Origin of the sequence: Candidatus Bostrichicola ureolyticus, from assembly GCA_029851125.1 — a bacterium.
Lineage (GTDB): Bacteria > Bacteroidota > Bacteroidia > Flavobacteriales > Blattabacteriaceae > Bostrichidicola > Bostrichidicola ureolyticus.
The window spans coordinates 1-115,343 of the sequence record CP100319.1 but is presented as its reverse complement, the minus strand read 5'-3'; the positions used below and the strand labels follow the sequence as shown (position 1 = coordinate 115,343).

Here is a 115,343-nt window from a genome sequence, read left to right as displayed (position 1 = left end):
TTTAAAAATTATTTAAATAATTTAAAATGGTAAATCATCAAATTCATTTTTATTTTTAAAATTTGAAATTTCTTTTTCAGTAAAATTGAATTTTTCAATTTTCCAACCTTGAATAGAATTAAAATATTTTGTAATTCCTTCAGGATTATTCCATTCTCTTCCTTTAATATTTATGTATATTTTTACTTTATCACCATATTTAAACATATTTAATATATTAATTTTATCCTGAATAAATTCAATTAAAATATTTTGAGGATATTGTTCTTCAGTTTTTATAATTAATTCTCTTTTTTTAAATCCATTATTAAATGTTTTTACATCAAATATTTTTTTTATAGTTCCGATTATTTCCATAAAATAAATTTATTATTAATTTACAACAAACCTAATTCTAATTTAGCTTCTTCACTCATCATTTCTTTATTCCATTTAGGTTCAAAAATAAGATTTATAATAACATTATTAATTCCATTAATATTGTTAATTTTATTTTTTATTTCTGTTAAAAAGCTATCAGCTATAGGACAATTAGGTGATGTAAGTGTCATTGTAATTTTTATATCTACATTATTATTATCATTATTAATAATATCTATATCATAGATTAAACCTAATTCATATATATTTATATGAAGTTCAGGATCATATATCGTTTTTAAAACAGATATAATATTATTGTATAAATCTTTATTAATATTGGATAACATTATAAATATATATTATATATATAAATATATAAATATTATTTAAATAAATATTTTTTTTAATTTAATTTTTTAATTAAATCTCCATTTGGATTATACAAATAAATAGGATATTCTTTAATATTGAAATTATTTTTATAATTATTACTTATAATAATAATTCTAAAATTATTTATTGAAAAATATTTTTTAGCTGTTTCTAATATTTCTTCTTTAGTTAAAGATTCTATATTTATTATATAATTTTTGAAAAAATTTTTAGTAAATTTATTTTTGTTAATAACAAAATTACTATAAGTAATAGGATCTTCTAAATTCATAATAAAATTACCAATTTCTTCTTTTTTATTATTTTCTAATTCTTTATCAGAAACATAATATGTTGTTATATTATTTAATTCTTTTATAATTAAATTAATTGTATCATTTATAGTATTTAAATTTATTTGAGATACTATTCTAAAACTTGTTTTAGTGTCATGAATTATAATATTTGAACTAATATAGTAAGCATAATTTTTATATTCACGAATATTCATAAATAAACGTGAATTAGGACCTACACCTAATATGTTATTTACCATTTTAGCAGCTAAATAATCTTTATTTCTTGTATCTAAGGATAATGGATTTCCCATATAAATAAATGCTTTTTTAGCTGAATTAATATTAATTAAATCAATTTCTAATTCATAGTGTTTTGGAAAAGTATAATTTTTATTAAGTTTAATACCTTTTTGCCATAATGAAAAATATTTTTTAACTAAAAATTCCACTTGTTCTATTGAAATAGAACCCATAAAAGTTATACTAGCAACATTAGGTTTATAATAAGTATTATAAAATAATTTAATATCATTAATTGTAATTTTTTTTAGAGATTTTTCTGATACAATTTTTCCATAAGGATGATTATTGCCATAAAATAATTTGTTACCAATAACATTGGTTATTATATAATTAATATCTTTATTTTTTGAATTTAAATAAATAATCAATTTATTTATTGAATTGTTTAATTCTTGAACAGAATTTAACTTTGGTTTTATTATAATATCACTTAATATTTTTATAGATAGTTCAATATGTTTACTTAATACTGACATATATATACATGATTCTGATATATCTATATTAGATCCTAAATATTCTAAAGTTTCATATAATTCTTCTTTTGTATAATTTTCTGTACCTGCCATAAACATATCTTTCATTATATGTTTTATTCCAATTTTATTTTCTTTTATAGGTTCAATATCAAATGTTAATCCTATTTGAATTAATGGAAATTTATTTTCAATTAAAAAAACTTTTAATCCATTATCTAATTTAAAACTTTTAATATTTTTAATACTAATTTTAGGTAGTGGATCTGATGTAGGAACTTTGTTAATATCTATTTTTGAACTCATTTATTTTATATTTTAATATGTAAACGAACACGTTTATTGATTTGTAAATATTTATTAGCAACTTGTTTTATATCATTAATAGTAAAAGATTTATATAATGATATTATATCAATATTTGATTTTCCAAATAAAAATTTATTTTCTGCTAATTTTTGAGCTCTATATAACATATATAAATTATTTATTAAATAATTTGTTTCACAAAAATTTATTTGTTTTTCAATGTCTTTTTCAGATAAATTTTTTTTAAAATTTTCAATTTCTTCATCTATTACTTCTGTTAATTTATTTAAATCAACATTTTTATTACCTATAGCATATATTGTTAATATTGTGTAATTTTCTAGTATAGAAATACTATAATTAATAAATGAAGCTATTTTTTTATTATGAATTAATTTCTTTCTTAAAAAAGAACTTTCACCATTTAATAATAATTTGCTAATAAAATTTAATAATAAAACATCCTTTAATGAACTCATATTTTTATCCCAATTAATATTTTGATAAGCATTTGTTCTATAAGAAATAATAACAGCAGGAATAGATGCAAATTCATCTTTATATGTATGTACAATTTCTTTAAAAATTGAATTTTCTTCTATAAAATTAAATTGTGGAGTTTTTCCTTTAGGAATTGTTTCAAAATAAGTATTAATTAAATATTTAACTTTTTCTAAATTTAAGTCTCCTGCAATAGTTAAAATTGCATTATTAGGAACATAATATGTTTTATAAAAATTTTTATAATCATAATTATGAAAATTATTAATATTTTCCGATGAACCAATAATTGAATATTTATATGGATGTTTTTTAAATAACAAATAAGGTAATTTTTCTGAAATTATTTTTAAATAAGGTTTGTTATCATATATCATAGATCTTTCTACTTGAATTATTTTTTTTTCTGCATTAATACTTTCTAAATCTATTATAGCATTTCTCATACGTTCAGATTCTAACCATAATGCTAATTTTAAATTATTAGAAGGTAACATTTCATAAAAAAATGTAAAATCTTTATTTGTATATGCATTAGTTTGTCCTCCATTAGAGGAAACATATTTAAAAAATTCTCCATGTTTTATATTTTTAGTTTTTTGAAACATTAAATGTTCAAAACAATGAGATAAACCTGGACAAGTATAATTATTTTTACTACCTACATGATATAACATTGATACAACTATTAAAGGATTTGTGTTATCTTGGTGTAAGATAACAGTTAATCCATTATCAAGTGTATACTCATATATTTTTATTGTTTTTATATCTAAAATAGATGAAGAGGATAATAAATACATAAAATAATATTAAAAATATTAACATAAAATATATTAAAATGAATTTAATTCATATTTCAATGAATCTGTATCAATGTATCCATAATAAATAAATTTATAAGGACCTTTAATCCAAATTCTTTTATAAGAATAATCTTTATATTTAAAAAATTTAACAAATATTTTTCCTCCTAAAGTATGTATTAATATTTTATTATTAACTATTTTTCCTAATTCAAATGCAGCTATAGCTGATGCTACTGCACCAGTTCCACAAGATAAAGTTTCATTTTCTACTCCTCGTTCATATGTTCTAACTTTTAAAAAATTTTTGAAAACTTCTACAAAGTTAACATTTACTCCATTTTTTTTATAAGGTTCTTTAAATCTAATTTCTTTACCTAAAGAATAGACATTAATATTATTAATATTTTTTATAAATATAATATGATGTGGAGATCCAGTATTTAAAAATACATGATTTGTATTAATCTTTATAGATGTAACATCTATCATTTTTAATGAAATGAAATTGTTTTTTATATATGCAATATGATTTCCATCTAATGCTCTAAAATATGCTTTATTATTATTAATAATTCCTAAATATTTTGAAAATGCCACTGCACATCGTCCTCCATTACCACACATAGTACTTTCTTTTCCATCAGAATTATAATATTTCATATAAAATTGACTGTTTTTATCATTTTTAATTAAAATTAATCCATCAGCACCTATTCCAAATTTTCTATTACATAATAATTTTACATTAAAATCAAATTTTAAGTTTCTGGCATCAATTAAAATAAAATCATTTCCAGTTCCTTGATATTTAAAAAATTTCAATTTCATTTTATTAATTTTATTAATTTATTATTAAATAATAAAATGATTTTAAATTAAATAAAAATTTTTTTTTAAATATTTTTATATTGTTTTTTTTTTTTAAATTTGAAAAGTAACAATTTTAAATGTCACATATATAGTGAAAATTAAAAAATTATTCACAAAAAAGACTTTAATATCATTATTATTTATTATATCAATAATATTTACCAGTTTTAGTTTGTATAAAACTTATAAAATTAAATATGCTGGTTATTTAACAAATGATTTAAAAAATGATTTAAAAAATGATTTAAAAAATGATTTAAAAAATGATTTAAAAAATGATTTAAAAAATGATTTAAAAAATGATTTAAAAAATGATTTAACAAATGATTTAAATAAAAATTATAAATATTCTTGTCAAGATGATGAATATAATAAAGATGATGAATATAATAAAGATGATGAATATAATAAAGATGATGAATATAATAAAGATGATGAATATAATAAAGATGATGAATATAATAAAGATGATGAATATAATAAAGATGATGAATATAATAAAGATGATGAATATAATAAAGATGATGAATATAATAAAGATGATGAATATTCATCTGAATATAAATCTTCTGATGATATAATTGATGATAAAAAAGATAAAATAGAAGATAAAAAAGATAAAATAGAAGATAAAAAAGATAAAATAGAAGATAAAAAAGATAAAATAGAAGATAAAAAAGATAAAATAGAAGATAAAAAAGATAAAATAGAAGATAAAAAAGATAAAATAGAAGATAAAAAAGATAAAATTGATGAGAAAAAAGAGAATAGACCTGATTTTGCTAAAGCAGTAGAAAAAAGCATTAATACTATAGTTAATATTAAATCTATTAGGTCTTTTAATGAAGAAGAAGAATTTTATAATGAAGATGAAGATGATACAGAGCCATTTGAGCCATTTCATTATTTCTATATGAAAAATATGAAAAATGGAATTACAGAAAAAGAATATAAAGAATATAATAAATTATATAATAAATTTAATATTAATAATATTGATTATAATTTTTTTATAAAAAATGATAATTTTATTTATTTAAATAAAAAAATTAAATATTTAAATAAATTAATTGATAATTTTAATAAAAAAAATTATAAAAAAAATAATAATGATGATAATATTTATGCTAATGCTTCAGGTGTTATAATATCATCTAATGGTTATATTATTACTAATAATCATGTTGTAGAAAGTTCTGAGGAAATAGAAGTAGAATTTAATAATAAAACTTATCAAGCTGAAATAATAGGTATAGATCCTAATATTGATATTGCACTTCTTAAAATTAAAGCCAAAAATTTACCTTATATAAAATTTTCTAATAAAAAACCAAAAATTGGTGAATGGGTATTAGCATTAGGAAATCCTGTAGGTTTAAAGACTACAGTAACTGCTGGAATAATTAGTGCAGTTAATAGATCTCTAGGAATATTAAATGATAAAAAATCACCAGTTGAATGTTTTATTCAAACAGATGCTGCAATAAATATTGGAAATAGTGGAGGAGCATTAATTGACGAAGATGGATATTTAATGGGTATAAATACTGCAATATCTTCAAGAACAGGAAGTTATGAAGGATATAGTTTTGCAATTCCATCTAATTTAGTTAAAAAAACTATTAATGATATTAAAAAATACGGTCTTGTACAAAGAGCATTTATAGGTATATCAACTTTAGATCTTTCTGATGAAGAAAATGTATTTTTTTATAAAAAATATTATAAAACCTTATTTAACAAGGAATATGTTAATAAATACAAATCAGGTCTTGCAATTTTACAAATTTATAAAAATAGTGCAGCAGAAAAATCAGGTCTTAAAATTGATGATATAATTGTAAATGTTGATAATAATATTATATCAAATATGTCAGATTTATCATATATTTTAGCTCTTAAAAATCCTGGTGATAAAATCAAATTAAAAATAATTCGTGATGATCATTATCAAATTATTAATTTAACATTAAAAAATAGTGATGGGAATACTAAAATTAAAAATTTATATAAATTAACTAATCAAGAATTATTAAAAATAAAATTATCAGAATTAAATAATTCTAATAAAAAGAAATTAGGAATTAATTATGGACTTATAATTTCATATTTGAATAATGAACAATTAAAATCTATTGGATTAGAAGTTGGTGATATTATACTTTCCATAAATGATTTAAAAATGAAAAAAAGTAGTGATTTAGATAAAGTATTAAAAAATAAGAAAGGTATTTTTAATATTAAATGGTTAAATAAATCTAATATTATTAAAAAAGAAGAAATTTATATTGATTTAAATCAAATCAAATATATAGAATTTATAGAATAAATTTTTTCTATTTTTTATGAATAATTATTATCATAAACCTGCGTTTTTAAACGAAATAAAAAATTTAATTACTGATCCAGAAGGTATTTATATTGATGCTACTTTTGGTAGTGGTGGACATTCTGCAATGATATTAAATAATATAGGAATAAATGGATCTATTTTAGCTTTTGATAAAGATGAAGAAGCTATATATAATAATATTATAAAAGATAAAAGATTGAAATTATTTCATGAAAATTTTAAATATATAAAAAATGAATTGTTATATAATAACATTAATTATGTATCAGGAATTATAGTTGATTTAGGTATGAGTTCATGTCAATTAGATAATCCAAAAAGAGGATTTTCTATACGATTTAATAATCAATTAGATATGAGAATGAATTGTCGTTCTAATATTTCAGCAAAAACAATAATAAATAATTATTCTGAACAAAAATTAACTAATTTATTTTATGAATATGGAAATATTATAAATGCTAAAAAAATTGCTAAAAAAATTGTAGAAAAAAGAAAAGACAAAAATATCATAACAACATTTGAATTAATTGATTCCATTAAATCAGAAATACCTAAATATAAAAAAAATAAATTTTTAGCTAAATTATTTCAATCAATACGAATTGAAGTAAATAACGAAATTGAAGAATTAAAATATTTATTAATACAATCATTAGATATTTTAAAAATTGGATGTAGAATTGCTATTATATCATATCATTCTGTTGAAGATAGAATAGTAAAATCTTTTTTTAAAAGTGGTACATTTGATGGAATTCAAAACGAAGATTTATTTGGCAATAAAAAAAAACCATTCAAATATATTACTAAAATATTATTACCTAATAAAACAGAAATTAAAGAAAATTCTAGAATACGTAGTGCTAGGTTAAGAATGGTAGAAAAACTTTAAAAATAATTTTATATATTTAATTATAATTCCTCAGTAGCTCAGTTGGTTAGAGCACCTGACTGTTAATCAGGATGTCGCTGGTTCAAATCCAGCCTGAGGAGCTAAAAAAAAGATCTTTGTACAAAAAAAAAAGAAATAATGAAATTATTAAAAGATCTTTTACAAAAAGTTTCAATAAAAGAAATAAAAGGAATAATAACAAAAAAAGTTAAAAAATTATGTATTAATCATTTAAATGTTGTTGATAATTCTATTTTTGCAGCTATATGTGGTAATAAATTTGATGGTCATAATTTTATTATAAATGCTATTAAAAAAGGAGCAAATACTATAATTTGTGAAAAATTTCCTAATGAAATTAATAAGAATATTACTTATATATTAGTAAATAATACATCAGAAGCTATAGGAATTATAAGTTCAAATTTTTTTGATAATCCTTCAGAAAAAATAAATATAATAGGTATTACAGGTACTGATGGTAAAACAACTATTGCTAGTATGCTTTATGAATTATTTAAAAAATTAGGAGAAAAAGTAGCTTTAATATCTACTATTAATATAAAAATTATTAATTATAAATTTTTAACTAAAAATACTACACCTGATGTAATTACTATTAATCATATTTTATATCTCGCAATAAAAAAAGGTTGTAAATATGCATTTATAGAAGTAAGTTCTCATGGTATTTTTCAAAAACGTATTTTTGGGTTAAATTTCAAATTAGGAATATTTACTAATATTACACATGATCATATTAATTATCATAAAAACTTTAATAATTATTTTTTAATTAAAAAATTATTTTTTGATTCTTTATCTAAAAAATCTTTTGCATTAATCAATGCAGATGATAAATATTCTTCAATCATATTAAAAAATAGTAATGCTAATAAATATAGTTATGCTTTAAAAAATAATAAATCTACTTATAAAGCCAAAATAATTAAAAAAAATTTTTCATACACTGAATTATTATTGAATAATAATTTTTTAAAAACTAAATTAATTGGAGAATATAATACATATAATTTATTGGCAATATATGGAACTGCTAATTTATTATTAAAAATAAATGAAGATAAAATAATAAAAATTATGAGTACTTTAAGGCCTATTAAAGGTCGATTTGAACAATTTTTATACAAAAAAATTCGTATAATTATTGATTATGCTCATACACCCAATGCTATTTCTAATGTCTTAGAAACAATACAAGAATTAAAAAATAATAATAACAAATTAATTTGTGTTATTGGATGTGGAGGTAATAGAGATATAGAAAAACGTCCAATAATGGCAAGTATTGCATATAATAAATCAGATTTAGTGATTTTAACATCAGATAATCCTAGAGAAGAAAATCCCCAAAATATTATTAATGATATGATGAAAAATTTAAAAATTAAAAATTTTAAAAAAAAATTATTTAGCATAATAGATAGAAAAAAAGCTATTGAAAATGCTATTTTTTTTTCAAAAAAAGGAGACATTATTTTAATTGCAGGTAAAGGACATGAAAAATATCAAGAAATAAATGGAAAACGTTATTATTTTAATGAAAAAAAATTATCTAAAAAATTTTTAAAAAAAATAAAAAAATGAATTTGTTATTAAAATCTTTTTTATCATTTATTTTTTCTTTATTAATTGGAATATTTTTTTTTAAAAAATATATAATATATATGCAAAAAAAAAAATATGGGAAAATATAAGATTATTAGATTTACCTAATTATAATAATAATAAACAAATTCCATCTATGGGAGGTTTAATTATTATTATTGTTACATTAATTTCAACATTAATATTTAATTATAATTATAAATTCAATGTCAAAATACTAATTTTTACTACTTTATGGATTGGATTAACTGGATTTATTGATGATTACATCAAAATTTTTTTTAAAAAAAAACAAGGGATTAAAGCAATATATAAATTAATTAGTCAATTAATATTAGGAATATTAATAGGTAATATTATTTATGATATAAGATTAATGGAAAATACCAATTATTATTATTTAATAAATAATGCATTTTTTTTTGATAAATTATTATTTATAATAATAACTATTAGTTTAATTATATTTATATCTAATGGTGCTAATATTACAGATGGTATAGATGGATTAACAGCTTTTATATCTTCAATTATTATATTCACAATAATATTAAATATTAATAATAATAATGATTTATTAATTTATAATACATCTTTTCTTGGCTCTTTAATGGGATTTTTATGGTATAATATTTATCCTGCTCAAATTTTTATGGGAGATACTGGTAGTTTAACTATTGGTGGAATAATTGCTGTAATAGCTATTCTAATTAAAAAAGAATTACTTATTATAAGTTTATGTGCAATTTTTATTATAGAATTATTATCCATAGTAATACAAGTATTATATTTTAAATATACTAAAATTAAATATGGAATAGGTAAAAAAATTTTTTTAATGTCACCATTACATCATCATTTTCAAAAAATGGGATATCATGATAATAAAATATCAATTAGATTAATAATAATTCAATTAATTATATCTATAATTATAGAAATTATATATAAACAATGAAAAATATAACAATATTAGGAGGAGGAGAAAGTGGAATAGGAGCAGCTCTTTTAGCAAAAAAAAAAAATATAATATTTTTTTATCTGATAACGGATCTATTAAAAATGAATATAAACAATTATTAATATCTAATTCAATAGATTTTGAAGAAAATAAACATACAGAAGATAAAATATTATTGGCTAACGAAATTATAAAAAGTCCAGGTATTAATAATAATTATTTAATAAATAAAATTAAAAGTAAAGGTATACCAATTATTTCAGAATTAATGTTTGCACAACGTTATAACAAATCACCAATAATAGCTATTACAGGAAGTAATGGCAAAACTACTACTTCTTTACTTATTTATCATTTATTAAAAGATTATATATCTGTAGGATTATCTGGAAATATAGGTAATAGTTTTGCTTTAGAAATAGCTAAAAATAAAATATTTGATTATTATATATTAGAAATAAGTAGTTTTCAATTATATGATTCTGTAAGATTTAAACCATATATAGCAATATTACTTAATATTTCATATGATCATATGGATTGGTATAACTATAATTTAAAATTATATATAGATTCTAAATTAAGTATTACTAAATATCAAAATAATAAAGATTTTTTTATCTTTAATAAAGATAATTTTTATATTAAAAATGAAATTGAAAATAATATTAATATAAAAGCTATAAGTATCCCTATAACTAATAATAATTATTTACAATTTTTGCAAGAAATAAATTTTAAAATAGAAGAAATTAATTATTTATTAAAATATCATAATATATATAATATTATGTCAGCTATTTGGGTAGCCAAAATTTTCAATATTGATAATACAATAATTAAAAATAAATTAATTACGTTTAAACCTGTAAATCATCGTTTGGAAAATTTTTTGAATATTAATGGTATACAATTTATTAACGATTCAAAAGCTACTAATGTAGATGCTACATTACATGCTATAAACAAAATAGATTTTCCTATTATATGGATAGCAGGTGGATATGATAAAGGTAATGATTATAATCAATTACTAAATTTAGTAAAAAAGAAAGTTAAATATTTAATTTGTTTGGGAAAACATAAAAAAATTATAGATACTTTTAAGACTATAATTCCTATTTTTATAGCAGAAAATATGAAAGAGGCTGTCTATAAAGTATATTTATTAAGTAATAAAGGAGATAAAATATTATTATCTCCATCTTGTTCTAGTTATGATATGTTTAGAGATTATAAAGATCGTGGTAGACAATTTAAAAATGAAGTAAAAAAAATATTTTTATAATGAATAAATCAAATAAATCATTAAAAATTATAATTTGTGGAGGAGGTACTGGAGGACATATTTATTCATCTATAGCAATTGCTGATAAATTAAAAGAAAAATTATTATATTTAAATATATATCCTAATATATTATTTTTAGGTTCTTTAGGAAGAATGGAAATGGAAAAAATACCATTAGCAAATTATCATATTTACGGACTTAAAATAAATAAAATACCTAATATTTTATGGAAAAAATTATTTGTATTCCCAATACAAATGATTAATAGTTTTTTTACAATAAATAATTTGATTAAAAAATTCAATCCCAATATAGTTATTGGGACAGGTGAATTTATTAGTTTATTACCATTAATAATAGCTGTTTATCAAAAAAAACCTACTTTAATTCAAGAACAAAATTTACTTCCAGGAAGTATTAATAAAATTCTTAGTAAATATGTTGATAAAATATGTTTAACTTATGAAGAATCTTTAAGTTATTTTAAAAATAAAAATAAAATAATTATTACTGGTAATCCTTTAAGGTCAGAAATTTTAAATAATTTTTTTTCTAAAAAAGAAGCTTGTAAAAAATTAGGTTTAAAACCTGATAAACCTGTTATTTTATCTATAGGTGGAAGTCAAGGAGCACATAGCATAAATAATGGATGGTTAAAAAATATAAAAATATTAATAGATAATAATATTCAAATAATATGGCAAGTAGGAAATAATGATTTTAATAAAATTCAACAAAAATGTATTAGACATCCTAATATTTTAATATATAAAAATATTGAAAATATTAATTTAGCATATGCAGCATCAGATGTAGTTGTTTCAAGATCTGGAGGATTGGCAATTTCAGAACTATCTACCTTAGGTAAACCTTGTTTGCTAATTCCCTTTCCTTGGGCTAAAAAAGATCATCAAACAATAAATGCGCAATTATTAGTGAATAATAATGCTGCTTTAATGATTAAAGATAATGAAATAGAAACAAATATGATAAAAAAAACTATGAAAATACTTAATGATGTATCTATTAAAAATTCTTTATCCAAAAATATTTTGAAATTTTCAAAACCAAATGCTACAGAAAAAATTGTTGATGAAATATTAAAATTAATATTATGAAATATTTTTATTTTATTGGAATTGGTGGAATAGGAATGAGTGCTTTAGCTAGATATTTTAATTTTATGGGAAAAAAAGTATATGGATATGACAGAGTAAAAACAATTTTAACTCAAAAACTTGAAAAAGAAGGTATAAATATAAATTATAATGATAGATTAGAACTAATACCTAAAGAAATTAAATATTATAATAGTATAATAATATATACTCCTGCTATTAATAATAATAACAAACAATTAATGTTTTTTAAAAAAAATAATTTCATTATAAAAAAACGTTCAGAGATTTTAGGACAAATTACAAAAAATAATTATTGTATAGCCATAGCAGGTACACATGGTAAAACAACTATTTCTACATTATTAGGATTTATGTTAGATAAATTAGATTATAACTTAACAGCTTTTTTAGGAGGTATAGCTGAAAATTATGATTCTAATATTATTTTAAAAGGAAATGAACTCTCAATAGTAGAAGCTGATGAATTTGATTATTCGTTTTTGCAATTATCACCTAATATAATTTGTATCAATTCCATTGATATGGATCATATAGATATATACAAAAATATATATTGTTTGAAACAAGCTTATTTAGCTTTTTATAAAAAATTAAAAAATAATGGTAAAATTTTTGTTAATAAAGGAATATTAAATAATAATTTTTTTCTTTCAAAAGAAATAAAAAATATAATTACTTATTCTGTAGAAGAAAAAGCAGATTATTATTCAGTATATAATAAAAATTATAAAAATTTTTTTGATTTTAATACTCCAAAAGGAGTTTTGGAGATGTTACCATTACCAATGAGAGGAAAATATAATTTAGAAAATATTACTGCTGCTTTAACTATATTAACACAATTTGATTTTGAAATAGAAGAATTAAGAAAAATTTTATTTTCTTTTAAAGGAGTTAAAAGAAGATTTTCGATTGTTTATAAATCTTCTAAAAAAATATATATAGATGATTATGCACATCATCCTAAAGAAATAGATGTTGTTGTAAATACAATTAGAAGTGATTTTAATGGAAAATTATTAGGTGTATTTCAACCTCATTTATTCAGTAGAACTAAATATTTAAAAAATAGTTTTATAAAAAGTTTAGAAAAATTTGATGCATTAATATTACTAAATATTTATCCAGCTAGAGAAAATCCTATTAAAGGAATTAGTTCTTATGATTTATTAAAAGATATAAATATCAAAGAAAAACAAATATGTTCTTTGTCAAATGTTTTGCAAGCAATAAAATCTATATATTTTGATATATTATTAACAATAGGAGCAGGTGATATTGATACTATAGTTGATTCAATCAACAATTGGTTATCAATTTAATTTTTTAATTAAAATTATATAAACTGGTAAATGATCACTATAACCACCTAGATATTTATTACCTTTAAAAGTTCTAAATGGTTGTTTACTACCTGATTTTATTAAATAACGTTTTTTAAAAATTTCTATTTTATACATATGATAGTTATTTAAATTATTAATTAAATTATATGATAACATTATTTGATCTAAGCAATTCCATTTGTTTTTATACATATAAGTACCTTTTGTTTTCGTACAAATATTATTCATAGTATTAAATATTTTATATTTTTTATTTGAAATAAGTTTAATTGAAGAAGTGTTAGGATTATCATTAAAGTCTCCCATAATAATAATTTTTGCATTTTTATTTTTATTTTGAATTTCTTTTAATATGGATCCTAATACTTTAGAAGCTTTATAACGTTTATAATCGCTATTTTTTCCAATTTTAGAAGGCCAATGATTTACAATAACATAAATATATTCTCCATCTAATTTTCCTTCTACTAATAATATATCTCTAGTATATAGACCATATATTACATAATGTTTTGTTTTTGTAGGAAAAAATCGTTTTTTTTGATAAATTATTCCACAATCTATTCCTCTAGTATCATAAGAATTATAATGAATAATTTCATAATTATATTTTTTCAAAACAGGTTGATTAACTAAATCTAGTAAAACTTTTTTATTTTCTACTTCAGCTAAACCTAAAATAACTGGTTTTATTTCAGATATAACTTTAGAAATATGCTTTAATTTAATTTTGTATCTTTTTAAAGTCCATTTTTTAATTCCATTAGGAGTAAAATCATTACTAAATGCTAAAGGTCGTAATACTTTAATTTTTTTTTTAAAAAAAATATAATCTGAATATAGACCTTTGTATATAGGAGTTTGTTTAGCAAGATTACTATCTAATGGAATACTTAGATGAAAAGAAGGATTGTAAGGTGATAAAAAACCATTAATATAATCAATGGATTTAATTGTATCAAATAAATTTTCTACATTATAAAATGCTATAGTAGCTATTTTATAAGATTTTTTAGATTTTTGTAAAAATTGGGGTAAAAAAAAACTAATATTTAGTATAAAAAATACTATTATTAGTATTTTAAAATAATTCTTTTTTTTCATTTTATTAATGTAAATATTAAATTATTATATGAAGAAAATAACATATATTTTTTATTTATATATGCAAAATAAATTTATAATTACACATGCTAATTTATAATTTTTACCTACAAAAATATATAAAGTTGTAATAAAAATAAATATATATTTAATTTTTTATATAAGTTATTGGAACATTAAAAAATTTTGGAATATAAATCCTTTATATCCTACTATAATCAATATTATTAATAATCTAAAAAAAATTCATACAAATATTATTATGATTAAAATAATAAAAAAATTAGAAGAAGAAATTAAATTATTTGAAATAAATAATATTGAAGAAATAGAAAATTTTAAAAAAAAATTTATTAGTAAAAAAGGTGTAATTACACAATTAATTAAAGAAATTAAATATTTATCTGAAGAAGATAAAAAAAATATTGGTTTAGCCATTAATAATTTAAAAACAAATGTTTTAACTAAAATTAATTTTTATAAACAAAAATTTTCTAAAAAAAAAAAATATAATTCTTTAAAAGATTTAACAATATATAGTAATTTATTTGAAATAGGTTCTAGACATCCAATATCTATTCTAAGAAATAAAATTTTAAATATTTTTTATAAAAAAGGATTTACTTTTATTGAAGGTCCTGAAATAGAAGATGATTGGCATAATTTTACTGCTTTAAATTTTCCTTATGATCATCCAGCTAGAGATATGCAAGATACTTTTTTTATTAAAGAAAAAATGTTATTACGTACACATACTTCTTCAGTACAAATACGTTATATGGAAAATAATAAACCTCCTATACGAATTTTATCATATGGAAAAGTATATCGTAAAGAAGTTATTTCATCACGGTCTCATTGTTTATTTCATCAAATTGAAGGTTTATATGTAAATACTAATGTTTCTTTCATAGATCTTAAACAAATTATAGAATATTTTACTAAGTCATTATTTAATGATACTCCTATTAGATTAAGACCATCATATTTTCCATTTACTGAACCTAGTGCAGAAGTAGATATTTATTTAGGGTTAAATAATAAAATAAATAAATTTATTACTAATAATACTGGATGGTTAGAAATTATGGGTTGTGGAATGGTTGATCCATATGTATTACAAAATGTCAATATAGATCCTGAAATCTATTCAGGTTTTGCTTTTGGATTAGGTATTGAACGAATAGCATTGTCATATTTTAATATAAATGATATTAGAATCTTTTTTGAAAATGATGTTCGTTTTTTAAAACAATTTAAAAGTAGTTTATATTAATTTACGTTGTCTTACAGCTTCATATAAAATAGCGCCACAAGCTACTGATACATTTAATGAGTCAACATTTCTTTGCATAGGAAGTTTAATTTTTTTATTGCAAAGAACTAAAATTGATGAAGATATTCCATTTTTTTCACTTCCTAAAATTATAGCAGTAGGAATAGAGAAATCATTTTCATACCAAAGAAAACCTTTTTTTTCTGTAGCTGCGACTATATGTATACCATAATTTTTAATATATAAAATTGTTTTTTTTAAATTATTTTCTTTACATATTGGTATTTTGAATAGACATCCTGATGATGTTTTTATTGAATCTGCATTTATGGGAGCTATATTTTTATTTGAGAAAATAATAGCATTTACACCTGTAGAAGCAGCCGTCCGAATTATAGCTCCAAAATTTTTTACATCAGTTATGCTATCCAATATAAGTAATAAAGGATTTTTTCCTTTTTCATATATTCTAGGTAATAATTGATCTATTTTAGAATAATGTATTTGTGATATATAAGCTATAATACCTTGATGATTTTTATTGTTAATATGATTTAATGAATTAACAATTTGTAACGGTATATTTTTTTTTTTAATAAAATTGAAAATTTCAATATAATTTGATTTCTTATAACCTTCTTGTATTAAAATATTATAAATAGTTTTTCCTGATTTAATAGCTTCTATTATTGGCCGTATACCATAAATATATATCATATATTTTTTCTATTGTCTAATTCTTTTTTTATATGAGCTGCAAATTCATATTCTTCATTAATAACTGCTTGTTTTAATAAATTTTGCAAATCTTCCACTGTTAGTTTTTTTAAATCATTTTGTATATTATTCATTTCTTTATCTAATCCACCTGAAAAGGAAAAATAATGTTCAAACCGAATACCAGCTTTATCAAAAACTTCTTTTGTAGCATATATAGGAGATTTAAATCGTATAGCTAAAGCTATAGCATCTGATGTTCTTGAATCAATTTCTTTTTCTATTTTTTCTCCTTTATCACATAATTTTTCAAAAATTATGCGTGAAAAAAATATTCCATCATATATTTTATATATAATAACTGATTTCATATTTAAATCAAAAATTTTAGCAAAATTTACAAAAAGATCATGGGTAAAAGGTCTTACATGTTGTTCTTTTTCTAAAGCTGAAGCAATAGATTGTGCTTCTAATATTCCTATAATAATAGGAATTTTTATTTGTCCTGATTTTTCTTCAAGTAATAAAGCATAAGCACCAGCTTGTACTTGATTATGAGATATACCACGTATATTTAATTGTATTAATTCCATTTTAACTTTATTTAAAATAAAAAAAAAGTTACTATATTTTAGTTAAATAAAAAAATAAAATGAAAGAAATAACATTTCGTGAAGTAATAGTTGAAGCTATGAGTGAAGAAATGAGAAGAGATAATACTATATATCTTATGGGAGAAGAAGTAGCTGAATATAATGGTGCTTATAAAGCTTCTAAAGGGATGTTAGAAGAGTTTGGTAAAGAAAGAGTAATTGATACTCCTATTTCAGAATTAGGATTTGCTGGAATAGGTATTGGTTCAGCTATGAATGGTTGTAGGCCTATTATTGAATTTATGACTTTTAATTTTTCTTTATTAGCTATAGATCAAATTGTTAATAATGCTGCTAAAATATCTCAAATGAGTGGTGGACAATGGAATATTCCTATAGTCTTTAGAGGACCTACAGGTTCTGCAGGACAATTAGGTGCAACTCATTCACAATCTTTTGAAAGTTGGTATGCTAATTGTCCAGGATTAAAAGTAGTAATTCCTTCAAATCCATATGATGCTAAAGGTCTTTTAAAATCATCAATAAGGGATAATGATCCTATTATTTTTATGGAATCTGAACAAATGTATAATGATAAAATGATGATTCCTAAAGAAGAATATTTAATACCATTAGGAGTAGCTTCAATTAAAAAAAAAGGAAATGATGTAACTGTAGTATCTTTTGGAAAAATTATAAAAATAGTTTTTGAGGCTATTGAAATTTTGAAAGATATTGATATAGAAATAATTGATCTATGTACAATACGTCCATTAGATTATAAAACCATTTTAGATTCAGTAAAAAAAACTAATCGATTAGTAATTGTAGAAGAATCATGGCCTTTTGCTTCTATAGCTTCTGAAATTACTTATGTAGTGCAACAAAAAGCTTTTGATTATCTTGATGCACCTATTAAAAGAATAACATTACCAGATATACCGGCTCCTTATTCAAATAATTTATTTAAAATTTGGTATCCTAATAAATATAGAGTTATTAATGCTATTAAAGAAGTTTTATATTTAAAATAAAATTTTAATATGATTTTTGATGTATTAATTGAAATTCCTAAAGGAAGCCGTAATAAATATGAATTTTGTCCAGAAAAAGGTATGATACGTTTAGATAGAGTATTACATTCTACAATGATTTATCCTGTAGATTATGGATATATTATAAATACTATTGCTAATGATAATGATCCTTTAGATGCTTTAGTGCTTTTAACAAATCCTACAATACCAGGTTGTTTAATAACAACAAAGCCTATAGGAATATTTTATATGATAGATAATGAAAAAAAAGATGATAAAATATTATGTGTTCCTATAAATGATCCTAATTTTAATAAATTAAATGATATTAATGATGTTAATTATCATACTAAAATAGAAATTGAATTTTTTTTTAAAAATTATAAAACTCTTGAAGGTAAAAAAATTGAAATTAAAGGTTGGGGAGATGCATATGAGGCAATAAAAGTTTATAATTATTGTTTAAAAAACAAATAAATGTTTTTAAAAAAAATAAAATTATTTTTAATTTTAATTTGTTTAACGCATAATATTTTAACAAATAAAACAGATAAATTTAAAAAAGATAAATTTGATACTTCAAAAGAAATTGTTAAACATATTAGTGATTCTCATGAATTACATATTTGTAAATTAACTATTCCATTGCCGATTATATTATGGGATAATGGATTTAAAATATTTTTATCTAATAAATTTGATAATAAAAAATTAGTAAATAAATCAGGAATTTATTATATATTATATAATAATAAAATATATAAATCTAATAATGGACTATTATATTTTGATCATTATGGAAATCCTAAAAATAAAAGGCCTATAGATTTATCTATTACAAAAAATGTAATAACAATTATTATTATTTCAATAATTATATTATATATTTTTTTTAGGATGGCTAATTCTTATAATAATTATATTATGTATTGGACAGTTGGAAAATATTTAGAACCTATAATTATATTTATAAGAAATACTATAGCTATTCCTAATATAGGAAAAAAAAAATATAAAGATTTTATGCCATTTTTATTAACATTATTTTTTTTCATATTAATAAATAATTTAATGGGAATATTACCAGCAATACCTAATATAACTGGAAATATTAGTATAACTTTAGGTTTAAGTTTTTTTACATTTTTTATTATTATGATTAATTCTAATAAATATTATTGGAAAAATATTTTTTTAATGCCTAACATTCCATTTTTAATTAAAATTATATTAATACCTATAGAATTAATAGAAATTTTTATTCGTCCTTTAACTCTTAGTATTCGTTTATTTGCTAATATTATTGCTGGACATATTTTAATATTTAGTTTGATTTCTTTAATTTTTATTTTTAAAAAAATTTGGATAGCTATATTTTCAATACCTTTTGCTTTATTTATTTCTATTTTAGAGGTATTAGTAGCTTTTTTACAATCATTTATATTTACTAATTTATCAGCTTTATTTATAGGTATGATATTTAAAAAAAATCATTAATCATTTATATTTACTAATTTATCAGCTTTATTTATAGGTATGATATTTAAAAAAAATCATTAATCATTTATATTTACTAATTTATCAGCTTTATTTATAGGTATGATATTTAAAAAAAATCATTAATCATTTATATTTACTAATTTATCAGCTTTATTTATAGGTATGATATTTAAAAAAAATCATTAAATAAAAAATATATGAATAATTTATTATACATAGGATTAGTTGTCATGGGAGCCGGATTATCAGTACTTGCTGCTAGTTTAGGTATTAGTAAAATTGGTATTTCAGCTTTGGAGGCTATATCTAGACAGCCTGAATCTGCTGACAAAATTCAAAATGCTATGATTATTGTTTCTGCTCTTATAGAAGGAGCTGCTCTTTTTGGTATAGTGACAGCACTATTAGCAGTATTAAAGTAAATAAATTATGGATTTAGTAACTCCTTCAATAGGATTATTTTTTTGGCAAACTATTATATTTATTTTACTTTTTTTAATTCTTAAAAAATTTGTTTGGAAACATATTCTTAAATATGTTGAAGAACGTGAATATAATATTAATAAATCATTAGAATTTTACAGAAAAGCTAAACAAGAAATTAATGCCATAAAAGAAAATAATAATAAATTACTTAAAGAAGCAATTATAAAAAAAGAAAATATTTTAAAGGAAGCTTTATATATAAAAAAAAAATTAGAATTTGAAGCTAAAGAAAATGCTAAACTTAAAAGTGAACAAATTATAAATAAAACTATTGTTAAAATTAAAAATGAGAAAAAAAATGCATTAGAAATTTTAAAAAAAGAAATAATTCAATTATCCATTATTGCTTCTGAAAAGTTATTAAAAAAAGAATTAAGTATGAAAAATTCACAAGAATATTTTTTAAACAAAATTATTGATGATTTAAAATAATATGTTAATTAAAAAAAAAATAGCTAAAAGTTATGCTAAAGGATTATTTGAATATGCTAAAATAATTAATAAAGATAATGAATTATATTCTGATATTAATAAGTTTTATGAATTAATGACCAATGATTATATACAATTTTTTTTTAATTATCCATTAACAATAGAAAAAAAAATAGAATTTATTAGAAATAATTTTATTTTTTCTGATATATATAAATATATTATAGAATTTATAATTAAAAATAAAAGAGAAAATTTATTAGAATTAATATTTATAGAATATAAAAAAATATATCATAAAGCAAAAGGAATTATAGATGTAACAGTTATAACTGCTATTCCATTAAATAGTGTTTTAAAAAACAAACTTGTTAATAAAATATCAAATATTGTTTCTGTTAAACAAATAAATGTTCAATATTTAATTGATAATTCAATTATTGGAGGAATAATATTAGAATATGAATATATTCAATTGAATTTAAGTATTAAATGGCAATTGCATAATTTAAATAATTATTTAATTAATTATGAAAAAATATACTGAAATAACAGATATAATAAAGCAAAAACTTTTGAAGTTTAAAATGGAAAATGAACCATTTGAATATGGAATTGTTATACAAGTTGGAGATGGTATATCTCGTATTTATGGTTTAAATAATGTATTTTATGGTGAATTAATAGAATTTAGTAATACAGGATTAAAAGGAATTGTTTTTAATATTGAAGAAGATCATATAAATGTAGTTTTATTTGGATTATCAGAATCTATTAAAGAAGGAGATATTGTTAAACGTATTGGTAAAATGTGTTCTATAGAAGTAGGAGAAGGAATGTTAGGTCGTGTAATTAATACTTTAGGAATTCCTATTGATGGAAAAGGTCCTATAAAAGGACCATTTTTTGAAATGCCTTTAGAACGTAAAGCACCAGGTGTTATTTTTAGACAGCCTGTAAATGAACCTTTGCATACTGGTATTAAAGCTATAGATTCAATGATTCCTATTGGTTGTGGACAACGTGAATTAATTATTGGTGATCGTAAAACGGGAAAAACTACTATAGCTATAGATACTATTCTTAATCAAAAAGTTTATTATGATATGGGGAAGGGTAATACTATATATTGTATTTATGTTGCAATTAATCAAAAAGGTTCTACTATTGCTAAAATATTAAATATTTTAGATATTTATGGTGCGTTGCCTTATACTATTATTGTTTCAGCTAATTCTTCTGATACTACTATTATGCAAGTTTTCGCTCCATTTACTGGTACAGCTATAGGTGAATATTTTCGTGATACAGGTCGTAAAGCTTTAATAGTATATGATGATCTTTCTAAACATGCTATAGCTTATAGAGAAATTTCTTTACTTTTACGTCGTCCTCCTGGTAGAGAAGCATATCCTGGAGATATATTTTATTTGCATTCTCGTTTACTTGAACGATCTGCTAAAATTATAAATAATGATTTAATTGCTTCTAAAATGAATAATTTGCCTAAATCTTTAAAAAAAAATGTTCAAGGTGGTGGATCATTAACATCTTTGCCAATTATTGAAACTCAATCGGGTGATGTATCTTCTTACATACCTACAAATATAATTTCAATTACTGATGGTCAAATATTTTTAGAAACAGATTTATTTAATTCAGGAATTCGTCCTGCTATAAATGAAGGTTTATCAGTTTCACGTGTAGGTTCTTCTGCTCAAAGTAAGTCTATGAAAAATGTTTCTTATAAATTAAAATTATATCAATCCCAATATAGGGAATTAGAAATTTTTTCTAAATTAGGTTCTGATATGGATACTAGTACAATGGAGATAATTAATAATGGTAAACGTAATGTAGAAATACTTAAACAACCAGCTTTTTATCCATATAAAATATCTTATCAAATTGCTCTATTATATATAGTAACAAATAATTTTTTACACAAAGTACCTATTAAAAATATAAAATCTTTTGAAGAAGAATATCTTTTGATATTAAAAGAAAAATATTCAAATGTTTTAGAATCTTTAGAAAAAGATGTTTTTACTAAAAAAGTAACTGATGTTTTAGAAATGGTAGCATTAGAATTAATTGAAAAATATAAAAAATGTTAAAAGATATAAAAAGAAGAATACATTCAGTTTTATCAATAATCAAAATGACAAATGCGATGAAATTGGTAGCAGCTAGTAAATTAAAAAAAATACAAACTGATATTTACAATATGCAACATTATGCAAAAAAAATAGATTCTATTTATAATTCATTTGCAAATGAATATAATGATATTGTAAATAATAAAAGTAAAAAAAAATTATTAATAATTATTAGTTCTAATCGTGGGTTGTGTGGATCATTTAATTCTTTAATAATTAAAGAAACTTTGAAAAGTATTAATAAAAATATTGTTTTATTAACAATAGGAACAAAATGTAAAGATGTATTATTGCATAATAAGTATACTATTTATAAAGATTTAAGTGATTTATTATCAAATATAAATTTTAAAAATGTATCTATGATTGTTGATAATCTTCTAAAAGAATTTATGCATGGTAATTTTAATTTTATACAGTTAATTTATAATAAAATTATAAAAAACAAGCCAAAAATAATAAAAAAACAATTTTTACCTATTTTACCACCACCTATGGAAACAAAAAATTCATATTCTATTTTTGAACCATCTAAAAAGGAAATTATAGAATATATAATTCCATTAAAATTAAAAATGATTTTTTTAAAAGCATTATTAGAATCTTCAGCTTCTGAAAATGTATCACGTATGATAGCTATGCATAAAGCTATAGAAAATGCTAAAGATTTAAAATCTAAATTAGAATTAGCTTATAATAAAGCTAGACAAGCAAATATAACTAAGGAAATATTAGAAATTGTAAATGGATTATATTAAAGATAGAATATTAACTGGTATTCAAAGTACTGGTTTACCTCATTTAGGTAATTTATTAAGTGTTATTTTACCAACTATAGATTTAGCTAATAATAAATCTTTAAATCCTGTATTTATATCTATAGCCAATTTACATTCATTAACTAATATTAAAAATATATCTTTTATTAAAAAATATATATATAATATATTAGCCACATGGTTAGCTTGTGGATTAAATACTAATAAAGCAATAATATATAAACAGTCTGATATACCTGAAGTTACAGAATTAGCTTGGTATTTAAGTTGTTTTTTTAAATATAAAAGATTAACATTAGTTCATTCATTCAAAGATAAAATTAATAATAATATGCAAAGTATTAATGTTGGGGTATTGACATATCCTATGTTAATGGCAGCAGATATATTGCTTTATAATGCTAAAATAATTCCAGTAGGAAAAGATCAATTACAACATATAGAAATTACTAGAAAAGTAGCTAAAAATTTCAATAGAATAATGGGAAAAACATTTATATTACCAACAGCATTAACCAATGAAAATACAATGTATGTTACAGGTACTGATGGTAAAAAAATGAGTAAATCTAAAAATAATATTATTAATGTTTTTATTTCAAATGAAATTTTGAAAAAACAAATTCAAAATATACGTACTGATAATAAATCTTTTCAATCATCTAAAGATCCTAATACAAATATTATATTTTCAATATATAAATTATTAGCCTCTAAAAAATCAATTAATGAAATTAAAAATAAATATTTAAATGGTAATTATGGATATTTTGAAGCTAAAAATGATTTATATCAATGTATATTAAATCGTTTTTCTAATGAAAGAAAATTATTTAATACTCTCATAAAAGAGAAATTATTTTTAGACAAAATATTAAATAATGGTGCTGAAAAAGCAAGAGAAATTGCAATTAAAAATATTTCTAATATTAGAAATATTTTAGGATTGAAATAATATTGATTTAACTTTTTCTACTATTTCTGATACAGTAAATGGTATACCTTGAATTTTATTAAAAGGAATAGCATCAATTAAAAATTGATATCTTATTAACTTAATAAGTTGTCCATTATTTAATTCAGGAATTAATATAAATTTAAAACCTAAAAGTATATTTTTTAGACCATTTGGTAATGGATATATATATTCTAAATGAGTGTATGAAACAGAATATTGTAATAATTTCATCATTGCTAAATATATAATATTATATGTAGATCCCCAACTTAATATTAAAAGTTCACCTGTATTTTTTCCTATTTCTATCTTTTGTATAGGAATACAATTAATTATATTATTTATTTTTGAATGTCTTAAATTAACCATTTTTTGATGATTAATACCTTTATAAGATAAATTTCCTGTAAAATCTTCTTTTTCTAAACTTCCTATACAATGTTCATATCCAGTCATTCCTGGAATAATCCAAGGTCTAACTCCTCTTTTATCTCTTTTATAGGGAGAAAAATTCTTTTGTGTAAGATTATTATTTTGTAATTTATGTATTGATTTTAATTTTTTTTCTTTTATTGGATTCCATAATTGATAACTATTAGCGATATAACTATCACTAAGAATGATAACTGGAGTCATATATTCTATAGCAATTTTAACTGCTTCAAATGCTATTTTAAAACAATTATTAGGATATTTAGATGCTAATATTGGAATAGGTGATTCTCCATGACGTCCATATAATGCTTGTAAAAGATCACTTTGTTCATTTTTTGTAGGTATACCTGTTGAAGGTCCTACACGTTGAATATTTATTATTACTAATGGTATTTCAATTATTGAAGCCAATCCTAATGCTTCTTGTTTAAGTGACATACCTGGTCCAGAAGTGCCAGTGATGCCTAATAATCCAGCATATGAAGCACCTATAGCTGATGTAATAGCAGCAATTTCATCTTCTGCTTGAAATATTTTAATATTATATTTAGATAAATAATAAAAAATATTAGAAGCAGGTGTAATGGGATATCCAGCATAAAATATGTCTATATTAGCTTTTTTGCATCCCATAATTAATCCTAGTGCTAAAGCTTGATTTCCATTTATTTTTAATTTATTTTTTAATTTATTTGTTGATTTTATCAAAAATCTATTAACAATAGAATGATTTTGTTTTTCTAAAACAAAACCATGAATTAATAATTCAATATTAATATTTAATAATTTTTCATTTTCAAATTTTTTTTTTAAATACTTTTTAGTATTATATAAAGTATAATTACAAATCCAATTTAAAAAACCCAATATATACATATTTTTATACATTGGTTTGATTTTTAAATTATATTTTTTGATAAGTTTATATATATATATATATGAATTGACTTTATAAAGTGTATAATCATAAATAATATGATCTAAAAGATTATTATCAGATCTAAATCCATAATTATCTATAATTATAATGCCTCCTTTTTTGACTTTAGATAAATATTTTTTTAATGATGCAGCATTCATTGCAATTAATATATCACATAACTCTCCATAATCTAAAAAATTACCTATAGTAATATGAAATCCAGATACTCCTTCAATAGTATCATGTGGAATACGTATTTCAGATGGAAAATCTGAAAATGTGCTAATATAATTTCCCATAGATACAGCAGTATTTGCAAATACATCTCCCATTAGTTGAATACCATCACCAGAATTTCCAGATATTATTATACTAATAGTATTTTTTTTAATTTCCATTCAATATTAATTTATTTATTTGTTCAAATATATTATTCATTATGAATATGAAATAATTTTTATAATTATAATTAATATTATTGTTTAATATTATTGGATAACCATTATCAGAGGATTCACATATAATTTCTAATATTGGAATTTCTCCTAAGAAAGGAATATTAATATTATTAGATAATTTTTTTATACCATTTTTTCCAAATAAAAAATATTTTTTATTTGGAAATTCATTATCAATAAAAAATGCCATATTTTCAATTAAACCTATTATAGGCACTTTAATATTATCAATATTAAACATTGCAATTGTTTTTTTTACATCAGATATGGATATTTTTTGAGGTGTACTAACAATAATAACTCCAGTTATTAAAAATTCTTGCATTATTGAAAGGTGAATGTCTCCAGTACCTGGAGGTAAATCAATAATTAAAAAATCTAAATTTTCCCAATAAATATTTTTTATTAATTGATGCAAAATTTTACTAACCATAGGTCCTCTCCATACTGATGGTTTATTTTGAATAAAAAAATTAAAAGAAAATATTTTAACTCCATAATTAATTATAGGTATAATATTATTAATACCATTTTTATTTATTATAGTAGGATAATCATTTTCTATATTAAACATAATTGGAATAGAAGGACCATAAATATCTGCATCTAATATACCTGTTTTAAATCCTTGTTTAGATAAATAAGCTGCTATATTAGTAGCTATAGTTGATTTACCTACTCCACCTTTACCAGAAGCAATAGCAATTATATTTTTAATGTTATTATATTTATTAAATTTTTTAAAATTAAAATTGATTTTAATATCATTAGATATTTTTTTATGTATTATATTAGTTATATATTCATATATTTTATTTCTTATATGCAATGCAGGATTTTCTAATGAAAGATAAATTATTATATTTTTATTATTTAATATTTCTATATTTGATATTATTCCTTTATCTATTATATTAATATTTTCTCCTGGCATAATAACTTCTTTCAAGATATTTTTTAAATGATTATTATCCATTTTTTATTATTAATAATGCCCATGTGGTGAAATTGGTAAACACGCCATCTTGAGGGGGTGGTATCTATAATAAGATATGCTGGTTCGAATCCAGTCATGGGCACAAAAATTGTTTTAAGGCCTCGTAGCTTAATTTGGACAGAGTATCTGACTACGGATCAGAAGGTTGGGGGTTCGAGTCCCTCCGAGGTCACAATTAATTACCAAGATCCTCCAGCTCCTCCTCCACCAAAATTTCCTCCTTCACCAAAATTTCCTCCTTCACCAAAATTTCCTCCTTCACCAAAATTTTCAAAATCATCATCATTTTTAAAAATATTGGTAAAGAATAATATATTTAATATTTCTGATGGACCGAATAAATAAATTAAATAAATAATAAATATTATTAATAAATAATAATAATTATTATTATTTAATTTATTTTTATTATTATTATTATTAATAATATTTATAATTGCATTAATTATTTTATTTAAAGTTAAATAATAATTATTTTTTTTAATAAAAGGAATTATATTATTAATAATTCTTTTACATATAGCATCAGTTAAATATGGTTCTAATCCATATCCTATTTGTATAGATATTTTTTTATCATTTGGAATTAATAAAATAATTATTCCATTATCTTTACCCTTTTGTCCAATTTTCCATTTTTGTCCCAAATTAGTAGCAATAAAATTAGGATTATCGTTATTTATATTATTTATAATAACTACTAAAATTTCTACAGAAAAATTTTTTTTAATTTGAATTAATTTGTTATTTAATTGTAAAATTTCTTTCTTTGATAATATACCTACATAATCATTGACTGGTTGAGAAGGAGTTGGTAATTCATTTATTGTATTTGGTAATTCATTAAATTGATGGTTAGAAGAAGTTGGTAATTGTATTAAATAAAATATAAAAAAAAAATTTAATAGAATTAAATATAATTTCATTATTTATTATTAACTTTTCTAAAGTTATAATAATTATTAAAATTAATAATTGGTGATTTTTCTATATTATTATTATCATATTTTAAATAGCCTTTTTCTTTAAATTTTGTAAAAAGTTGAGAAATTAAGAAATTAGGAAATTTATTACGATAAGTATTGAAATGTTGTACTTCTATATTAAAACGATTACGTTCTATATTAATACGATTTTCAGTACCTTCTAATTGACTTTGTAATTCAAGAAAATTTTCTGTAGATTTTAATTCTGGATATTTTTCTACTGTTACTAATAATTTATTAATAGAATTATGTAATAATTCTTGTGCTTTGTTAAATTTATTTAGTTTTTCTTGACTTAAATTATCATTAATCATAGAATAAGTAGCATTAGCTCTAGCTTTAGTAACTTCTATAATTGTAGATTTTTCAAATTTTGAAACTCCTTTAACTATATTAACTAGATTGGGAATAAGATCTGCACGACGTTGATAAGAATTTTCTACTTGTCCCCATTGAGTTTTAACTTGTTCATTCAAAGTAACTAATTGATTATATACTATCAATATCCAAAAAAATATTATGCTAATTATAATAAATATATAATGTTTTATATTGAAATTCATAATTAATTTTTTTAAAATTATTTATATAAATATATTATTAATATATATTTCTCTTTTAGAAAAAAAGAAAGTTATTTCTTTTATAGCATTTTTATAACTATCTGATCCATGAATTGCATTTTTTTCTATTGATTCAGCATAAAGATTACGTATAGTACCTTTTTCCGATTCTTTTGGATTAGTTGATCCTATAATAGTCCTAAAATCTTCTACAGCATTTTTTTTCTCTAAAACAGTTACAACTATAGGTCCTGATGATATAAATTTAGTCATTGATTCAAAAAATGATTTTTTTGAATGTATATAATAAAAACGTTTAGCATCTATTTGAGATATTAAAGTCATTTTAAGTGCTATTATTTTAAAACCGGTATTATTTATCATATTTAAAATAAAAGATGTATAACCTTTTTTAATAGCATCTGGTTTTATTAAACCAAATGTAATGTTTTTTAACATATATCAAAAATAATGGATTATTTTTTAAGTTTGACAGTTCTATTAAATAGAATATTATTATTTTCATAATCGTAATCTGTATAAAAATAACCTAAACGTTGAAATTGATAATTAACTCCTATATTAGCATGTTTTAAACTAGGTTCTCCGTAACCAATAATTTTTTTAAAAGAATTTTTATTTATTTTGTTATTAACAAATAATTTATCATAAAGACAAATATTTATTTTAATTGCATGTTGAATAGACACCCAATGTAATGTACTTTTAGTTTTTCGGAAATTTTTACGACTATTTGAATCATAAGTACAATGAATTTCATTAATTTTTCCATTATTATCTTTTTTAAGAGAAATAGCTTTTATTATATAAGAATTTTTAAGACGTACTTCATAACCAATAGATAATCTAAAAAAATCATAGGTTTTATGTTCCATAAAATCTTCACGTTCAATATATATTATTTTTGAAAATGGAACTTTTCGTTTACCATAATTAATATCTTCAGGATTATTTTCAATTTCAAACCATTCTATTTTATTATTAGGGTAATTATCAATTATTAATTTAACAGGATCTAATACAACCATTTTTCTATAAGCAATTTTATTAAGGTCTTTACGTATATGAAATTCTAATAAAGAAATATCAATAATATTTTCACGTTTTGTAATACCTATTGTTTTACAAAAATCACATATTGATTTAGGAGTATAACCTATACTACGTAATCCACTAAGTGTAAGTATACGAGGATCATACCAATTATTAATAATTTTTTTTTCTATAAGAATATTTATTTTTCGTTTACTAATAAAAGTATTACTAATATTTAGTCTAGAAAATTCTAACTGTTTAGGACGTATATTATTTGGGTCTACTATTTGATCTAAAAACCAATTATAAAGTTTACGATGATTTTCAAATTCTAATGAACATAAAGAATGTGATATTTGTTCAATATAATCTGATTGACCATGTGTCCAATCATAAGTAGGATAAATAAACCATTTGTTTCCAGTATTATGATGTGATTTTTTTAGTATACGATACATTACAGGATCTCGTAAATTCATATTATCAGAATACATATCAATTTTTGCTCGTAAGACACAACTACCTTCATTGAAGAATCCGTTTTTCATTTTTTCAAAAAGATCAAGATTTTCTTCTACTGAACGGTTTCTATATGGGCTAGGTATACCTTTTTCAAAAGGGGTTTTTCTTTGAGCATTAATTATTTCTTGTGATTGATTATCTACATAAGCTTTATCTTCTTTTATAAGTTTTTTAGCCCATTTATATAAAATATCAAAATAATTAGAAGCATAATGTTCTTCATTCCATATAAAGCCTAACCATTGTATATCTTCTTTAATTTTTTTAATATAATGTTTATGTATTTTAATGTTAAGTGGATTTGTATCATCAAAACGTAAATTAACATTAACTCCATATTTTATGCCTAATCCAAAATTTAAACAAATTGCTTTAGCATGTCCAATATGTAAATAACCATTAGGTTCTGGAGGAAAACGAAATTTTAATTTCGTTTTTGGAAATCCTTTTTTTAGATCATTTTCTATTATTTCTTCAATAAAATTGTTTTTATAATTCATATATTTAAAAAATAAAATAACATTAATATATGAATATAGCCATAATAGGATATGGACAAATGGGAAAAGCTATTGAAAAAATAGCTAAAAAACGTAAACATAATATTATTTATATAACTTCTTCTAAACCAGAAGTTGATAATTTAAAAAAAGCAGAAGTAGCTATAGAATTTACTAAACCAGAATCAGCTTTTGAAAATTTAAAAATTTGTTTAGAAAATAAAATTCCTATAGTATGTGGAACAACAGGTTGGTTGAATAAATTAAAAATGATTGAAGATATTTGTAAAAAAAATAATGGAACTTTTTTATATTCTTCTAATTTTAGTATTAGTATGAATATTTTTTTTAAAATTAATAGTTTTTTAGCTAAGATGATGTCATCATATATACAAAATTATAATATAATAATAGAGGAAATACATCATTTAAGAAAATTAGATAAACCTAGTGGTACTGCCATTTCTTTAGCTGAAGATATTATTAAAGAAACTAATAAAAAAAATTGGTATTTATTAGATAATAATAAAGATGTTAAAAGTAATGAAATACCTATTTTATCTAAAAGAATTGAAAATACTATAGGTACACATATTATTACTTATTCTTCTAATATAGATTATATAAAAATAAAACATAATGCATATAATAGAGATGGATTTGCATTAGGTGCAATAATTGCTGCAGAATGGATAAAAGATAAAAAAGGTATTTTTTCTATGAAAGAAGTTTTATGTTAATTATTTTTATAATTGGGTTTTTTATTATTCAATTTTTAAGTACATGGAAACTTTATCAAAAAGCTGGTAGAAAATCATGGGAAGCAGCTATACCTATATATAATATAATTGTAATGATACAGATTATTAAAAAACCTATTTGGTTGATATTTCTTTTTTTTATTCCAATTATTGGAACTATAATGTTTTTTTTATTATGGATAGAATTTATGTTTTGTTTTGGTAAAAGTTCAAATAAAGATGTTTTATTAATATTATTAACATTAGGATTATATTTTTTTATATTAAATTACAATAACAAAATAAAATTTATTGGTGTAAATAATAGAAATAAAGAAATATCAAATATATTATATTCTATAATGTTAGTTTCATTTATTCATAATTATTTATTTCAACCATTTATTATACCTACTCCTTCTATGGAACCTACATTATTAGTAGGTGATTTTATAATTGCCAGTAAATTTCATTATGGATTACGACTTCCTATTACTCCAATAAGTATTCCGTTAACACATAATAAAATTTTAGGAATTCCTTCATATATTAAATCTATTAGATTACCTTATTTTCGTTTTCCTGCTATAAAAAAAGTCTATCGTAATGATATTGTTATATTTAATTATCCATTAGATAATAATGTTTTAGATCGTAAAGATTTTTATATAAAACGTTGTGTAGCTATACCCAACGATGTGGTAAAAATACATAAAGGTATTTTATACATAAATGAAAAACCTGAAAAATTACAAAATATAAATAAAGAATATTCTTATATAGTAAAAACTATATTACCGATTAATAAGAAATGGTTAAGTAACCAAGGAATAAAATATATATTAGTTGATAAGACTAATAATATATATACATATAATATTATAATGAATGAAAGTAAAGAAAAATTATTTAATAATGTTAATACTATTAAATTAGAAAGAATTAATTTTAAAGAAAATTTTTTTCCAAAAGAATTAAATTGGAATAGTGATTTTTATGGTCCAATAAGAGTTCCTAAAAAAGGAACTATAATTTATTTAACAAAAAAAAATATATATACATATAAAGATATAATATGTAAATATGAAAAAAATTCTTTAATAGAAAAAAATAATAATTTTTATATAAATGGTATTAAATCTTCTAAATACAAGATAAAACAAAATTATTATTTTGTTATGGGAGATAATCGTAATAATTCATTTGATTCTAGATATTGGGGTTTTTTACCAGAAGATCACATTGTAGGAAAACCTATATTCATATTTATGAGTATTGATTGGGATGTAATAAATCCATTAAATATATTTAGGATTAACAGAATTATGAAATTTTTCAATTAATTATTATTCTAGATAATTTTTTATAAAAAGTAAAATTTTATCTTTTTCTTCTTCAGAAGAAAACCATTTAATAATGTCATTATCATGTTTATACCAAGTAATTTGTCTTTTAGCATAATGTCTTGTATTTATTTTTATTTTTGTTATTGCTTGGGATAAGGTTAATTTTCCTTCTATGAATTCAAAAATTTCTTTATAACCTATAGTTTTATTTAAAATATTTAAATGTTTATACTTATACAAATTTTTAGCTTCTTCTATTAAACCATTTTGAATCATATTATCAACTCTATCATTTATTTTTTTGTATAATTTGTTACGACATAATGTTAATCCTATTTTAATAATATTAAAATAACGTTTAACACTTTTATTTTTTCTAAAATAAGAAAAAGGTTTTCCTGTATAATCAATAACTTCTAAAGCACGTAAAATACGATAAGTATTATTCTTATCAATTTTTTGATAAAAAAAAGGATCATATATTTTTAAATATTCTTGTAAATAATTTATTCCTTTTTTTTTAAAAATTTCACACCATATTATTCTAATAATATTTGGTATTTTAGGAATTGGATCTAACCCTTTAGTTATTACTTTTTCATAAAATCCAGATCCACCTACCATTAAAACAATATTTGAATTAATAAAAAGTTTTTGTAATGTATTTAATACATCTTTCTCAAAGTCTTTAACAGTATATGATTGATGTATACTTAAATGACCTATAAAATGATGTTTTACAATATTTAATTCATGTTCATTTGGAATAGCTGTTCCAATTTTTATTTCTTTATAAAATTGTCTAGAATCACATGAAATAATATTATCAATTTTAAGTTTTTTTGCTAAAAAAATAGATAATGAAGTTTTACCTACTGCTGTAGGTCCTACAATTGATAATAATATTTTTTTTTGCATTTATTATTTTCTTTTTTTTTTAAAAAATTGTTGTAATAATAAAATAGATTCTTTTGACATTATTCCAGATTTATATATTGTTTTTGGATGAAGTTTTATTTTCATTTTTGAAAAACCTATTTTATAATCTATTGCTCCAAATACTATTCTACTTATTTGTGACAAATATAAAGCTCCAGAACACATTATACATGGTTCTAAAGTTACATATAATGTACATCCTTTAAGATATTTTATACCTAATTTATTAGAAGCAATTTTAATAACTTGCATTTCTGCATGTGCAGTAACATTGTTTAATGTCTCAATAAGATTATGAGATTTAGCTATAATAATATTATTATGAGTTATTATTGCTCCTATAGGAACTTCATTTTTATGAAATGCATTAATTGCTTGATTCAAAGCTTTTTTCATAAAAAAAATATCATTATACATTATGTAATTTTAGAAGTTTTTACCATAGCAATTATAGTATTTATAGGATGTAAAATATTATAATTAGATTTTGGGAGATCATTTATGCAAATACGATCTCCTAATTCTAAAGAATTAATATCTAATTCTATATATTTAGGTATATAATAAGGTTTAGCTTTTATATTTAATTTTTTTAAAATAAAATGAAATTTTCCTCCTTTTGAAACTCCTGGTGAACGTCCAATAATTTTTATTGGAACTTCTAAAGAAATTTTTTGATCTTTATCTAAGATAAAAAAATCTGCATGTATTATTTTATCACTTACTGGATGATATTGAATATTTCGTATTATAGTTTCAAATTTTAAATGGGCATTTAATTCTTCTTTAGTGTTAAATAATTCTAAATTTATTTTATGTATAATTGGTGGATAAATTAGATTTTGTATATCTGTATAAGATATAAAAAAGGGAATATTTATAGATTTATTATATAATATACATGGTACTTTTTCAAGTTGTCGTAAATAATTACTATTTTTTTTTCCTAATTGTTTTCTTATTATTCCTTTAATAGTCATTATAATGAATTTTTTAATGTCTGTATAGTAGGTAGTAATCTTTTAAAAAATTTAAATAAAATAAGATTAGGTAGAAATAAATTTTTTATAAAAATTAAAAATCCAATTATTAAAATAATTAATCCTAAATAATAATTTATATTAAATAATATTTGTTTATTAAAATTTATTAAATAAATAAATAAATATATTTTTATTAAATCGGTAAAAAAAAACGACAATAATAATATGCTAATAAACAATAATTTTTTCATATAAAAAAATGAAATAATAAAAAAAATTGAAATCCAAAATAAAATTGTATTAATATTAATAATATTTAATATAAAACCTTGAAAAAAGTAGTTTTTAACAAAAATTTTTTTTTTTTTTAAAAAAAAATAAAATATATAACAATATAATATTATTGTTAATATTCCATATATTTTATAATATATTGAATTGTAATTATTCAAATAATTTTTACTATAATTAGCTATTATTATAAATATAATATCAGCTAATATAACTCCTAAATTTAAAATTACTGCTGATTTGAATCCTTTAGATAAACTGGTTTCAGATAAACTTGTTTCTATAATAAAAAAAAATATTGGTCCTATAGTTATAATACTAAGTATAATTCCTAAAAAAATGGCTGTTATATATAACATATTTAATTATCAATTGATAAGTTTAATTTTTTTTTTTCTAAATCAACATCAATAATTTTTACTATTATTTTTTTTCCAATAAAAAAAATATTACGATTATTTATACCTATAATATTATAATTAATAGGATCAAATATATATTTATCATCTTTTATATCACGTAATCTAATCATACCTTCAGTATACAATATTTGTATATAAATTCCCCATTCAGTAATACCTGAAATAATTCCTTCTAATTTTTTTCCTATAAATTTTTTCATATATTTTATTTGCATATATTTTATATATATTCTTTCTGCACTTATTGCTAATCTTTCACGTTCACTGCAATGTATAGATTGTTTTTCATAATCGTTAGTTGAAACTGATTGACCAGAATTTAAATAATGATTTAATAACCTATGAGCAATAATATCTGAATATCTTCTAATAGGTGAAGTAAAATGACTATAATAATTAAAAGATAATCCATAATGACCTATATTATTTGTTGAATATTTAGCTTTACTCATTGCACGCATTATTAATGTTTCAATTATATTTTGTTCTTTAGAATTTTTTATAATATTTAATATTTTTTTTACTGAATAATTAAGAGTTTGATTATTTTTAAGATTTAAATTAAAGCCTAATTGTTTTAAAATTTGTTTTAAAATTTTAAGTTTTTCAATATTAGGTTTATCGTGTATACGATAAATATATGTCCGTTTTAATGGTTTATTATTAATTCCTAAACTAATAAATTCTGATACTTTTTTATTTGTTAGTAACATTAATTCTTCAATTAAATTATTAGAATCATTATTATATTGTAAATATAAATTAATTGGATTATTTTTTTTTCCTAAAATGAATTTAATCTCTGCCTTATTAAAATCAATTGATCCATTTTTTAATCGTTTTTCTCTTAACTTTTTAGTTAAAGAATTTAACTTAATAAGTTCTTTATAAAAAAGACCTTTTTTAGAGTCTAAAATTTTTTGAACTTCTTCATAAGAAAATTGTTTATTGGATTTTATAATTGTTTTTCCAAACCAACTTTTTAAAATTTCAGCTTGATCATTCATTTCAAATATTGCTGAAAAACTTAGTTTTTCTTCATTTTGACGTAATGAACAAAATTTATTTGATAAAATTTCTGGTAACATAGGTATTACACGATTTATTAAATATATAGAATTAGCTCTTTTATATGCTTCTTTATCAAGAAAACTATTTTTTTTAATAAAAAATGTTACATCTGCAATATGAATACCTACTTCCCAATTACCATTTGGTAATTTTATCAAAGAAATAGCATCGTCAAAATCTTGAGCATCAATTGGATCTATTGTAAAAGTATTTACATTTCGCATATCTTTTCTGTAACTTATTTCTTTTTCAAAAGAGATATTTGAGACAATATTTTTAGCTTCATCTTCTACTTCTTTAGGAAAACTACGATAACATAATCCTAATTCTGCTAATATAGAATATATTTCTGTTTCAGAATTACCTGAGTAACCTAAAATTTCTAGAATTTCTCCATATGGATAATCTGATTGATTGGGCCAATCTATAATACGAATTATAACTTTTTGGTATTTGGATGCACCATTTAAAAAATTTTTTGGAATATATACATTTATATTAAAATTATTAATAATTACAAAATTATAATTTTTATATAAAATTAATTTACCAACATATTTTTTTTTATTTCTTTCAATTATATTTAATACTTCACCTTTATAATTATTTATAATACGTATTTTGACTTTATCTCCTGGAATTGCATTGTTTCTTTTATTTTTAGGGATAAAAAAATGATTATCATAACCATCTATAGTAACAAAAGTATATCCGAAATTGTTAATATTAATAGTTCCTATCATCTAAATTTATTAAACATTAAAAATAAATCTTTTTTTATATACTAAACAAAAAAAAATTTATTTAAATATAAATAATATAATTATATTAATATATATAATTTTATATATATTTTAAAAAAATTATTATAAATAATAATATATATATAAATAAATTATATAAATAAAATGTTATATGAAATTTATGGCAATTGTTGACATAGCAGGATTACAATATAAAATTTATGAAGGACAATTTATATATGTCCCTAAATTAAATTATAATTTGGGAGAAGAATTTTGTTTAAAACAAATTTATTTATTATTTAATAATAATATTTTAACTATAGGATCACCTATAATAAAAAATATTAATATAAATGCAAAAGTTTTACAACATTTAAAAAGTAAAAAAATTATAGTTTTTAAAAAGAAAAGAAGAAAAGGATATAAAACTAAACATGGACATAGACAATGTTTTACAAAAATTAAAATAATTTCATTAAATAAAATTTAAATATTATGGCTCATAAAAAAGGTGTAGGAAGTTCTAAAAATGGTAGAGATTCAAAAAGTAAACGTTTAGGTGTAAAAATTTTTGGAGGTCAATTTATTAAATCAGGTAATATAATATTACGTCAACGTGGTACTAAACATTATCCTGGTATAAATGTAGGGATGGGAAAAGATCATACATTATATGCTAAAATAAATGGAAAAGTTTGTTTTCATAAAAAAAGAAATAATTCTTTTGTATCTGTAATATAAATTAAAATTTGGGATGAAATTTAATAGAATTTTAAATCCTAAAAATTTAACATTGGTAGAAAAACAAAATTTATTAAATAATGCAGTAAGCCCTCGTCCTATTGCTTTGGTTAACACCATTAATAAAAATAATGAATCTAATATTGGTATATATAGTTATTATAATATATTAAGTATAAATCCAATGATTTTAGGATTTTCAATTATTAATTCAAAAAATAATATTACATATCAAAATATATTAAATATTCCAGAATTAACAATTAATATTGTTAGTTATGATATTATTCAACAAGCATTTCTTTCAAGTATTAATTATAATAATTCAAATAAATTTAAAATAACTGGTTTTACTGCTATATCCTCAAATATTATAGAGCCACCTAGAATAGGTGAAAGTAAATTATCTTTTGAATGTAAAGTCCAAAAAATAATTTCTTTAGAAGAAGAAAAAAGCAAATCTAAAGGATATGGCACATTAATTTTATGCAAAATATTATTAATTCATATAAATGAAAAACAATTTTATAAAACACAAAATTTATCTTTTAAATATTTAGATGTTATAGGTGTATTAGATAATTATTCATGTATACATATAATAAAGAAAAAATTATTTATAGGACTTAAACCTTTAAATTCAAATATTTTGGGTTTAAATAAAATACCTGATAAAATACGATATAATACATTACTAACAAAAAATGATTTAGCTATTCTTGCTAATATTGAAAAATTACCAACAAATGAAGAAATTATTTTATTTATTAATAATAATAATATAAATAAATATTCATATATTGATTTATATAAATTATTTCGTTCTTTTCTAAAAAAAGGGTTTATAAAGGAAGCATGGATAATTTTATTTAAAGCTGAAAAAATTATTGATTCAATTTAATATGCTCTCCTGTTTTTAATAATATTAATTCTTTGTTTTTATTCAAAAACAATTTTTTTGCATCATTATGATTAATTTTAATTGAATTAAATGTATCATAATGTACACCTAAAATTTTATTACATTTAATAAAATTAGAAGCTATTTCTGCTTCAATAAAATCCATGGTAAAATGACCACCTATTGGTAATACTGCTAAATCTAAATTAATAAATAAAGGTATAAGTTTCATTTCTTTAGTTAAAGCAGTATCTCCTGCTAAATAAATATTTCCTTTTTTAGTTTTTAAAATAAAACCACCTGGATTTCCTCCATATGTATTATCTTTAAAAGAACTTGAATGAGATGCAAAAACATATTTAATATATCCAAAATTAAAATTAATAAAAGATCCGTAATTTAATCCATAAGTTTTAAATCCTTTATTTGAATAATAATTGGCGATTTCATAATTAGAAATTATTAATGTTTTTTTACGTATAGCAAAATTTTCAACATCAGAAACATGATCATAATGAGCATGAGTAATTAAAATATAATCAGGATTTATATTTAATAAATATTGATTTACCAAATCAAATTTATTAATAAATGTAGGATTATCTGTAAAAAAAGGATCTACTAAAATATTAGTATTTTCAACTGAAATTAAATATGTTGAATGAGAATAAAAAGTTAAAATCATTATTTTTTTAATTTTAATACCATTGACTAATAAATAAAGAATATATTAATGTAGTATATGATATAATTTTTAATTCATGATTAAAATTTTTTATAAAAAAAATATTTTTAATATGATTAAAAATAATTATACTAAAAAAAAACATAAAAATCCATTGATATATGCCTTTATAATGTTTATAAAGTATAATTAAACTTAATATAATAGGCATTAACATTAATAATGTATGATAAATTTTAGCATTTTTTAAACCTAATTTTACTGCTATTGTATATTTTTTATTTTCTTTATCATTTTTAATGTCACGCATATTATTGATATTAAGTACTCCAGTACTTAAAAATCCTATAGATGAAGCTGGAATTAATATTTCCCAGTTAAATTGATGAGTATATAAAAAATAACTTGCTTCTACAGAAATTAAACCAAAAAAAATAAAAACTATTAAATCTCCCCATCCTTTATAACCATAAGCATAAATAATATTTATTGTATAATCTAATGCAAATAATATGCATATTAATGCACCTATTATGAATAATATAGCTAAAATTATATCATCTTTAAAAGATGTATATATTAATAATAATGATGATAAAAAAGATATTATTGTAATAATAATTATTGTTTTAATAATAGTATAAATACTTATACTAGCAATACTTATACGATTATCTATTCCATTAATCCAATCTCCATAATCATTTGATAGATTGGCAATTATTTGGAATAATACAGCTGTAATACATGTTAATATAAAAATTTTTATTTTAAAAAAACTTTTACTAATAAAAGAACCTAATATTACACCTGATAAAGATAAAGGCAATGTATGTAAACGTATTGTATACATCCATTTTTTTATAAGATTCATACAAATTTTGAAAATTTTTTAAAATTAGGTAAACGTTTTTCTAAAAAAGCTTTTTTTCCTTCTTTAGATTCTTCCATTAAATAAAACATTAATGTTGCATCTCCAGCTAATTGCATTAAACCATGTTGGCCATCTAATTCAGCATTCAAACACCTTTTAATTAATCTTAAGGCCATAGGACTATTTTGTTGTATACGTTTGCACCATGCAATAGTTGTATGTTCTAAAAAGTTTATAGAAACTACTTTATTTATCATTCCCATTTTTAATGCTTCTTTTGCATTATATTTTTTACATAAAAACCATATTTCTCTAACTTTTTTTTGACCTACATTACGGGCTAAATAAGAAGATCCAAAACCTCCATCAAAAGATCCTACTTTAGGTCCTGATTGTCCAAAAATTGCATTATTAGAAGCAATAGTAATATCACAAACTACATGTAATACATTACCTCCACCTATTGCATAACCATTAACCATAGCAATGACTGGTTTAGGAATTTCACGTATTTTTTTATAAAGATCTAATATATTAAGACGAGGAATACCATTTTTATCTAAATAACCTCCATTATCTCTAAGATTTTGATCTCCTCCACTGCAAAATGCTTTATTACCAGCACCAGTTAATATTACTACATCAATTTTTTTTTTTTCTATACAAAAATTTATTGCATCTAATAATTCAAAGACAGTTTCAGGACGAAATGCATTATATACTTTAGGTCTATTAATTGTTATTTTAGCAATTCCATTCCAATATTGAAATATTATATCTTCATAATTTTTTATACATGTCCAATTAATTTTATACATTATATTTTTTTTAATAAAGTTTTAATATTAGTATGATAATCTAAAAAATATTTTAATTTATTGATTGAAATTCGTTTTGATAACATAGAATCTCTAAAACGTATAGTAACATTATTATCTGATAAACTTTCATAATCTACAGTTATGCAAAATGGTGTTCCAATAGCATCTTGTCTACGATAACGTTTTCCAATAGATTCTTTTTCTTCATAAAAAAGATAGAAATTATATTTTAATATATTATATATATTTCTAGCCTTTTCTGGTAAACCATCTTTTTTTACTAATGGAAAAATTGCTGCTTTAATAGGAGCTATAGGAGTAGGTAATTTTAATACAATACGATTATTACCATTGGGTAATAATTCTTTTTTAAGTGAAGAACTAAATATAGATAAAAATATACGATCTAAACCAGCTGATGTTTCTATAACATAAGGTATATAACAACATTTTTTATATGGATCATAATATTGTAATTTTTTTTTTGAATATTTTTGATGATTTTGTAAATCAAAATCTGTTCTAGAATGTATTCCTTCTAATTCTTTAAATCCAAAAGGAAATTTAAATTCTATATCTGTAGCTGCATTTGCATAATGTGCAAGTTTTTTATGATTTATTAATCTATAATTAGATTGACCTAATCCTAAAGATAAATGCCATTTTAAACGAATTTCTTTCCAATATGAATACCATTTTTTATCTTCATTAGGTGATATAAAAAATTGCATTTCCATTTGTTCAAATTCTCGCATACGAAATATAAATTGTCTAGCAATTATTTCATTTCTAAATGCTTTTCCTATTTGAGCAATACCAAATGGTATTTTCATTCTACCTGTTTTTTGCACATTTTCAAAATTTGAAAATATACCTTGAGCAGTTTCTGGCCGTAAATATATATCAATTTTTTTTTCTTCGGTATTACCTAATTGAGTTTTAAACATTAAATTAGATTTTTGTATATCACCCCAATTATTATTAATAATTCCTAATTCAATCATTAATGATTTTAGGGATATTAAATCATTTGATTTTAATAGTTTTATACTACGTTCAAGTAGATATATTTTTTTTTTATTAAGGTCTATTAAATTAGTATTTGTTTTTGTAAAATTTTCTTCATTGAATGATTTTCCCAAAATTATTTTTTCATTATTAATTTCTTCTTTAATTTTATTTTCAATATATTCTATATAATCTTCAATTAAAATATCAATTCTATATTTAGACTTTGTCTCTATATTTTCTATTATTAAATCATTAAATGCATTGATATGACCAGAAGCTTTCCATATATTAGTATCCATCATAATAGCTGCATCAATACCTACAATATCTTCACGTAATTGTACCATAGATTTCCACCAAAAATCTTTTATATTATTCTTTAATAGAACACCATATTGACCATAATCATATACAGCACTTAATCCATTATAAATTTCACTTGAAGGAAAAATAAATCCATAAGCTTTTGCATGAGCAATGATGAATTCTAATTTACACATATTAATTTTTTGTAGAATTACTTAATATTTCAAATTCAATAGTTTTTTTTATATTAGAATCTAATTCTATAGTAGCTTTATATATTCCTATATATTTAATTTTTTTTTCTAAGAATTTTATATTTTCTTTTTTAAGAGAAATATTTTTTTCTTTCAAATAATTAATAATTAATTGTTCATTAATTGAACCAAATAATTTCCCTTTTGTATCAGTGTTTAAATATAATTTAATATTTAAAGAAGATAATTTTTTAATTAAATCATTATATTTATTATAAATAAATTTATTTTTTTTATTTTTTTGTTTTATAATTTCATTAACATCTTTTATTGATGTTTTAGTAGCTAAAATTGCATATCCTTTAGGAAATAGATAATTTCTAGCATATCCAGATTTAACATTTAAAATATCATATTTTATTCCTAATGTTTTTATATCTTTTTTTAAAATAATTTTCATGATAAATTATTTTAATTCGTCACTTATAAAAGGTAATATTGCAATATGACGAGCTCTTTTTATTGCAATACTTAATTTTTTTTGAAACTTTTTGGAAGTACCTGTAAGACGACGAGGTAATATTTTTCCTTGAGTATTTATAAATTTAATTAAAAAATCATATGATTTATAATCAATATATTTTATATTGTTTTTTTTAAAAAAACAATATTTGGATTTAGGTGGTGTATCTATTTTAACTTGTGAAAGATATTTAAATTCTTGTTCTTCATTATTATTATTATTCATAATTTTTATTTTTAATAAAATTAATAAATTTTAAAATATTTTCTATGATTTTTTATTGATATCTATATTATCAAGATTTTTATCTTTTTCTTTATGAAGATTTCTTTTATTTTGAGAATAAATAATAGCATATTTATTCATTTTTATTATAATAAAACGTATAATACGTTCATCTTGTCTTAATTTTAATTCAAAATCATAAATTTTAGAAGGAATTATTTTAAATTCAAAAAAATGATAAAAAGCCGAATATTTATTATCTATTGTATATGATAATTTTTTTAACCCCCAATGTTCTTGATAAATAATTTTTGCATTAAATTTAAAAAGAATATTTTCATATTCTTTTATAGTATCTTTTAATTGAATTTCTGATAAAACTGGTGTAAAAAGAATAATTGATTCGTATTGCATTACGATATATAATTAATTTAATTATTAATTAAATTTTTTTTTTAAAAAAAAAAGAATTAATTTGTACAAATATATATAAATTATTAATTAAAATGATTAAACAATTTAAATTAGTAGCATTTACAATAATATCAGTTTTTTTATTAAGTAGTTGTTTTAACAAAAAAGAAGTTGAAAATAAAGAAAAACTACAACAACAACAACAAGAACAACAACAACAACAACAAGAACAAGAACAAAACAAACAACACCCACAACAACCACAACACAAACAATACAAATACCCACAAACACAACAACACAAACAATACAAATACCCAAAAACACAACAACAAAGAAAGTAAATAAATTTTATTATTTGTTTTATTAAAAAATAAAAAAAAAAAAAGTAAATAAAATCATATTTACTTTTTTTTTTTTTTTATTAAAATTTATCTTTTATACGTGCTTTTTTTCCTTTTAATTTTCTAAAATAAAAAATTTTAGATTTTTTAACTTTACCTTTTTTATTTATTTCTATATTTTTAAGAGATGGTTGATTATGCATAAATATACGTTCTACACCTATATTTCCACTAATTTTACGTATAGTAAATGTATTTTGATTAGTTGTAATAACTATTCCTTTAAAATATTGCATTCTAATTCTTTCACCTTCTTTAATTTCATAATGAACTGTTATTGTATCTCCAGTATTAAATGAATATTTTTTATTTTCGATAAATTTATTTTGTACATATTCAATTATATTTTGCATATTAATAAACAAATTATTTATATATATAAAAAAAAATTATCAATTTAATTATCAATTTATAGAAAAAATTTCTTTTAAATCTTCTTTAAGAAGAACTTCTTTTTCTAAAAGTTTATTAGCTATTAAATTTAATTTATTTTCTTTTTCTTTAAGGATTTTTTTAGCTCTTATATATTCTTTATTAATAATATTATGTATTTCTTCATCAATAATATTGGCTGTTTTTTCACTATAAGGTTTTGTTAAAGAATAATCATTTTCTCCAGAAGAATCATAATAAGAAATATTACCAATTCTATTACTTAAACCAAAAATAACTACCATAGATTTAGCTTGTTTAGTAACTTTTTCTAAATCTATTAAAGCTCCTGTAGAAATACTTTTAAAAATTAATTCTTCTGCTGCTCTACCACCTAATAAAGCACATATTTCATCTTTCATTTGTTCTAATGTAGTTAATTGTCTTTCTTCTGGAAGATACCATGCTGATCCCAAAGAACGTCCTCTAGGAACAATAGTAACTTTTACTAAAGATGCAGCATGTTCAAGACACCAACTGATAGTGGCATGACCAGCTTCATGATAAGCAATACGTTTTTTTTCATTAGGTTTAATAATTTTATTTCGTTTTTCTAAACCTCCTACAATACGATCTATAGCATCAGTAAAATCTTGATTTTCTACTTCTTTTTTTCCTTTTCTAGCAGCAATTAATGCTGCTTCATTACAGACATTAGCAATATCAGCTCCACTAAATCCAGGAGTTTGTTGGGCTAAAAAATTAATATTAATATTCTTAGAAAGATTAATATTTTTTATATGTACATAAAATATTTCTTTTCTTTCATTTAATTCAGGTAAATCTACCATAATAATTCTATCAAATCTTCCAGGTCTAAGTAATGCTTTATCTAAAATGTCAGACCGATTAGTGGCTGCTATAACTATAACATTTGTATTAGTATCAAAACCATCCATTTCTGTAAGTAATTGATTTAATGTATTTTCTCTTTCATCATTAGCACCTGTTATATTATTTTTGCATCTAGCACGTCCTACAGAATCAATTTCATCAATAAAAATAATACATGGTGATTTTAATTTAGCTTGTGCAAATAAATCTCTAACTCTTGAGGCTCCAACACCAACAAACATTTCTACAAATTCTGGTGCTGCTAGAGAAAAAAAAGGTACATTAGCTTCCCCTGCTACTGCTTTAGCTAATAAAGTTTTGCCTGTTCCTGGAGGTCCAATTAATAATGCTCCTTTAGGAATTTTTCCACCTAATTTAGTATATTTATTAGGATTTTTTAAAAAATCAACAATTTCTTTAATTTCTTCTTTAACTTCATATAATCCAGCTACATCTTTAAATTTAATTTTAATATTATTATCCTCATCAAATATTTTAACTTTAGATTTACCTATATTAAATATTTGTCCTCCTGTACCACTAATTTTACGAAAAATAAAATACCAAAATAATAATATTATTATTATAAAAAAACCATAATCAAAAAAAAAATTATAAAATGTATAATGATAAGAATTATTAAATTCTAATGTAGTATTTATTTTATAAAGTTTTTTATAATTTTCAAATTTTAATTGAAATAATTGTAAATCACCTAAATCAAATTTATAAATTTTATTTTTAAATAGATTATTATTATTATCAGTTAAGATAATATTAGCTATTTCTTTATTATTTATAATAATTTTTTTTATTTTTCCTTTTGATAATAAGGAAAAAAATAAATCTTCATTAATTTTTTTAGTAGATAAAAAAAATGATTGATATAAAAATATTGTGAATAATATAATAAATATAATTATATAAATCAAAAATATATTATTTTTATTTTTTTTATTATTATTCATCTTTTTTAAAAGCTTAAATAGCTCTTTGCATAAACAGACCAAAAATATTCCAATTTATAAAACTCTCTTTCATAAGGTTGAAATATATGTATTATAATATACATATAATCAATTAATATCCATTTAGCGTTTTTTTTTCCTTCTATATTTAAATTTTTTTTATTTAAAAATTTTTCTATAGATCGACATATAGAATAAACATGATTACGAGAATTACCATTACATATTATTATATAATCATAAATTGTTTCTATTTTATTATTTATATCTAATAAAACTATATTTTCTCCTTTTACGTTTTTTATAACATTTATAATGTTTTTTAATACATATAAATCATTATTATTAAGCATTATATTTTTTTTTATGTTTAAACTTATTGATTAATTGTTTTTGTAAGATTATGAATTTTTTTAAAAAAAAATTTTTTTATTAAAAAATAAAAAATAATATTAAATATATTTAATATAAAATAATAGAGCGATAATGCAGAAGAATAGTTATTTATAAATAATAACATAATTATTATCATAATATATTGAATATATTTATTATTGTTGTTAGTAGTACTAATTTTTGTATATATTAATAATGCAATTATATATAATAATGAAAATAAACTTATATGATTTCCATAAATAGGAATTTTAAAAGGTAATTTAAATATAGAATCATAAGATGTTAAATCATTCGACCAAAGAAATTGTTGTCCCCGTAAATTTATAATAGTTGAAAAAAATTTAAATAGAGCATAAAATATAGGTATTTGTAAAAATATTGAAATAAAAGATAAAATAGGATTTATTCCAAATTTTTTGTATAATTCTATTATTGCTTTATTTTTTTTAATTGGATCATCATTAAATTTTTCATTTATTTCTTTTATTTTAGGATTTATTATACTAATAATAGTATTAATTAATAATTGTTTATAAGTAATGGGTAAAAAAATAATTTTAACAATTATTGTCATTAATATAATTATTAAACCATAATTTAATTTAGTATACTCCAAAATATAGAAAATTAATAAAAAAAAATATTTATTTATTAATTTTATTATTCCATATCCAAATGGAATAATATTTTCATAATTATTATGATTAATATTATTAAGAGATTTTAAGATTTTAAAATCTAAAGGACAAAAAAACCATTTAATATTAAAATTTAAATCATAATTATTTTTTATTAATGGTATTTTAATATTAAATTCTTTTAAAACATTATTAAACTTTTTTGTAGTAGATTCAATTATAACATTATTATATTTATTATCTAATGATAATATTGAAGTAAAAAATTGTTGTTTATTAGCTATCCAATTACAATTATTAATTAATTTTTTATTAAAATTTTTTTCACTTAAAAAAGTAAGTGAATTATTATTATTATAATATAAATTTGAAAAATTATTTTCATAATTTTTTTCTTTTTCAACAGAAAAAATTAATTGATTCCAATTAAAAATAATTTTATTTGATTTTTTATAAAAATTTTTACTTTTGATAAAAAAATCAATGTAATAATTATTATTATAAATTATATATATATATATTAATTTTACCTTATTAGGTAAGGTAGTTGTTAATATTAATTTTTTACCATTTTTTATATTTTTATATTTATGTTTAAATATTAAAAATGTAGTATCAATATTATTATTAATTAATCTATGTATTGAACTATAATTTTTTATTAAAAAAAGATTTTTATCATAATTATTATTAGTAGTATTATATGCTTTATAATTTTTTAATTCTAATTCACTAATATGTCCACCTATATTAGATATTTTTAATCTAATAAATTCATTTTCTAATAAAAAAAATTTATTTTTTTTTAAAAAAATTGATTTTAATATTTTGTTATTTTGATGTTTAGTGGTATTAGTGGTATTAGTATATTTATAATTTATTATTAAAATAATAAAACTTATTAATATAAAAAGATAAATATCTAATTTTTTTTTAATTGACATCATTTGTATATGAATATAAATAAAAAAATTAATAATAAAATTATTTATTTAGATAATGCTGCCACTACAGCTATGAGAAATGAAGTTATTCAAACAATAATAAAAAGTTTAAAAAAATTTGGTAATCCATCATCTACTCATTCTTTTGGCATAGAAATTCGTTCATTAATTGAAGAATCAAGAATTATTATAGCAAATATTATAAATGCATATCCATCTGAAATAATATTTACTTCAGGTGGTACTGAAGCCAATAATATGATTATACGTTCAGCTATTGAAAATTTAAATATAAAGCATATAATAACTTCTAAGATAGAACATAAATCAGTATTAGAAACTATTTTAAATGTTTCTTCTTTACATAAAGAATTAACAGTAGAATTTGTTAATTTAAAAGAAAAAGGAGTAATTGATTTATTAGATCTTGAAAAAAAATTAATAAATAAATATGGTAATACATTAGTAAGTTTAATGCATGCTAATAATGAAATTGGAAATTTAATGGATATTAAAAATATAGGTAATATATGTAAAAAATATAATGCTTATTTTCATTCAGATACTATACAAACAATAGGTCATTACATATTTAATATGCAAAAATTAAATGTAGATTTTGCTACAGCTAGTGCTCATAAATTTAATGGACCAGCAGGTATTGGATTTGCATATATAAAAAAATATTTAAAATTAAAACCAATTATAACTGGAGGATATCAAGAAAGAGGAATGCGTGCTGGAATGGAAAATATATATGGTATAATAGGATTAAGGAAAGCTATTGAATGTGCTTATTTAAATTTAAAAAAAGATAAAGAAAAAATAAAAAAAATAAAATTTTATTGTATAAAATCATTAAAAGAAATATATCCTAATATTTATTTCAATGGATTATCAGATGATTTAAATAAAAGTATACATACTATATTGAATATATCAATACCATTAAATATTATAAATAATGAATTGTTACCATTTATTTTAGATTTAAATGGTATAATATTATCACAAGGAAGTGCTTGTAATTCTAATAAATTATCATATGTAATTAAAAATATTAATAATAATAATAATATTAATTTAAGAATATCATTTGGAATTTTTAATAAAAAAAAAGATATAGATATATTAATTAATGTATTAAAAAATGTGGTTAAATTTTACTAAAAAAAACAATCAATTTTATTGTAATTTTTATAAAAATGAAGATTATTGGAAAAAAGAAATTATTTCTTTTATTAAAGAATGGTATAATAAAAATGAATTTATATATGTTAGTACTTCAGGTACAATAAATAAAAAACAATTGGTTTTAAAAAAAAAATATATGGTAAATAGTGTAAAAATGACCAAAAATTTTTTTTTTGGTTTAAAAAAACCAATAAAACCAATAAAGACATTATTATGTTTACCATTAAATTATATAGCATCAAAAATGTTATTAGTACGTGCTATTATTTTAAAATGGAAAGTTTTTTGTATTAAACCTTCATCAAATCCTTTAAAAGAATTAAATATTAATTTTGACTTTGTACCAATGATTCCTATACAAGTTAGAAATAGTATATCTAATTTGCATAAGATTAAGATTATATTAATTGGAGGTGCACCAATTTCTAATGATTTAGAAGAAGAATTAAAAAAAAATAAAAATACAAAATTTTATATATCATATGGAATGACAGAAACTATGGGACATATTGCAATAAGAAAAATTAATGAAAAATGTTATAAAACATTATCAGGAATATCTATTAATAGAGATAAAAGAGGTTGTTTAATAGTTTATTCAAAAAAAATTTTGGAAAAACCTTTATATACTAATGATTTAATCAAATTATATTCAAAGAAAAAATTTGAATGGTTAGGAAGATATGATAATGTAATTAATAGTGGAGGAATAAAAATAATTCCAGAAGAATTAGAAAAAAAATTAAGTAAAATTATTTTTTTACCTTTTTTTATATCTTATGTCAAGGATAAAATTTTAGGACAAAAAATTACTTTATTTGTTGAAGGAAATAAAACAGATATTAATATTCCTGATTCTTTTTATAAAGAAGAAAATATACCATTAAAAATAAAAAATATTGTTTTTATTGAAAAATTTTTAAAAACAAATTCAGGAAAAATTAAACGTAATAATATTGTAAATAAATATATTTAATTTTTTCTTTCAATTATAAAATATGTTAATTCTTTAAGAGAATTTTTAATATTATTATTAGGATATTTATTTAAAATTTTTAAAGCTTTTTTATGAAAAAAAATCATTCTATTTTTAGCATAATTAATTCCTCCATATTTATTAACAATATTAATAATATTATTTATGTTATTATTAACATAATTTATATTCTTATTATAATAACAATTATTAATTAATAAATTTAATTTTTTTTTATCTTTATCAGAGCAAATTTTTAGTGTATAAATTAATGGTAATGTTATTTTTTTTTCTTTTAAATCCATAAAAATTGGTTTTCCTAAAACATTATTATTTGATTCATAATCAAGTAAATCATCTTTAATTTGAAAAGCCATTCCTATTAATTCACCAAATTTTTTCATATCTATAATAGTATTTTTATTTTCATTTATTGAATATGCACTGCCTTCACAACAAATTCCAATAAGAAGAGCTGTTTTATAATAAATAATTTTATTATAAATATTTTCAGTAACATTATTTAATATCCTGTATTTTTCTATTTGTAAAAATTCTCCTTCACTCATTTTTATAATTGTATTACATATTATATTGATTAAATCATAATAATTATGTTTTATAGCTAATAATAAACAATTACTTATTAAATAATCTCCAGTTAAAACAGCAATTTTATTTTTCCAAAGAGCTTTAAGTGAAAAAAATCCTCTTCTAATATTACTATTATCTATTACATCATCATGTATAAGAGTAGCAATATGTAGAATTTCAATTATTAAAGCTAATAAATAAGTTTTTTTATTAATATTACCATTTAACATTTTAGCTACTAAAAATATAATTATAGGTCTAATTAATTTACCTCTCTTATTTAAAACAAAATTTGTAATATTATTTAATAATGTGATTTTAGTATTACTAAAAGTAATTAATTCTTTTTCAAAAATTTTTAATTCTTCAAGAATAGGATATTTAATTTTTTTTAAAATATCATCCATATCCTACAAAATATTTTATTATAAAATAAGCATTGCATCTCCATATGAAAAAAATCTATAATTTTCTTTAATAGCTAAATTATAAGCTTCCATAATTAAATTATAATCTGCAAAAGCTACTACCAACATTAATAATGTAGATTTTGGCATATGAAAATTAGTAATCATAGAATTAACAATTTTAAAATCATAATTAGGAAAAATAAATTTACTAGTCCAACCATTAATAGGTTTTAAAGATTTGGGTAGTATATTACAAGAACTTTCGATAGCTCTTATTGAAGATGAACCAACAGCACAAATACGTTTATTATTTATAATTGCATTATTTATAATATCACAAGTTTTTTTAGAAATAAAAAATTGTTCAGTCTCCATTCTATGTTTAGATATATCTTCAACTTCAATTAAAATTAAATTACCTAAACCTATATGTAATGTTATTTCACATATTTTAATACCTTTTATTTCTAATTTTTTTAATAAATTTTTAGAAAAATGTAAACCAGCAGATGGAGTAGATACAGAACCTTCTATTTTTGCATAAATAGTTTGATATCTTTCTATATCATTTTTATCAGGATTACGTTTTATATATTTTGGTAAAGGAGTTTCTCCTATATTTTTTATTTTATTAATAAATTCATCATATGGAATATCAGAATTAAACCGTCCAATTCTTCCTCGTGAAGTAGTATTATCAATAATTTCAATAATTAATTTAATATCATTATTATCAAATTTTTTTGAAAAATGTATTTTATTTCCTATACGTACTTTTCTAGCTGGATCAACTAAAATATCCCATATTCTTTTTTTTTTATCTAATTCTCTAAGTAAAAAAACTTCTATTTTAGCTTCTGTTTTTTCTTTTATACCATATAATCTAGCAGGAAATACTTTAGTATTATTAAGAATAATTACATCACCTTCATTAAAATAATCAATTATATTTTTAAAATATTTATGTTCAATTTTTCTTGTATCTTTGTGTATAACCATTAAACGTGATTCATCACGTTCTTCAGTAGGTTTATCTACAATTAATTCTTTAGGAATTTCAAAATTAAAATCTGAAGTTTTCATTAAAAAAAAAATTATTATTATTGATTTTTAAAAAAAAATTTGTATATTTATATACAATATAAAAAAAAAATAAAAATTTATATAAAAATAATTTTTATTTTTTTTTTATTAAAAAAATTGTTCTTTAAAACTTTGAAAAAAATTCCTTTGAAAAGGATCATAAATATTTATTAAAAATACAACGAAGAGTTTGATCCTAGCTCAGGATGAACGCTAGCGGCGGACTTAACACATGCAAGTCGAGGGGCAACATAAATAAATTTATTTATTTGATGGCGACCGGCGAACGGGTGAGTAACACGTACGTAATCTACCTTTTGCAAGAAAATAGCCTAAGGAAACTTAGATTAATGTTCTATAATATAATAATGTTGCATAACATAATTATTAAAGCTTAGTAATTTTGCAGCAAAAGATGAGCGTGCGTCTGATTAGTTAGTTGGTAAGGTAATGGCTTACCAAGACAATGATCAGTAGGGGGCCTGAGAGGGTGATCCCCCACACTGGTACTGAGACACGGACCAGACTCCTACGGGAGGCAGCAGTGAGGAATATTGGTCAATGGAGGAAACTCTGAACCAGTCACGCCGCGTGCAGGATGAAGGCCATATAGGTTGTAAACTGCTTTTACACAGGAATAAAACTTTCTATGTATAGAAAATTGAAGGTACTGTGAGAATAAGTATCGGCTAACTCTGTGCCAGCAGCCGCGGTAATACGGAGGATACAAGCGTTATCCGGATTTATTGGGTTTAAAGGGTGCGTAGGCGGTTTATTAAGTCAGTAGTGAAATCTTACAGCTTAACTGTTAAAAGGGCTATTGATACTATTAAACTAGAGTTATAATGGAGTAACTGGAATGTGTGGTGTAGCGGTGAAATGCTTAGATATCACACAGAACACCAATCGCGAAGGCAGGTTACTAATTATATACTGACGCTGAGGTACGAAAGCGTGGGGAGCAAACAGGATTAGATATCCTGGTAGTCCACGCCGTAAACGATGTCGACTAGCTATTGGATAATATATTTTTCAGTGGCTAAGCGAAAGTGATAAGTGATCCACCTGGGGAGTACGATCGCAAGATTGAAACTCAAAGGAATTGACGGGGGCCCGCACAAGCGGTGGAGCATGTGGTTTAATTCGATGATACGCGAGGAACCTTACCAAGATTTAAATGTACTACGAATAAATTGGAAACAATTTAGTTCTTCGGACGGAGTACAAGGTGCTGCATGGTTGTCGTCAGCTCGTGCCGTGAGGTGTTAGGTTAAGTCCTTAAACGAGCGCAACCCTTGTTGTTAATTGCCATCGAGTAATGTCGGGGACTTTAACAAGACTGCCGACGAAAGTCGTGAGGAAGGTGAGGATGACGTCAAATCATCACGGCCCTTATATCTTGGGCTACACACGTGCTACAATGGTCGGTACAAAGGGCAACCACTAGGTAACTAGGAGTAAATCTCGAAAACCGATCTAAGTTCGGATTGGAGTCTGCAACTCGACTCTATGAAGCTGGAATCGCTAGTAATCGCGCATCAGCAATGGCGCGGTGAATACGTTCCCGGGCCTTGTACACACCGCCCGTCAAGCCATGGAAGTTGATAATACTTAAAATCGGTAACCGTAAAAGGAACTGCTTAGAGTAAGATCAATGACTGGGGCTAAGTCGTAACAAGGTAGCCGTACCGGAAGGTGCGGCTGGAATATCTCATTCTTTCGAGAAAAAATCTTTTTCAAAAGGATTTTTTTCATAGTTTTAATTTATATACAGACTCCTCTTTTTTTTTAGAGAGTCTCGTAGCTCAGTTGGTTAGAGCGCTACACTGATAATGTAGAGGTCCGCGGTTCAAATCCGCGCGAGACTACGTAAAAATAAAAAAGGGGAATTAGCTCAGTTGGTTAGAGCGCCTGTTTTGCAATCAGGAGGTCATCGGTTCAAATCCGATATTCTCCACTATAAGTTCTTTGACATATATAGTAAATAAAATTAAATAAGTAAGTAACCAAAATTTTCATTGATTTTTTTTTGAAAATATAGTATGAAGTAATTAAGGGCACATGGTGGATGCCTTGGCTCTGAGAGACGATGAAGGACGTGATAAGCTGCGATAAGCTACGGGTATCGGCAAATACGAATTAATCCGTAGATTTCCGAATGGGGAAACCTGTCATATTGAAGATATGACACCATCAAAAATGGAGTTAACCTAGGGAACTGAAACATCTTAGTACCTAGAGGAAAAGAAAACAATAGTGATTCCGTTAGTAGTGGCGAGCGAAAATGGAAAAGTCTAAACTACTATGGGTTAAAAACCATAGTAGGGTTATAAGAACTACAATATTATGGATATTAATTATATAGTAGAATGATTTGGAAAAATCAATCATAGAAGGTGATAATCCTGTAGACAAAATATAATTAATACCTAGTAGTACTCTTAAGTAAGGCGGGACACGTGAAATCCTGTCTGAATTTACCGGGACCATCTGGTAAGACTAAATACTACTCAGAGACCGATAGTGAACTAGTACCGTGAGGGAAAGGTGAAAAGAACTTCGAATAGAAGAGTGAAATAGATCCTGAAACCATGTGCTTACAAGCGGTCGGAGCCCTTTAGTGGGGTGACGACGTGCCTTTTGCATAATGAACCTACGAGTTAATTTTACCGGCAAGGTTAAACAGTTAAGCTGTGTAGCCGAAGCGAAAGCGAGTTTTAATAAAGCGTTTTAGTCGGTAGAATTAGACGCGAAACCGAGTGATCTACCCATGGGCAGGTTGAAGCTATGGTAACACATAGTGGAGGACCGAACTGGTAAACGTTGAAAAGTTTTCGGATGACCTGTGGGTAGGGGTGAAAGGCCAATCAAACTCGGAGATAGCTCGTACTCCCCGAAATGCATTGAGGTGCAGCATCATGTTAAATATTATAGAGGTAGAGCAACTGATTAGATGAAGGGGCTTCATCGCCTACTAATTCTTGACAAACTCCGAATGCTATAATATGTTTCATGGTAGTGAGGGCATGGGTGCTAAGGTCCATGTCCGAGAGGGAAAGAACCCAGACCAACAGCTAAGGCCCCTAAGTATATACTAAGTTGAATTAAACGAAGTTATATTGCATTGACAGCTAGGATGTTAGCTTGGAAGCAGCTATTCATTTAAAGAGTGCGTAACAGCTCACTAGTTTAGCGATTTAGCGCGGATAATAATCGGGCATAAGTATATCGCCGAAGCTATGGGATCGTAAGATCGGTAGGGGAGCATTGTAATAACGTTGAAGCTAAATTGAGAAATTTAGTGGAGTTTTTACAAAAGAAAATGTAGGTATAAGTAACGATAATGCAGGCGAGAAACCTGCACACCGAAAGACTAAGGATTCCTCAGCTATGTTAATCAACTGAGGGTTAGTCGGGGCCTAAGGTAAAACCGAAAGGTGTAACCGATGGATAAGCGGTTAATATTCCGCTACTTGCTTTTATTGCGATGGGGTGACGGAGTAGTGATACTGGCGCGTGCGGATGGAAGTGCACGTTGAAGTAGCTAGGTATAAATTATATAGTCAAATACGTATAATTTGCTCAACTACGATAGTACCATATACATATGTATATGGATAGTCCAGGTAATGACTTCCAAGAAAAACCTCTAAGCTTAAATAGAAGCAACCCGTACCAAAACCGACACAGGTAGTCAAGGAGAGTATCCTAAGGTGCTCGAGTGATTCACGGCTAAGGAACTAGGCAAAATAGACTTGTAACTTCGGAATAAAAGTCGCCTACCATTAGGTAGGCCGCAGCGAAGAGATCCAGACGACTGTTTATCAAAAACACAGGACTCTGCTAAATCAAAAGATGATGTATAGGGTCTGACACCTGCCCGGTGCTGGAAGGTTAAAGAAGGGGGTTAGCTTAGGCAAAGCTCCTAACTGAAGCCCCAGTAAACGGCGGCCGTAACTATAACGGTCCTAAGGTAGCGAAATTCCTTGTCGGGTAAGTTCCGACCTGCACGAATGGTGTAACGATCTGGATACTGTCTCAGCCGTGAGCTCGGTGAAATTGTAGTATCGGTGAAGATACCGGTTACTCGCAATGGGACGAAAAGACCCTGTGAACCTTTACTATAACTTCGTATTGATTTTGGGTAAATAATGTGTAGGATAGGTGGAAGACTTTGAAGCATTATCGTCAGGTAATGTGGAGTCGTCCTTGAAATACCACCCTTTATTTATTTAGAATCTAACTTGGTAACAAGGACAATGCGTGGTGGGTAGTTTGACTGGGGTGGTCGCCTCCTAAAAAGTAACGGAGGCTTCCAAAGGTACCCTCATCACGTTTGGTAAGCGTGTGTTGAGTGCAATGGCATAAGGGTGCTTGACTGCGAGACCGACAAGTCGAGCAGGTACGAAAGTAGGTCTTAGTGATCCGGTGGTTCTGTATGGAAGGGCCATCGCTCAACGGATAAAAGGTACTCCGGGGATAACAGGCTGATACCGCCCAAGAGTTCATATCGACGGCGGTGTTTGGCACCTCGATGTCGGCTCATCACATCCTGGGGCTGAAGTAGGTCCCAAGGGTATGGCTGTTCGCCATTTAAAGTGGTACGCGAGCTGGGTTTAGAACGTCGTGAGACAGTTCGGTCCCTATCTATTGCGAGCGTTAGAAGCTTGAGTGGAGCTAACTCTAGTACGAGAGGACCGAGTTGGACGAACCTATGGTATATCAGTTGTATCGCCAGGTGCATTGCTGAGTAGCTACGTTCGGAAGAGATAAGCACTGAAAGCATATTAAGTGCGAAACCAACCACAAGATTAGGCTTCTTTTAAGGGTCGTTGAAGATTACAACGTTGATAGGCTATAAGTGTAAAGGCAGTAATGTCATAGCTTAGTAGTACTAATTACCCGTAAACTTCTGCTAATTATTATTTAGTTTTATTTACTTTAATATGTCAATATAAAATTATAAAATAAAAGGGATTGGGTGGTTAAGCAATGAGGATCACCTCTTTCCATTCCGAACAGAGAAGTTAAGCTCATTAGCGCTGATGGTACTGTAAATTATTTATGGGAGAGTAAGTCGCTGCCCATACCTTTTATATTTTTTTTTTATTTAACTTATAAAGTTGTTTTTCTATGTCGGAATCTTCTATTAGTTTAAATAATAAAATAGGTTTTCCAAGTTGATGTTCAGGAGGTAAAATTTCTATTTTTTCTAAATCATTCCATGAATAAAGTTTCAAATGTAATGCATATAACAATATTTTTGTAGTATTAGGAAAAAAAGGTTCAGCTAATTGACTTAGCATTCCTAATATTTGTAAAGCAGTATATATAATATTTTTTTGATGAAAATCAGAAATTTTCCAAGGTTCTCTATTTGTTAAATATCTATTACCTAATCTAACTAAAGTCATAAAATTAATTAAAGCATCTCTAAAACGATAATGTTCTATCATATAACCTATTTTATATGGATAGGTTTTTATTAATTCTAATATTTTACAATCGTACTCAGAAATAGATTGTGGTTGGGGGACTTTTCCTTCACAATACTTCCAAGTTATTACCATAATACGGTAAACAAAATTACCCCATACAGATACTAATTCTGAATTAATACGTATTTGAAACTCTTTCCAATTAAAATTATTATCCTTAGTTTCAGGCATATTAATAGTAAGAATATAACGTAATGAATCTTGTTGATTTGGAAAATCTTTCAAATATTCGTGTAGCCACACAGCCCAATTTCTAGACGTTGATATTTTTTTATTTTCTAAATTGAGAAACTCATTTGCAATTACATTTTCGGGAAGAATATATTCACAATGTGCTTTTAACATTACTGGAAAAACGATACAGTGAAATACTATATTATCTTTACCAATAAAATGTATAAGAGTAGTATTATCATTTTTCCAATAAGGAACCCAATCTTTTCCTTCACGTTCTGCCCATTCTATTGTTGAAGATATATATCCTATCAGAGCATCAAACCACACATATAAAACTTTTCCTTTTGCGTTATTTAACGGTACAGGAACACCCCAATCTAAATCTCTGGTAATAGATCTTGATTTTAAACCATGGCATAACCATGATTTTACTTGACCATAAACATTAGGTTTCCAAAATTTTTTGTTATTAATCCATTTTTCTAAAAAATCCTGATATTTATCTAAAGGTAAATACCAATGTTTAGTATTTTTCATAATAGGAATATGTCCACTTAAAGCAGATATAGGATTAATTAAATCTTCAGAATTAATAACAGCTCCACATTTTTCACATTGATCTCCATAAGCTTTTTTATTATTACAATATGGACAATTACCTAATATATAACGATCTGCTAAAAATTTTCCAATTTTATCATCATAAAATTGTTTAGAAATTTTTTCAACAAAAATTTTTTTCTCATAAAGATGCTTAAAAAAATTAGTAACAGTTTTATGATGCATACTATCAGTAGTACGTGAATAATTGTCAAAACTTATACCAAAAGCATTGAAACTATTTTTTATAATAAAATGGTATTTATCTACGATTTTTTTTGGACTAATACCTTCTTTTTGAGCTCCTATCATTATAGGCACTCCATGTTCATCAGAACCACATATGAAAATAACATCTTTGTTTTTTCGTCTAAGATAACGGACAAAAATGTCAGCAGGAATATAAACACCGGCTAAATGTCCTATGTGTATAGGACCATTTGCATATAACATAGCAGCAGTTACAGTATATCTAGACATTTTATATATTTATATCTAACATAACTGGACAATGATCAGAGTATTGTACTTCGTATAAAATTGATGCTTTATTCATTTTATTTTTTAAAGTATTGTCAACCATATTATAATCAATACGCCAACCTTTATTTTTTGCACGTGCATTACCTCTATAGCTCCACCAACTATAATGATAAGGATCTTTTATAAAAAAACGGAAACTATCAATAAAACCTAAATTAATTAATTTTGTAATCCAATCTCTCTCTATAGGAAGAAAACCCGAAATTGATACGTTTGGATCATATATATCTATTTCTTGATGACAAATATTATAATCACCACAAATTATCAATTTTTTATATTTTTTTAGATCCATAATATATCTTAATAAATATTTCATAAAGTTTATTTTAATTTTCAATCGTGATTCTGAACCATATGGAATATATATATTAATAATAGAAATTTGATCTAAATCAGCTCGTATTACTCTTCCTTCACAGTCAATATAACCAATACCATATTCTATATTATGTAGTTTTTTTTTTGATAGTATCCCAACTCCACTATAACCTTTTTTTTTTGCTGAAAACCAATAATGATAATATCCTTCAAATAGATTTAAATTAATCTGATCTTTATAAGCTTTAATTTCTTGTATACAAAGTATATCTGGATTAGTCATATTAATCCATTTAACTAAACCTTTATTTATAGCTGAACGAATACCATTTACATTGTAACTAATGATTTTCATAAAAAATTATTTATTATATAATATATATAATTAAATAAAGATGTTAAGAACTAAAAAATATCTTGGACAACATATTTTAAAAGATAAAAATATTGCAAATAAAATTGTCAATAGTCTTTCATTTATAGGATATAATACTGTAGTAGAAGTTGGAGCTGGTACAGGAGCACTTAGTAATTACTTGTTAAAAAGATGTAATGATTTATATTTAATAGAAATAGATAATGAATACATTTTTTATTTAAAAAAAAATTTTCCTAATTTAAATAATAGGATTATTCACGATAATTTTTTAAAATGGAACCCTAAAAATTTAAATAATTTTGCAATTATTGGAAATTTTCCATATAATATTTCTTCTCAAATTTTATTTCATATATTAAAATATAGACAATATATACCAGAATGCATAGGTATGTTTCAAAAACAAGTAGCTGAACGTATAGTCACTAAACATGGAAATAAAATATACGGTATTCTTTCAGTACTTGTACAAACATTTTATAATGTAGAATATCTTTTTACTGTAACAAAAAATGTATTTATTCCAAAACCAAAAGTAGAATCTGTTGTAATTAGATTAATTAGAAAAACAAAATATTTAAATTGTAATGAAGAATTATTTTTTAAATTAGTAAAAACTGCTTTCAATCAAAGAAGAAAAAAGTTATTTAATGCATTAAAACCATTATATTTAAAACCTATAAATAAAAATATTTTAAAAATTTTAGAAAAAAGAGCTGAAGAACTTTCTTATGCAGAATTTATTGATCTTACAATAAAAATGGATAAAATGATTTTATAATGACAAAAATTTTATATGGAAATATAATAGCAAAAAAAATACGTAACCAAATCAATAAAAAAGTATTATGTATGAAAAAAAAAGGACAACGTACTCCTCATTTAGCCACTATTTTAGTGGGTAACGACAATCTTAGTATTACTTATGTAAATAATAAGATTAAAGACTGTAAAAGTGTAGGATTTAAATCTTCTTTTTTACACTTACCTAATACAATAACTGAAAAAAAATTAATTAAAATAATTAAAGATTTTAACATAGACACATCATTAGATGGTTTAATTATTCAACTGCCATTACCTAAAAATATTAATAAAGAAAATATTATAATTGCTATTGATCCTGATAAAGATGTTGATGGATTTCATCCTTTAAATATAGGAAAAATGACTCTTGGAATGAAAACTTTCATACCAGCTACACCTATGGGTATATTGACATTACTAAATTATTACAAAATAAATACTCAAGGAAAACATATAGTTATTGTTGGACGTAGTAGAATTGTAGGAATGCCAATAAGCATTTTAATGGCTAGGAAAAAATCCCCTGGTAATAGTACAGTTACACTAACTCATAGTTATACACAAGAAGTAGCATATCATACTCGTCAAGCTGATATTATCATTACTGCATTAGGTGTTCCTAAATTTTTAAAATCTAATATGATAAAAAAATCAGCTATATTAATAGATGTAGGAATTAGTATGGTAAAAGATAGTACTAGTCCAAAAGGATATAAACTATTAGGAGACGTCGATTTTGATAGTGTATATAATAAAGCTTCTTGTCTTACACCAGTTCCAGGTGGAATAGGTCCAATAACTCGTTCAATGCTTTTAAAAAATACCTTAATAGCTGCTGTACAAAAACAATAAATATTTTAAAATTTAATTTACAAGTAAGGTAGATTATCCTTTTTTTTTAAAGCAAACTACCAACACATGGAATAATTATTTTTTCTTCTGATTGAATTTCAGCTTCTTTGAAAATGATATGGATCAATTTCGTAGCCCATAGGGGAATCGAACCCCTCTTTTCAGAATGAAAATCTGATGTCCTAACCAATAGACGAATGGGCCTTTATCATTTTAGCTAATTTACTTTTTAATCTAGCAGCTTTATTTCTATGTATAATATTTTTTTTAGATAATTTATCTAACATTGATACAATAGTAGAATACTTATCAGTATCATTTTTAAATTTTTTGATTGCTGTACGTGTAGACTTATGATAATACTTATTACGCAATCGTATAATTTTATTCTTGCGTATTCTTTTTATAGATGATTTATTATTTGCCATATCTAAAAAAATTATTATAAATACCTGTACTAAATAACTACAAAAATTTATAAAATTTATATAAATATAAAAAAAAAATATTGTATATATTAATTTATTTATAAATATGATTATATGATTTATTTAACTAAAGAAGGATTAAACAAATTATGTAAAGAGTTAGAACATTTAGAAAATATTGAACGTAGACGAATATCATCACAAATAGCTGAAGCACGTGAAAAAGGAGATTTATCAGAAAATGCTGAATACAATGCTGCAAAAGAAGCACAATTTATTTTAGAATTACATATTAAAAAACTAAAACAAAAGTTATCTAATGTCCGTATAATAGATAGTTCTAAACTAAAAAAAGATAAAGTTTTTATATTATCTACTGTAAAAATAAAAAATATAAAACATGGTAGTGAACACATATATACTTTGGTGCCTGAATACGAAGCAGATATTAAATTTGGAAAAATATCTATAAATACTCCTATTTCTTTAGGATTATTAGGCAAAAAAGTTGGTGAAATAGCTCATATAAAATTGCCTAATAATACTATTATAGATTACGAAATATTAGAAATAAAATAATAATGTCTTCAATATTTACACAAATAATTAACAAAAATATTCATGCTTATGAAGTAGCTGAAGATAAAAATCATTTAGCATTTTTGGATATTTATCCTATAAAAATTGGACATACTTTAGTTATTCCTAAAAAAGAAATAAATAATTTCTTTAAAATTGAAGACAAAGAGTTTTCACAATTAATGATTTTTGTAAAAAAGGTAGCTTTAAGCATAGAAAAAGCAATATCATGTCAACGTATAGGTTTAGTTGTAATGGGATTTAAAATACCTCATGCGCATGTACATTTAATACCTATGGATAAAGAAAGTGATTTAGATTTTTCTTTAAGAAAATCATTATCAAAGGATAAATTATTAATTATTTCAAATAAAATTAAAAATGCATTCTTAGCTATTCATAGAATTTAAAAATTCTATGTTATTATTAGTTTTAATAATACGAGATATTAAAAATTCCATAGCCTCTGTAGAATTCATATCAGAAAGATGTTTTCGCAAAATCCACATTCTTTGTAATGTATTAGCATCAAGCAAAAGATCGTCTTTTCTAGTACTAGAAGCAACTAAATCTATAGCAGGATAAATTCTTCTATTACATATTCTTCTATCTAATTGTAATTCCATATTTCCAGTACCTTTAAATTCTTCAAATATTACATCATCCATTTTAGATCCAGTATCTATCAAAGCAGTAGCAATAATAGTTAAAGATCCACCATTTTCTATATTTCTAGCTGCACCAAAAAACCTTTTAGGCTTATGCAAAGCATTTGCGTCTATACCTCCTGAAAGAATTTTACCAGATGCTGGAGCTACAGTATTAAATGCACGAGACATACGAGTTAAAGAATCTGCTAAAATACATACATCATGACCACATTCTACCATTCTTTTTCCTTTTTCTGAAACTATATTAACTACTTTTACATGTCTTTCAGCTGGTTCATCAAAAGTTGAAGCAATAACTTCAGCTTTAACACTCCGTTGCATATCAGTTACTTCCTCTGGACGTTCATCTATAAGTAATATAATTAGATATACTTCTGGATGATTTGCAGCAATAGCATTAGCTATTTCTTTTAATAATGTAGTTTTTCCAGTTTTTGGAGGAGCTACGATCATACCACGTTGTCCTTTACCTATAGGAGTGAATAAATCTATTATTCGTGTTGATAATGTAGCATTTTTTTCAGCTAATTTGAATTTTTCATTTGGAAATAAAGGAGTTAAATGTTCAAAAGAAGCTCTATCTCTAATAGATGAAGGCGTAAGTCCATTAATTTCTAGAATCCTTATTAAAGGTAAATATTTTTCTCCATCTTTAGGTGGACGTACTTCACCTTTTATTGTATCACCAGTTTTAAGACCAAATAATTTAATTTGAGATTGAGAAACATAAACATCATTTGGTGATGCAAGATAATTATAATCATAAGATCTGGAAAAACCGTAATTATTTTCAGGCATAATTTCTAATACTCCTTCACTAAGGACAATTCCTTCTAATTTTCGTTTATTATAAGATTCTGAATATTTTTTATAAAAACCATTATTATTATTTTTTTTAGAGTATTCTGTTTTTTTTATATTTTCTATAATTATTTGTAATAGATCATTTTTCCTAAGCTGAGTATAATTTTTTAATTTTAATGACTTAGCAAGTTTTTGTAATTCAAATAATTTTTTACCTTTTAATTCATTGATATTAAACATTAGTTAGGTTAATTAAAATTAATAAAACCCTTTAAATTTGATTATTCTTTAATATAATTAATATAATTATATAATTCTGATTTGCATGGAAACATTTTTAATAGAAAAATTACAAGCTATTCAAAAAAAATTTAATGAATTATCTTATAAATTATCTGATATAATCAAAAATCCTATATATGATCAAGAAAAATACATAATTATTGCAAAAAAATATAAAGAATTAGAAAAAATAATGGAAGTTTACCAAAACTATAAAAATAAAAAAAAACTTATATATGAAGCTGATAAAATCTTATCGTCAAAATACGAAGATATAGAAATAAAAGAAATAGCTAAATCTGAAAAAAATGATGCTTTAATAGCATTATCTAATATTGAAAAACAAATTAAACATTTGTTATCGCCTAAATTATCTAAAGATGATAACAACGTTATTTTGGAATTACGTGCTGGAACTGGAGGAGATGAAGCTTGTATTTTTGTAGAAGATATTTTTAGAATGTATACAATGTATTTTAAATATATGGGTTGGATAATTGAAATACTTAATTTACAAAAATCCGCTATAAAAGGATATAAGGAGGTTATTTTAGGTGTCTATGGAAATGGAGTTTATGGAACATTAAAATTTGAATCAGGTGTCCATAGAGTACAAAGAATTCCTAAAACTGAATCTAAAGGACGTATACATACATCTACTGTTACTGTAGTAGTTTTACCTGAAATAAAAAAAATTGATTTTGAAATCAATCCAACAGAAATAAAAAGAGATACTTTTAGATCTAGTGGAGCAGGTGGACAACATGTAAATAAAACAGAATCTGCAGTGCGTTTAACTCATATACCTAGTGGTATAGTAGCAGAATGTCAGGATCAACGTTCACAACATAAAAATTTGGAAAAAGCTATGACAATATTATACTCTAGAGTTTATCAAATGCAACTTAACAAAAAAATAACAGAACGATCTAATGAAAGAAAATGTTTAATAAATACAGGTGAAAGATCATATAAGATACGTACTTACAATTATATTCAAGATAGAGTTACTGATCATAGAATAAACAAATCCATATATAATTTAGAATCATTTATGAATGGTAATATTAAAGAAATGATTGATGCTATTAAAATAGCTTATAATTCAGACAAACTATAATAACTTATTTATTTATCATATTATTTAATTCAGTTCCTATTTTAACTTTAACAACTTTCTTTTTAGGAATAAAAATTTTAACTTTGGTTCTAGGATTTATAGCAGTTCTTGCATTTCGTTCTCCAACAAAAAGTGTAATAAATCCAACTAAACTTATTCGTTCTCCATTGCATAAGCTATCTTTAACACTAGAAATAAATGCTTCAATAATATTTTTAGTAATAACTTTTGTTGTTCCCGTTTTTGCAGAAATAATATCTATTAATTCAGTTTTGTTCATAATTATTTAAATTAAAAAAATATTTAACGTATATAAAATAATATTTTTAATAAAATTATTCAATAAATAATTTTTTTTTATTTTTTAATCCATTTATAAGATCTATTGCACACATTTTTTTACGACCTTCTATTTGTCCTTCTAGAATCATAATAAACCCATTTTTAACAGCTATATTTAGCGATGATTTAGTTATAATTATTTCTTTAATATATTTATTATGTATTTGTTTTATAATATCAGCACTATAAATTTTAAATTGTAAAGGATATTCATCTAAATATAATATAGTCCAAGCAGTAGGATAAGGACTCAAACCACGTATTTTATTAAAAATAAAATCTATAGAAAGATTCCAATCAATACGACAATCTTTTTTATATATTTTTGGAGCCATTTTTAAATTATACTCTTTCTTTTGAGGTATCGCTTTTATATTTTTATTTACAAGTCCTTTTAAAGTATCAATAACTAGATCAGATCCCATATATGCCATACGATTAGATAAATTTCCAGCAGTTTCTTTTATTCCTATTGTAATTTTTCTTTGTAAAAGAATATCTCCTGTATCAATTTTATCATCTAAAAAAAAAGTAGTTAATCCAGTTTCAGTTTCTCCATTAATAATCGCCCATTGTATAGGTGCAGCACCGCGATACTGAGGTAGCAATGACGCATGTAGATTAAAAGTACCCAAAATAGGTAAAGACCATACTTGTTGGGGCAACATACGAAAATCTACAACAATTTGTAAATCTGCTTTATATGATTTTAATTTGTTCAAAAACGTTGGATCTTTAAGATTTTTGGGTTGAAGAATTGGTAATCTATATAATAATGCAAATTTTTTTACAGCTGATTCAATTAATTTTTTTCTATAAAATTTATCTGGAATTGTTACAACTAATGATATTAAGTAGTCTGATTCTATTAGTTTTTTTAAAGATTTTACTGCAAAATATGTAGTACCTATAAATACAATACGTGGATTCATATCTTTTTAATCACCAAAAATAACATTTCCTATACGAATCATATTACTTCCACATTTTATTGCAATATTATAATCATTACTCATACCCATAGAAATAATGTTAAATTCATTGTTTTTTTTATTAAAAAAATTGAATATTTGATACAAATATTTAAATTCATCATGAATTTTGTCTTTGTTTTTACTAAAAGTAGCCATGCCCATTAACCCTATAATTTTAACGTTTTTCATATTTAAATGAACATAAGATTTGAATATTTCAATAGCTTCTAAATATGTTATACCAGCTTTTTTTTTTCTTCAGCAATTTTTATTTGAAGTAAACATTGAATAACTCTATTATGTTTTAGTGCCTCTTTATTAAGTATTTTAATATGTTTTATTTTTTCTATACTATGCACTAAATAAACAAAATTACCAATGTATTTAATTTTATTACTTTGTAATCTACCAATCATATGCCAACGAATATCCTTAGGAAGATATTTATATTTTTCTACAAGTTCATTAATATAATTTTCACCAAAATCACGTTGACCAGCATCATAAATTTCTTTTATTTTAGAAATAGGTTGATTTTTAGATACAGCTATAATTTTTACATATGAAGGAATATTTGATTTTATATTATAAAAATTACAAAGATTCATAAATTTTATTATTTATATATGCAAATGTACATTTATTTTATAAAAATATTTAATACATTTTTTGTATTATTAGTAACTTTAAATCTATCATCTAAACGTTTACCTAAAACCCAAATAATATCTTCTGTTGAATTAACCAATAAAAAAATTTTTTCTTTTTCCAAAATAGATAATTTTTCATCTTTTAAATATTTACTTATTTTTTTTTTGTTATGCATTCCTAATGGGTAAAAATAATCACCTTTTTTCCAAATTCTTAATTTAAGAGGAAACTTAAGCATATCTAAATCTACTGACGCGTTAGCAAATTCTTCAATTTTAACAGAACTTAAAAAGTACATATAAATAGGATCATTAATAGTAGATAAATTAAATATCTTATAAACTTTTTTATTTATATCTGTTAATCTATCTGTTAATATAATACAATTTCTATCTTTAATTAAACGATAATGTTTTGAAAACAATTGTTTTCCTGATTGTGTATTTAAAAGTTGTATTAAATCTATTGTATTTTTAAAACCATAAGGTAAAAACAATAAATTAATAATCATTGGATCTAATGATCTTAATATTTTTATATTTATTTTCCAAATAAATGGATTAATAGATTTTTTTATAGTAATATTTTTAGTTACAATTTGTAATTGGTTTTCTAAAAAAAAGTATTCATATGATAAATTCTGAATAGTTTTCCTAAATCCATTATAAAAATTAGGAATTTTTTTTATCAAAGGTTCTATATGTATACGAATATTATTACGTAAATATTTTATATTTTTATTACTACTATCATCACGCCATTCTATTTTGTTTTCTTTTGCATATATAATAATATCTTCTTTAGTAAAAGATAAAAGGGGACGAATAATTTGGCCATTAATTTCTGAAATACCTAATAAACCTTTTTTTCCTGTTCCTCTAATAAGATTAATAAAAAATGTTTCTATAGAATCATTTAAATGATGTCCTATAGCTACATAATTATATTTTAACATTAAAAGTAATTCTTCAAACCAATCATACCTAAGTTTACGAGCAGACATTTGAATAGATAGTTTATTGTCTATAGAATATTTATTAGTATCAAATGATTTACTATAAAAATCAATATGTTTTTTTAAACAAACACTACGGACAAACATCTCATCTTGATCTGACTCTTTTCCTCTAAGTTTAAAATTACAATGAGCTACTTTTAACGTTACACCTAAATTGCATAATACGTGTAAAAGAACCATACTATCTACGCCTCCACTAACTGCTACTAAAATTTTTTTTTTAAAAAAAAACTAATTAATTTTTGTTTATTACAAAACATAAATTTATTTTTATTTGAAATCTTAGTATATTTAGTTCAAGACCTGGTAGCTCAGTTGGTAGAGCATTACACTTTTAATGTAAGGGTCCTGGGTTCGAATCCCAGCCGGGTCACATATTATTTATTAATAATTCTCCATCTAAAAATTCTTGTATTGCAATAGAAGTAGGTTTAGGTAGTTTTTCAAAAAACTTTGAAATTTCAATTATTTCTTTATTTTCATATAAATTTTCAATATTAAATTTTTCCAATTTTTTGTCTAACTCTGTCTTTAGAAGATAATTAATTTGATCAGCTCTTTTATTTAAAATATTTATTATAAAAAAAATATTTTCTCCACATTTTTCTAATTGATATCTATCAATCGTTACAGTTGTAATAGGAGCATTTTTTTCATAAATTTTCATTTTTATATATTTTTTTTGCTTTTTCTATATAAATAGATTTTGGAAAATCTTGTATAAATTTATTATACATAATATTAGCTTCTTCTAATAGTTTTTTCTTAATTATTTTATTTGTACTATTACTATACAATTTAAATTGAGATATAATCATATAAAAAAAAGCTTCTTCTTTTAAAGAAGAATAAGGAAAATCTTTAATAAAATTTTTTAAAAAAATTATAGCTTCTTGATAACGATTTACTTTATAAAAATAAATTGCTATTTTAAAATTTTTTATTTCAATTTTTTTATTTAAATTATTTAATAAGTAATTAACTATATTTATATACTTACTATTAGGATATTTTAATTTAAAAAATTCAAATATTTCAATAGCTTTATATGTTATTTTTTGATCTAAATAATAATCAGGTGATAATAAATAATAACAATATCCTGATAAATATAAAGCTTTTTCAGCTTTATTTAAATCTTTTTCAGATTTATTTAAATCAATAAAATGTAATATTGCTATATTATATTTTTTTAGAAAAAAATAACTCATAGCTATTTTATATTTAATATTATTTTTAATATTTAATTTTAAATTATCAAATTTATTTAAAATTAAATTATATAATTTTATAGCTTCATAATATTTTTTTTGTTTGTATAAAACCTCTGCATTTTTTAAAAAAAAATTTGGATATAAATTTAAATTTGGAGATGATAATAAATCATATAATTTATTGTTATAATCTAAATTAAAATTACATGACGTAAATAAACATATAAAAAATAATATATAAATATATCTCATTATTGTATTATTTATTTTAATGTATTTATTATTCTTTCATATGATGAAAAAATTTTTTGATATAATTTTTTTGTTCCTTCTACTAATGGTAATCTAACCTCATTTTTACATATTCCTATAATCTTTAGCAATGTTTTAATACCTGTCGGATTTCCTTCTTCAAAAATAAATTCTATCATATCTTCTAATTCATAGAATATAGATAATGATTCTTTAATCATATTTCTCATTGCCAAAGATACCATATTTGAAATATGTTTTGGAAAACCTTGAGCTAATACAGAAATAATTCCATCTCCTCCACTAAAAATTATAGGTAATACTAATGAATCATCTCCTGATATTACATAAAAACCTTCTGGTTTTTGTTTTATTATTTTAAATATTTGTGTTAAGTTTCCAGAAGCTTCTTTAATTCCAATAATATTATCAAATTCATTAGCTAATCGCAAAACAGTTTCAGGAAGTATGTTTGAAGATGTGCGTAATGGAACATTATATATAATTATATTTACATCTGTATTCTCAGCAATAGTCTTAAAATGTTGATATATTCCTTCTTGTGTTGGACGATTATAATAGGGAACTACAGAAAGAATTGCTTTAAAATCATATAAATTAGTTTGTTCTTTAATTTGTCTAATTACCATTTCAGTATTGTTTCCTCCAATTCCTAAAATCATAGGTTTATGATTGTTATTAACTGATTTTATAAATTTAATAACTTCATTTTTTTCATCCTTATTTAAGGAAGTAGGCTCTCCTGTAGTACCTAAAATGACTAAATAATCTACTCCATTTTCATTTACATAATTTATTAATTTTTCAAGATTATTAAAATCAATAGATTTTTTTTCATCAAAAGGAGTAACTAATGCCACTCCTGTTCCCTTTAAGTTTGGTTTTAACATTTTTTTTTAACTCATGTAATTGGTTTTTTTAACTCATGTAATTGGTTTTTTTAACTCCTGTTCCCTTGTTGGGTTTAGCTTCAGATACTACTATATTTCTTCCCATAAATTGTGTTCCATTAAGTTGTTTTATTGCTTCTTTAGCAGCTTCATCACTTGACATTTCAATAAAACCAAAACCTTTACTTCTAGTTTTATATGTTATTATTTTTGCACTATTTACTTCTCCAATAGACTCAAAATATTTTTTTATTTCTTGTTCTGATGTTTTATAGGGAAGATTTCCTACGTACAATTTCATTTTGAATATATATATTAATATGTTTATTTAAAATACAAAAAAATTTATTAATAAAATTATATTTTATATATAATAAAATTTTTAAATTTAATTATTAATGAATTTTGATCTTATTGTCATAGGAAGTGGACCAGGTGGTTATGTGGCTGCAATACGTGCATCTCAACTGGGTTTAAAAACTGCTATTATTGAAAAAGAAAATTTAGGAGGTATTTGTCTTAATTGGGGGTGTATTCCAACAAAAGCATTATTACAAAGTGCTAAAATATTTAATTATTTGAAACATTCCCAAGATTATGGTATATCAACTGATAATATCAAAGTTGATTTATCTAAAATTATTGCACGTAGTCGCGCAATAGTTAATAAAATGAATAGCGGTTTAATTTCTTTAATAAAAAAAAATAATATAACAATTATCTTTGGAAAAGCTATAATTAAACCTGGAAAAATAATAAATGTGATTGATAATAATAATAATATTATAGAATATAGTGCTTTACATATTATAATAGCTGTTGGAGCACGGTCTAAAATATTACCTAATCTACCTCAAGATAAAAATAAAATTATTGGTTATAAAGAAGCACTTACTTTATCAAAGTTGCCTAAATCAATGATAATAGTAGGGGCTGGAGCAATTGGTGTAGAATTTGCTTACTTTTACAATTCTTTAGGTACTAAAGTAATTATATTAGAATATTTAAATCGTATTCTACCATTAGAAGATGAAGATATATCTAAACAATTAGAATTGGTTTTTACAAAAAAAGGTCTAGAAATATTTACTTCTTCATATATTGAAAATATTAATATCAATGATAAAGATCAAATAAAAGTTAACGTATTTAATAATAAGTATGGCACAAAACATACTTTAGAAACAGAAGTAATTTTATCTGCAGCTGGTATTATTCCAAATACTGAAAATATTGGATTAGAAGAAACTGGTATAAAAACTAAAGATGGTCGTATTATTGTAGACGAATATTATAGAACTAATATACCTGGTTATTATGCTATAGGAGATGTGATACAAGGTCCAGCTTTAGCTCATGTAGCTTCCTATGAAGGAATTACTTGCGTAGAATATATCAAAAATTTAAAAACATATCCATTAAATTACAATAATATTCCAAATTGTACATATTGCATTCCAGAAATAGCCTCTGTAGGATATACAGAAAAACAAGCAATAGAAAAAGGTTATGAAATAAAAATAGGAAAATTCTTTTTTAATGCTTTAGGAAAAGCTGTAGCTGATGGAAATACTACAGGATTTGTAAAAGTTATATTTGATACTAAATATGGTGAATTACTAGGATGTCATATGATTGGTAACGGAGTAACAGAAATAATTTCTTCAGTTGTAACTGCACGACAATTAGAAACTACAAATTATGATATTATTAAAACTATTTATCCTCATCCTACAATGAGTGAAGCTATTGTTGAATCTGTCAATAATGCATATGATATGTGTATCAATATGTAAAAATATTACACATATTATATTATTATGAAACATATTATATTATTAGGTCCTCCAGGTTGTGGAAAAGGCACACAATCCAAAATTATTATGAATAAATTAGGATTTATTCATTTTTCTACTGGAGATATAATTAGAAAAAACATACAAAATTTTAGTTATTATATAAATAACGGCTTGTTAGTTCCAGATGATATAATTACAAATTTTATAAAAGATATAATAAAAGAAAAAATAATAAATAATAAAATAATAAAAGGAATAATATATGATGGATATCCTAGAACACTAAAACAAGCTAAGTCATTAGATAAAATCTTTAAAGATTTTTTTATTGAAAATAGTATAACATGTTTTTTATTTTATATAGATGATATTACCTTAATAAATAGATTATCAAATAGAGGTAGGAATGATGATCTTGATAAGAATATTATAAAAAAACGTATTGAAGAATATAATAAAAAAACAATTCCTGTATTAAAATATTATGAACAAAAATATAATTGTTTCAAATTAAACGCAAAAAAAACTATAAATGAAATTTCAAATGATTTAGAAAAAATTATTAAATAATTTTTATGTTAAAAAATAACTTTTTAGATTTTATTAAAATATATTGTATGAGTGGAGAGGGAGGATCTGGTTCAGTGCATTTTTATAGAAAAAAATTTTTTTATAAAGGTGGACCTGATGGAGGAAATGGTGGAAGAGGAGGAAATATTATTATAAAAGGTAACCCACAAATTGATACACTTATTCATTTTAAAAAAAAAATATACAATAAAGCAATGAATGGTAGTTATGGTAACAAAAATAATATGACTGGTTCTAATGGAAAAGATTTAATTTTAGATGTCCCTTTAGGGACAGTAATTAAAGATGAACAAGGAAAAATATTATTAGAAATTATAAATAATAAAGAAAATATTTTGTTCAAAGGTGGTAAAGGGGGACTAGGTAATGGTCATTTTAAAAATTCTATTAACAAGACACCCAATTACGCACAAAAAGGTATTTTAGGGGTTGGTGGATGGATAATTTTAGAATTAAAAATTTTAGCTGATATAGGTTTAATTGGATATCCTAATTCTGGTAAATCTACTTTGCTTTCTTTGCTAACAAATGCTAAACCTAAAATATCTAATTACATATTTACTACTTTAATCCCAAATATAGGAGTTTTGTCTTATAGAGATTCTAATATTAAAATAGTTGATATACCAGGACTCCTAGGCATAGGGAATCGTTTTCTTAGACATGTTGAACGCAATAAAATACTGATATTTATTATTCCTGCAGATACTAATGATCATAATAATGAATATAAAATTTTATTTAATGAACTAAAATTTTATAACAAAAAAATTTTAGAAAAAAAAAAAATATTAGTAATATCTAAATCTGATAAAATTAATAATAATTTAAAAAAATCTATTATTAAAAATATACCTAAAGATTTACCATATATTTTTGTTTCTTCTATTACCAAAGAAGGATTAAAAGAATTAAAAAATCAGTTATATATAATGATTCAATGAATCATTAGCAAATGATATACATGCCTCACCTATTAATTTAGCAGATTGCAAAAAATTATAAACTATTACTGGTTTAAATACGTGCAAGGACCATGAAATAGTAACATCATTACTAATAATTTGTGTACATATCATAGTGATAGATTGATTAAGTTCTTTGTGTTTTATTATATCATTAGCAATTTTTATTAAGGAAATAGCTAATTGTTTTAAAGCTGCATGCGAGCATACTAAAGAAGCATCATTATTTTCTGAAGTTTTTAAAGGTAATCCTGTATATTTTATAATATATTCAACTACTTTTTTTCCAATAACTAATTCTGATAAATGTTCTAAAGTATTTTCAAGTGCTTTTAACCCATGATCTAATTGAGAAACATATCCTGAAAATTCTTGTGCCAATGTAACATGTTTTTTATTTCTAAATGAAACAGATTTTTGTTTAAGAATATTACGTAATTTTTCTAAACAAGGAATACTAACTTCTATTAATTTTTTATATGAAGCAATATTCATTGCCGTAGAATAAATATCGTTAGATGATTGAGATTTATTTACATCATTATTAGGATTAAGAATAAGTTTACTATCTACTAATTTTTTACCATCTAATATCTGTGCTCTATTAGCTATTACTTCATTTATATTCATATTGGAATTAGTTTCTGTTTGCCATATAACTAAAGGAAATTGATCATCAAGTTTTCCTTCAATAATTTCATCACATACTTTACTAATTAAATTTTTCTTCTTCTTAGAAAGAACATTCAATTTATAATTTGTATTAGCTACAGCTTTTTTAACATAAGCTAATGCTTTAATAATTTCTAAAGGTATATAAGGACCTATTTTAAAATTATTTCGTGAACGTTCAGTTTGTGCACCCCAATACTTTTCTGATGGAACTAATACTTCACCGAGTGAATCTTTTTCAATTCTATATTTTATCATAAATTAAAATAAAATAAAAAAATTAACATGACAATAATACAATTTTTAGGTTTTTTATTCTTTTTCTTTCTAGTTCTATCAGGTTTTTGGTCTTTAATATTATTTATATTAATAATACCTTTTTGTATTATATATTATAAATATTTTAATAAATAATTTATGTATACACTTCCTAGAGGAATGCATGATTTTTCATCAGAAAAGATTAATCAACGAAATTATATTATAGATATAATAAGAAAAAATTTTGAATATTTTGGTTTTGATCCTCTAGAAACACCTGCAATTGAAAATATATCAACTCTTACAAAAAAATATGGAGAAGAAGGAGAAAAATTAATATTCAAAATTATAAATTCTGGTGACTTTATTAAGGGTAATAAATCTTTATTTCAAGAAAATAACTATAAAAATATTTTATCAGCTATATCTAACAAAGGACTACGATATGATTTAACTGTACCTTTTGTTAGATATGTAGTTATGAATAAACATGATATAATATTTCCTTTTAAAAGATATCAAATCCAACCTGTATGGAGAGCAGATAAACCTCAAAAAGGTCGTTTTAGAGAATTTTACCAATGTGATGCAGATATTATAGGATCTAAATATTTATGGCAAGAAATAGAATTAATTCAACTTTATGATGAAATATTTACTAAATTAAATATACCAATATTAATTATAATTAATCACAAAGAAATTATTACAGGATTATTAGAAATATGTAACATAGATAATAATTATTGGAATAATATTTTTATAGCTTTAGATAAATGGTATAAAATTGGATTAGAAGGAGTAAAAAAAGAACTTTTAGATAAAGGTATTCCTCATAATATTATAAAATATATAGAACCGTTTTTTTTATTTAAAGGAACTTTTAAAGAAAAAATAGAATTTTTTTCTAAAAAATTAACCTTTTCTAATATAGGAACAAATGGAATAAAAGATATTAAATTCATTTATAATACAATACAACAAATTGGATTAAATGCAAGTTTAGAATTTAATCTCAATTTAGTTAGGGGGTTAAATTATTATACTGGAATTGTATTTGAAGTTATGCCTAAAAATAAAGATTTTATTGCTATTGGTGGTGGAGGACGTTATGATAAACTTCCACATATATTCGGATTGAATACGAATATTTCAGGAGTAGGTATTTCTTTTGGATTAGATAGAATATGTCTTCTTATGCAAGAATTAAAATTATTTAAAAACATTATTAAATATTATACCAAAATTTTATTTATAAATTTTGGTAATTCAGAGGCTATATACGCTTATAAATTAATTAAAATATTGAGATCAAAAAATATATCTTCTGAATTATATCCACAACCTATTAAAATAAAAAAACAATTAGAATATGCTAATAAAAAACGTATCCCATTTATAATAAGCATAGGAAAAAAAGAAATTGAAAGAAATAAAATTTTAATAAAAAATATGATTTTAGGTACTGAAAATGAATATGATAATATCGAAACATTAATTTCTAATATTAATTAATTTTACGTTAAAAACTTTTTGAAAAGCTTTTTTTACTTCGTTTTTAACATCATCCATATCTATATTACAATGTAATTCATTTGCTAATGAAGTTACTGATTTATCATGAATTCCACAAGGAACTATATAATTAAAATATCGTAAATCTGTATTTATATTTAAAGCAAAACCATGCATAGTTACCCAACGATTAATACGAATTCCAATTGCGCAAATTTTACGTGTATATGGTTTTCCAACATCCAACCAAACTCCTGTTTCTCCTTTTGAACATAAACCTTTTATACCATAAATACGTAAAGTCTGTATTATTACTTCTTCAAGATAACGTAAATATTTATTAATATCTTTAAAAAAAACTTCCATATCTAAAATAGGATAACCTACTAATTGACCAGGTCCATGATATGTTATATCACCTCCTCTATCAGTTTTATAAAAAGTAGCACCTAAATTTTTTAAAAAACTTTTATCCAATAATAAATGTTTATAATTTCCAGTTCTACCTAATGTATAGACATGGGGATGTTCAACAAATAAAAGATAATTTTTTATTATGTTTTTACTAATTTTTTGATTAATAATATTTTTAAAAAGTTTTTTTTGATATATCCATGATTCGTAATAATCTTTAAGACCTAAATCTTTAAAAAAGATAACTTTTTTTAACATATTTAATATTAAATTTGTTTTAAAAATAAATAATGCAATTATCAGATCAAGAAATTATACGCAGAAATAAACTTAAAAAATTATTATTATTGGGAATAGACCCTTATCCTTCAGCAACTTATCCTGTAAATATTACAATTAAAGAAATTTTGGAAAATTATGAAGAAGGCCAACAAATAAGTATTGCTGGCAGATTAATGAGTATGCGAATAATGGGAAAAACTTTTTTTGCAGATATACAAGATGATAGCAGCGTACGTATACAAATTTATGTTATTAGAGATGAGATATCACAATATAATATATTTAAAAAACTTCTAGATATTGGAGATATTATTGGTGTAAAAGGTTTTATTTTTAAAACTAAACTAGGAGAAATAACTATTTATGTAAAAGAATTATGTTTACTTTCTAAATCTTTACGTCCTATTCCACAAGTTAAAATTGATTCTAGTGGAAAAAGACATTATAATTTTTCTGATACTGAACAACGTTATCGTATGAGATATGTTGATCTGATAGTTAATAAACATATTAAAGATATTTTTATTAAACGTAATCAAACTATTCAATTTATTAGACAATATTTTAATAAAAAAGGATATCTTGAAGTAGAAACTCCTATTTTACAGACTATTCCTGGCGGAGCTATTGCAAAACCATTTGTAACTTACCATAATGCGTTAAATATTCCACTTTATCTACGAATTGCTAATGAATTATATTTAAAAAGATTAATTGTTGGTGGTTTTAAAGGTGTTTATGAATTTGCTAAGGATTTCAGAAATGAAGGGATGGACCGTATACATAATCCTGAATTTACTATTTTAGAACTATATGTAGCATATAAAGACTATTATTGGATGATGGATTTTATAGAATCTATGATAGAAAATATGTTTTTATCTATAATAAAAAGTAATAAAATAAAAATTAATAATAATATTATTAATTTTAAAGCTCCTTTTGTTCGTATACCTATACTTGAAGCAATACAACAACATACTGATTTAGATATAAGTCAAATGGATAAAGAAACTTTGCTAAAAAATTGCAAAAAATTAGGTATTGATATTACACCTAATATGGATAAAGGTAAACTTATAGATGAAATTTTCAGTGAAAAATGTGAAAAACATTACATACAACCTACTTTCATTATTGATTATCCAATTGAAATGAGTCCATTAACTAAAAAACATCGTAACAATAAATGTTTGACGGAACGATTTGAACTTATTATAAATGGTCAAGAAATAGCTAATGCTTATTCTGAACTTAATGATCCTATTGATCAACTTGAACGTTTTAAACAACAGATTAAAATCTACAATAAAAATGAATCTAATATAGATTATGATTTTATACGTTCATTAGAATTTGGTATGCCACCTACAGCAGGTATAGGCATAGGTATTGATAGGTTGGTTATGTTACTTACTAAGCAAAATTCTATTCAAGAAGTATTATTATTTCCTCAAATGAAACCAGAAAAATTTAATTAAATAATCTATTCATAATAGAATCACTAATTCCTGTATTAGAAAATCCTCCATCATGATATAAATTTTGCATAGTAACTTTTTTAGTTAAATCCGAAAATAATGTTATTATATAATTTGAACAATCCTCAGATGATGCATTTCCTAATGGAGATAATTCATTAGCATAACGTAAAAAAATATCAAAATTTTTAATACCTTTACCAGCTGTAGTTATAGTTGGTGATTGTGAGACTGTATTTACACGTACTTTACATTTTTTTCCCCAATAATAACCAAAACTACGAGCAATACTTTCAATATATGCTTTATGATCAGCCATATCATTATAACCATGAAAAATACGTTTAGATCCAATAAATGTCAAAGCTATAATAGACCCCCATTCATTAATAGCGTCTTTATCCCATGCAATTTTCATAATTTTGTGAAAAGATACTGCAGATATATCCCAACTTTTTTGTAACCAATTATAATCAATATTTGTATATGCACGTTCCTTTCGAATATTAATAGACATTGCTATAGAATGGAGTAAAAAATCTATTTTTCCATTAAAATGTTCAATTGTTTTATTAAAAAGATTTTCAATATCTTTTAAAGAAGTTGCATCTGCAGGAATGATTATAGAATTTGTATTTTTAGATAATTTGTAAATATTACCTTTTTTTAAAGCAATAGGTGTATTACTTAATACAATATCTGCTCCTTCTTCATAAGCACGTTCAGCAACTTTCCAAGCTATAGACTCTTCATTTAAAGCACCAAATATAATACCTTTTTTGTTATGTAACAATTTCATTTACCTATGCAAAAACGAGAAAAAATATTTTCTAATATATCGTTACTATTTATTTTACCAATAATTTTTTCTAAATAATTTAATACACGTCGAATATCTATGGCTAATAGATCTTCAGATAAGTTTTTATCTAACCCATTTTTTACATAATTTATAGATTTCAATGCTCCATTTAAAGATTCAAAATATATATTTTGAGTAATAATTGAATCATCTTTAACAATTTTATTATAAACTAAATTGATAATAGCGTTAATTAATTGTTTTATATTTGTTCCATATTTTGCAGATAATAAAAACAAATATTCAGTAGTCTTTAAAGAAATATTACATATGTCTGATTTATTAACAATAATTAATATTTTTTTAAATGGATAATGCTTATTAAAATAATAAATAATATCGTTGATTTTTTTTTCTTCAAAAGAATGAACGTCTAATAAATATAATATTATTTGTGATTCTAATATTTTTTCAAAAGTTTTTTTAATTCCCAAATTTTCCAAATTATTAATTGTATAATGTATACCTGCAGTATCAATAAATCTAAATAATAACCCATTTATAATAATACTATGTTCTATTGCATCTCGTGTAGTTCCTTCTACTTCTGATATTATAGCTTCATCTGCATTTATTAATGCATTAAATAATGTAGATTTTCCTACATTAGGTTTACCTATTATTGCTACAGAAATACCTTCTTTAATGGCATTACCTAATTTAAATGCATTTCTCATATCTTTTATTAGATTTTCTACTTTATATAAAGTTTTATAAAGATCTAACCTATTGACAATGATAAAATTTTCTTCAGAAAAATCTAATTCTAATTCAATTAATGAAGCAAAATTTAAAATTTTTTTATATAAATTCTTTATATCAGTAATATAACTTTTTTTAATATGTTGTATAGCTATATTATGAGTGGATTCACATTTAGAAGATATAAGATTTGCTAAAGCTTCAACTTGTGAAAGGTCAATTTTACCATTAATAAAAGCACGCATAGTAAATTCCCCCTTACGAGCTAAACGTATACCATTTATAATAAGAGCTTGTAAAATACTTTTTTGTATATATGGAGAACCATGACAAGAAATTTCTACTATATCTTCTCCAGTATATGAATTTGGAGCTTTGAATAAAGAAATTATAACCTGATCTAAAATCTTATTTTGGTGATATAACCATCCTAAATGAATAGTATATGAAGGTTGATTTATTAATTTTTTATTTTTATTAATTGGTTTAAATAATTTGTCAACAATTTCTATAGAAATAGACCCAGAAATACGAATTACTGCAATAGCACCCACTCCATTAGGTGTAGCAATAGCAGCTATTGTATCATCATAAATCATGTTTATTTATTTTAATACGTTCTTTATATATAGCTTTTATAATTTTATTTCTCCTAATTTCAGAAGGTTTAATATATTGTTGTCGTTCACGTAATTCTTTCATAATACGTGCTTTATCAAATTTTTTTTTATATCTTTTTAATACTTTATCAATAGATTCACCTTCTTTTACAAGAGTAATTAATTTCATATTTAATATTTTTTTTTAATATATATTATTTTTAATATGCTTTAGCAAAAAAAACACGTTGATTAGAAAGTTTTCCTGAATAAATACATTTACCTTTTTCTTTTGATTTTTTTAATGGAATACAACGAATAGTTGTTTTTGTATCAAGTTTGATTTTTTTTTCTGTTTCCGATGTACCATCCCAGTGCGCCAAAATAAAGCCTCCTTTTTCGTTTAAAATTTTTTTAAATTCATTATAATCATCAACTTTTGTAATAAAATTATTTCTACGTTCTAAAGCTTTTTTAAAAAGATTTTTTTGAATTTTTGTTAATAAATCAGGTATTATATTTCCTAAATAATTATAATTTACAAATTGTTTGTTTAAATTATCACGTCTTACAATTTCTACTGTTCCTTTTTCTAAGTCTTTTATACCAATATTAATACGTATAGGAACACCTTTTAACTCATATTCATTAAATTTCCATCCTGGAGTATAAATATTTCTATCATCATATTTAAAACTAATATTATTATCTTTAAGAGTTTTTTTTATAGTACCCACTATTTTAGTAATTCTTTTAAGTTGCTCTTCATTTTTGAATATTGGAATTATAACAGTTTGCATAGGAGCTAATTTAGGAGGTAATACAAGACCTTTATCATCTGAATGACTCATTATTAATGCACCTATTAGACGAGTAGATATTCCCCATGATGTTCCCCATACGTATTCTTGATATCCTTTATTATTAGTGAATTTTACATTAAAAGCTTTAGAAAAATTTTGTCCTAAAAAATGGGAAGTTCCTATTTGAAGAGCCTTACCATTTTGCATTATTGCTTCAATACAATAAGTTTCTTCAGCTCCAGCAAATCTTTCAAGAGCTGTTTTTACTCCTTGAATTACAGGTATAGCCATATAATTTTCCATAAAATTAGTATAAATATTTAACATTTGCTTAGCTTCAAAAATAGCTTCTTCTTTATTAATATGAGCAGTATGACCTTCTTGCCAAAGACATTCTGAAGTACGTAAAAATAAACGAGTGTGCATTTCCCAACGGATTATGTTAGCCCATTGATTAATCAATATAGGTAAATCTCTATATGATTTAATCCAACGACGATAAGTATGCCAAATAATTGTCTCAGAAGTGGGTCTTACTATAAGTTCTTCATCCAATTTAGATTTAGGATCTATAATAATATTATTATTATGTGTTTTTTTTAATCTATAATGGGTAACTACAGCACATTCTTGTGAAAATCCATCAATGTGACAAGCTTCTTTTGAAAATAAAGATTTAGGAATAAATAATGGAAAATAAATATTCTCGTGTCCAGTATTTTTAATTTTTTTATTTAAAATATTTTGTATTTTTTCCCATATAGCAAAACCATAGGGTTTTATAATCATACATCCACGTACATTAGATGTTTCTGCTAAATTAGCTTTAATTATAATTTCATTATACCATTTAGAATAATCTTCTATACGTGAAGTTAATTGTGCCATAAATAAAAAATATATTAAAATTAAATATATAATTTAAATAAATAATAATTTTACATATTGACATTTTTTTTTAATATGATTTTAATATGATTAATATAAAAATATATAATTCTATTACAGGAAAAAAAGAAATATTTAATCCAATTACTAAAGGATATGTTGGTATGTATGTTTGTGGACCAACAGTTTATAATAAAATACATTTAGGAAATTGCAGAACTTTTATACATTTTGATTTAATATTTAGATATTTTAAATATTTGGGTTATAAAGTCCGTTATGTACGTAATATAACTGATGTTGGTCATTTAGAAAATGATAATGATGAAGGAGAAGATAAAATTTGCAAAAAGGCTAAAATTGAAAAACTTGAACCTATGGAAATTGTTCAAAAATATACTATTGACTTTCATCATACTTTATATCTATTAAATACTTTACCACCTAGTATTGAACCTACAGCTACAGGTCATATAATAGATCAAATTGAAAATATTAAAATATTAATAAAAAAAGGATTGGCTTATGAAGTTAACGGTTCAGTATATTTTAATATTGAAGCTTATAATAAAAATCATGATTATGGAATTTTAAGCAAACATAAAATTGATAAATTGATAGAATCAAGTAGATCTTTAAAAAAACAAACAGAAAAACGTAATCCAAAAGATTTCGCATTATGGAAAAAAGCTACTATAAACCATATAATGCATTGGAAATCTCCTTGGGGAAATGGATTTCCTAGTTGGCATTTGGAATGTTCAACTATGAGTATTAAATATTTAGGTAAACTTGATATACACGGTGGAGGTATAGATTTAAAATTTCCACATCACGAATGTGAATTAGCACAAATTAAAGGTATTTATAATAACAAAACAACAATTAATTTTTGGATACATACTAATATGCTAACATTAAACGGTTATAAAATGAGTAAATCTACTATGAATATATTATTACCAAAAGATATTTTTAGTGGTAAAAATACTATTTTAGAAAAACCTTTTCATCCTAGTATAGTACGTTTTTTTATTTTAAAAACTCATTATCGTAGTGTTATAAATATTTCTAATGATGCACTTATTGAGGCTGAACGAGGATATTTTAGTTTAATGAAAAAATTAAAAATATTAGATAATATTTCTGCAGACGTTGTATCTACTTTTGATGTATTGGCTTGGAAAGAAGAATGTCATAAAGCTATGGATGACGATTTTAATAGTCCAATGTTAATTGCGCATTTATTTAAAGCAAATAAATATATAGAATTACTTGAAAAAGGCGTTATAAAATTACGAAAAAATGATCTTTTACTATTTAAAAATACTATGCATAATTTTATTTTTGAAGTTCTAGGACTTGAACAAATTGAAAAAAATCAAAAATACAATGAGTTTTCAAAACAGTTAATAAACTTACTAATAAAAATTCGTAATAAAGCTCGTAATGAAAAAAATTGGATATTATCAGATAATATAAGAAATGGATTAAAAGAATTAGGAATAAAACTTGAAGATAGTAAATCTACTAAATAAGATAAAAATCTTTTTTTTAACGTTCTATAGAACCTGAAAAATTATCATCTTTTTTTTCTTTTTTAATAATTTCATTGTATTTTTTTGAATAAAATTCTTTTTCATGAAATTCCAACATTTCTTTTTTTATTTTATTTATAGAATTACGTATTCTATATATATATTCACCTAATATACGTGCTATTTCAGGAATTTGATCTGCACCAAATAAAAGTATAGCAACAAAAATTATAATAAAACTTTCTTCAAAACTTATAAATAATAAAGTCATATATTAAAAATTTATATACTTAATCCAATTTTGGTAAAATTTACTATTTTTATATTTTTTATTAATTTGTATTAAAGTATATTTAATATTTTTTTTTATAAAATAATCTATATTTTCATTAGATTTAATTTTAATTATTAAATTCTTTATTAATTCATAATCTTTATTAAAAGATAATTTATGTTGTGGAATTTTTTTAATATTTATTAAAATAAAAACTGGTTCTCCATTTATTTCATATTTCATTATATGATTATTTTTTATATGATTTATTTTTTTTAAAATTGGAATTTTATTTTTAATTTCATATTGGTTTAAACGTATATGATCCATATCAATATGGTTATCAATATTTTTTTTAAAAAAATGATATTTATTTTTTGCTTGTTCGAAACTTATATTATTGTTAATAATATCATTCATTACTGAATGAACAATTTTTTTTGTTTCCAACAATTCTTCTTTAGTATATTTTGGTTTAATAAGTATTAAACGGATATAAATTTTATTTCCTATTATTTTTTCTAATTTCAATATTTGAAATCCTTCTTCAGTTTGAAAAGGTTTTGATATTTCACCTTCTTTTAAATAAAAAATTATATTTTTATATTCATTATTAATTGTTTCATAATTTAATGTTATTAATCCTCCATTAATTGCGGACTTAATATCATCAGAATAAGAAATAGCTTTTGTCTTAAAATCACTTCCATTCTCTATTTCATTCTTTATTTTTAAAAGTTTATTTATTATTTCTTTTTTATGATCATTAGTTATTTTAGGATAAAAAATAATAGATGACAATTCAAATGTAATAGGTACAATTATTTTTTTATTATTTATTATATAATCATCTATTTCTTTAGGACTAACATAAATATTATTATTAATAATTTGATATATACTATTATAATAGATAGTATTTTTGATTTGATTATAAATCATTAATTTTATAGTAGGCGATAAGTTATTCTTTTTTACCAAATCTTGAATTTTTAATTTTGCTTGTTCATTAACATAATTATGATTAATCATATTATTTTTTTTAGCATAAAAAAGTAAAAAATGTAATTTAAATAAATTTTCCAATTCATTACATTCCTGTATAAAACTAATATTTTTATATTTATTTTTTAATATTTGATCTAATTCAGATTTTAAAATAATTTCATTTCCTATTTTAGCTATAATACTATCTATTTCATAGAAATCTTTTACTCCTTTATTTACATCATTTACTACTTTATTATTATTTACATCATTTACTACTTTAGCTACTACTTTATTATTAACTAATAACGTTAATATTAATAATATTTTTATTATTTTTTTTTTCATAAAAATTTAAAATTTTAAAGAATTTTTAATTCTTTTAAAAGCATTTTGCAATTTTTGTTCTGAAACAGCATAAGAAATACGTAAACTATTATCCTCTCCAAATGCAGTCCCGCTTACTGTAGAGACATGAGCTGTTTCAAGTAGATATTTTGCTAAATCATCAGTATTTTTTATTAATTGTCCATTAAATTTTCTTCCCAAGAAATTAGAAACGTTAGGAAATACATAAAAAGCTCCTTGGGGTTTATTTGATAATACAAATCCTGGAATATCATTTAAAAGATCTATAACCATATCTAGTCTTTTTTTAAAAGTTGATATCATATATTCAATATTTTTAGGAGATGATTCTAATGCTGCAATAGCTGCACATTGTGCTATAGAATTTGCACATGAAGTGGTCTGTCCTTGTATTTTTTCACAAGCTTTAGCCAACCATTCAGGAGCACCTATATAACCAATTCTCCAACCAGTCATAGCATAAGCTTTTGAAATACCATTTAATGTTACTGTTTGATTATATACTTCTGGGAATGTTGCTATGCTTATATGTTCATTATTATAACGTATATACTCATATATTTCATCTGAAATAATAATTATATTTGGATATTTACTAAATACTTTAGATAAAACTTTTAATTCATTTTTACTATAGATACTTCCTGTCGGATTACATGGTGAACTAAAAATAAATGCTTTTGTTCTATTAGTAATTGCTTTTTCTAATTCTTCAGGTGTAATTTTATAATTATTTTCAATTTTTGAATAAATAATAATTGGATTAGCCTCACAAAGTTTAGCCATTTGATAATAACTTACCCAATAAGGAGCGGGTATAATTATTTCATCTTCTGAATTAAGTATTGATAATAATACATTAATAATAGATTGTTTAACACCATTAGAGACAATTATTTGAGAATGAGTATAACATATATTATTATCACGTTTAAATTTATTGCAAATAATTTCTATTAATTTTGAATTACCAGCTACAGGAGTATAATAATGATGTCCCTCATCAATAGCTTTTTTAGAAGCTTTAAGTATAAAATCTGGTGGTGAAAAATCAGGTTCACCAACACTAAGATTAATTATATCATAACCTAACGATTTTAAATATCTACTTCTAGCAGTCATAGCTAAAGTTTGAGAATATTTAAAGTTTTTAAGTCTATTTGAAAGATGCATAAATAAATAAATAAATAAATAAATAAATATATTAAAAATATGTATATAACAAAATATTTTTATGGACTAACTAATCTACAAATTGAACGTTTTATTTATATGAAAAAAATATATTTATTTTGGAATAAACGTTTAAATTTAATTTCTAGAAAGACAATTATAAACCATTTTTATGAGCAACACGTATTACATTCATTAGGTATAGCTAAAATAATTAATTTTTTGCCTAAATCATATATAATGGATGTAGGAACAGGAGGGGGATTTCCTGGTATTCCTTTAGCAATATTATTTCCTTCAAGCAAATTTTTGCTAATAGATTCTATTAAAAAAAAAACTAAAGTAGTAAAATTAATTTCAGATGAATTAGGTTTAATAAATGTAAATGTTTCTTGTATACGTGCTAATGATGTTACAGATAAATTTGATTTTATAATTAGTCGTGCTGTTACACGTATAAAGTATTTATATAAATGGGTTAAAGGAAAATTTCTATCTGAAAATAGACATTTTTTACAAAATGGTATTTTTTATTTAACAGGAGGTAATCTTACTGAAGAATTAAAAAATTTTCCACAAGCAAAAGAATATAATTTAATTAATTATTTTAATAATAAATTTTTTTCTACTAAAAAAGTAGTGTATTTACCAAATAAATTTATATAACATTATATTTATATAACATTATTATATATATTATATATATATAACATTATATTATATATATATAACATTATATTATATATATATAACATTATATTATATATATATAACATTATATTATATATATATAACATTATATTATATATATATAACATTATTATATATATATATAACATTATATTATATATATATAACATTATTATATATAACATTATTATATATAACATTATTATATATAACATTATTATAATAATATAATAATTAAAATTTTTTTTTCTTAACTTATATTTATTAATATATATTATATATATATAATATATATTTTATATAAAAACATAAAATATAAAAATATATATAAATTATAATAATAATATTATTTAATATTATTATTATAATTAATATATATTTTTATATTTTATTTTAATAATAAAATTATATATTATATATATATATATAATATATATAAATATTATTAAATATAAATAAATAATTTATAAATAATAATAATAAATAATATATATATAAATAAATAAATAATATTATAATTATTAATTATATATAAATAAATAATTATAATAAAAATTATATGTCATATACAGCTGATAATATTCAATTCTTTGAAGGAATTGAACATGTAAGATTAAGACCATCAATGTATATTGGTGATGTAGGATATAATGGATTTCATCATTTGGTAAATGAAGTAATAGATAATTCTATAGATGAAACTATAGCTGGATTTTGTAATAAAATATGGATAACTATACATAAAGATAATTCTATTACTATTATAGATAATGGCCGTGGAATTCCTGTAGATATACATAAAAAAGAAGGATGTTCAGCACTTGAATTAGTTATGACAAAAATAGGTGCTGGAGGAAAATTTGATAAAGATTCATATAAAATATCTGGAGGATTACATGGAGTGGGAATTTCTTGCGTAAATGCTTTATCAGAATGGCTTGTTGCTACTATATATCGTGATAATAAAATATATCGTCAAAAATATTCTAAAGGAATAGCAATAACTGATTTAGAATATTTAGGGACTACTTCTAAAAGAGGGACTGAAATAACATTTAAAGCTGATAATATTATATTTAAAAATATAAAATATGATTATGACATATTAGCAACACGTATTAGAGAATTATCTTTTTTAAACAAAGGATTATCTATATATTTAACTGATGAACGAGAAATTGATAAAAAAGGAAATTTTAAAAATGAACTGTTTTTTTCAAAATTAGGATTAAAAGAGTTTTTATATTTTATAGATAAAGACTCAATTATAAAAAATATTATTTTAATAGAAGATAAAATAAATGATATTATTGTAGAAATAGCTATGAAGTATAATCATTCTTTTAAGGAAAAAATACTTTCATATGTTAATAATATAAATACTAAAGAAGGTGGTACTCATTTAACAGGATTTCGTAGAGCAATAACTAGAACACTAAAAAAATACGCTGAAGAAAATGGTTTTTTAAAAAAAGAAAATATTGATTTGATTGGTGATGATTTTCGTGAAGGTATTACAGCTATAATATCTATTAAATTAATGTCCCCTCAATTTGAGGGACAAACTAAAACTAAATTAGGTAATAATGAAGTAATCGGAGCTGTTGACAAAATTGTTGGAGATATGTTTATAAGTTATTTGGATGAAAATCCATTTGATGCTAAAAAAATAATAGAAAAAATTATTATTGCTGCTAAAGCTAGGAAAGCAGCTAAAAAAGCTCGTGAATTAATACATAATAATAATACTTCAATTAGTACAGGATTACCGGGTAAATTAGCCGATTGTTCTTTAATTGAACCTAAAAATTGTGAAATATTTTTAGTAGAAGGAGATTCTGCTGGAGGAACTGCTAAACAAGGACGTGATAGAAATTTTCAAGCAATATTACCATTACGTGGTAAAATATTAAATGTTGAGAAAGCAATGGAAAATAAAATTTATGAAAATGAAGAGATACGTAATATATTTATGGCTTTAGGTATTTATTTAGATGAAAAAAAGAATATTAACATAGATAAGTTACGTTATTATAAAATCATAATTATGACAGATGCTGATATAGATGGTAGTCATATTTCTACACTTATTATTACTTTCTTTTTTCGTTATATGAAAATTTTAATAGAAAAGGGGTTTATTTATATAGCAATGCCTCCTTTATATTTAATTAAAAAAGGTAAAAAATCTTTTTATGCATGGACTGAAAAAGATAGAGAACGTATTATAAAAGATCAATTTGACGGTAAAAAAGGAATACATATTCAAAGATACAAAGGTTTAGGAGAAATGAATGCTGAACAATTATGGGAAACAACAATGAATCCAAAAAATAGAACTTTACGTAAATTAATAATAAAAGATAATATAGAAGCTGATAATATATTTTCAATTCTTATGGGAGATAATGTATTACCTCGTAGAGAATTTATAGAAAAAAATTCTATTTATGCTAAAATTGATATATAAATAATTTATTCTTTATAAGATATATCTATTAAATTATCTGGAACTTCCGTTAAAATATATCTATCATTTATATTTATTTCTTTTATAAATACCTTTGTAACAGGCATTAAAAAAAAGTTATTTTTATAATAAACTTTATATATATCTTGTTTGAAGTTATGATAAATATCTGTTATTATACCTATAAATCCTTTATTTATATCTTTTATATTAAAACCTATAATGTTGTGATGAACATTTTCTGTATAAAGCAAATATTTAAATTCTAAATAAATATTACTTCCTTCAATATTGTTTAATTCAAAATCTATTAAAAGTTTGTGTTTATATAACAAATATGTTTTTATTAAAAAAGGAATTAAAATTCCATCTAATTCGATAAATAAAAATTTTAAATTTTTATTTATACGGATATCATAACTATTTAAAAGAATTACCCAATTATACTTTTTTGTTCGTGACTTTATAAGTTTTCCTAAAAAAAAATAATTGTGTTTATTACGCATTTTAAAAAATTATTTTTTTCCTTCAACCCATTTTTTAAATTTATTTTCAGCTTCAACAACATTTAATGCTTGTTTTTTGACACCTTTTAAAAGATGTTGTTTTAATAACACACCTTTTTTAGAAAGAATAGATCTTGCAGTATTTGTTGGTTTCGCACCTTTTTGTAACCAATTTAGTGCACTCTCTACATTTAATAAAATAGTTGAAGGATTAGTATTTGGATTATAATATCCTAATTTTTCTAGAAATTTACCATTTCTAGGTGAACGTGAATCAGTAACAATAATTGGATAATATGGTTTTTTTTTTCGACCTTTTCTTTGTAAACGAATTTTTATAGGCATATGCATATATTATTATATAAAAATATAATATATTTATTTTATATTATAAATATATTTAAAAGACTTGTAGTGTAATGGCAGCACAGCAGATTTTGATTCTGTTAGTTAGGGTTCGAATCCCTACGAGTCTACTACTAAATAATTATTTCACACATTAAACATATAATGTATAAATTAAATTATTTTCAATCAATTTATTTAATTATAAAATGGTTATTTATAAGACTAATAATAATATATATAAGTTCATTTTTAATTAAAAAAAATGATATAAATGATATAAATATATTATTTCCAATTATATATGGAACACATTTTATTTTATTTTTTTATTATTTATACATTAAATATAATTTAAATGTTAAAGATTTATTAATCAATAATTTGAAATTATCAAAATGGTATTTTTACCCTTTAATTTTAATTATATTATTCTTAACAATGATTTTAAATGATTATATAATATGTATAATACAATATATTTTAAATATTAGATTTGATAATTTAAATTTAGATTTTAATCTAAATAATAATTTTATTTTAATTACAATAATATTATTAGCTCCTATATTTGAAGAAATTTTATTTAGAGGGATTATATTAAATGGTCTTATTCAAAAGAAAATTTTTTATGTAAAAGCTATATTATTTTCTTCATTATTATTTGGTATTATCCATATGAATGTATTACAATTTATTGCAGGATTTATAATAGGTAGTGTAATTGGTATTATATATTTTAGTACTCGTTCAATATTAAATTGTATTTTATTACATTTATTAAATAATTTTATAGAAATTTTCTTTTATAAAAAAAAAATATATATTCATATATTATTATTAAATAATATTTGGATAATATTATTTATTTTATTGGTATTGATATTTTGTATATATATACTGATTTTAAAATCAAAAAATATCTGGATAAATTGGAATAAATAATATGAATTAAAAAAAAAATAAAGTGCCCATAATAAAAACAATTTTTAAAAAAAAAAAGATATTAGAATTATAATTTGGGAATTAATTGAAAATGAAAATTGTTTAATTAAACAATTATATCCTTTTTATCAAAAAAAGGATATAAAAAATATAAAAAATATAAAACGTAGATATGAATTTTTAGGTATACGTTGTTGTTTGAAATATTTAGGATTAGATCCATTAGTATATTATAATACTATAGGAAAACCTTTTATAAAAAATTATAATGTTTCATTTAGTCATTCTTATAAAAAGGTAGTAGTAGCTATTAGCAGTAATATTATAGGAGTTGATATAGAAAAATGTCAAAAAAATAAAATTTTAAAAATAAAAAATAAATTTCTTAGAGAAGATGAAGCTAATTTTATTGATGATAGTTTTGAAGTTGATCAATTACACATTATTTGGTGTATTAAAGAAAGTTTATACAAACTATCTAATAAAAAATTAGTTAATTTATTGCTTAATTATAAAATTAGTCCTTTTTCAAAAAAAGATACTAATATCAGATGTTGGATTATAGATAAATCATATAGTAAAGCTTTTAATGCATATTATCTAATAATAGAAGATTATTATTTAATTTATGTAACTAATTAAAAAAATGCAAGATTTAATTATTATGGGTATTGATCCAGGCACTATTGTTATGGGTTTTGGTTTAATTAAAATTATTAAAAATAATAATATTGAATTAATATATTTAGATAAACTATTATTGAGAAAATATTCTAATCATAATTTAAAATTAAAAATTATTTTTGAAAAAACTCTAAATATAATAGATATATATCATCCCAATGAATTAGCAATTGAATCACATTTTATGGGTAAAAATGTAAAATCTATGATTAAATTAGGACAAGCACAAGGAGTAGCAATAGCAGCTTGTTTATATAAAAAAATAATTGTTAATGAATATTCTCCAAAAAAAATAAAGATGGCAATAACTGGAAATGGTAATGCTTCAAAAGAACAAATAGCCAAAATGTTAAAAACATTATTAAATATTAATTTAAATAAAATAAAAATTGATTCTACAGATGGATTGGCAACAGCTGTTTGTCATTTTCTTAATAAAAAAAACAGATTAAATAAATATTATAAATATAAAGATTGGAATTCATTTGTTAAACAAAATATTGATAGAATAACATAACAATGACATTTATTATTAGAGCAACAGATTTAATAGGTAGTTATATATTATTATATCTTCTTAAAAAAGGAAAAAAAGTTATAGTATTACGAACAAAAAAATGTATTGATATATTAAAACATATATTTAATTATTATTATCCACCAAAAGAAACTAATTATTTATTACAAAACATAGAATGGGTTAAAGGTTTGGATATTTCAATATTTAAAGAAGTCAATGAAGTATATTATACAAATAATTTAATAGGCCTTTGGCAAGGAAAAAAAATTTATAATAAAAATTATATTACAGATATAATTAATATATGTATTGCTACAGGTGTAAAAAAAATTTGTTATATCAATTCAATATTCATTTCTAATGAAATGAATTATATTACTGAATTGTTTTTAACAAAAGAACTATTTAATTTTAATACTCAATTTCTATCAGAAATAGAAGTATGGCGTGGTAGTAAAGAAGGATTAAATGTTGTTATTGCAAATCCTAGCATTATTTTAGCTTCAGGATTTTGGGAAAAAAAAAATTTATTTGAATTAATAAATAAATGTGGATACTCAAAAGGTATTATTGGTTGTATTGATGCTAGAGATGTTGCTAAATGTTGTATTCGTTTAATGGATCAAAAAAAAAATGATGAAAATAATCGTTATATACTAAATAGTGAAAATATTTCTTATAAAGAACTTATAAACAATAGAAATAATATACTAAATAGTGAAAAATTTAAAAATTATATTAAAAATAAAAACTATATTTTTTCAAATGAAAAAATAATAAAAATATTAAAATATAAATTTATTCCAGTAAAGGAATCTATAAAAGAACATATTGAACGTTATAAAAAAGAATGTTATTAAAATTTATTATATTATTATATAATATTATTATTAAATAAATTATGTATTGGACTTTAGAATTAATTTCTTATTTAGAAGATGCACCTTGGCCTGCTACTAAAACTGAACTAGTTGATTATGCTATTCGTAGTGGTGCTCCTTTAGAAGTAATAGAAAATCTTAAAGAATTAGATGATCAAGAAATGTATGAATCTTTACAAGATATATGGCCGGATATTCCTACTACAGACGAAGATTTTATGTATAATAGAGGAGAATATGAATTATAAAAAATTTTTTCATTTAAAAAATGACATTTTTAGAAAAAATTTTAAAAAAAATAAAATTATTAGGCAATAAAAATGAACGATCTATTTTAGATGCTAAAAAATATTTATATGATATAAAACAATGTATTATTACTATGCAGTCTCTATCTAATGATAGATTACGTAATAAAACAATTGAATTTAAAAATAGAATTAAAAATTCTACACAAGAGATTTATAAGAAAATAGAAAATTTAAAAACGCAAATAGAACAATATTCTGATATTTCTTTAAAAGAACGAGCTTACATAAAATTAGAAAATTTAAAAAAAGAAATGTATAAAATAGAAGAAGATTGTTTACATAAATTAATTCCTGAAGCTTTTGCTGTCATAATAGAAACTGCTAGACGTTTTAAAGAAAATATTATAGTTAATGCAACGTTTTTTGATCGTGAATTATCTAATAATAAAGATTATATTATAATAAAAGATGATAAAGCTATTTGGAAAAACACTTGGTATGCTGCAGGAAAACATATAATATGGGATATGATTCATTATGATGTACAAATTATAGGTGGAATAATACTTCATAATGGTAAAATTGCTGAAATGGCTACTGGGGAAGGTAAAACGTTAGTAGCAACTTTACCAATTTATTTAAATGCTCTTACTGGAAGAGGTGTTCATGTAGTTACTGTTAATGATTATTTAGCAAAAAGGGATGCCGCATGGATAGCACCTTTAATGGAATTTAATGGCATTATAGTAGATTGTATAGATAAATATATTCCAAATACTGATAGGCGTAAACAGGCTTATAGAGCAGATATTACTTATGGTAGCAATAACGAATTTGGATTTGATTATTTGCGTGATAATATGGCGCAAGATAAAAAAGATTTAATGCAACGTGAACTTAATTATGTAATTATTGATGAAGTAGATTCGGTATTAATTGATGAAGCTCGTACTCCTTTAATTATATCAGGACCAACAGATATTAAAGATAATAATTTTTATCTGTTGAAAGATAAAGTAGAATCTATGATTGAGAAACAACGTATTGAATTGAGGAAAATTCTTAAAAAATCACGTGAATTGATTCAACATGGGGATACTATTAGAGGTGGTTTTAAACTTTTACAAGTTTATAGGGGGTTACCTAAATATAAACCTTTAATTAAATTTTTAAGCGAAAAAAATATACTGTATATATTACAAAATACTGAAAATAAATATAATCAATGTAATGGTGAAGATATGTTTAAAGTTGATGTTGACTTGTATTTTATAATAAATGAAGCTAATAATACTGTAGAACTTACAGATAAAGGAATTGATTATATTTCAAAAAGCGTAAATGATTCATCTTTTTTTATATTACCTGATATAACAATGGAAATTGTTAATATAGAAAATAAAAAATTATCTACAGAAGAAGAATTGGATCAAAAAGAAAAAATATTTAATATTTTTTCTTTGAAGTCAAAACGTATTCATGCTATTAATCAATTATTAAAAGCTTATACACTATTTAATAAAGATGTTGATTATGTTGTTTTAGAGGGAAAGGTTAAAATTGTTGATGAGCAAACTGGAAGAATAATAGAAGGTCGTCGTTATTCTGATGGTATACATCAAGCTATTGAAGCTAAGGAAAATGTAAATATAGAATCCAATAGTCAGACTTTAGCTAGTATTACTTTGCAAAATTATTTTAGAATGTATAAGAAAATAGCTGGTATGACAGGGACTGCAGAAACTGAATCTGAGGAATTTTGGTATTTATATAAATTAGATGTAGTAATTATACCACCTAATAAACCTATAAAACGTCTTGATAAAGAAGATATTGTTTTTAAAACAATGCGTGAAAAATATAACGCAATTATTGATGAAATAGTATTGTTATCAACAAAATACAAACGTCCAGTATTAGTAGGAACTACTTCTGTAGAAGTTTCAGAACTTTTAAGTTTTGCATTAAAATTAAGAAATATTAATCATAATGTTTTAAATGCTAAATTACATAAAAAAGAAGCTGAAATAATTGCAAAAGCTGGAGATACTAGTGTCGTTACTATTGCTACTAATATGGCCGGAAGAGGTACTGATATTAAACTTTCTAAAGAAGTTATAAATAATGGAGGACTAGCAATAATAGGGACTGAAAGACATGATTCAAGACGTATAGATCGTCAATTAAGAGGACGTGCAGGTCGTCAAGGAGATCCAGGAAGTTCTCAATTTTATGTTTCTTTAGAAGATAAATTAATGCGTTTATTCATAGGATCCGATCGATTAGCAAAATTAATGGATATAATAGGTTCATCAATACAACACTCATTAATAACACGTTCAATAGAACGTGCTCAAAAAAAAGTAGAAGAAAATAATTTTATGATTCGAAAACGATTACTAGAGTATGATAATGTAATGAACAAACAAAGAGAAATAATTTATAAGTTACGTAAATATGCTATTATAGGAAAACATATTGATATAGATATTGCCAATATGATTTATAATGTAATAAATAAAATTGTTAATGAGAATAATTTAGAACTTTTTAAGTCAGAATTTATTAATAATTTTGGTTTAATAAACCAAAATATTATTGATATTTTTACTAAAACTAGTAAAAAACAAGACATTATCAATAAATTATACAATATAATACTGGAACAATATAAACTTATAAAAAGTATAAAAATTAATGAGTTAAATTATCTAATAGATAGAAATAAAGAAAATCAAGCAATTTTATTTTCTGATGGAATTAGAAATATATATATAATATTATATACAAATGTGAGTGGTCAATCCTTAATTAATGATATTGAACAAAAAATTATATTGAATGTTATAGATGATATATGGAAGGAACATCTTTGTGAAATGGATAATTTACGTAATTTTGTACAAAATGCAGTTTATGAACAAAAAGATCCTCTTTTAGTTTATAAAAGCGAAGCTTTTACTCTTTTTAAGAGAGTAATTAATGAAATTAATAAAAATATTGTATCTTTTTTATTTAAATCTAAAATAGATATTTAATTTATTTGATTAGGATCAATAATGTATTCTACCACTCCATCATTAAGATTATCCAAAGTATTGAATTTTAATATAGCTAATCCCGATGGATTAATAAAAATATTATTTCCTAATAAATTAACTAATTCTGTAATTCCTGAATTATGTCCAAATAAAATAATATTATCAAAACTAGAATCAATACTACTTTTAATAAATTTTTGTAATTCGATTACAGAAAAAGTATAAAGACATTCTTCAATTTTTAAACTTGACAAAGTGTTAAATACATATGAAAAAATTACCGCAGTATGTAAAGCTCTTATTGCTGGGCTAGATATAGATAACCACTTTTTATTTATTGTTAATTTTTTTTTTAAAAAAAATGCTACTTTATAAGCAATTTCTATACCTAGAATAGTTAAATGTCTATCTTTATCTTTTAATTTATTTTCTACAATAGCATTAGAATGACGGACTAATATTAATTTTTTCATAAAAAAAAATTATTTATTTATTTTGGCTTTCAATTAATTTTTTTAAATTAGTTAATTCTGTAAAATCTCCAAAAGTAGATTTATGTTTTTTAATTTTTTTAATATTACGAAATGTAGATGTAAATGTAGATGTATGAGAAACAATAATTGTTTTTGATTCTTTATTAAATTCCATTATCTTAAAATCAGCTTTATCTCCTTTTTTTAAAATTGATTTATTTTTAGTTTCTAAATAACGAAATGGAGAAAAAGCTTCTATAGACTTATCATTTTTTTCAATTTTAATTGCAGCACCTTTATCAAAATTTTTAATAACTGTCCCTTTATGTATTGAACCTACAGTAAATATATTTTCATATTCATCAAAAGGATTTTTATATAATTGTTTATGTCCTAAACTCAACCTACGGGCATTAATGTCTAAATTTAATACTACAACATCAATTTTATCTCCTTTTTTACAAAATTCTGAAGGATGTTTAATTTTTTTAGTCCATGATAAATCATAAGTCTTAATAATTCCACGTATATCTTTTTGTAATTCAACAAATACACCAAAATTAGTCAAACTATGAATTATTCCTGTATGTTTAGATCCTACATTATATTTTTTTTCTATACTATTCCATGGATCAGGTGTCATTTGTTTTATGCTTAAATACATTTTTCTATCTTCACGATCTAAAGTTAGAATAACAGATTTTACTTTATCACCAACTTTCAAAAAGTCTCTTGCACACAGTAAATTTGAATCCCAAGACATTTCACTAGTATGTATTAATCCTTCTACACCTGGAATTATTTCTATAATAGCACCATAATCTGCTAATAAAGTTACAGTTCCGTTCACTATATCTCCTACTTTTAAATTAGAATCTAATATATCCCAAGGATGTTTTTGTAATTGTTTTAATCCTAATTGAACCCTATTTTTTTCTTTATCTATTCCTAATACAACGCAATTTAAAACTTGACCTAATTTAACTTCTTCTGAAGGATGTTCAATTCTTTGCCATTTTATATCAGTAATATGTATTAAAGCATCAATTCCTCCTAAATCTACAAAACAACCATAAGGAAGTATGTTTTTAACAGTTCCTTCTACTATTTGACCTTTATTTAAAGTAGATATTATTTCTTTTTTTTGTTCTTCAAGATCCTGTTCTATTAATATTTTATGTGATACAACAACATTTTTAGTTTGAGTGTTTAGTTTAACAACTTTAACTTCTAGAGTTTTACCAACATAAATATCATAATCTCGTGTAGGTTTTATATTAATATGTGATCCTGGTAAAAAACATTCAATATCAAAAATTTTAACTATTAATCCTCCTTTTGTACGAGCTGTTACAATACCTAATATTATTTCACCTTTTTCATATGAATCATTTATCTTAAGCCAATTTTTTAACATTTTAGCTTTTTGATAGGAAAGAATACATTCACCTTTATAATCAAGTTTATAAATCATTACTTCAATAGTATCTCCTACATTAGGAATTATATCATCTTTAAATTCATTTAAAGATATAACTCCTTCAGATTTAAATCCAAAATCAACAATAATTTCTTTATTTTCTATGTTTGTTACCAAACCTTTATGTATTTCATATTCATTAATATTAGGAATTGTTTTTGTATAATTTTCTTTAAGTTTTTCTCTTTCTTCTTTTTCATATTCATTTAATCCATTTTCATAAGTAATCCAATCGAATTCTTTTTTGTTATAAGACATAAAATGTATTTTTTTTAATAATGTATTTTTTTTTCAATTTTTTTTAAAAAAACTAAAACAAATTCTGCCATATTTTTTTGTATTAACATAATAATTATAATTATCACAAAATATTTGTTTATTAGCTGGATGTTCTATAATTAGAATACCGTTTTTTTTAATATTTTTTAAACATAAATTCATTAATAATATAAAATATTTATTTTCCATACCATAAGGTGGATCAGCAAAAATTATATCTGAATTTAAATTCCTATTTTTTAAAAAAAAAATACGTTATATCTTAAGGCAATAATTTTATTTTGGATATTAAAATCTATAGATTTTTTACGTATGTATTGTATACACATAGCATTAATATCTAAAGAATATATTTTTGATATTCCTCTAGAAATAAATTCATAACTTAAACTGCCTATTCCACAAAATAAATCTAAAACTATTAATTTATTATTTATAATAATATTATTTAATAATATATTAAATAATGATTCTCTAGCTTTATCTGTAGTAGGTCTAATATTAAATTTAGATAAATGCTTAGGTATTGAAAATCTTCTTCCTTTTAATTTTCCTGAAATAATTCTCATATCTAATAGATTAAAATTATAAATCTATACTTACTTCTTAAAAGTAATAAAAAAAATTAAAAAATTTTATAATTTTAAAAATTATAATTATTATTAAAATATAAATAAATATAATAAAAAAATTAATGGCGTGATAGCTCAGATGGTTAGAGCGTCGGATTCATAACCCGGAGGTCGGGGGTTCAAATCCCCCTCACGCTACTAATTAATCTATTAATAATGAAATTTACTATTTCTAGTCATAAATTATTTAAATATTTACAATATTTTAATGGCATTATTAATTACAATAATTCTATTTCTATTTTAAATAATTTACTTTTTAAAGTAAAAGATAACGAACTATTTGTTATAGCTTCTGATTTGGAAGTTACTATTATAACTAAAATTGATATCATTAATTATGATAAAAATGGAAAAATTGCTGTACCAGCTAAATTAATTATAAATACGTTAAAAAATTTGCCTGAACAACCTATTACATTTTATTCAGAAAATGAACATATACTTAATATTATTTCTAGATATGGAAATTATACTATAACTATAGAAGACGCAGAAACATTTCCTAATATTAATAATATTAATTATTTAGGTAAAATAAAATTATCAACCAATACACTTTCAAAAATAATTGACAAAACATTATTTGCTACAGGAAATGATGATTTTAGACAAGTTCTTACAGGCGTATTTTTTTATATTACTCCTAATGAATCTATTTTTGTAAGCACAGATTCTAATAAACTAGTAAAATATGTTAGAAAAGATATTAAAAATAATCAAATTGCTAAATTAATTATTCCTAAAAAACCATTAAAAATATTAAAAAGTATTTTAAATAAAAAAAAAGAAGAAATAGTTACAATATATTATAATGAAAATAATACTACATTTTCTTTATCTGATAAAACACTAATATGCAAACTAATTAATGGTAATTATCCAAATTATGAATCAGTTATTCCTAATAATAATGATAAAAAACTTATTATAAATAAAAATGTTTTTTTAAATTCTATTAAACGTATTTCACTATTTTCTAGTAAAAAAAATTATCAAATATGTTTACATTTAAAATATCAAACATTGAATCTTATAGCAAAAGATATTGAATTTTCAAATAAAGCTTTTGAAACATTGAAATGCGATTATACAGGTAAAGATTTTAAAATAGGATTTAATTCAAAATTTTTAATAGATATGATATCACATATTGATGGAGAAAATATTATATTTGAAATGTCACAACCTAATTTATCAGTGATTTTGAAACCTTTTGACTATTTAGATGAAGAAGAAGAATTATTAATGTTAGTAATGCCATATTATTTATAATGATTATATCTTACAAATGGCTTAAAGAATATCTTTATACAGATTTAGATATAAATCAAATATCAAATTTATTAACTGATATAGGTTTAGAAGTAGAAAATATTAAATATTTTGATAATTTAATGGATTGGGGTATTGATATAGTTATAACACCTAATCGTTCTGATGCAATTAGTCATTATGGAATAGCTAGAGATTTATATGCCGCTTTAATAACTCGTGATTATAAAGCTAAATTAATAAAACCTTATATAAAGAATAATTTAAAAAAAGACATTGATTGGATTCCATTCTCAATAAATATTGAGAACACAAAAAAATGTTTACGTTATTCAGGAATTACTATATCTAAAATTAAAATTTTTCAATCTCCACAATGGCTACAAGATAGATTAAAAGTTATCGGAATTAATCCTATTAATAGTGTAATAGATATTATTAATTTTGTTATGTTTGAATTGGGTCAACCTATGCATGTATTTGATGCTGATAAAATTAAAGGATTTAATATTAAAGTAAAGACAATTAATAATAATAATACATTATTAGATAATATTCTTTTATCAGAAGAAGATTTAATTATTTGCGATAACCAAAATCCTATTTGTATTGCTGGAATATTCGAAGGAATTAATTATAGAGTTACTAATAATACTAAAAATATTTTTATTGATAGTGCTTATTTTAGTCCTTTAACTATACGTAAAAGTGTTAAAAGACATAACTTAAATACTGAATATTCTTTTCGTTTTGAACGGGGAATAGATCCTAATAAAACTATCTACGCTTTAAAACGCGCAGCATTATTAATAAAAGAAATTACAGGTGGATATATATCGTCTGATATTATAGATATATATCCTATACATATATCTAATTATAAAATAATATTACGATATAACAAAATATATAATATTATTGGATGTAATATATCACAAAACAAAATTTTGCAAATTTTAGAACTTTTGGAAATTAAAGTCATTTATCAAAATGAAGAATCATTAACACTTTCGGTTCCTTTATATAGGGTAGATGTAAAACGTGAAATAGATATAATAGAAGAAATATTACGTATATATGGATATAACAATTTAAAATCATCAAAAAAAAAATATAGTTTGGATTATATTGATAATTCATCATATGAATTAAGTTGTAAAGTAGAAGAAACTATTGCTAAACAATTATTAGCTCATGGATTTAATGAAATAGTAACTATTTCATTAAAAAAACATGATTATATCAATTTATTAAATGCTATAACAAATAAAATGATAATTAATGTTATTAATCCATTAAGTAATGATTTATCTTTAATGCAGCCAAATCTTTTATTTGGTATGCTTGAAAGTATTTCTTATAATATAAAGAGAAAAAATTTTAACCTAAAATTATTTGAATTTGGTAAAACTTATTTGAAGAAAAATAATAATTTGTTAGAAACAAAATATTTAAGTTTAGTTGTAACTGGAAAAATAGAAAATATAAAATTGCTAGATTATTTAGATATATCTTTTTTTTATTTAAAGGGCATTATAGAACAAATAATGCAAAAAATTGGTATTGATAATTATACTCAGAAATTAATATTTAATGATCATTTTTTATATGAAACTCTTATAATAAGATATCTAGATTATAATCTCTTTAAAATAGGTCAAGTTAAAGAAACTATAACAAAAAAATTTAATATTTATCAAGATGTATTTTATGCTGAATTTAATTGGAAAATTTTTATTGATATTTTTTTAAAAAAACAAAATAATATACATTATATTAATATTTCTAAATATCCTGGTATTAAAAGAGATTTAGCATTATTATTAGATAATAATATACTTTTTGAAGACATTTATTATTTAGCAAAAAATACAGAAAAAAACTTACTTAAAAAAGTAAAACTTTTTGATATATATCAAGGTTCCCAATTACCAATTGGTAAAAAATCTTATGCTATTAGTTTTTATTTTGAAAATAAAAAACAAACATTAACCAATCAAATAATAGATCAAATAATGAATAAACTTAAAAAAATTTTTAAAGAAAAATTAGGAGCTGAAATTAGAAAATAAATTATATTATATACGTAAATATATAAATATGATTCAAAAAGAAAAAATAATTCCTATAAATGTTGAAGACGAAATGAAATCATCTTATATAGATTATTCAATGTCAGTTATTGTTTCTAGAGCATTGCCAGATATAAGAGATGGACTTAAACCTGTACATAGAAGAGTTCTTTTTGGTATGTATAAATTAGGTGTAATATATAATCGTCCGCATAAAAAATCAGCTCGTATTGTAGGCGAAGTTTTAGGAAAATTGCATCCACATGGTGATAATTCTGTATATGATACTATAGTACGTCTTGCACAAAGTTGGTCACTTCGTTATAAATTAATTGATGGTCAAGGAAATTTCGGATCTATAGATAATGATCCTCCTGCAGCTATGCGTTATACTGAAATACGTTTAAATAAAATATCTGAAGAGATGCTTTTAGATATAGAAAAAGAAACAGTAGATATGCAGTTTAATTTTGATGATTCTTTAAAAGAACCTACTGTACTACCTACACGTATACCTAATTTATTAATTAATGGTGTATATGGTATAGCTGTAGGAATGGCTACTAATATGGCTCCCCACAATTTAAAAGAATCTATAGAAGCAATTTGTGCATATATTGATAATAAAAATATAGATATTGATAATTTAATGCTTTATATAAAAGCACCCGATTTTCCTACTGGTGGAATTATTTATGGATACGAAGGAGTAAAAAAAGCTTTTCATACAGGACGTGGATCAATTATACTAAGAGCTAAAACACATTTTGAAAATGTAGATAATAAAGAATGCATTATTGTTGATGAAATACCTTATCAAGTTATTAAAAGTGATCTACTTATAAAGACATATACTTTAATTAAAGAAGGTAAATTAGAAGGAATATCACATATTCGTGATGAATCTGGTCGTCAAGGAATGCGAATAGTTTATGTTTTAAAACATAATGTTGTACCAGATGTAGTTTTAAATCAACTTTATAAATATACTCCTCTTCAAATATTTTTTAGTATAAATAATATAGCATTAATTAATGGAAAGCCTACAAAAGTTAATTTAAAAGACATTATAAAACATTTTGTTAATCATCGACTGGAAGTAGTTACTCGTAGGACAAAATATGATTTATATAAAGCAGAAGAACGTTATCACATACTGGAAGGATTTTTAATAACATTAAACAATGTAGATAATATTTTTAAATTAATTAAGAATTCTAAAAATTATAATGAAGCACGTAATGTATTGATAAGGGAGTTCAACTTATCAAAAATACAATCCCAAAGCATTCTTGATGTACGTTTACACAGGTTTACAAATATAGAACGTGAAAATCTTAAAAAAGATCATAAAGATTGTAAAAAAATAATAGAAAAATATAAAGAGATTTTATCTAATGAATCATTACGTATGCAAATTATTAAAAATGAACTTATTGAAATAAAAGAAAAATATAGTGATAAACGTTGTACAACAATAAATTATTTAGGTAGCCAAGTGACTACAGAAGATTTAATTTCTAATGAAACTGTTGTATTAACTATATCTAATGCAGGATATATTAAAAGAACCTATTTAAATGAATATAAACGTCAAGCAAGAGGAGGAATAGGTCATATAGGAGCTAATATACGTAAATTTGATTTTATTAAACATTTACTTATAGCTACTAATCATCAATATGCATTATTTTTTACAGAAAAAGGAAAATGTTATTGGCTTAGGGTATTTGAAATACCAGAAGGACATAAAACGTCTAAAGGACGTCCAATACAAAATTTAATTAACATAGAACAAGGAGATAAAATTAGGACTTGTATACTAACTGATGATCTTAATAATAAAGAATATGTTAACAACCACTATATTATAATAGTTACTAAACATGGAATTATAAAAAAAACGATTCTTGAACAATATTCTAAACCTAGAAAAAATGGTATTAACGCTATTAAAATTCGTAATGGAGATGTTATAATACAAGTTAAAATAACTAAAGGTAATAGTCATATTTTTATTGCATCAAAAAATGGAATGATTATACGTTTTGAAGAGAAAAAAATACGTTCTCTGAATAGAAATTCTTATGGTGTAAAAGGAATTAGTTTATATAATATGGATTTTGTAATTGGAATGATCTGTATTAATGATTTTGAAAATGAAACTCTATTGGTGGTTTCTGAGAAAGGGTTTGGTAAACGTTCTAATATAAAAGATTATCGTATTACTAATAGGGGAGGAAAAGGTGTAAAAACTATTAAAATAACAAAAAAAACAGGACAATTAATTGCAATTGATAATGTTATAGATAATAATCATTTGATGATAATAAACAAATCTGGTATAGCAATAAGAATGTCAGTATCTGATATTAGAATTATGGGACGTGCTACTCAGGGTATAAAATTGATAAATTTAAAATCTAATGAAATTGCCGATATTACAAAAATATAGTTTATATTATTTACAAATAAATTTATTGCCGGTGTAGCTCAGTTGGTTAGAGCACGTGATTTGTAATCTCGGGGTCGTGGGTTCAAATCCCTCCACCGGCTCATTAAGGGGAGATACTCAAGTGGTTAACGAGAGCAGACTGTAAATCTGTTGGTTTATACCTTCGCAGGTTCGAATCCTGCTCTCCCCACTATCTTATATATTGCGGGAATAGCTTAGTTGGTAGAGCGTCAGCCTTCCAAGCTGAAAGTCGCGGGTTCGAGTCCCGTTTCCCGCTCATTATGCCTTAGCCTATTAGCCAATGTAGCTCAGAGGTAGAGCACTTTCTTGGTAAGAAAGTGGTCACGGGTTCAATTCCCGTCATTGGCTCAAAAATTTTAATTATTATATGGCAAAAGAAATATTTAAACGAAATAAACCCAATTTTACTGTCGGGTCTATAGGTCATGTTGATCATGGTAAAACTACTACTACTGCTGCAATAACTAAAGTTTTATCAGAAAGAAAACTAGCAAAAGCAAAAAGTTTTGAAGAAATTGATAATGCTCCAGAGGAAAAAGCTAGAGGAATTACTATTAATACTTCACACGTAGAATACGAAACAGAAAAACGGCATTACACTCATGTAGATTGTCCTGGACATGCTGATTATATAAAAAATATGGTAACTGGGGCTGCACAAATGGATGGTGCTATATTGGTAATATCAGCAACAGATGGAATTATGCCACAAACTCATGAACACGTTTTGCTTGCGCGTGAAGTAGGTGTTCCAGTATTATTACCTTATATAAATAAAGTAGATCAAGTACAAGATACTGAATTATTGGAATTAGTTGAAATGGAAACTCGTGAATTATTATCTAAATATAATTATGATGGTGATAATGTCCCAATTATAAAAGGATCATCATTAGGAGCACTTAATGGAAAACCAGAATGGGTAGAAAAAATAAATGATCTTATGAAAGCTATTGATAACTATATGAAAGATCCAGTACGTGAAATAGATAAACCATTTTTAATGCCTATAGAAGACGTATTTACAATAACAGGTAGAGGTACAGTATGTACTGGTCGTGTAGAAAAAGGAACATGTAAAACAGGTGATTCAATAGAAATTATAGGTATAAGCGAAGAAAAATTGACTTCTACTATAACAGGTATAGAAATGCATAGAAAAATATTAGATTATGGTCAAGCAGGAGATAATTTAGGGATATTATTACGTGGTATAAGTAAAGATAAAGTTCGTCGTGGTATGGTAATAGCAGCACCAGGATCTATAACTCCTCATAAAGAATTTATATCAGAAGTATATATTCTTACAAAAGAAGAAGGAGGTCGTCATACTCCTTTTCATAATAAATATCGTCCGCAATTTTATTTTCGTACTACAGATGTAACAGGAGAAATTAACCTTCTTGAAGGTGTAGAGATGGTAATGCCAGGAGATAATTTAACTATTAAAGTTAAGCTTCATCAACCAGTAGCTCTTAATGAAGGATTACATTTTGCTATTCGCGAAGGTGGCCGAACAGTTGGAGCTGGACAAGTAACTAAAATTTTGAATTAAAATAAACGGGCGTAGTTCAATTGGTAGAACACCGGTCTCCAAAACCGGAAGTAGTAAGTTCGAATCTTACCGCCCGTGCAAAGATGAAAAATTTTATTATAGAGTTATATAACGAATTGATTCATAATATTACATGGACTAAATGGAAAGAATTACAACATATAACATTAATTATAACTATTTGTATAATAGTTTTTTCTTTAATATTATATTTAATAGATTATTTTTTTATATGGATAATACAAAAAATTTTTTCTATAGTTTAATTAATAATTATATGTATGAATAAAGAAAAAAAATGGTATGTTATAAGAACAATTAGTGGTAAAGAGAATAAAGTAAAATATTCTATTGACAGAGAGATTAAATATATGAAACTTACTAATTATATTGGGCAAATGTTAGTTCCTATTGAAAATATTATTCAAATACGTAATGGAAAAAAAATAAAAAAAGAAAAAATACATTATCCTGGTTATCTAATTATTGAAGCTAATTTAGAAAGAGAATTATATTATTTAATAAAGAAGATACCTGGTGTTATAAATTTTTTATGTGAAGGTAAAAAACCTATTCCTATAAGAAAAGAAGAAGTCAATAAAATTCTGGGTAAAATAGATAAATATGAAAATATTGAAAGTATAAATATACCATTTTCTATTTACGAAACAGTAAAAATTATAGATGGACCTTTTAATGGATTTAATGGAACAATAGAAAAAATTAATAAAGATAAAAAAAAAATAGAATTAGCTGTATTGATTTTTGGAAGAAAAACACCTTTAGAATTAAATTTTACTCAAATAGAAAGAATTTAGAAAGATGAAAAAAATAATTAAAAAATTAAAAATAGATAAAATAGAAGGTGGTAAAGCTACACCTTCACCTCCTGTAGGTCCTGTTTTAGGTAGTGCAGGAATAAATATTATGGATTTTTGCAAAAAATTTAATTTAAAGACTCAAGAAAAAAAAGGACAAATCTGTCCAGTAATAATTACTGTTTATGAAGATAAATCATTTGATTTTTTAATTAAAAATCCTACTGTAACAGTACAATTATTAGAGATAACAAAATTGAAAAAAGGTTCTAAAGAACCTAATAAAATTAAGGTAGCTAAAATTAGTTTGGAAGAAGTAAAAATTATTGCAAAAAATAAAATGTCGGATATGAATTGTTTTTCTATTGAATCGGCTATTTCAATGATAGTAGGTACAGCTAAATCTATGGGAATTGAAGTATGTTAAATTAAAATAAAGTGAAACTTACAAAAAAAAGAAAAGAAGTATTAAAAAAAATAGATAAAAATAAATATTATACTCTTGAACAAGCTACTGTATTAATTAAAGATATTTCTTTGACTAAATTTGATTCTTCAGTTGATTTAGCAATCAATTTATATACAAAAAATAAAATTATACGTGGTATAGTCACTCTCCCTAATGGGACAGGAAAAGATATACGTATTTTAGCATTAGTAACACAAGATAAATTTATTGAAGCTAAAGAAGCTAACGCAACTTATATTGGATTAGATGAATATTTAGAGAAAATAAAAAATGGATGGTTAGATTTTGATGTTATTGTTACTATGCCTATGATAATGACCAAATTAGCACCTTTAGGAAAAATTTTAGGTCCTAGAGGATTGATACCAAATCCTAATATAGGGACCATAAGCCTTGAACCAGGAAAAGCTATTAAAGAAATAAAATCTGGAAAAATAGAGTTTATAACAGATCGTTATGGTATAATTCATGTTTCTATAGGAAAAATTTCTTTTAGTTCAAAGAATATTGAAGAGAATGCAATAGAATTATTTAAAGTTTTAAATAATTTATTAAAAACGTTAAAAGGAACTTATGTAAAAAGCATTTATATTTCAAGTACTATGAGTCCAAGTATTAAAATAAATACTAATATTTTATGACAAAAGAACAAAAAAATAAAAATATAAAAGCTTTAGCTTCTTTGTTATCTAGTAGTAATGCAATTTATTTAACAGATATTTCTGGATTAAATGCTCAACAAATTTCATATTTTAGAAAGGAATGTTTTAAATTTAAAGTCAATACACAAACAATTAAAAATTCTTTATTAAAAAAAGCAATAGAATTTAATAAAAAAAAAGAATTTTATAATTTATATGATTTATTAAAAGGTAATACTACTATAAGTATATCAAATATTAGTAATCTTCCAGCTAAAATTATTAAAAATTTTAGAATTAAAACTGGTGTGAATAAACCTTTAATAAAAGGTGTTTATATTGATAAATGTTTTTATATAGGTGATAATCAGTTGGAAACCTTAATATGTATTAAATCTAAAGAAGAATTAATATGTGAAATATTAAAATTATTAAATCTTACTATTATTAATTTAATTTCAACTTTAAATAAAAATATTTTCAATATTATGCAAAGTTTAAACAACAAAATAAATAAATAAAAAAATGAAAGATTTAAAACAATTAGCAGAACAGTTAGTTAATTTAACTGTAAAAGAAGTCAATGAATTATCAATGGTTTTAGAAAAAGAATATAATATTAAACCTTCTAATACAGTAACAACTACTCTATCTGAATCTGAATCTAATAAAGTACAAAAAGAAGAAAAAAATATTTTTGATGTGATTTTAAAATCTGTAGGAAATACTAAATTAGCAGTTATGAAATTAGTAAAAGATATAACAGGAAAATCTCTTACGGAAGCTAAAGAGTTAGTAGATTCTGCCACAAATGATCCTTCAAAAGATACTATTATAAAAAAAGGAATAAATAAAGAAGAAGCAGAAAAAATAAAAAAACAATTTGAAGAAAAAGGTGCAGAAGTAGAATTAAAATAAAACAATGAAAACCCCAAGAATTAATTTTACATCGATAACTCATCCAGTATATTATAAAGACTTTTTAAATATTCAAATTAAATCTTTCAAAGATTTTTTTCAATTAGATTCAAAAATTGAAGATCGTAAAAAAGAAGGATTATATAAAGTTTTTCAAGAAAATTTTCCAATTTGTGATGCTAAAAATAATTTTGTATTAGAATTTGTTGATTATTTTATAGATCATCCAAGGTATTCAATAGATTATTGTATTGAAAGAGGATTAACATATAGTATATCTTTAAAAGCTAGATTAAAATTATATTGCAATGATAAAGAAAATGAAGATTTTGAAACTGTCTGTCAAGATGTGTATTTAGGAACATATCCATATATGACTCCTTCTGGATCTTTTATTTTTAATGGAGCAGAAAGGGTTATAGTTTCGCAATTACATCGTTCTCCTGGAGTTTTTTTTGGACAATCATATCATGCTAATGGAACAAAACTTTATTCTGCCAGAATAATTCCTTTTAAAGGATCATGGATAGAATTTACTACAGATATAAATAATGTAATATATGCCTATATTGATAGAAAGAAAAAATTACCAATGACAACATTATTACGTTCTATAGGTTATGAAAAAGATGAAGATATATTAAAACTATTTGATATAGCAGATGAATTTGAAATAAAACAAAATAATTGGAATGAAATATTAGGACGTAAACTTGCTGGCCGTGTATTAAATACATGGTATGAAGATGTAGTAGATGAAGAAACTGGAAAAATAATATCTGTAGAAGAACGAAATGAAGTAATTTTAGATCGTGATATTATTTTAGAAGAATATCATTTTCATAAAATTATGAAATATGAAATTAAGTATATTTATTTGCATAAAAAAAATATTGAGTATTCATTAATTTATAATACTTTAAAAAAAGATAATACAAATTCTGAAAAAGAAGCTATAGAATATATTTATAGACAATTAAGAAATGCTGAAACTCCAGATCATGAAACTGCTAAAAATGTTATAGATAAACTTTTTTTTTCTGATACTAGATATTCTTTAGGACCAGTTGGTAGAGATAGATTGAATAAACGTCTAAATTTAAATATTAGTATAGATTGTAAAGTTCTTACAAAAGATGATATTATATCCATAATAAAATATTTAAACGAATTATTTACTTTTAAAAAAGAAATAGATGATATTGACCATCTATCTAATCGTAGAGTAAAAACAGTTGGAGAACAGCTATCTACTCAATTTAGTATTGGATTGGCTAGAACAGCTAGGAATATACGAGAGAAGATGAATATACGTGATAATGAAATATTTACACCTGTTGATCTTATAAATGCAAAAACTTTATCTTCTGTAGTTAATACTTTTTTTGGAACTAGTCAATTATCACAATTTATGGATCAAGTTAATCCATTATCTGAGATAACTCATAAAAGAAGATTATCGGCTTTAGGACCTGGTGGAATATCAAGAAAACGTGCTGGATTTGAAGTCCGTGATGTACATTATTCTCATTATGGAAGATTATGTCCTATAGAAACTCCAGAAGGACCAAATATTGGTTTAGTTACATCTCTATGTACTTACGCAAGCATTAATAATATGGGATTTATTGAGACTCTTTATTGGCCTGTACATAACGGAAAAGTAAACTTTAGTAAACCTATATCATTAGGTGCTTACGAGGAAGAAGGAAAACTAATTGCTGATTCGAACGTTGCGTTAAATGCTGATGGAAGTTTTATTAAAGAACGTATAATAGCAAGAAAAGATGGAGATTTTCCATTAGTAAAATCTAAAGAAATAAATTATATTGATGTAATGCCTAATCAAATTGCATCTATTTCTGCTTCATTGATTCCATTTCTTGAACATGATGATGCCAATAGAGCATTAATGGGGTCAAATATGATGCGACAATCTGTTCCATTATTACAACCTAAAGCTCCTATTGTTGGTACAGGATTAGAACATCAAGTAGCTATGGATTCTAGAATTTTAATTAATGCTGAGGGAAATGGTATCGTAGAATATGTTGATGCTAATAATATTATTATTAATTATGACCAAACTTATGAAGACTCTTTAATAAGTTTTGATTCAAATATTAAAAAATATAATTTAATTAAATTTAGAAAAACTAATCAAAATACTTGTATTACATTAAAACCAATAGTTAAAAAAGGAGATCATGTAATTAATGGACAAGTACTTTGTCAAGGATATGCTACTGAAAATGGTGAATTAGCATTAGGACGAGATTGCAAAGTAGCATTTATGCCATTAAAAGGATATAATTTCGAAGATGCTATTGTAATTTCTGAAAGAATTGTTAGAGAAGATTGGTTTACTTCTATTCACATAGATGAATATTCTTTAGATGTACGTGAAACCAAACTTGGAATAGAAGAATTTACTAATGATATTCCTAATGTCAGTGAAGAATCAACAAAATATTTAGATGAAAATGGTCTTGTTATGATAGGTACACATGTTTCTAATGGAGATATTTTAATTGGTAAGATTACCCCTAAAGGTGAATATGATCCAACACCAGAAGAAAAATTACTTAGAGCTATTTTTGGAGATAAAGCAGGTAATGTTAAAGATGTTTCATTAAGAGCCGATCCTTCTTTATTTGGTGTTGTAATAGATACAAAATTATTTTCTAGAAATAATAGAAGAAAAGATAAAAAATCTAAAGCTAAAGATAAAACCGAAATAGAACGTATTGAAGCAGAATATAAAAATAATTTTTTTCAATTACGGGAACAAATTATAGAAAAACTTTCTTCTTTATTAGAAGGAGAAATATCTAAAGGAATTTTTCTAAAAAATAATAAAGTTATAGCTAGTGGAGTAAAATTTACACGTAAGTTATTAAACAATATAAAAGATTATAATGATATAATAGAAATATTATGTTCTTCAAACGAAAAAAATAATTTAATATCAAAAATATTACATAATTTTAAAAAAAAATTAGCCTCTATTAAAGATAGATTTCAACGTCAAAAAATTGCTATTACTATTGGTGATGAATTACCTACTGGTATTGTAAAAATTGCTAAAGTATTTATTGCAAAAAAACGTAAACTAAAAGTAGGTGACAAAATGGCTGGACGTCATGGTAATAAAGGTATTGTAGCTCGTATAGTTCGTGATGAAGATATGCCCTTTTTAGAAGATGGTACTACTGTAGATATTGTTTTAAATCCTTTAGGTGTACCTTCACGTATGAATATTGGACAAATATATGAAACTGTATTAGGATGGGCAGGATATGTATTAAATAAAAAGTTTGCTACACCAATATTTGACGGAGCATCAATAGAACAAATATCTGAATATACAAATAAAGCTGGATTACCACGTTTCGGAACAACTTATCTTTTTGATGGAGAAACTGGTGAAAAATTCGATCAACCAGCTACAGTTGGTATGATATATATGCTTAAACTAGGACATATGGTAGATGATAAAATGCACGCTCGTTCAATAGGACCTTATTCATTAATTACACAGCAACCTTTAGGTGGTAAAGCTCAATTTGGAGGTCAAAGATTTGGAGAAATGGAAGTTTGGGCACTTGAAGCTTATGGTGCCTCTAATACATTACGTGAAATGCTTACTGTTAAATCTGACGATGTTATAGGAAGAACTAAGACTTATGAATCATTAGTAAAAGGATTATCACTACCAGAACCTGGAAGACCAGCCTCTTTAAATGTAGTATGTAATGAGCTTAAAGGATTAGGTTTAGATATTATTTTTGAAGAATGATTAAATAAATAAAATAA

The 115,343-nt window shown here is 22.6% G+C and carries 110 protein-coding genes, 14 tRNA genes, 3 rRNA genes and 4 pseudogenes; 71 read left to right on the top strand and 60 right to left on the bottom strand.

Annotated elements, in window-relative coordinates; translation table 11 throughout:
* Positions 1–21: 21 nt before the first annotated feature.
* Genes NHG04_00655 through dapF form a run of 5 tightly spaced genes read right to left on the bottom strand, consistent with a single transcriptional unit; the run spans position 22 to position 4,260 of the window.
* Complete coding sequence (locus NHG04_00655; GenBank protein WGH27493.1) at positions 22–357, bottom strand: DUF3127 domain-containing protein; 336 nt, start codon at positions 355–357, stop codon at positions 22–24.
* A gap of 20 nt (positions 358–377) precedes the next feature.
* Positions 378–710, bottom strand: a complete 333-nt coding sequence (locus tag NHG04_00650) for an iron-sulfur cluster assembly protein (GenBank protein WGH27492.1) — start codon at positions 708–710, stop codon at positions 378–380.
* A gap of 56 nt (positions 711–766) precedes the next feature.
* A complete protein-coding gene (locus tag NHG04_00645; GenBank protein WGH27491.1) occupies positions 767–2,119 on the bottom strand; it encodes an insulinase family protein in 1,353 nt (450 codons plus the stop codon).
* A 5-nt stretch (positions 2,120–2,124) separates the two neighbouring features.
* The gene (locus NHG04_00640; protein WGH27490.1) at positions 2,125–3,426 is read right to left on the bottom strand and encodes an insulinase family protein; all 1,302 of its coding nucleotides are present in this window, start codon (positions 3,424–3,426) and stop codon (positions 2,125–2,127) included.
* 33 nt (positions 3,427–3,459) lie between these two features.
* Positions 3,460–4,260, bottom strand: a complete 801-nt coding sequence (gene dapF, locus NHG04_00635) for a diaminopimelate epimerase (GenBank protein ID WGH27489.1) — start codon at positions 4,258–4,260, stop codon at positions 3,460–3,462.
* Between the two features lie 133 nt (positions 4,261–4,393).
* Here dapF and NHG04_00630 point away from each other — a divergent pair, with 133 nt between their 5' ends.
* From NHG04_00630 to murC, 8 genes and pseudogenes are all read left to right on the top strand, one after another.
* Positions 4,394–6,631, top strand: coding sequence for a trypsin-like peptidase domain-containing protein (locus NHG04_00630; protein ID WGH27488.1), 2,238 nt, complete (start codon positions 4,394–4,396; stop codon positions 6,629–6,631).
* A 16-nt stretch (positions 6,632–6,647) separates the two neighbouring features.
* Positions 6,648–7,550, top strand: coding sequence for a 16S rRNA (cytosine(1402)-N(4))-methyltransferase RsmH (gene rsmH, locus NHG04_00625; GenBank protein WGH27487.1), 903 nt, complete (start codon positions 6,648–6,650; stop codon positions 7,548–7,550).
* A gap of 27 nt (positions 7,551–7,577) precedes the next feature.
* Positions 7,578–7,651, top strand: a tRNA-Asn gene (locus NHG04_00620).
* A 37-nt stretch (positions 7,652–7,688) separates the two neighbouring features.
* Positions 7,689–9,158, top strand: coding sequence for a UDP-N-acetylmuramoyl-L-alanyl-D-glutamate--2,6-diaminopimelate ligase (locus NHG04_00615; protein ID WGH27486.1), 1,470 nt, complete (start codon positions 7,689–7,691; stop codon positions 9,156–9,158).
* Between the two features lie 157 nt (positions 9,159–9,315).
* A complete protein-coding gene (gene mraY / locus NHG04_00610) occupies positions 9,316–10,137 on the top strand; it encodes a phospho-N-acetylmuramoyl-pentapeptide-transferase (protein WGH27485.1) in 822 nt (273 codons plus the stop codon).
* A pseudogene (gene murD / locus NHG04_00605) lies at positions 10,134–11,428 on the top strand (UDP-N-acetylmuramoyl-L-alanine--D-glutamate ligase). Before mraY ends, murD begins: the two are co-directional and overlap by 4 nt.
* Positions 11,428–12,549 (top strand): undecaprenyldiphospho-muramoylpentapeptide beta-N-acetylglucosaminyltransferase, encoded by a 1,122-nt coding sequence (murG, locus tag NHG04_00600; protein ID WGH27484.1) that lies wholly within the window; start codon positions 11,428–11,430, stop codon positions 12,547–12,549. The pseudogene murD and the gene murG overlap by 1 nt, the downstream one beginning before the upstream one ends.
* Positions 12,546–13,895 carry a UDP-N-acetylmuramate--L-alanine ligase gene (gene murC, locus NHG04_00595; GenBank protein WGH27483.1) on the top strand — a complete coding sequence of 450 codons (1,350 nt, stop codon included), beginning with the start codon at positions 12,546–12,548 and terminating at the stop codon, positions 13,893–13,895. The genes murG and murC overlap by 4 nt, the downstream gene beginning before the upstream one ends.
* Here murC and NHG04_00590 read toward each other — a convergent pair.
* Positions 13,887–15,023: an endonuclease gene (locus tag NHG04_00590; GenBank protein WGH27482.1), complete on the bottom strand. Its 1,137-nt coding sequence runs from the start codon at positions 15,021–15,023 to the stop codon at positions 13,887–13,889. The genes murC and NHG04_00590 overlap by 9 nt on opposite strands.
* A gap of 262 nt (positions 15,024–15,285) precedes the next feature.
* Here NHG04_00590 and pheS point away from each other — a divergent pair, with 262 nt between their 5' ends.
* On the top strand, positions 15,286–16,299 hold the full coding sequence (pheS, locus tag NHG04_00585) for a phenylalanine--tRNA ligase subunit alpha (protein WGH27481.1): 1,014 nt from the start codon (positions 15,286–15,288) through the stop codon (positions 16,297–16,299).
* On the opposite strand, the gene rlmB is transcribed toward pheS, so the two are convergent.
* Positions 16,291–17,016, bottom strand: coding sequence for a 23S rRNA (guanosine(2251)-2'-O)-methyltransferase RlmB (gene rlmB, locus NHG04_00580; protein ID WGH27480.1), 726 nt, complete (start codon positions 17,014–17,016; stop codon positions 16,291–16,293). The genes pheS and rlmB overlap by 9 nt on opposite strands.
* Positions 17,013–17,609, bottom strand: a complete 597-nt coding sequence (locus NHG04_00575) for a bifunctional nuclease family protein (protein WGH27479.1) — start codon at positions 17,607–17,609, stop codon at positions 17,013–17,015. Before NHG04_00575 ends, rlmB begins: the two co-directional genes overlap by 4 nt.
* Positions 17,610–17,668: 59 nt before the next feature.
* Here NHG04_00575 and NHG04_00570 point away from each other — a divergent pair, with 59 nt between their 5' ends.
* From NHG04_00570 to trpS, 9 genes are all read left to right on the top strand, one after another.
* The gene (locus NHG04_00570) at positions 17,669–18,643 is read left to right on the top strand and encodes a pyruvate dehydrogenase complex E1 component subunit beta (GenBank protein WGH27478.1); all 975 of its coding nucleotides are present in this window, start codon (positions 17,669–17,671) and stop codon (positions 18,641–18,643) included.
* Positions 18,644–18,652: 9 nt separating this feature from the next.
* The gene (locus NHG04_00565; GenBank protein ID WGH27477.1) at positions 18,653–19,123 is read left to right on the top strand and encodes an inorganic diphosphatase; all 471 of its coding nucleotides are present in this window, start codon (positions 18,653–18,655) and stop codon (positions 19,121–19,123) included.
* Positions 19,124–20,143 carry a F0F1 ATP synthase subunit A gene (gene atpB / locus NHG04_00560; protein WGH27476.1) on the top strand — a complete coding sequence of 340 codons (1,020 nt, stop codon included), beginning with the start codon at positions 19,124–19,126 and terminating at the stop codon, positions 20,141–20,143.
* A 200-nt stretch (positions 20,144–20,343) separates the two neighbouring features.
* Positions 20,344–20,568: an ATP synthase F0 subunit C gene (locus NHG04_00555; protein WGH27475.1), complete on the top strand. Its 225-nt coding sequence runs from the start codon at positions 20,344–20,346 to the stop codon at positions 20,566–20,568.
* A 7-nt stretch (positions 20,569–20,575) separates the two neighbouring features.
* A complete protein-coding gene (gene atpF / locus NHG04_00550; protein ID WGH27474.1) occupies positions 20,576–21,064 on the top strand; it encodes a F0F1 ATP synthase subunit B in 489 nt (162 codons plus the stop codon).
* 1 nt (position 21,065) lies between these two features.
* Complete coding sequence (gene atpH / locus NHG04_00545; GenBank protein ID WGH27473.1) at positions 21,066–21,611, top strand: ATP synthase F1 subunit delta; 546 nt, start codon at positions 21,066–21,068, stop codon at positions 21,609–21,611.
* Positions 21,595–23,181 carry a F0F1 ATP synthase subunit alpha gene (gene atpA / locus NHG04_00540; GenBank protein ID WGH27472.1) on the top strand — a complete coding sequence of 529 codons (1,587 nt, stop codon included), beginning with the start codon at positions 21,595–21,597 and terminating at the stop codon, positions 23,179–23,181. The genes atpH and atpA overlap by 17 nt, the downstream gene beginning before the upstream one ends.
* Positions 23,175–23,981 (top strand): ATP synthase F1 subunit gamma, encoded by an 807-nt coding sequence (gene atpG / locus NHG04_00535; protein WGH27471.1) that lies wholly within the window; start codon positions 23,175–23,177, stop codon positions 23,979–23,981. Before atpA ends, atpG begins: the two co-directional genes overlap by 7 nt.
* Positions 23,968–24,957: a tryptophan--tRNA ligase gene (gene trpS, locus NHG04_00530; protein WGH27470.1), complete on the top strand. Its 990-nt coding sequence runs from the start codon at positions 23,968–23,970 to the stop codon at positions 24,955–24,957. The genes atpG and trpS overlap by 14 nt, the downstream gene beginning before the upstream one ends.
* Here the strand turns inward: trpS and NHG04_00525 are convergent.
* Both NHG04_00525 and NHG04_00520 read right to left on the bottom strand, forming a co-directional pair.
* The gene (locus tag NHG04_00525) at positions 24,943–26,715 is read right to left on the bottom strand and encodes a 2-oxoacid:acceptor oxidoreductase subunit alpha (GenBank protein ID WGH27469.1); all 1,773 of its coding nucleotides are present in this window, start codon (positions 26,713–26,715) and stop codon (positions 24,943–24,945) included. The genes trpS and NHG04_00525 overlap by 15 nt on opposite strands.
* On the bottom strand, positions 26,705–27,751 hold the full coding sequence (locus tag NHG04_00520; GenBank protein WGH27468.1) for an Mrp/NBP35 family ATP-binding protein: 1,047 nt from the start codon (positions 27,749–27,751) through the stop codon (positions 26,705–26,707). Before NHG04_00520 ends, NHG04_00525 begins: the two co-directional genes overlap by 11 nt.
* A gap of 17 nt (positions 27,752–27,768) precedes the next feature.
* On the opposite strand from NHG04_00520, the gene NHG04_00515 reads away from it, so the two are divergent.
* Together NHG04_00515 and NHG04_00510 are read left to right on the top strand one after the other, a co-directional pair.
* Positions 27,769–27,854: transfer RNA gene (locus tag NHG04_00515), tRNA-Leu, on the top strand.
* 15 nt (positions 27,855–27,869) lie between these two features.
* Positions 27,870–27,944, top strand: a tRNA-Arg gene (locus NHG04_00510).
* A 7-nt stretch (positions 27,945–27,951) separates the two neighbouring features.
* On the opposite strand, the gene NHG04_00505 is transcribed toward NHG04_00510, so the two are convergent.
* From NHG04_00505 to glnS, 4 genes are read right to left on the bottom strand one after another with little or no spacing between them, the layout of a single operon-like run.
* The gene (locus NHG04_00505; GenBank protein ID WGH27467.1) at positions 27,952–28,698 is read right to left on the bottom strand and encodes a TPM domain-containing protein; all 747 of its coding nucleotides are present in this window, start codon (positions 28,696–28,698) and stop codon (positions 27,952–27,954) included.
* On the bottom strand, positions 28,698–29,321 hold the full coding sequence (locus NHG04_00500; protein ID WGH27466.1) for a LemA family protein: 624 nt from the start codon (positions 29,319–29,321) through the stop codon (positions 28,698–28,700). The genes NHG04_00505 and NHG04_00500 overlap by 1 nt, the downstream gene beginning before the upstream one ends.
* 21 nt (positions 29,322–29,342) lie before the next feature.
* Positions 29,343–29,780, bottom strand: a complete 438-nt coding sequence (ndk, locus tag NHG04_00495; protein ID WGH27465.1) for a nucleoside-diphosphate kinase — start codon at positions 29,778–29,780, stop codon at positions 29,343–29,345.
* 17 nt (positions 29,781–29,797) lie between these two features.
* Positions 29,798–31,399 (bottom strand): glutamine--tRNA ligase, encoded by a 1,602-nt coding sequence (glnS, locus tag NHG04_00490; GenBank protein WGH27464.1) that lies wholly within the window; start codon positions 31,397–31,399, stop codon positions 29,798–29,800.
* Positions 31,400–31,428: 29 nt separating this feature from the next.
* On the opposite strand from glnS, the gene dapB reads away from it, so the two are divergent.
* Together dapB and lepB are read left to right on the top strand one after the other, a co-directional pair.
* Entirely contained in the window at positions 31,429–32,139 is a 711-nt protein-coding gene (gene dapB, locus NHG04_00485; GenBank protein WGH27463.1) for a 4-hydroxy-tetrahydrodipicolinate reductase, read from the top strand.
* Positions 32,133–33,482, top strand: coding sequence for a signal peptidase I (lepB, locus tag NHG04_00480; protein ID WGH27462.1), 1,350 nt, complete (start codon positions 32,133–32,135; stop codon positions 33,480–33,482). Before dapB ends, lepB begins: the two co-directional genes overlap by 7 nt.
* A 3-nt stretch (positions 33,483–33,485) precedes the next feature.
* Here lepB and miaA read toward each other — a convergent pair whose 3' ends face one another.
* Genes miaA through rnr form a run of 5 tightly spaced genes read right to left on the bottom strand, consistent with a single transcriptional unit; the run spans position 33,486 to position 37,934 of the window.
* A complete protein-coding gene (gene miaA, locus NHG04_00475; GenBank protein ID WGH27461.1) occupies positions 33,486–34,403 on the bottom strand; it encodes a tRNA (adenosine(37)-N6)-dimethylallyltransferase MiaA in 918 nt (305 codons plus the stop codon).
* A gap of 3 nt (positions 34,404–34,406) precedes the next feature.
* The gene (locus NHG04_00470) at positions 34,407–34,820 is read right to left on the bottom strand and encodes a nucleoside deaminase (GenBank protein ID WGH27460.1); all 414 of its coding nucleotides are present in this window, start codon (positions 34,818–34,820) and stop codon (positions 34,407–34,409) included.
* 20 nt (positions 34,821–34,840) lie between these two features.
* Positions 34,841–35,404, bottom strand: a complete 564-nt coding sequence (locus NHG04_00465; GenBank protein ID WGH27459.1) for a 50S ribosomal protein L25 — start codon at positions 35,402–35,404, stop codon at positions 34,841–34,843.
* Positions 35,404–36,057: a hypothetical protein gene (locus NHG04_00460; protein WGH27458.1), complete on the bottom strand. Its 654-nt coding sequence runs from the start codon at positions 36,055–36,057 to the stop codon at positions 35,404–35,406. The genes NHG04_00465 and NHG04_00460 overlap by 1 nt, the downstream gene beginning before the upstream one ends.
* Before the next feature lie 2 nt (positions 36,058–36,059).
* The gene (rnr, locus tag NHG04_00455; GenBank protein WGH27457.1) at positions 36,060–37,934 is read right to left on the bottom strand and encodes a ribonuclease R; all 1,875 of its coding nucleotides are present in this window, start codon (positions 37,932–37,934) and stop codon (positions 36,060–36,062) included.
* A 172-nt stretch (positions 37,935–38,106) separates the two neighbouring features.
* On the opposite strand from rnr, the gene rplU reads away from it, so the two are divergent.
* The 3 genes from rplU to NHG04_00440 are packed head-to-tail and all read left to right on the top strand — an operon-like array spanning position 38,107 to position 39,579.
* Entirely contained in the window at positions 38,107–38,427 is a 321-nt protein-coding gene (gene rplU / locus NHG04_00450) for a 50S ribosomal protein L21 (protein ID WGH27456.1), read from the top strand.
* 5 nt (positions 38,428–38,432) lie between these two features.
* Positions 38,433–38,678 carry a 50S ribosomal protein L27 gene (rpmA, locus tag NHG04_00445; GenBank protein ID WGH27455.1) on the top strand — a complete coding sequence of 82 codons (246 nt, stop codon included), beginning with the start codon at positions 38,433–38,435 and terminating at the stop codon, positions 38,676–38,678.
* Positions 38,679–38,691: 13 nt separating this feature from the next.
* Positions 38,692–39,579 carry a flavin reductase gene (locus tag NHG04_00440; GenBank protein WGH27454.1) on the top strand — a complete coding sequence of 296 codons (888 nt, stop codon included), beginning with the start codon at positions 38,692–38,694 and terminating at the stop codon, positions 39,577–39,579.
* Here the strand turns inward: NHG04_00440 and NHG04_00435 are convergent.
* From NHG04_00435 to rpsF, 7 genes are read right to left on the bottom strand one after another with little or no spacing between them, the layout of a single operon-like run.
* Complete coding sequence (locus NHG04_00435) at positions 39,563–40,264, bottom strand: metal-dependent hydrolase (protein ID WGH27453.1); 702 nt, start codon at positions 40,262–40,264, stop codon at positions 39,563–39,565. The genes NHG04_00440 and NHG04_00435 overlap by 17 nt on opposite strands.
* Positions 40,265–40,277: 13 nt before the next feature.
* Positions 40,278–41,138 (bottom strand): 1,4-dihydroxy-2-naphthoate octaprenyltransferase, encoded by an 861-nt coding sequence (menA, locus tag NHG04_00430; GenBank protein ID WGH27452.1) that lies wholly within the window; start codon positions 41,136–41,138, stop codon positions 40,278–40,280.
* A complete protein-coding gene (gene menB / locus NHG04_00425; protein WGH27451.1) occupies positions 41,135–41,956 on the bottom strand; it encodes a 1,4-dihydroxy-2-naphthoyl-CoA synthase in 822 nt (273 codons plus the stop codon). Before menB ends, menA begins: the two co-directional genes overlap by 4 nt.
* On the bottom strand, positions 41,956–43,470 hold the full coding sequence (locus NHG04_00420) for a glycine--tRNA ligase (protein WGH27450.1): 1,515 nt from the start codon (positions 43,468–43,470) through the stop codon (positions 41,956–41,958). The genes menB and NHG04_00420 overlap by 1 nt, the downstream gene beginning before the upstream one ends.
* A 1-nt stretch (position 43,471) precedes the next feature.
* Positions 43,472–43,930, bottom strand: a complete 459-nt coding sequence (gene rplI / locus NHG04_00415; protein WGH27449.1) for a 50S ribosomal protein L9 — start codon at positions 43,928–43,930, stop codon at positions 43,472–43,474.
* Positions 43,931–43,936: 6 nt separating this feature from the next.
* Positions 43,937–44,218 carry a 30S ribosomal protein S18 gene (gene rpsR, locus NHG04_00410; protein WGH27448.1) on the bottom strand — a complete coding sequence of 94 codons (282 nt, stop codon included), beginning with the start codon at positions 44,216–44,218 and terminating at the stop codon, positions 43,937–43,939.
* 42 nt (positions 44,219–44,260) lie between these two features.
* On the bottom strand, positions 44,261–44,632 hold the full coding sequence (rpsF, locus tag NHG04_00405) for a 30S ribosomal protein S6 (protein WGH27447.1): 372 nt from the start codon (positions 44,630–44,632) through the stop codon (positions 44,261–44,263).
* Between the two features lie 92 nt (positions 44,633–44,724).
* Here rpsF and NHG04_00400 point away from each other — a divergent pair, with 92 nt between their 5' ends.
* Positions 44,725–44,976 (top strand): hypothetical protein, encoded by a 252-nt coding sequence (locus NHG04_00400; protein WGH27446.1) that lies wholly within the window; start codon positions 44,725–44,727, stop codon positions 44,974–44,976.
* Positions 44,977–45,056: 80 nt separating this feature from the next.
* On the opposite strand, the gene rplS is transcribed toward NHG04_00400, so the two are convergent.
* The 4 genes from rplS to NHG04_00380 are packed head-to-tail and all read right to left on the bottom strand — an operon-like array spanning position 45,057 to position 49,251.
* Positions 45,057–45,389 carry a 50S ribosomal protein L19 gene (rplS, locus tag NHG04_00395; GenBank protein ID WGH27445.1) on the bottom strand — a complete coding sequence of 111 codons (333 nt, stop codon included), beginning with the start codon at positions 45,387–45,389 and terminating at the stop codon, positions 45,057–45,059.
* A 51-nt stretch (positions 45,390–45,440) separates the two neighbouring features.
* Positions 45,441–47,270 (bottom strand): ATP-dependent zinc metalloprotease FtsH, encoded by a 1,830-nt coding sequence (gene ftsH / locus NHG04_00390; protein ID WGH27444.1) that lies wholly within the window; start codon positions 47,268–47,270, stop codon positions 45,441–45,443.
* 5 nt (positions 47,271–47,275) lie between these two features.
* Positions 47,276–47,623, bottom strand: coding sequence for a ribosome silencing factor (rsfS, locus tag NHG04_00385; protein ID WGH27443.1), 348 nt, complete (start codon positions 47,621–47,623; stop codon positions 47,276–47,278).
* A 23-nt stretch (positions 47,624–47,646) separates the two neighbouring features.
* The gene (locus NHG04_00380) at positions 47,647–49,251 is read right to left on the bottom strand and encodes a YidC/Oxa1 family insertase periplasmic-domain containing protein (protein WGH27442.1); all 1,605 of its coding nucleotides are present in this window, start codon (positions 49,249–49,251) and stop codon (positions 47,647–47,649) included.
* Between the two features lie 9 nt (positions 49,252–49,260).
* On the opposite strand from NHG04_00380, the gene NHG04_00375 reads away from it, so the two are divergent.
* Positions 49,261–50,421, top strand: coding sequence for a cysteine desulfurase (locus tag NHG04_00375; protein ID WGH27441.1), 1,161 nt, complete (start codon positions 49,261–49,263; stop codon positions 50,419–50,421).
* On the top strand, positions 50,402–51,421 hold the full coding sequence (locus NHG04_00370; GenBank protein ID WGH27440.1) for an o-succinylbenzoate--CoA ligase: 1,020 nt from the start codon (positions 50,402–50,404) through the stop codon (positions 51,419–51,421). The genes NHG04_00375 and NHG04_00370 overlap by 20 nt, the downstream gene beginning before the upstream one ends.
* Here NHG04_00370 and NHG04_00365 read toward each other — a convergent pair.
* Both NHG04_00365 and queA read right to left on the bottom strand, forming a co-directional pair.
* On the bottom strand, positions 51,418–52,422 hold the full coding sequence (locus NHG04_00365; GenBank protein WGH27439.1) for a polyprenyl synthetase family protein: 1,005 nt from the start codon (positions 52,420–52,422) through the stop codon (positions 51,418–51,420). The genes NHG04_00370 and NHG04_00365 overlap by 4 nt on opposite strands.
* 18 nt (positions 52,423–52,440) lie before the next feature.
* On the bottom strand, positions 52,441–53,508 hold the full coding sequence (queA, locus tag NHG04_00360; GenBank protein ID WGH27438.1) for a tRNA preQ1(34) S-adenosylmethionine ribosyltransferase-isomerase QueA: 1,068 nt from the start codon (positions 53,506–53,508) through the stop codon (positions 52,441–52,443).
* Between the two features lie 178 nt (positions 53,509–53,686).
* Between queA and NHG04_00355 the strand changes: the two genes are divergently transcribed.
* The 5 genes from NHG04_00355 to rrf all read left to right on the top strand — a co-directional run bounded on the left by NHG04_00355 (position 53,687) and on the right by rrf (position 58,597).
* Positions 53,687–55,225 (top strand): 16S ribosomal RNA (locus NHG04_00355).
* A gap of 77 nt (positions 55,226–55,302) precedes the next feature.
* A tRNA-Ile gene (locus tag NHG04_00350) sits at positions 55,303–55,376 on the top strand.
* 15 nt (positions 55,377–55,391) lie between these two features.
* Positions 55,392–55,465, top strand: a tRNA-Ala gene (locus NHG04_00345).
* Positions 55,466–55,548: 83 nt separating this feature from the next.
* Positions 55,549–58,426, top strand: a 23S ribosomal RNA gene (locus NHG04_00340).
* 59 nt (positions 58,427–58,485) lie between these two features.
* A 5S ribosomal RNA gene (gene rrf / locus NHG04_00335) occupies positions 58,486–58,597 on the top strand.
* Together the 16S, 23S and 5S rRNA genes with 2 tRNA genes alongside form the textbook arrangement of a ribosomal RNA operon.
* Positions 58,598–58,601: 4 nt before the next feature.
* On the opposite strand, the gene metG is transcribed toward rrf, so the two are convergent.
* Positions 58,602–60,263: a methionine--tRNA ligase gene (metG, locus tag NHG04_00330; GenBank protein ID WGH27437.1), complete on the bottom strand. Its 1,662-nt coding sequence runs from the start codon at positions 60,261–60,263 to the stop codon at positions 58,602–58,604.
* A 1-nt stretch (position 60,264) separates the two neighbouring features.
* The gene (locus tag NHG04_00325; protein ID WGH27436.1) at positions 60,265–61,002 is read right to left on the bottom strand and encodes an exodeoxyribonuclease III; all 738 of its coding nucleotides are present in this window, start codon (positions 61,000–61,002) and stop codon (positions 60,265–60,267) included.
* A 40-nt stretch (positions 61,003–61,042) separates the two neighbouring features.
* Between NHG04_00325 and rsmA the strand changes: the two genes are divergently transcribed.
* Positions 61,043–61,807 (top strand): 16S rRNA (adenine(1518)-N(6)/adenine(1519)-N(6))-dimethyltransferase RsmA, encoded by a 765-nt coding sequence (gene rsmA / locus NHG04_00320; protein ID WGH27435.1) that lies wholly within the window; start codon positions 61,043–61,045, stop codon positions 61,805–61,807.
* Positions 61,807–62,685 (top strand): bifunctional 5,10-methylenetetrahydrofolate dehydrogenase/5,10-methenyltetrahydrofolate cyclohydrolase, encoded by an 879-nt coding sequence (locus tag NHG04_00315; protein WGH27434.1) that lies wholly within the window; start codon positions 61,807–61,809, stop codon positions 62,683–62,685. Before rsmA ends, NHG04_00315 begins: the two co-directional genes overlap by 1 nt.
* A gap of 132 nt (positions 62,686–62,817) precedes the next feature.
* On the opposite strand, the gene NHG04_00310 is transcribed toward NHG04_00315, so the two are convergent.
* Together NHG04_00310 and rpsT are read right to left on the bottom strand one after the other, a co-directional pair.
* Positions 62,818–62,889, bottom strand: a tRNA-Glu gene (locus NHG04_00310).
* Complete coding sequence (rpsT, locus tag NHG04_00305; GenBank protein ID WGH27433.1) at positions 62,868–63,113, bottom strand: 30S ribosomal protein S20; 246 nt, start codon at positions 63,111–63,113, stop codon at positions 62,868–62,870. Before rpsT ends, NHG04_00310 begins: the two co-directional genes overlap by 22 nt.
* A 114-nt stretch (positions 63,114–63,227) precedes the next feature.
* Here rpsT and greA point away from each other — a divergent pair, with 114 nt between their 5' ends.
* Both greA and NHG04_00295 read left to right on the top strand, forming a co-directional pair.
* Positions 63,228–63,692 carry a transcription elongation factor GreA gene (greA, locus tag NHG04_00300; GenBank protein WGH27432.1) on the top strand — a complete coding sequence of 155 codons (465 nt, stop codon included), beginning with the start codon at positions 63,228–63,230 and terminating at the stop codon, positions 63,690–63,692.
* Between the two features lie 2 nt (positions 63,693–63,694).
* Entirely contained in the window at positions 63,695–64,102 is a 408-nt protein-coding gene (locus NHG04_00295) for an HIT family protein (protein WGH27431.1), read from the top strand.
* On the opposite strand, the gene rho is transcribed toward NHG04_00295, so the two are convergent.
* Complete coding sequence (gene rho, locus NHG04_00290; GenBank protein WGH27430.1) at positions 64,082–65,407, bottom strand: transcription termination factor Rho; 1,326 nt, start codon at positions 65,405–65,407, stop codon at positions 64,082–64,084. The genes NHG04_00295 and rho overlap by 21 nt on opposite strands.
* Positions 65,408–65,492: 85 nt before the next feature.
* Here rho and prfA point away from each other — a divergent pair, with 85 nt between their 5' ends.
* The gene (gene prfA, locus NHG04_00285; GenBank protein WGH27429.1) at positions 65,493–66,569 is read left to right on the top strand and encodes a peptide chain release factor 1; all 1,077 of its coding nucleotides are present in this window, start codon (positions 65,493–65,495) and stop codon (positions 66,567–66,569) included.
* A 4-nt stretch (positions 66,570–66,573) separates the two neighbouring features.
* Here prfA and NHG04_00280 read toward each other — a convergent pair whose 3' ends face one another.
* The 4 genes and pseudogenes from NHG04_00280 to tilS form a co-directional block, all read right to left on the bottom strand.
* Positions 66,574–66,849 (bottom strand): HU family DNA-binding protein, encoded by a 276-nt coding sequence (locus NHG04_00280; protein WGH27428.1) that lies wholly within the window; start codon positions 66,847–66,849, stop codon positions 66,574–66,576.
* A 55-nt stretch (positions 66,850–66,904) separates the two neighbouring features.
* Complete coding sequence (fmt, locus tag NHG04_00275; protein WGH27427.1) at positions 66,905–67,843, bottom strand: methionyl-tRNA formyltransferase; 939 nt, start codon at positions 67,841–67,843, stop codon at positions 66,905–66,907.
* A gap of 6 nt (positions 67,844–67,849) precedes the next feature.
* Positions 67,850–68,493 (bottom strand): annotated as a pseudogene (locus NHG04_00270) (YggS family pyridoxal phosphate-dependent enzyme).
* Between the two features lie 32 nt (positions 68,494–68,525).
* Positions 68,526–69,734 carry a tRNA lysidine(34) synthetase TilS gene (tilS, locus tag NHG04_00265; protein WGH27426.1) on the bottom strand — a complete coding sequence of 403 codons (1,209 nt, stop codon included), beginning with the start codon at positions 69,732–69,734 and terminating at the stop codon, positions 68,526–68,528.
* Positions 69,735–69,854: 120 nt separating this feature from the next.
* Here tilS and NHG04_00260 point away from each other — a divergent pair.
* A tRNA-Lys gene (locus NHG04_00260) sits at positions 69,855–69,927 on the top strand.
* Here the strand turns inward: NHG04_00260 and NHG04_00255 are convergent.
* The 4 genes from NHG04_00255 to NHG04_00240 are packed head-to-tail and all read right to left on the bottom strand — an operon-like array spanning position 69,925 to position 72,241.
* Positions 69,925–70,221, bottom strand: coding sequence for a hypothetical protein (locus tag NHG04_00255; GenBank protein ID WGH27425.1), 297 nt, complete (start codon positions 70,219–70,221; stop codon positions 69,925–69,927). The genes NHG04_00260 and NHG04_00255 overlap by 3 nt on opposite strands.
* Entirely contained in the window at positions 70,208–71,020 is an 813-nt protein-coding gene (locus NHG04_00250; GenBank protein ID WGH27424.1) for a tetratricopeptide repeat protein, read from the bottom strand. The genes NHG04_00255 and NHG04_00250 overlap by 14 nt, the downstream gene beginning before the upstream one ends.
* Before the next feature lie 11 nt (positions 71,021–71,031).
* Positions 71,032–71,931 carry a 4-hydroxy-tetrahydrodipicolinate synthase gene (gene dapA / locus NHG04_00245; protein WGH27423.1) on the bottom strand — a complete coding sequence of 300 codons (900 nt, stop codon included), beginning with the start codon at positions 71,929–71,931 and terminating at the stop codon, positions 71,032–71,034.
* Between the two features lie 28 nt (positions 71,932–71,959).
* Positions 71,960–72,241 (bottom strand): RNA-binding protein, encoded by a 282-nt coding sequence (locus tag NHG04_00240; GenBank protein ID WGH27552.1) that lies wholly within the window; start codon positions 72,239–72,241, stop codon positions 71,960–71,962.
* A gap of 88 nt (positions 72,242–72,329) precedes the next feature.
* Between NHG04_00240 and lpdA the strand changes: the two genes are divergently transcribed.
* The 3 genes from lpdA to obgE are packed head-to-tail and all read left to right on the top strand — an operon-like array spanning position 72,330 to position 75,265.
* The gene (lpdA, locus tag NHG04_00235) at positions 72,330–73,727 is read left to right on the top strand and encodes a dihydrolipoyl dehydrogenase (protein WGH27422.1); all 1,398 of its coding nucleotides are present in this window, start codon (positions 72,330–72,332) and stop codon (positions 73,725–73,727) included.
* A gap of 24 nt (positions 73,728–73,751) precedes the next feature.
* Positions 73,752–74,300, top strand: coding sequence for a nucleoside monophosphate kinase (locus NHG04_00230; GenBank protein WGH27421.1), 549 nt, complete (start codon positions 73,752–73,754; stop codon positions 74,298–74,300).
* A gap of 5 nt (positions 74,301–74,305) precedes the next feature.
* Entirely contained in the window at positions 74,306–75,265 is a 960-nt protein-coding gene (obgE, locus tag NHG04_00225) for a GTPase ObgE (protein ID WGH27420.1), read from the top strand.
* 9 nt (positions 75,266–75,274) lie between these two features.
* Here the strand turns inward: obgE and NHG04_00220 are convergent.
* A pseudogene (locus NHG04_00220) lies at positions 75,275–76,213 on the bottom strand (lyase family protein).
* Positions 76,214–76,375: 162 nt separating this feature from the next.
* On the opposite strand from NHG04_00220, the gene hisS reads away from it, so the two are divergent.
* Positions 76,376–77,734 (top strand): histidine--tRNA ligase, encoded by a 1,359-nt coding sequence (hisS, locus tag NHG04_00215; protein WGH27419.1) that lies wholly within the window; start codon positions 76,376–76,378, stop codon positions 77,732–77,734.
* On the opposite strand, the gene lipB is transcribed toward hisS, so the two are convergent.
* Positions 77,714–78,406, bottom strand: coding sequence for a lipoyl(octanoyl) transferase LipB (gene lipB, locus NHG04_00210; protein WGH27418.1), 693 nt, complete (start codon positions 78,404–78,406; stop codon positions 77,714–77,716). The genes hisS and lipB overlap by 21 nt on opposite strands.
* A 32-nt stretch (positions 78,407–78,438) precedes the next feature.
* Between lipB and lysS the strand changes: the two genes are divergently transcribed.
* The gene (gene lysS / locus NHG04_00205; GenBank protein ID WGH27417.1) at positions 78,439–79,911 is read left to right on the top strand and encodes a lysine--tRNA ligase; all 1,473 of its coding nucleotides are present in this window, start codon (positions 78,439–78,441) and stop codon (positions 79,909–79,911) included.
* Here lysS and NHG04_00200 read toward each other — a convergent pair.
* Genes NHG04_00200 through proS form a run of 4 tightly spaced genes read right to left on the bottom strand, consistent with a single transcriptional unit; the run spans position 79,904 to position 83,765 of the window.
* Positions 79,904–80,710: an SDR family oxidoreductase gene (locus NHG04_00200; protein ID WGH27416.1), complete on the bottom strand. Its 807-nt coding sequence runs from the start codon at positions 80,708–80,710 to the stop codon at positions 79,904–79,906. The two genes, lysS and NHG04_00200, sit on opposite strands and share 8 nt — an antisense overlap.
* Positions 80,707–82,074 carry a tRNA uridine-5-carboxymethylaminomethyl(34) synthesis GTPase MnmE gene (gene mnmE / locus NHG04_00195; GenBank protein WGH27415.1) on the bottom strand — a complete coding sequence of 456 codons (1,368 nt, stop codon included), beginning with the start codon at positions 82,072–82,074 and terminating at the stop codon, positions 80,707–80,709. The genes NHG04_00200 and mnmE overlap by 4 nt, the downstream gene beginning before the upstream one ends.
* Positions 82,064–82,264 carry a 30S ribosomal protein S21 gene (gene rpsU / locus NHG04_00190; GenBank protein ID WGH27414.1) on the bottom strand — a complete coding sequence of 67 codons (201 nt, stop codon included), beginning with the start codon at positions 82,262–82,264 and terminating at the stop codon, positions 82,064–82,066. The genes mnmE and rpsU overlap by 11 nt, the downstream gene beginning before the upstream one ends.
* A gap of 31 nt (positions 82,265–82,295) precedes the next feature.
* Positions 82,296–83,765, bottom strand: coding sequence for a proline--tRNA ligase (proS, locus tag NHG04_00185; GenBank protein ID WGH27413.1), 1,470 nt, complete (start codon positions 83,763–83,765; stop codon positions 82,296–82,298).
* Between the two features lie 86 nt (positions 83,766–83,851).
* On the opposite strand from proS, the gene cysS reads away from it, so the two are divergent.
* Complete coding sequence (gene cysS, locus NHG04_00180) at positions 83,852–85,303, top strand: cysteine--tRNA ligase (GenBank protein WGH27412.1); 1,452 nt, start codon at positions 83,852–83,854, stop codon at positions 85,301–85,303.
* A gap of 16 nt (positions 85,304–85,319) precedes the next feature.
* Here the strand turns inward: cysS and NHG04_00175 are convergent, their stop codons facing one another.
* From NHG04_00175 to NHG04_00165, 3 genes are read right to left on the bottom strand one after another with little or no spacing between them, the layout of a single operon-like run.
* Entirely contained in the window at positions 85,320–85,574 is a 255-nt protein-coding gene (locus NHG04_00175; GenBank protein ID WGH27411.1) for a twin-arginine translocase TatA/TatE family subunit, read from the bottom strand.
* 3 nt (positions 85,575–85,577) lie between these two features.
* Positions 85,578–86,912, bottom strand: coding sequence for a peptidylprolyl isomerase (locus NHG04_00170; protein ID WGH27410.1), 1,335 nt, complete (start codon positions 86,910–86,912; stop codon positions 85,578–85,580).
* Positions 86,913–86,918: 6 nt separating this feature from the next.
* A complete protein-coding gene (locus NHG04_00165; protein WGH27409.1) occupies positions 86,919–88,106 on the bottom strand; it encodes a pyridoxal phosphate-dependent aminotransferase in 1,188 nt (395 codons plus the stop codon).
* A gap of 39 nt (positions 88,107–88,145) precedes the next feature.
* On the opposite strand from NHG04_00165, the gene rsmG reads away from it, so the two are divergent.
* Positions 88,146–88,772 (top strand): 16S rRNA (guanine(527)-N(7))-methyltransferase RsmG, encoded by a 627-nt coding sequence (gene rsmG / locus NHG04_00160; protein ID WGH27408.1) that lies wholly within the window; start codon positions 88,146–88,148, stop codon positions 88,770–88,772.
* Between the two features lie 583 nt (positions 88,773–89,355).
* The gene (gene gyrB, locus NHG04_00155; GenBank protein WGH27407.1) at positions 89,356–91,266 is read left to right on the top strand and encodes a DNA topoisomerase (ATP-hydrolyzing) subunit B; all 1,911 of its coding nucleotides are present in this window, start codon (positions 89,356–89,358) and stop codon (positions 91,264–91,266) included.
* 5 nt (positions 91,267–91,271) lie between these two features.
* On the opposite strand, the gene NHG04_00150 is transcribed toward gyrB, so the two are convergent.
* Positions 91,272–91,772, bottom strand: coding sequence for a hypothetical protein (locus NHG04_00150; protein ID WGH27406.1), 501 nt, complete (start codon positions 91,770–91,772; stop codon positions 91,272–91,274).
* A gap of 12 nt (positions 91,773–91,784) precedes the next feature.
* Positions 91,785–92,117, bottom strand: a pseudogene (rpsP, locus tag NHG04_00145) (30S ribosomal protein S16).
* 60 nt (positions 92,118–92,177) lie between these two features.
* On the opposite strand from rpsP, the gene NHG04_00140 reads away from it, so the two are divergent.
* The 7 genes from NHG04_00140 to secA all read left to right on the top strand — a co-directional run bounded on the left by NHG04_00140 (position 92,178) and on the right by secA (position 98,436).
* A tRNA-Gln gene (locus NHG04_00140) sits at positions 92,178–92,248 on the top strand.
* A gap of 34 nt (positions 92,249–92,282) precedes the next feature.
* Complete coding sequence (locus tag NHG04_00135) at positions 92,283–93,062, top strand: CPBP family intramembrane metalloprotease (protein WGH27405.1); 780 nt, start codon at positions 92,283–92,285, stop codon at positions 93,060–93,062.
* Positions 93,063–93,260: 198 nt separating this feature from the next.
* Positions 93,261–93,704, top strand: coding sequence for a 4'-phosphopantetheinyl transferase superfamily protein (locus tag NHG04_00130; GenBank protein WGH27404.1), 444 nt, complete (start codon positions 93,261–93,263; stop codon positions 93,702–93,704).
* A 4-nt stretch (positions 93,705–93,708) separates the two neighbouring features.
* Positions 93,709–94,263 carry a crossover junction endodeoxyribonuclease RuvC gene (ruvC, locus tag NHG04_00125; GenBank protein WGH27403.1) on the top strand — a complete coding sequence of 185 codons (555 nt, stop codon included), beginning with the start codon at positions 93,709–93,711 and terminating at the stop codon, positions 94,261–94,263.
* A 2-nt stretch (positions 94,264–94,265) separates the two neighbouring features.
* A complete protein-coding gene (locus tag NHG04_00120; protein ID WGH27402.1) occupies positions 94,266–95,126 on the top strand; it encodes a hypothetical protein in 861 nt (286 codons plus the stop codon).
* A 41-nt stretch (positions 95,127–95,167) separates the two neighbouring features.
* On the top strand, positions 95,168–95,395 hold the full coding sequence (locus NHG04_00115) for a DUF2795 domain-containing protein (protein WGH27401.1): 228 nt from the start codon (positions 95,168–95,170) through the stop codon (positions 95,393–95,395).
* 20 nt (positions 95,396–95,415) lie between these two features.
* Complete coding sequence (secA, locus tag NHG04_00110; GenBank protein ID WGH27400.1) at positions 95,416–98,436, top strand: preprotein translocase subunit SecA; 3,021 nt, start codon at positions 95,416–95,418, stop codon at positions 98,434–98,436.
* Here secA and NHG04_00105 read toward each other — a convergent pair.
* Genes NHG04_00105 through NHG04_00090 form a run of 4 tightly spaced genes read right to left on the bottom strand, consistent with a single transcriptional unit; the run spans position 98,433 to position 101,240 of the window.
* Positions 98,433–98,912: a histidine phosphatase family protein gene (locus NHG04_00105; protein WGH27399.1), complete on the bottom strand. Its 480-nt coding sequence runs from the start codon at positions 98,910–98,912 to the stop codon at positions 98,433–98,435. The genes secA and NHG04_00105 overlap by 4 nt on opposite strands.
* Before the next feature lie 13 nt (positions 98,913–98,925).
* Entirely contained in the window at positions 98,926–100,650 is a 1,725-nt protein-coding gene (locus NHG04_00100; GenBank protein WGH27398.1) for a 30S ribosomal protein S1, read from the bottom strand.
* A 33-nt stretch (positions 100,651–100,683) separates the two neighbouring features.
* Entirely contained in the window at positions 100,684–100,860 is a 177-nt protein-coding gene (locus NHG04_00095; GenBank protein WGH27397.1) for a hypothetical protein, read from the bottom strand.
* A 50-nt stretch (positions 100,861–100,910) separates the two neighbouring features.
* Entirely contained in the window at positions 100,911–101,240 is a 330-nt protein-coding gene (locus tag NHG04_00090) for an RsmD family RNA methyltransferase (protein WGH27396.1), read from the bottom strand.
* A 127-nt stretch (positions 101,241–101,367) separates the two neighbouring features.
* Here NHG04_00090 and NHG04_00085 point away from each other — a divergent pair.
* From NHG04_00085 to rpoB, 17 genes are all read left to right on the top strand, one after another.
* Positions 101,368–101,441, top strand: a tRNA-Met gene (locus NHG04_00085).
* Between the two features lie 18 nt (positions 101,442–101,459).
* On the top strand, positions 101,460–102,578 hold the full coding sequence (gene dnaN / locus NHG04_00080; GenBank protein ID WGH27395.1) for a DNA polymerase III subunit beta: 1,119 nt from the start codon (positions 101,460–101,462) through the stop codon (positions 102,576–102,578).
* A complete protein-coding gene (gene pheT, locus NHG04_00075) occupies positions 102,578–104,650 on the top strand; it encodes a phenylalanine--tRNA ligase subunit beta (GenBank protein ID WGH27394.1) in 2,073 nt (690 codons plus the stop codon). Before dnaN ends, pheT begins: the two co-directional genes overlap by 1 nt.
* 28 nt (positions 104,651–104,678) lie before the next feature.
* Positions 104,679–107,105, top strand: a complete 2,427-nt coding sequence (gene gyrA / locus NHG04_00070) for a DNA gyrase subunit A (GenBank protein ID WGH27393.1) — start codon at positions 104,679–104,681, stop codon at positions 107,103–107,105.
* Between the two features lie 27 nt (positions 107,106–107,132).
* Positions 107,133–107,206, top strand: a tRNA-Thr gene (locus tag NHG04_00065).
* 6 nt (positions 107,207–107,212) lie between these two features.
* Positions 107,213–107,295: transfer RNA gene (locus NHG04_00060), tRNA-Tyr, on the top strand.
* Positions 107,296–107,309: 14 nt separating this feature from the next.
* Positions 107,310–107,382 (top strand) — tRNA-Gly (locus tag NHG04_00055).
* Positions 107,383–107,402: 20 nt separating this feature from the next.
* Positions 107,403–107,474: transfer RNA gene (locus NHG04_00050), tRNA-Thr, on the top strand.
* 19 nt (positions 107,475–107,493) lie between these two features.
* Positions 107,494–108,681: an elongation factor Tu gene (gene tuf / locus NHG04_00045; GenBank protein WGH27392.1), complete on the top strand. Its 1,188-nt coding sequence runs from the start codon at positions 107,494–107,496 to the stop codon at positions 108,679–108,681.
* A 5-nt stretch (positions 108,682–108,686) separates the two neighbouring features.
* A tRNA-Trp gene (locus tag NHG04_00040) sits at positions 108,687–108,759 on the top strand.
* 5 nt (positions 108,760–108,764) lie between these two features.
* The gene (secE, locus tag NHG04_00035; protein WGH27391.1) at positions 108,765–108,947 is read left to right on the top strand and encodes a preprotein translocase subunit SecE; all 183 of its coding nucleotides are present in this window, start codon (positions 108,765–108,767) and stop codon (positions 108,945–108,947) included.
* Between the two features lie 15 nt (positions 108,948–108,962).
* Positions 108,963–109,499 (top strand): transcription termination/antitermination protein NusG, encoded by a 537-nt coding sequence (gene nusG, locus NHG04_00030; GenBank protein ID WGH27390.1) that lies wholly within the window; start codon positions 108,963–108,965, stop codon positions 109,497–109,499.
* 4 nt (positions 109,500–109,503) lie between these two features.
* Positions 109,504–109,926, top strand: a complete 423-nt coding sequence (gene rplK / locus NHG04_00025) for a 50S ribosomal protein L11 (GenBank protein ID WGH27389.1) — start codon at positions 109,504–109,506, stop codon at positions 109,924–109,926.
* An 11-nt stretch (positions 109,927–109,937) separates the two neighbouring features.
* Positions 109,938–110,609: a 50S ribosomal protein L1 gene (rplA, locus tag NHG04_00020; protein WGH27388.1), complete on the top strand. Its 672-nt coding sequence runs from the start codon at positions 109,938–109,940 to the stop codon at positions 110,607–110,609.
* Positions 110,606–111,130, top strand: coding sequence for a 50S ribosomal protein L10 (gene rplJ, locus NHG04_00015; GenBank protein WGH27387.1), 525 nt, complete (start codon positions 110,606–110,608; stop codon positions 111,128–111,130). The genes rplA and rplJ overlap by 4 nt, the downstream gene beginning before the upstream one ends.
* A 4-nt stretch (positions 111,131–111,134) precedes the next feature.
* Positions 111,135–111,527, top strand: coding sequence for a 50S ribosomal protein L7/L12 (gene rplL / locus NHG04_00010; protein ID WGH27386.1), 393 nt, complete (start codon positions 111,135–111,137; stop codon positions 111,525–111,527).
* A gap of 4 nt (positions 111,528–111,531) precedes the next feature.
* Positions 111,532–115,326 (top strand): DNA-directed RNA polymerase subunit beta, encoded by a 3,795-nt coding sequence (rpoB, locus tag NHG04_00005; GenBank protein WGH27385.1) that lies wholly within the window; start codon positions 111,532–111,534, stop codon positions 115,324–115,326.
* Positions 115,327–115,343: the final 17 nt, after the last annotated feature.

Bases quoted from the DNA above. Each gene is read 5' to 3' on its own strand.
- rpsU (WGH27414.1), bottom strand. From the start codon at position 82,264: ATGAAATTAATTACTCTTGTAAAAGAAGGTGAATCTATTGATAAAGTA.
- lepB (WGH27462.1), top strand. From the start codon at position 32,133: ATGTTAATTATTTTTATAATTGGGTTTTTTATTATTCAATTTTTAAGT.
- rpsR (WGH27448.1), bottom strand. From the start codon at position 44,218: ATGAATAATAATAATAATGAAGAACAAGAATTTAAATATCTTTCACAA.
- NHG04_00440 (WGH27454.1), top strand. From the start codon at position 38,692: ATGAAATTTAATAGAATTTTAAATCCTAAAAATTTAACATTGGTAGAA.
- rplS (WGH27445.1), bottom strand. From the start codon at position 45,389: ATGCAAAATATAATTGAATATGTACAAAATAAATTTATCGAAAATAAA.
- pheS (WGH27481.1), top strand. From the start codon at position 15,286: ATGATTAAAATAATAAAAAAATTAGAAGAAGAAATTAAATTATTTGAA.
- NHG04_00465 (WGH27459.1), bottom strand. From the start codon at position 35,404: ATGACTATTAAAGGAATAATAAGAAAACAATTAGGAAAAAAAAATAGT.
- NHG04_00520 (WGH27468.1), bottom strand. From the start codon at position 27,751: ATGGATAATAATCATTTAAAAAATATCTTGAAAGAAGTTATTATGCCA.
- NHG04_00120 (WGH27402.1), top strand. From the start codon at position 94,266: ATGACATTTATTATTAGAGCAACAGATTTAATAGGTAGTTATATATTA.
- NHG04_00200 (WGH27416.1), bottom strand. From the start codon at position 80,710: ATGAAATTGTTACATAACAAAAAAGGTATTATATTTGGTGCTTTAAAT.
- lysS (WGH27417.1), top strand. From the start codon at position 78,439: ATGCAATTATCAGATCAAGAAATTATACGCAGAAATAAACTTAAAAAA.
- mnmE (WGH27415.1), bottom strand. From the start codon at position 82,074: ATGATTTATGATGATACAATAGCTGCTATTGCTACACCTAATGGAGTG.
- NHG04_00095 (WGH27397.1), bottom strand. From the start codon at position 100,860: ATGGAAAATAAATATTTTATATTATTAATGAATTTATGTTTAAAAAAT.
- rlmB (WGH27480.1), bottom strand. From the start codon at position 17,016: ATGATATATATTTATGGTATACGGCCAATAATAGAAGCTATTAAATCA.
- atpG (WGH27471.1), top strand. From the start codon at position 23,175: ATGTTAAAAGATATAAAAAGAAGAATACATTCAGTTTTATCAATAATC.
- dapB (WGH27463.1), top strand. From the start codon at position 31,429: ATGAATATAGCCATAATAGGATATGGACAAATGGGAAAAGCTATTGAA.
- murC (WGH27483.1), top strand. From the start codon at position 12,546: ATGAAATATTTTTATTTTATTGGAATTGGTGGAATAGGAATGAGTGCT.
- NHG04_00645 (WGH27491.1), bottom strand. From the start codon at position 2,119: ATGAGTTCAAAAATAGATATTAACAAAGTTCCTACATCAGATCCACTA.
- NHG04_00135 (WGH27405.1), top strand. From the start codon at position 92,283: ATGTATAAATTAAATTATTTTCAATCAATTTATTTAATTATAAAATGG.
- NHG04_00280 (WGH27428.1), bottom strand. From the start codon at position 66,849: ATGAACAAAACTGAATTAATAGATATTATTTCTGCAAAAACGGGAACA.
- ftsH (WGH27444.1), bottom strand. From the start codon at position 47,270: ATGAATAATAATAAAAAAAATAAAAATAATATATTTTTGATTTATATA.
- NHG04_00170 (WGH27410.1), bottom strand. From the start codon at position 86,912: ATGAAAAAAAAAATAATAAAAATATTATTAATATTAACGTTATTAGTT.
- rsfS (WGH27443.1), bottom strand. From the start codon at position 47,623: ATGCTTAATAATAATGATTTATATGTATTAAAAAACATTATAAATGTT.
- rpsF (WGH27447.1), bottom strand. From the start codon at position 44,632: ATGCAATACGAATCAATTATTCTTTTTACACCAGTTTTATCAGAAATT.
- NHG04_00175 (WGH27411.1), bottom strand. From the start codon at position 85,574: ATGACTTTATTATTTATAAGTTTTGAAGAAAGTTTTATTATAATTTTT.
- NHG04_00105 (WGH27399.1), bottom strand. From the start codon at position 98,912: ATGAAAAAATTAATATTAGTCCGTCATTCTAATGCTATTGTAGAAAAT.
- rsmA (WGH27435.1), top strand. From the start codon at position 61,043: ATGTTAAGAACTAAAAAATATCTTGGACAACATATTTTAAAAGATAAA.
- rnr (WGH27457.1), bottom strand. From the start codon at position 37,934: ATGATAGGAACTATTAATATTAACAATTTCGGATATACTTTTGTTACT.
- NHG04_00380 (WGH27442.1), bottom strand. From the start codon at position 49,251: ATGTCAATTAAAAAAAAATTAGATATTTATCTTTTTATATTAATAAGT.
- miaA (WGH27461.1), bottom strand. From the start codon at position 34,403: ATGCAAAAAAAAATATTATTATCAATTGTAGGACCTACAGCAGTAGGT.
- atpA (WGH27472.1), top strand. From the start codon at position 21,595: ATGAAAAAATATACTGAAATAACAGATATAATAAAGCAAAAACTTTTG.
- atpF (WGH27474.1), top strand. From the start codon at position 20,576: ATGGATTTAGTAACTCCTTCAATAGGATTATTTTTTTGGCAAACTATT.
- NHG04_00650 (WGH27492.1), bottom strand. From the start codon at position 710: ATGTTATCCAATATTAATAAAGATTTATACAATAATATTATATCTGTT.
- NHG04_00150 (WGH27406.1), bottom strand. From the start codon at position 91,772: ATGCGTAATAAACACAATTATTTTTTTTTAGGAAAACTTATAAAGTCA.
- rplU (WGH27456.1), top strand. From the start codon at position 38,107: ATGAAATTTATGGCAATTGTTGACATAGCAGGATTACAATATAAAATT.
- NHG04_00570 (WGH27478.1), top strand. From the start codon at position 17,669: ATGAAAGAAATAACATTTCGTGAAGTAATAGTTGAAGCTATGAGTGAA.
- NHG04_00525 (WGH27469.1), bottom strand. From the start codon at position 26,715: ATGGAAATTAAAAAAAATACTATTAGTATAATAATATCTGGAAATTCT.
- NHG04_00590 (WGH27482.1), bottom strand. From the start codon at position 15,023: ATGAAAAAAAAGAATTATTTTAAAATACTAATAATAGTATTTTTTATA.
- NHG04_00555 (WGH27475.1), top strand. From the start codon at position 20,344: ATGAATAATTTATTATACATAGGATTAGTTGTCATGGGAGCCGGATTA.
- nusG (WGH27390.1), top strand. From the start codon at position 108,963: ATGAATAAAGAAAAAAAATGGTATGTTATAAGAACAATTAGTGGTAAA.
- secE (WGH27391.1), top strand. From the start codon at position 108,765: ATGAAAAATTTTATTATAGAGTTATATAACGAATTGATTCATAATATT.
- dapF (WGH27489.1), bottom strand. From the start codon at position 4,260: ATGAAATTGAAATTTTTTAAATATCAAGGAACTGGAAATGATTTTATT.
- menB (WGH27451.1), bottom strand. From the start codon at position 41,956: ATGTATAAAATTAATTGGACATGTATAAAAAATTATGAAGATATAATA.
- fmt (WGH27427.1), bottom strand. From the start codon at position 67,843: ATGAATCCACGTATTGTATTTATAGGTACTACATATTTTGCAGTAAAA.
- NHG04_00255 (WGH27425.1), bottom strand. From the start codon at position 70,221: ATGAAAATTTATGAAAAAAATGCTCCTATTACAACTGTAACGATTGAT.
- cysS (WGH27412.1), top strand. From the start codon at position 83,852: ATGATTAATATAAAAATATATAATTCTATTACAGGAAAAAAAGAAATA.
- NHG04_00115 (WGH27401.1), top strand. From the start codon at position 95,168: ATGTATTGGACTTTAGAATTAATTTCTTATTTAGAAGATGCACCTTGG.
- NHG04_00315 (WGH27434.1), top strand. From the start codon at position 61,807: ATGACAAAAATTTTATATGGAAATATAATAGCAAAAAAAATACGTAAC.
- ndk (WGH27465.1), bottom strand. From the start codon at position 29,780: ATGTTAAAAAACATTACATTTGGTTTAATAAAACCAGATGCTATTAAA.
- tuf (WGH27392.1), top strand. From the start codon at position 107,494: ATGGCAAAAGAAATATTTAAACGAAATAAACCCAATTTTACTGTCGGG.
- NHG04_00165 (WGH27409.1), bottom strand. From the start codon at position 88,106: ATGCATCTTTCAAATAGACTTAAAAACTTTAAATATTCTCAAACTTTA.
- lipB (WGH27418.1), bottom strand. From the start codon at position 78,406: ATGTTAAAAAAAGTTATCTTTTTTAAAGATTTAGGTCTTAAAGATTAT.
- gyrA (WGH27393.1), top strand. From the start codon at position 104,679: ATGATTCAAAAAGAAAAAATAATTCCTATAAATGTTGAAGACGAAATG.
- greA (WGH27432.1), top strand. From the start codon at position 63,228: ATGATTTATTTAACTAAAGAAGGATTAAACAAATTATGTAAAGAGTTA.
- rsmG (WGH27408.1), top strand. From the start codon at position 88,146: ATGTATATAACAAAATATTTTTATGGACTAACTAATCTACAAATTGAA.
- rpoB (WGH27385.1), top strand. From the start codon at position 111,532: ATGAAAACCCCAAGAATTAATTTTACATCGATAACTCATCCAGTATAT.
- queA (WGH27438.1), bottom strand. From the start codon at position 53,508: ATGAAAACTTCAGATTTTAATTTTGAAATTCCTAAAGAATTAATTGTA.
- NHG04_00460 (WGH27458.1), bottom strand. From the start codon at position 36,057: ATGTTATATATAACAGCCATTTTTTTAGGAATTATACTTAGTATTATA.
- NHG04_00655 (WGH27493.1), bottom strand. From the start codon at position 357: ATGGAAATAATCGGAACTATAAAAAAAATATTTGATGTAAAAACATTT.
- atpH (WGH27473.1), top strand. From the start codon at position 21,066: ATGTTAATTAAAAAAAAAATAGCTAAAAGTTATGCTAAAGGATTATTT.
- hisS (WGH27419.1), top strand. From the start codon at position 76,376: ATGTATACACTTCCTAGAGGAATGCATGATTTTTCATCAGAAAAGATT.
- NHG04_00370 (WGH27440.1), top strand. From the start codon at position 50,402: ATGTGGTTAAATTTTACTAAAAAAAACAATCAATTTTATTGTAATTTT.
- rsmH (WGH27487.1), top strand. From the start codon at position 6,648: ATGAATAATTATTATCATAAACCTGCGTTTTTAAACGAAATAAAAAAT.
- gyrB (WGH27407.1), top strand. From the start codon at position 89,356: ATGTCATATACAGCTGATAATATTCAATTCTTTGAAGGAATTGAACAT.
- trpS (WGH27470.1), top strand. From the start codon at position 23,968: ATGGATTATATTAAAGATAGAATATTAACTGGTATTCAAAGTACTGGT.
- tilS (WGH27426.1), bottom strand. From the start codon at position 69,734: ATGGTTCTTTTACACGTATTATGCAATTTAGGTGTAACGTTAAAAGTA.
- NHG04_00090 (WGH27396.1), bottom strand. From the start codon at position 101,240: ATGAGAATTATTTCAGGAAAATTAAAAGGAAGAAGATTTTCAATACCT.
- obgE (WGH27420.1), top strand. From the start codon at position 74,306: ATGTTAAAAAATAACTTTTTAGATTTTATTAAAATATATTGTATGAGT.
- dnaN (WGH27395.1), top strand. From the start codon at position 101,460: ATGAAATTTACTATTTCTAGTCATAAATTATTTAAATATTTACAATAT.
- pheT (WGH27394.1), top strand. From the start codon at position 102,578: ATGATTATATCTTACAAATGGCTTAAAGAATATCTTTATACAGATTTA.
- mraY (WGH27485.1), top strand. From the start codon at position 9,316: ATGGGAGGTTTAATTATTATTATTGTTACATTAATTTCAACATTAATA.
- dapA (WGH27423.1), bottom strand. From the start codon at position 71,931: ATGTTAAAACCAAACTTAAAGGGAACAGGAGTGGCATTAGTTACTCCT.
- prfA (WGH27429.1), top strand. From the start codon at position 65,493: ATGGAAACATTTTTAATAGAAAAATTACAAGCTATTCAAAAAAAATTT.
- NHG04_00575 (WGH27479.1), bottom strand. From the start codon at position 17,609: ATGGAATTAATACAATTAAATATACGTGGTATATCTCATAATCAAGTA.
- NHG04_00250 (WGH27424.1), bottom strand. From the start codon at position 71,020: ATGAGATATATTTATATATTATTTTTTATATGTTTATTTACGTCATGT.
- glnS (WGH27464.1), bottom strand. From the start codon at position 31,399: ATGAATTATAAAAACAATTTTATTGAAGAAATAATAGAAAATGATCTA.
- menA (WGH27452.1), bottom strand. From the start codon at position 41,138: ATGAATCTTATAAAAAAATGGATGTATACAATACGTTTACATACATTG.
- NHG04_00500 (WGH27466.1), bottom strand. From the start codon at position 29,321: ATGAATTTCAATATAAAACATTATATATTTATTATAATTAGCATAATA.
- NHG04_00565 (WGH27477.1), top strand. From the start codon at position 18,653: ATGATTTTTGATGTATTAATTGAAATTCCTAAAGGAAGCCGTAATAAA.
- NHG04_00470 (WGH27460.1), bottom strand. From the start codon at position 34,820: ATGAAAAAAGCTTTGAATCAAGCAATTAATGCATTTCATAAAAATGAA.
- ruvC (WGH27403.1), top strand. From the start codon at position 93,709: ATGCAAGATTTAATTATTATGGGTATTGATCCAGGCACTATTGTTATG.
- metG (WGH27437.1), bottom strand. From the start codon at position 60,263: ATGTCTAGATATACTGTAACTGCTGCTATGTTATATGCAAATGGTCCT.
- rpmA (WGH27455.1), top strand. From the start codon at position 38,433: ATGGCTCATAAAAAAGGTGTAGGAAGTTCTAAAAATGGTAGAGATTCA.
- NHG04_00505 (WGH27467.1), bottom strand. From the start codon at position 28,698: ATGAAATTATATTTAATTCTATTAAATTTTTTTTTTATATTTTATTTA.
- NHG04_00100 (WGH27398.1), bottom strand. From the start codon at position 100,650: ATGTCTTATAACAAAAAAGAATTCGATTGGATTACTTATGAAAATGGA.
- NHG04_00400 (WGH27446.1), top strand. From the start codon at position 44,725: ATGATTAAACAATTTAAATTAGTAGCATTTACAATAATATCAGTTTTT.
- secA (WGH27400.1), top strand. From the start codon at position 95,416: ATGACATTTTTAGAAAAAATTTTAAAAAAAATAAAATTATTAGGCAAT.
- rho (WGH27430.1), bottom strand. From the start codon at position 65,407: ATGTTTAATATCAATGAATTAAAAGGTAAAAAATTATTTGAATTACAA.
- NHG04_00615 (WGH27486.1), top strand. From the start codon at position 7,689: ATGAAATTATTAAAAGATCTTTTACAAAAAGTTTCAATAAAAGAAATA.
- rplI (WGH27449.1), bottom strand. From the start codon at position 43,930: ATGAAAATTATTTTAAAAAAAGATATAAAAACATTAGGAATAAAATAT.
- proS (WGH27413.1), bottom strand. From the start codon at position 83,765: ATGGCACAATTAACTTCACGTATAGAAGATTATTCTAAATGGTATAAT.
- rplK (WGH27389.1), top strand. From the start codon at position 109,504: ATGAAAAAAATAATTAAAAAATTAAAAATAGATAAAATAGAAGGTGGT.
- NHG04_00640 (WGH27490.1), bottom strand. From the start codon at position 3,426: ATGTATTTATTATCCTCTTCATCTATTTTAGATATAAAAACAATAAAA.
- rpsT (WGH27433.1), bottom strand. From the start codon at position 63,113: ATGGCAAATAATAAATCATCTATAAAAAGAATACGCAAGAATAAAATT.
- NHG04_00295 (WGH27431.1), top strand. From the start codon at position 63,695: ATGTCTTCAATATTTACACAAATAATTAACAAAAATATTCATGCTTAT.
- rplL (WGH27386.1), top strand. From the start codon at position 111,135: ATGAAAGATTTAAAACAATTAGCAGAACAGTTAGTTAATTTAACTGTA.
- rplJ (WGH27387.1), top strand. From the start codon at position 110,606: ATGACAAAAGAACAAAAAAATAAAAATATAAAAGCTTTAGCTTCTTTG.
- NHG04_00420 (WGH27450.1), bottom strand. From the start codon at position 43,470: ATGTGTAAATTAGAATTCATCATTGCTCATGCAAAAGCTTATGGATTT.
- murG (WGH27484.1), top strand. From the start codon at position 11,428: ATGAATAAATCAAATAAATCATTAAAAATTATAATTTGTGGAGGAGGT.
- NHG04_00435 (WGH27453.1), bottom strand. From the start codon at position 40,264: ATGATTTTAACTTTTTATTCTCATTCAACATATTTAATTTCAGTTGAA.
- NHG04_00365 (WGH27439.1), bottom strand. From the start codon at position 52,422: ATGGATGATATTTTAAAAAAAATTAAATATCCTATTCTTGAAGAATTA.
- NHG04_00230 (WGH27421.1), top strand. From the start codon at position 73,752: ATGAAACATATTATATTATTAGGTCCTCCAGGTTGTGGAAAAGGCACA.
- NHG04_00325 (WGH27436.1), bottom strand. From the start codon at position 61,002: ATGAAAATCATTAGTTACAATGTAAATGGTATTCGTTCAGCTATAAAT.
- NHG04_00375 (WGH27441.1), top strand. From the start codon at position 49,261: ATGAATATAAATAAAAAAATTAATAATAAAATTATTTATTTAGATAAT.
- lpdA (WGH27422.1), top strand. From the start codon at position 72,330: ATGAATTTTGATCTTATTGTCATAGGAAGTGGACCAGGTGGTTATGTG.
- atpB (WGH27476.1), top strand. From the start codon at position 19,124: ATGTTTTTAAAAAAAATAAAATTATTTTTAATTTTAATTTGTTTAACG.